This window comes from Erythrobacter sp., from assembly GCF_011765465.1.
GTDB lineage: Bacteria > Pseudomonadota > Alphaproteobacteria > Sphingomonadales > Sphingomonadaceae > Erythrobacter.
Genome location: NZ_CP050265.1, coordinates 2639354 through 2749946 on the forward strand (window position 1 = coordinate 2639354; position 110593 = coordinate 2749946).

A 110593-nucleotide genomic window follows, 5' to 3' on the forward strand; every position below is an offset into this window, starting at 1 on the left:
CCGTTCGTGCCCGAGTTCGACCGGGCGATAGACCGCGCGCGCCTTGCGATTGGCGAAATCGGCCAGCGCGAGCGCGAGGTCGCGGCGGACCGGGACCGCCATTTCCGCTGCCGCGGTCGGTGTCGGCGCGCGGCGGTCGGCGGCGAAATCGGCGAGCGTCGTGTCGGTTTCGTGGCCCACGGCGGAGATCGTCGGGATCGAGCAATCCGCGATCGCGCGCACGACGATCTCCTCGTTGAAGCTCCACAGGTCCTCGATCGACCCGCCGCCGCGCGCGACGATCACGACATCGGGCCGCGCCACCGGCCCGCCGGGCCCTAGCGCATCGAAGCCCCGGATCGCCGCCGCAACCTGCTCCGCCGCGCCCTGCCCCTGCACCAGCACCGGCCAGACCACGACATGGCTCGGGAAACGGTCGGCAAGCCGGTGAAGGATGTCGCGGATCACCGAGCCCGTGGGCGAAGTCACGACCCCGATCGTGCGCGGCAGGAACGGGAGCGCCTGCTTGCGCTCGGGCGCGAACAGCCCTTCGGCGGCCAGCCGCGCGCGGGTCTTTTCGAGCAGCGCCAGCAGCGCGCCTTCGCCCGCGAGTTCGAGGCTGTCGATCACGATCTGGTATTTCGAGCGCCCGGCATAGGTGGTGAGCTTGCCGGTCGCGATCACTTCCAGCCCGTCTTCCGGCACGAAAGGCAGGCGATTGGTGTTCCCGCGCCACATCACCCCATCGAGCACGGCCTTGTCGTCCTTGAGGCAGCAATAGAGATGCCCCGAGGCGGCGCGCTTCACCCCCGACAGCTCCCCGCGCAGGCGGACATGGCCGAAGCGGTCCTCGACCGTGCGCTTCAGGAGGCTCGAAATCTCGCTGATGGAAAGCGGCGCGGCGTTGTCGCCCTGCCTTGTGCGCGCTACGAGCCCGGCATTGTCACTGTCTGAAGGGGTGCGAGCCATGAATGTCCTGTTGCTGGGATCGGGCGGGCGCGAACATGCGCTAGCATGGAAGCTGGCGCAATCCCCGAGCCTTTCAAGGCTCTACGCAGCGCCCGGCAATCCGGGGATCTCGGAAGAGGCCGAATGCGTCACGCTCGATGTGAACGATCACACAAAGGTGGCCGCCTTCTGCCGGGACAAGGACATCGCCCTTGTCGTCGTCGGCCCCGAAGCCCCGCTGGTCGACGGACTCGCCGATAGCCTCCGCGCAGAGGGCATCGCGGTGTTCGGCCCGTCGAAGGCCGCCGCGCAGCTCGAAGGGTCCAAGGGCTTCACCAAGGACTTGTGCGCGCGCGCCGGCATTCCCACGGCGGGCTATGTCCGCACGACGTCGCTCGACGAAGCGCGCGCCGCGCTCGCCCGGTTCGAGCCGCCTTTCGTGCTCAAGGCCGACGGGCTCGCCGCGGGCAAGGGCGTGGTGATCGCCGACGACATCGAAGCCGCCGAAATCGCGCTCGCCGATATGTTCGGCGGCCAGTTCGGGAAAGCGGGCGCCGAAGTCGTGATCGAAGAGTTCATGCGCGGGGAGGAGGCGAGCTTTTTCGCGCTGACCGACGGGACGTTCATCCTCCCCTTCGGCAGCGCGCAGGACCACAAGCGCGTTGGCGAGGGCGATGTCGGGCCCAACACCGGCGGCATGGGCGCCTATTCGCCCGCGCCCGTGCTGACCGAAGAACTCGAGGCACGCGTGATCGACGAAATCATCCGCCCCACGGTAGAGACGATGGCGGCGGACGGGACGCCCTATTCGGGCGTGCTCTACGCCGGGCTCATGCTGACCGACGCAGGGCCGAAGCTGATCGAATACAATTGCCGCTTCGGCGATCCCGAATGCCAAGTGCTGATGATGCGCCTGAGAGGCGATCTCGCCGCGATCATGCTCGCCTGTGCGCGGGGCGAACTCGCCGGGGTCCGCCCCGATTTCGCGCCCGAAACCGCGCTCACCGTGGTCATGGCGGCCAAGGGTTATCCCGGAACGCCTGAAAAGGGCGGGGCGATTGATCTCGGCGAGGCCGAGGCGGGCGAGGCCAAGGTCTTTCACGCCGGCACGGCGGAAAAGGACGGCGCGCTGGTGGCAAGCGGGGGCCGCGTTCTCAACGTCACCGCCATGGGCGCGAACGTGACCGAAGCGCAGCGGATTGCCTATGAGGCGGTCGACACCGTCTCCTTCCCGAGCGGTTTCTGCCGCCGCGATATCGGCTGGCGGGAAATCGAGCGCGAGAGGCGGGCGGGCGAATGAGCCTAGGCGAAATCGCGCGCCGGGATTATCCTTAATCCATGAAACGCATCGCCCTTCTCGCCGCCGCCGCGCCGCTCGCGGCGTGCCAGACCCCGGACAAGACGACCGCCGAGCCTGCGGCGGGGGAGCCTGACCCGCCCGCTTTCGTCGAGGCCGCCTGCGGGGGGTGCCATGCGGTCGAGCCGCCCTTCCTCTCGCCCAATCCGCAATCGCCGACCTTCGAGGCGATCGCCAACCGCCAGGGGCTGTCCGAAGACACGCTCGGCGACTGGCTCGCCGACGCGCACAACTATCCCGAGATGATGGATTTCGACCTCACCCGCGCGCAGGTCGACCAGATCGCCGCCTACATGGTGACGCTGCGGCGCGAGGACTACGTCCCCGCCCCCTGACGCGTCAGAGCTTTTGCGCGATCAGCGCCTGCAAGTCCGCCTCGGGCCGAGGGCCGTAGTGCGAAATGACCTCGGCCGCCGCGATCGCGCCGCGGCGCAGGCACTTTTCCAGCGGCTCGTCCTTGGCGAAGCCCGACAGGAATCCCGCCGCGAACTGGTCGCCCGCGCCGGTCGTGTCGATGACCTTGGCCACCGGCTCGGCAGCGACGCTGGCCCGGACGCCGCCCGCATCGGCGACCGCGCCCTTGGCCGAGCGGGTCGCGACGAGGCACGGCACCTTGGGCGCGACCATATCGAAGCCCTTTTCGAAATCGGGCTCGCCGGTCAGCGTCGCGAGCTCGCTTTCGTTGACGAACAGGATGTCGATCATGCCGTTATCGATGAGATCGCGGAAATCGTCGCCGTGGCGCTCGATGACGAAGCTTTCGGACGCGGTGAAGGCGACCTTGCGTCCCGCGCTGCGGGCGACTTCGATGGCGCGGCGCATCGCCTTGCGCGGTTCCTCGGGATCCCACAGGTAGCCTTCGAGATAGAGGATCGCGCCGCTCGCGATCAGGCTTTCGTCGAGCGCGGTCGCGGGCAGGTACTGGCCCGCGCCGAGAAAGGTGTTCATCGTCCGCTCCCCATCGGGGGTGACGAAGATCAGGCAGCGCCCGGTCGGCGGGTCGCCTGCGCGCATCGGCGTGTCGAAATCGATCCCCGCCGCGCGGATGTCGTGGGCGAACACCTTGCCGAACTGGTCGTCGGCGACCTGCCCGATGAAGGCGCATTGCGTGCCGAGCTGCGACAGCCCCGCCAGCGTGTTCGCCGCCGAGCCGCCCGATTTCTCGGTCGCGGGGCCCATCGCTTCGTAAAGCCGGTCCGCGCCCGGCGCATCGACCAGCGTCATCCCGCCGCGATTCAGTTCGAGTTCCTCGATCGTTTCGTCGTCGCACGAAGCGATGATGTCGACGATGGCGTTGCCGATGGCGATCACGTCATAGCGCGGTTCGGTCACAGATGATGTCCCGTTGCTTGTCTTGGAAAAAGGTGTGCGACAGCGCCTAGCCCGGCGCGCGGCGCAATCCAAGGGGAAGCGTAGGGAGCGATTCGGCGCAGCGTTTCGACGCAGCGGTTTGACAGGGCCGGGCCGGGCACTATCGCTCGCAGCCGATGCAATCCGTGCTCACCTCCCTTGCCACGGCATTCGGGCAGCTCACCGATCCGGCGGTGATCCGGGTCGCGGCGAAGAGCGTGTTCGTCACCCTGCTGGTCTTCGCGGCGGGCGGGGTCGGGCTGTGGTGGGGGCTCGAAAGCGCCATCGGCGTCTTCTTCGCAAGCTTTCTGCCGGAACGCTTCAATAACGCTGCGGCGGCGGTCCTCGCGGTGTTCCTGTGGCTGGTCGGCTTCTGGCTGTTGTTCCGCATCGTTGCGCTCGCCGTGCTGCAATTCTTCGCCGACGAGATCATTGCCGCGGTCGAGGCGCGTCACTATCCGCAGGCGGCTGCGCGGGCGAAGCCGCTGCCTTTCGGGCGCGATCTCGCCAATTCGCTGCGCGGGGCGGGCCGCGCGCTGGCGCTGAACGCGCTGACCCTGCCTCTGATTGTCTTGCTGTGGATCACCGGGATCGGCCCGGCTCTCGTGGTGCTGCTCGTCAACGCTTTCCTGCTGGGGCGCGAGCTGACCGACATGGCGTGGCTGCGGCACGAGAGCGAGTGCCCGGCAAACCCGGTTCCGAAAGCGCAGCGCTTCGCGCTCGGTGCGGCGGTCGCGGGGCTGATGCTGGTGCCATTCGCCAATCTCCTCGCGCCCATTGTCGGCGCGGCCGCCGGAACCCATCTCGCCCAGCGCGCGCTCACGGGGCGCGCGGGAAGGGAGACTGCCGATGCCTGAAAGCCCGCGCCTTTTCGCCGCCTGCGCCACTCTGGCGCTGCTGTCGGCCTGCGCCGGAGGCACCGCGGTCCCGCTGCCCTCGCCCGGAGCGAGCCCCGCGCCCCGCCCCGCCGAGCCCTTCCGCGCGCCCCGCCCCCAGCCGGGCGGCGACCTCGCCGGGGTGATGGGCGCGGACACGCGAGCGCTCTACGCCCGTTTCGGCGAACCGCGCATCGACCTCGTCGAGGGCGACGCGCGCAAGCTGCAATTCTCGGGCGATGCCTGCGTTCTCGACATCTACCTCTACCCCCTTACCCAAGGCGGCGCGCCGGTCGCGACTCATGTCGAGGCGCGGCTGCGGCAAGGCGGCACGGAGACCTCGCGCGAAGCCTGCATCGCCGAGATCGAGCGCGCGCGCGACACGCGGTAACGCGGTCTTAAGCCTGTTCGTGCCATGCCCCCATGCAAAGCCACGCAGGGGACAGGCCCGAAAATGACGACGCATTTCACCGAACTCGCGCGCCGCGCGGCTGCCGATGGGCAGGTTTCCGCGCACGAGCTGCTCGCGCTGCGCCAGCAGGGCTGGGGCGACGGCATCATCACCCGCGAAGAGGCCGAGGCGCTGTTCGCGGTCAACAATGTCCTCACCGAACGGGACGAACCGTGGTGCGATTTCTTCGTCGAGGCGATCGGCGAATATGTCCTCAACGGCAACGAGCCGCGCCTGCAATGCTCCGAGGCCGAAGCGCAATGGCTGATTGACCAGGTCGACCACGACGGCGTCGTCGAGAGCCTCGTCGAACTCGAAACCATCGTGCGCATCGTCGAGCGCGCGCAGAACGTGCCGGTTCGCCTGAAGGATTACGTCCTCGTCCAGGTCGAACGCGAGGTGCTCACCGGTATCGGCCCGACCCGCTGCGGCGGGGCGCTTTCCGCGACCCACATCACCGCGGCCGAATGCCGCATCATCCGCCGGGTGATCTTCGCCAGCGGCGGGCACGGCCCGGCGGCAGTGAGCCGCTACGATGCCGAAATGCTGTTCCGCCTGAAGGACGAGACGCTGGCCGAGGAAAACGCGTCCGAATGGGACGACCTCTTCCTCGACGGCGTGTCGAACTACCTCAAGGGCTTCGCGCTCCAGAACGCCCAGCTCGACCATGATCGCGCTCGCGAACTGCGGGCCTTCATCGCCGACAGCAAGCCGAACGTGGCGCGTTTCATGGGGCGGATGGCGAAAGAAGTGCCGAACGTCGCCAACCATTTCGGCAAGGTCTTCGGCAAGAAGGACGCCGGGCCCGGGTTCGAGGAACAGGCCGCAGCCGGGGCCGAAGTGACCGATTACGAACGCGAATGGCTGGAAAAGATGATCGACGCCGACGGCGAGGTGGACGAACTCGAACGCCGCCTGCTCGCGCGGATCATCGAGGAAGGCTGAGGCGCTCCGGGCGCCTTACACCATGAAGCTTTCGCCGCAGCCGCACGCGCCCTTGGCGTTGGGGTTCTCGAACACGAAACCGGCAGTGAAATCATCCTCCTGCCAGTCCATCACCGAACCGACGAGGTAGAGCACGCTCGCCCCGTCGATGTAGAAGGTGCCGCCGGGCGTTTCGATCTTCTCGTCGAATTTCTGCTCTTCGGTGACGTAATCGACCGAATAGGCAAGACCCGAGCAGCCCCGGCGCGGAGTCGACAGCTTGACCCCGATCGCGTCGGCGGGCGCGTTCTCCATCAGGTGCGCGATCCGCGCTTCAGCGCCCTTGGTCAGGGTCACGGCGGCGGGCATCTGGCGAGTTTTCGTTTCGGTCGTCATCACAGCATTCCCAGTTCGAGGCGCGCTTCATCCGACATTTTCTCGGGGCTCCACGGCGGATCCCACACGAGCACGACTTCGGCGTCGCGGATGCCGGGGACGGAGCAGACGCGCATTTCGACCTCGCCCGGCATCGTCTCGGCGACGGGGCAGTGCGGCGTCGTCAGCGTCATGGTGACGGTCGCGTCGCATTCCTCGTCGACCTCGACACCATAGATAAGACCCAGATCGTAGATGTTAACCGGGATCTCCGGATCGTAGATCTCACGCAGCGCCTCGATCACCGCGCCCTGCAATTCGCCGCCCGCGCCGGTCGCGGGGGTTTCCGCCGGAGTCGCGGCGAGGAAGCCTTCGAGATAGTCGCGTTCGCGCTTTTCGCCCGGCTCATCGGGATCGACCGCGTCCTCGACCCGCGCGCGCGGGGGTTTCGGGGGCGCTTCGGTCGCTTCGATGACGTTTTCGTTCGGGGCGGGAGCTGCCACGTAGTCGCGGGTTTCGTTTTCGTTGTCGGTCATGAGCCTGATCCTTCAGGAACTGTGTCCAAAGATTTTCCGGGTGCGCTGGATTCCGCCGATCAGCGCATCGACATCGGCCTCACTCGAATAGAGGCCGAAACTGGCGCGGGCAGTCGCGGGGACGCCGAGATAGTCCATCAGCGGTTGCGCGCAATGATGCCCGGCGCGGATCGCGACATTCGCCTCGTCGAGGATCGTGCCGAGGTCGTGCGGGTGGATGTCGCCGATCGCGAAGCTGACGATGCCGGCGCTGTCCTCGGGCCCGAAGACGCGCACGTCGTTCATCGCGGTGAGTTCGCGGCGGAGCTTCGCCACCAGCTTCGCCTCGCGCTCGTGGATGGTGTCCATCCCGATTTCCGCGACGTAGTCGGCGGCCGCGGCGAACGCGATCGCTTCGGTGATCGCGGGCGTCCCGGCTTCGAACCGCTGCGGGGCGGGGGCGTAAGTCGTTTTCTCGAAAGTCACGCGGTCGATCATCGCCCCGCCGCCTTCCCACGGCGGCATGGCGGCGAGGATGTCGCCTTTCGCCCACAGCGCGCCGATCCCGGTCGGGCCATAGAGCTTGTGCGCGGAAAAGACGTAGAAATCGCAGCCGAGTTCGGTCACGTCGACCGCCATGTGCGGGGCCGACTGGCATCCGTCGAGCAGCAGCTTCGCGCCCACGCCGTGCGCCAGTTTCGCGGCGCGCGGGGCATCGAGCACGCTGCCGAGCACGTTCGAGACATGGCACAGCGCAACCAGCTTGTGCTTCGGCGTGAGCATCGCCTCGGCCGCATCGAGATCGATCCGGTGGTCCTCGGTCAGCGGACAGACATCGATTTCGGCGCCGGTCGCCGCGGCCACCATCTGCCACGGCACGATGTTCGAATGGTGTTCGAGCTGCGAGAGCAGGATGCGGTCGCCCTCTTTCAGGTTCGCCCGGCCCCAGGAATTGGCAACGAGGTTGATCGCCTCGGTCGCGCCGCGGGTGAAGACGATCTCGTCCTCCTTGCCGCCGAGGAAATCCGCGATCCGCCGCCGCGCGCTCTCATACCCGAGCGTCATCTGCGCCGAGCGCGAATAGACCCCGCGATGGACCGTGGCGTAATCCTCGCCCAGCGCGCGGGCCATGGCATCGATCACGGCGCGCGGCTTCTGCGCGGTCGCGGCGGTGTCGAGATAATGCCACGGCTCGCCCTCGGGCGTGAACATCCCTGGGAAATCGGCCTTCAGGTCGCGGTCTATCGTGGCGGGTGCATTCATCGCGGCGCGTTCTCCAGCACGGCGAGCGCGGCGTCGAGCAGGCGCTCATGCTCGGCCTCGTCCTCCAGCGCCACGAACGCGTCGGCGATGAAGGCTTGCACCAGCAGGCGCTGGGCGAGTTCGGGCGAAAGCCCGCGCGCGGCCATGTAGAAGCGCGCACTTTCATCGAGTTCGCCGACGGTCGCGCCGTGGGCGCATTTCACGTCGTCGGCGAAGATTTCGAGCTGCGGCACGGCGTTGGCGCTGGCGCCCGCTTCGAGCAGCAGCCCCTTGAAATCCTGCGCCGCGTCAGTCTTCTGCGCGTCTTTCACGACCTTGATTTCGCCGAGGAAATTGCCCGTCGCATCGCCCCAGTGAACGGCGCGGACGGTCTGGTTGCTGGTCGCCTCGCGCTCGGCGTGGATGGTGGTGGTGACGAATTCGCGCGTCACCTCGTCGCCGCCGATGGTCACGCCGCCGAATTCGAAGTGCGCACCCCTGGCCAGCGTCACCTCGACCTCGACGCGGGTGTAGTCGCGCCCGGCATTGGTGGCGAACAGCTCGAGCCGCGCCCCTTCGCCCAGCGTCACGCGGATGCGGTGCAGTTCGGGCGAGTCGCCGCCCACGACCATGCATTCGCGCCGCGTCTCGCCCGCATCGAGCGCGATTTCGCGCCACTGGTCGAGCGCGTCCGCGCCGATCCGGCCGAGCGCGTCGATATCGGCATAGCGCCACGCTTCCTCGCGGCGGGTGGGAAGGGTCGCTGCCTCAGGCATCAGCCATCACCGCGTCATAGCCTTCTTCCTCGAGCCGCAGCGCGAGTTCCGGTCCGCCGGTCTGGACGATCCGGCCGTCGGCCAGCACGCTCACGCGGTCGGGCTTCACCACGTCGAGCAGGCGCTGGTAGTGGGTGATGAGCAGAACACCCTTGTCGGGCGCGCGCATGATCGCATTGATCCCCTCGCCCACGACGCGCAGCGCGTCGATGTCGAGGCCGCTATCCGTCTCGTCGAGCACGGCGAAATCGGGGTCGAGAATGCCCATCTGGACCATTTCGGCGCGCTTCTTCTCGCCGCCGGAAAAGCCGACATTCACCTGCCGCTTGAGCATTTCCATGTCCATCTTGAGCAGGCCGGCCTTTTCCTTGGCGAGCTTGAGGAATTCGCCGCCGCTGACGGCTTCCTCGCCCCGGAACTTGCGCTGGGCGTTCAAGGCTTCGCGCAGGAACTGGACGTTGGACACGCCGGGAATTTCGACCGGGTACTGGAAGCCGAGGAACAGGCCGGAAGCGGCGCGTTCGTGGGGTTCGAGTTCGAACAGGTCCTGCCCCTTGAAGGTCACGCTGCCGCCGGTCACTTCGTAGCCCGGCTTGCCGCCGAGCACGTTGGCGAGCGTCGACTTGCCCGCGCCGTTGGGGCCCATGATCGCGTGGACTTCGCCCGCCGCGACTTCAAGGGTCAGGCCCTTGAGGATCTGCTTGGTGCCCTTGTCACCATCGGCAACTTCGGCGGTGAGATTTTCAATAGCCAGCATCGCCAGCCTCCTTGCTTGGTTTGTCGGTTTCGCCCGTGCCTTCGATTTCCATGCGGCTCTTGACCACGGAGGCGTCGCGCAATTCGATCACCAGCCCCTTGGGCCGGGTCGCCTCGTAGTTGTCGGTCCTCGCCTGGGCATTGGCGAGGTTCTGAGTGAACTGCTTGTCGAGATCGGCCCCGCGCGCGATGTGGATGAGGCCGATGTTTTCGAACAGGGTTTCGATCTCGCCGTCGCTCATCGGGGTTTTCGCGCCGCGCATCATGTCCTTCGAAGCGGCGACCGCCTCGGCGCGCTCTTCGGCGCAGCGCGGGATGTCGGCGCGGTGCTGCTGCTCGAAATCGGCGACGCCGGTGATGCGCCGGTTCGAGAGGTTGAGGCAGCTGCGATAGTCCTGCACGTAGGGCCGCAGGAGGCGCGGGTATTCCACCACCCAGGTTTCCGGGTCGTCGTTCTTGATCGCGACGGCGGCCTCGCCAACGCCCTGCAGGGCGAAAAGCGGCGCAGCGACGGTGAGGGCGAGCGAGATCATCGGCGGCCCCCTGCGTGTTGCGCGTTGTGGCGGTTGCGGGCTTCCTGCTTGTCGGCAATGCGCTGGCGCATCCCGGCGGTGATGCGGGCGAGCACGCCGTCCATGTTCTCGAGGATTTCCGACGCCTTGATGCGCATGACCTTGATCCCGACCGCCTCGAGGCTCCTGTCGCGGCGAGTGGCGAGCGCTTCGGTGTCGCCTTCCTCGAAGATGTCGACCGCCATGCCGAGCGTGTGGCAGTTGAAATCGACGATCGCCGAGCCGACCACCGCATGGCGGGTGAATGTGTGCCGGCCGAGGTCCGCCTTGGCGAACCGCGCCGCGAGCGCCTTGTGCGCCTCGGACGAATGCCGCCGCAGCTCGCGCGCCTGGGCGTGAAGCTGGTCGAGCCGCTTCTCCGAAATTTCCCACCCGCGCCCCTTTTTCTTGAGCGCGGGGGCGGTGGAGTCCTCGGAGGGCTCGCGGAGTTGGAGGGTCTTGCGGTCGGTCAACCCACGCTCCCCTCGAGCGAGATCGCCAGCAGCTTCTGCGCCTCGACCGCGAATTCCATCGGCAGTTCCTTCAGCACCTCGCGGGCGAAGCCGTTGACGATGAGCGCCACGGCCTCTTCCTCGTCGAGGCCGCGCTGCATCGCGTAGAACAGCTGCTCGTCCGAGATCTTCGACGTGGTCGCCTCGTGCTCGATCTGGGCGCCGGGATTCTTCACCTCGATATAGGGCACGGTGTGCGCGCCGCAGGTGTCGCCAAGCAGGAGCGAATCGCACTGGGTGAAATTGCGCACCCCGTCCGCCTTCGGACCCACACGCACGAGGCCGCGATAGGTGTTGGACGACTTGCCCGCCGAAATGCCCTTGGAGATGATCGTCGAACGGCTGTTCTTGCCGTTGTGGATCATCTTCGTGCCGGTGTCGGCCTGCTGGAAATTGTTGGTCACCGCGACCGAGTAGAACTCGCCCACGCTGTCCTCGCCGTTGAGCACGCAGGAGGGATATTTCCACGTCACCGCAGAGCCGGTTTCGACCTGCGTCCACGAAATCTTGGACCGGTCGCCCTGGCAAAGCCCGCGCTTGGTGACGAAATTGTAGATCCCGCCCTGCCCTTCGGCATTGCCGGGATACCAGTTCTGCACGGTCGAATACTTGATCTCGGCATCTTCCATCGCGACCAGTTCGACCACGGCGGCGTGGAGCTGGTTCTCGTCGCGCATCGGCGCGGTGCAGCCTTCGAGATAGGAGACGTAGGAGCCCTTTTCAGCGACGATCAGCGTGCGTTCGAACTGGCCCGTATTCTCGGCATTGATGCGGAAATAGGTCGACAGCTCCATCGGGCAGCGCACGCCTTCGGGGATGTAGACGAAGGTGCCGTCCGAAAAGACCGCGGAGTTGAGGCAGGCGAAGTAGTTGTCGTTCCGGGGCACGACCCGGCCGAGCCACTTCTTCACCAGCTCGGGATGCTCCTTGATCGCCTCGGAGATCGACAGGAAGATAACGCCCGCCTTCTGCAGTTCCTCGCGGAAAGTGGTGGCGACCGAGACGGAATCGAACACCGCATCGACCGCGACCTTGCGCGCGCCCTTCACCCCGGCGAGCACTTCCTGCTCCGCCACGGGAATGCCGAGCTTGTCGTAGACCGACTTGATCTCCGGATCGAGCTCGTCGAGCGATTCGAGTTCCGCCTTCTTCTTGGGCGCGGCGTAGTAGTAGGCGTCCTGGTAATCGATCGGCGGATAGCCGACCTTGGCCCAGTCGGGTTCGGGCATATCCTGCCACATCCGGAACGCCTTCAGCCGCCAGTCGAGCATCCATTCGGGCTCGCCCTTCTTGGCGCTGATGAAGCGAACCGTGTCCTCGTTCAGCCCCTTGGGCGCGAATTCGGTTTCGATCTCGGACGACCAGCCGTGCTCGTATTCCGCCGCGCGGGCGGCGGCGTCGCGCGCTTCGCGGTCGGTCAGCTCTTCGGTTTCGATACCGTCGGTTTCGGCGCCTTTGGTTTCGACGGGAAAATTGTCGCTCATGCGGCCCTCTCTTCAATCGTGGGTCGGGTTTTCGGCGGCGGTGGATCGCGCAGCTGGGCGAGCGTGATCTCGGCCAGTGCGCCGCGCAGCGCGTCGTTGATGATCGGCCAGTGCGGCTTCATCGAGCAGCCGGCCTCGAAATCGCAGTCGCCATGGTCGATGCAGGCGGTCAGCGCGATGGGGCCTTCGACCGCCTCGACGATGTCGGCAACGGTGATCGCCGCGGCAGGCCGGCCCAGTTGCAGCCCGCCGCCCGCGCCGCGGACCGAGCGCAGCAGGCCCGCCGCGGTCAGTTTCGACACGAGCCGTTGCACCGTCGGCACCGGAAGCCCGGTTTCGCTCGCCAGTTCCGCCGCGCTCACTCGCCCGTCGCCGCAATGGCGTGACGCCTGCGACATGGTGATGACGGCATAATCGGCGAGGTTGGAAAGGCGCATCGGCTCCTGCTTGCGAATGATTCTCAAATCGGACTATTTCGTTCCGATTAGGAAATACGAGCAAAATGCTCGGATTTCAATGCCCGATGGCCTGTTGCGAGTCGTTAGCGAAAGGGGCGCGCAACCTGTCGGCGCGCGCCCCTCGCTCGATCGAATCGATCGCGGCGGGAAACTGCGGCTCAGCCGCCGCGCTTTTCGCGTGCGACCCAGTCCTCGACCCGTTCCTCGAGGATCGACAGCGGCACCGGCCCGCTCAGCAGCACGGTGTCGTGGAAGCCGCGATAATCGAAATCCTCGCCCAACTCGCCTTGCGCCATGTCGCGCAGTTCCATGATCTTCAATTTGCCGATCATGTAGGCGGTCGCCTGGCCGGGATAGACGATGTAACGCTCGATCGCCTTGACGATGTCGCCTTCGGGATTGGGCGTGTTGTCCTTGAGATACTGGATCGCCTCCTCGCGGCTCCAGCGCTTGGAATGGATGCCGGTGTCGACCACCAGCCGGCACGCCCGCCACAGCTCCATGCCGAGCCGCCCGAAATCCGAATAAGGATCCTCGTAGAAGCCCATGTCCTTGCCGAGCTCCTCAGAATAGAGGCCCCAGCCCTCGGTATAGGCGGTCCACCCGCCGAAGCGGCGGAAGGGCGGCACGTCGCCGAGCTCGGTCTGGAGCGCGCGCTGGAGGTGATGGCCGGGCATCCCTTCGTGATAGGCGAGCGCTTCCAGCTCGTTCTTCGACATATCCCTGAGATTGTAGAGATTGACGTAATAGGTGCCCGGCCTCGACCCGTCGACCGCGGGGCTCTGGTAGAATGCCTTCCCGGCGCTCTTCTCGCGGAAAGCCTCGACCGGCTTGATGATCATGTCCGCTTTGGGCAGCCTTCCGAAATATTGCGGCAGCTTCGCCTCGAGCGCGTCGAGCTTGGCCTGCGCATCGGCAAGGTATTCCTCGCGCGTGTCGTAGAAGAAGCGGTCGTCGGTGCGAGTGTATTCGAAGAAGTCCTGCAGGTCGCCATCAAAGCCGACCCGCTCCATGATCTTGCGCATCTCGCCGTGGATACGCTCGACCTGCTGCAGGCCGATTTCGTGAATTTCCTCGGCATCGAGATCGGTCGTGGTGTAGTTCTTGAGCAGCGCGGCGTAATAGGCTTCTCCGTTCGGGAAGCGCCACACGCCGTCGTCGGTCGGGGCCATCGGCTGCTGCCGCTTCAGTTCGGCGAGCAGGCGCTTGTAGGCGGGCAGGGCTTCGGCGTTCCAGGCGGCGACGGCATCGGCCTTCATCGCTGCGGTCGTTTCGGCATCGAGGCCGAGCGCCTCGACCTTCTTGGCGAAGTCCCTGAGAACGGCGTTGTCGTCGCCCGCCGCGATCAGTCCTTCGACGTCGGAAATCATGTAGGGATAGGTCCAGTCGGGCGGCATCACGCCCGCCTCGGCCCGCTCGGCGGCTTCGGCGATATGAGCGTCGAGCTGCGCCCCGATCCCGGCAATGCGCGAGACATAGGCTTCGGCATCGGAAACACTGCCGACGCGGTGGATGTTGATGAGAAAGGCCGGGATGCCGGTGTGCGGGCCGGAGCGCTGGTCGAAGACATAGCCGAGCTCGCGATAGGGCCACAGCATCGCGCTGCGCTGCGCGGTGAGATCGAACAGGCGGTAGGACAGCGCGTCCTGTTCATCGAGCGTGGCGGGATCGTATTTCGCCCGCATCTGCGCGGCGGCATAGAGCAGCATAAGCGCTTCACGCCGCTCGGCCTCATCGGAAACCTCGCCCCAGCGCCCGTAATCCTCGTCGCGGATGCCGCGATAAGCCTTGGTCGCCGGGCTCATTTCGAGCTGCGCCGCGTCATAGGCTTCGAACAGGTCGCCGATCGTTTCGGCCTCGGCGATTGCGGTCCAGGCATCCTCGGCGGCGGTCGCGCTCACCGGGGGCGGCGCGTCCTGCGCCGTAACAGCGCCGGCAGTGGCGAGTGCGAGGAGCGAAGTGGCGAGGAAACTGGTGCGACGCATGGAAACCCTTTCGTGTCTCGGGAGCCGTCCGCGTGAACGCTCCCGCTTGTCGGCGCCGACATAGCGAAGGCGCGAACTATTGCAAAACGAACGAAAAAAGGGCGGCCCCCGAAAGGAGGCCGCCCATCTGAGTTGAGGAACTCTTCGCATTTCTGCTCCGAGCCCTTCGGGTCGCAAAAATGCTTATAGGGAGCCTTGCGGCGGGATAATTGTATGCAAGCGACAGGCGGACGGAAGATTGCGCCGCGATCCATTCACCTAGGTTGGAATCCTTGAGGACAGGCGCGCTGCGCACACGCCGATGACGACCGTCATCGGAGCCGAACCGGCTGCGACCGAAAGCGATTCGGCAGGGGCTGAGCGGCTCCCGGCTCTCGACACCCGCGCGGGGTGTGGCATAGGCATCGACCGGCCATGCTGTTCGACCTCCTGAAACCCGCGATCTTCGCGCTCGACCCGGAACGGGGGCATCGCCTCGCGATCGGCGCGCTCAAAGCGCTGCCCGCCCTGCCCCCGCCGCGGCCCGGGGCGCTGGCGATCGATGTCGCGGGGCTTTCCTTCCCCAACCCGGTCGGGGTCGCGGCGGGCTTCGACAAGGATGCCGAAGTGCCGGGCGCGCTGCTCGGCCTCGGCTTCGGCTTCACCGAGGTCGGCTCGATCACCCCGCTGCCGCAGGCGGGCAATCCGCGCCCGCGCCTGTTCCGGCTCGCCGAGGACGAAGCCGTGATCAACCGCATGGGATTCAACAATGCCGGGGCCGAAGCGGCGCTTGCCCGGCTGAAGGCGCGCGCGGGGCGGCCGGGCATCGTCGGGGTCAATATCGGCGCGAACAAGGACGCCGCCGACCGCATCGCCGACTACGCGACGATGGCGCGGCTGATGACGCCTTACGCCTCCTATCTCGCGGTCAATGTCTCCAGCCCCAACACGCCGGGCCTGCGCGCGCTGCAGGACGAAGGTGCGCTGACCGCGCTGCTCGACGCGGTGATCGCCGAGCGCGACGCGGCTTCGGGGGCGGTGACACCGCCCGTCTTCCTCAAGGTCGCGCCCGACCTTACCCCGGCGGATGTCGATGCCATCGCGCGGATCGCGCTGGACAAGGCGCTCGGCGCGCTGATCGTGTCCAACACCACCGTCTCGCGGCCCGACCTCGCTTCGCGGCACAGGGGCGAGACGGGCGGGCTGTCGGGCGCGCCGCTGCGCACGCTCGCATTGCGGCGGCTGCGCGAATTCCGGCAGGCGACGGGCGGGGCGATCCCGCTGGTCGGGGTCGGCGGCATCGCCAGCGCCGAGGACGCCTGGGAGCGCATCCGCGCGGGCGCGAGCCTCGTGCAGCTCTATTCGGCGATGGTGTTCGAAGGTCCGGGCCTCGGCGGGCGAATCGTCAAGCGGCTGGAGACGCTGATGCGCCGCGACGGCTTCGCAAGCATTGCAGAGGCGGTGGGAAGCGAATAGCGAACCGCGCCATGAACGACCTGCTCAAACGCCTCGCGCCGCTCGCGCTCGGTCTCGCCCTTGGCGGCTGCGCCACTCTCGAAGCCCCGGACGCCGCCCCGCCGCCAGCCGCAATCGAGGGCGCGGTCAGCGCCGCCGACCCGCGCGCCGAGGAAGCGGGCCGGGCAATCCTCGCGAAAGGCGGCTCTGCGACCGACGCGGCAATCGCGGTGATGCTGGCGCTGACCGTGGTCGAGCCGCAGAGCTCCGGCATCGGCGGGGGCGGCTTCATGGTCCGCGCCGGGGAACAGGGCGTGACCACTTTCGACGGGCGCGAAACCGCGCCCGCCAGCGCCACCGCGACCCGCTTTCTGGATGAGGACGGCAAGCCGCTCCCGCGCGACGAGCGCGTTACCTCGGGCCTCAGCGTCGGCGTTCCGGGCAATATCGCGCTCGCCGCCATGGCTCATGCCGAACACGGGAAACTGCCGTGGCGCGAATTGTTCCAGCCCGCCATCGCGCTCGCCCGCGACGGGTTCCTCGTCAATCGCCGGCTCAACGGATCGCTCGATGATGCCGAGGGCCGCGCCGACCGCGATGCCGCCGCGCGGGTGGTGTTCTTCGGCGCGGACGGCGAACCGCGGCCTGTGGGTGAGCGCGTGACGGTCCCCACGCTCGCCAATACGCTCGAGCAGATCGCCGAGGCCGGACCGCAAGCCTTCTATGAGGGCGGCGCGGCGGCGCTCGCGTCCTATGTCGCGCAGGAAACCCCGCAGGACGGGAAAATGACCGCCGAGGACATTCGCGCCTATAGGGCGAAGGAGCGCGAGGCGGTGTGCGCGCCCTACCGCGCCTACCGCGTGTGCGGCATGGGCCCACCGTCCTCGGGCGGGGTCGCGGTGGCGCAGATCCTCGCCCAGCTCGAACGCTTCGACCTTGCCGAACTCGGCCCTGAAAGCGTCGCCTTCTGGCACCTCTTTCTCGAATCCCAGCGGCTCGCCTATGCCGACCGCGAGCTCTATCTAGCTGACAGCGATTTCGTCGAAGTGCCCGTCGCGGGCTTGCTCGATCCCGCCTACCTCGCCCGGCGCTCGGCCCTGATCGACCCGGCCAAGGCGCTGGAAGCCGCCGAGCCCGGCACCCCGCCCGGCGCTCCGCAGGCGCGCGCCGACGGGGACGAGCCGGCGGAGAACGGCACCTCGCATTTCGCCGTGGTCGACGGCGCGGGCAATGCGGTCAGCTACACCTCCACCGTCGAGGGCGCGTTCGGATCGGGCCTGTTCTGGGGCGGCTTCTATCTCAACAACGAACTGACCGATTTCAGCCTCACGCCCGAAAAGGACGGCGTTCCCGTCGCCAACCGGGTCGAAGGGGGCAAGCGCCCGCGTTCCTCGATGGCGCCGACCATCGTGTTCGACGCCGATGGCGAGATCGTCCTCGTGATCGGCGCGGCGGGCGGGCCGACCATCCCGGTGCAGGTCGCGCGCTCGATCATCGGCGTGGTCGATTTCGGCATGAGCGCCGAAGAAGCGCTCGGCCTGCCGCTCATCATGGCGTTCGGCTCGACCGTCATCATCGAGGACGACAGCGTGCTCACCTTCATGACCGAGGCGCTGAAGGCGATGGGCCACGAGCAGGTCCGCAGCTTCTCGCCGTCGCTCAAGGCCAATGCGCTGCGCCGCACGCCGCAGGGCTGGGAAAGCGCGCGCGACCCTCGGATCGAACCGAAACTGGGCTATGAATGAAGCCGGCCCGTTGGCCGCGCAAGCTTGCCGCTACGGCAGACTGCCCCTAGTTCTGTAATGCATGAGGGCCCCGAAAAGGGCTGAGTGACACGGTCCCCCGTCAGGGGACGAGGAGTTGAGCCAAAGTGCACGCGACCCAACCGCCCGCTTCCGCGTCGAGAGTATCGGCAAGCGCTTTCGACGATCCGCTGCTGCGGGACATCGAGAATGCGAACAACCTCGTCGAGCTTTTCCTGAAACGCGCCGACGAGAAGAGCGATGCCCCCTTCCTCGGCGCGAAGATCGAGGGCGAATGGCGCACCCGGTCCTGGCGCGAAGTCGCGGACACGGTCTGCCTGCTCGCCGAAAGCCTGCGCGGGCTCGGCCTTTCGGACGGGGACAAGGTCGCGCTCGTCTCGGAAAACCGCCCGGAATGGTGCATCGCGGACCTCGCGATCATGGCGGCGGGCTGCATCACCGTGCCGACCTACACGACCAACACACGGCGCGACCACGCGCACATCCTCGACAATTCCTGCGCGCGCGCCGTGATCGTCTCGACCGAGAAACTGCTCGGCCCGCTGGTGGGCGCGATCGGCCAGACCGGCATGATCGAGCACGTCATCGGTATCGAGAACCTTCACCGCCAGCAGGCCGGCAGCTTCGACTACCACGACTGGGACAGCCTCACACAGGGCGATGCCGCCGCCGCGCGCATCGCGGTCGAGGAGCGGATCGGCAAGATCACGCGCGAGGACACGGCCTGCTTCATCTACACCAGCGGAACCGGCGGCGCGCCGCGCGGGGTGATGCAGCACCACGGGGCGATCCTGTGCAACGTCGCGGGCGCGGCCGAAGTGCTGATCGAGGATTTCGGCATCACCGACGAGCGCTTCCTCTCGTTCCTCCCGCTCTCCCACGCCTATGAGCACACCGGCGGACAATACCTGCCGATCGGGGTCGGCGCGGAAATCTTCTATTCCGAAGGGCTCGAAAAGCTCGCTTCCAACATCGAGGAAACGCGCCCGACCATCATGGTCGTCGTCCCGCGCCTGTTCGAAGTGCTGCGCAGCCGGATCATGAAGCAGGTCGAAAAGCAGGGCAAGGTCGCCAACTACATGATGGACGCGGCCCTGCGCATCGCCGACAAGTCGAAGGAAGGGAAAAAGCGCCTGCGCGACCGGCCGCTCGATTTCCTGGTCGAAAGAACGCTGCGGCCAAAGATCCGCGAGAAATTCGGCGGGCGGATCAAGGCGATGGTTTCGGGCGGCGCGCCGCTCAATCCCGAAGTCGGCAATTTCTTCGAGGCGATGGGCCTCACCATGCTGCAGGGCTACGGCCAGACCGAGGCCGGGCCGGTGATCGCCTGCAATAGGCCCAAGGTCGGGCTCAAGATGGACACGGTCGGCCCACCCCTGCGCGGCGTCGAGGTGAAAATCGCCGAGGACGGGGAAATCCTGTGCCGGGGCGAGCTCGTCATGCACGGCTATTGGCAGAACGCGGCGGAAACCGCGCGCACGATCAAGCCCGATCCGAACGATCCCGAAGGCGGCCCGTGGCTCCACACCGGCGACATCGGTGAGATCGACGCGAAGGGCCGGATCAAGATCACCGACCGCAAGAAGGATCTCATCGTCAACGACAAGGGCGACAATGTCGCCCCGCAGAAGATCGAGGGGATGCTCACGCTCCAGCCGGAAATCGCGCAGGCGATGGTGAGCGGGGACAAGCGCCCCTATGTCGTCGGCCTGATCGTGCCCGATGCAGAATGGGCGCTGGAATGGGCGCGCGCCAATGGCGAGAAGTTCGACATGACGGCGCTGCAGGACCTCCCCGCCTTCAGGAAGGCGGTGCGCGAGGCGGTCGACCGGACCAACGCCGACCTTTCGGTGATCGAGAAGGTGCGCAAGTTCGAATTCGCGGACGAAGCCTTCACCATCGAGAACGAGGAAATGACCCCCTCGATGAAAATCCGCCGCCACAAGATCCGCGAACGTTATGCCGAGCGGATCGACGGGATGTACAAGAGCTAGGCGCAGGGGCCTCGCATCGGACGACTTCGCGTCAGTCCCGCGCCCGCAGCACGGCGAGATAGGCGGAAAGGTTCTCGACGTCGCCCTCTTCGAAGACGAAGACCGGCATTTCGGACGTGTGGCCGAGCTTCACCCCGCGTTCGAGCGAGCCTTCGACGACCCATTCGGGCAGGCGCCTGGCGACGCGGCGCAGGCTCGGGGCGTCGGCATTGGGCGAGACGCCGTCATCCATCGCGTGACATCCGGCGCAATTCGCCTGCGCGAAGGCGCGGCCCTTGGCCGCGTCCTCGGGCAAGGTGACGGTATTGCGGTCCGTCGCGCAACCTGCCGCGAGCAACGCAGCGGAAAGAATGGAAATCTGCCTCAACACGAACGATCCTCGCGCCGCAGGCGATAGCGCAGGGCGGGGGGCGGGCACAAGCGCGTGCGTTCAGGCCGCTTCGGCTTCTCCGACGTGTTCGGGGAAAAAGCGCGGGTGCGCCTTCGACCAACCGGGCGCGGTCGCTGCGGCTTCGGAGAGCGATTGGAGCAGCACCTTGCGCCGCTCGGGCCGGATCTGCGGCAGCGCGGCGGCGGCGCAGAAGGCGGAGGGCAGGAAAGGCCGAATCTCCGGCCCGATCAGGCGTTCATAGAGGAAGCGGAAGGCGGAGAAGCTTGCGATCCGGTCCTGTTCGAGATCGAAGGCGGCGATCCGCACCAGCTTGCCGAGGAAGTGTTCGAGCTCCCCCGCGCTGTCCGCAGCCGGGACCATCGCGCGCAGGGCCTTGAGGTCCTGGTAGGCGACATATTGCCGCCGGATCGAAACCCGCGCGCGCTCGGTCGTGCCCCACAGGCGGAACGCGTCGCAGCGGGCGAGGCCGATGTCGAGGCTGCGTTTGATATAGGATTGTTCGCTTGGGCCGAACCCGGCGAATTCCCGCATCTCGCCGATGGCGAGCGGGCTGGTGCTGGCAAGTGTCACGGGCTGGTCCTCCCTTGTGATGGGAGGAATGTCGCCTGACATGGTTAATTATGCGTTAGCCGAGAGGGCACGCGACCACGCCGGGGCCGAAAAAGTCCGGCCGATGACGGCGCTTACGCCTCGGGGCGTGTCTCGCGTCGTGCGAATTCACGGTCTCAGGTTCGGAAAAGGCCGGTAGGCCGATACCAAGCACACCACTGCGCCCAAGAAAAAGAAAGAGAAAGCCAGCCAATTAGCGATGTCCTCCGGCAAACCGCTGTTGTGGAACAGGGAGCAAACCTTCGAGGCCGCGTGACCGACGAGCTGGCCGTGCAGGAGCGAGAAACTTAATTCGTATTTGCGCAGAATCACCACTGCCGCGATCATGACGAGCGCCGCGATGACGGGATTGCGATCCACGGAAACTCGGTCATTACGTATAACCCGACAGCGTACCCGAAGAGCGACCAACGGATCTTTGCGAGGATCCGAAATTCGTCCTCCATGTCAGATCAGCCCGGCCAGCGGGCTCGACGGATCGGCGTAGCGCCGCCGCCCCATGCGCCCGGCGAGATAAGCCTCGCGCCCGGCCTCGACCGCGAGCTTCATCGCGCGGGCCATGCGCACCGGGTCCTTCGCCTCGGCGATGGCGGTGTTCATCAGGATGCCGTCGCAGCCCAGTTCCATGCCGACCGCCGCATCCGACGCCGTGCCAACGCCCGCATCGACCAACACCGGCACGTTCGCGCCCTCGACGATCAGGCGGATCGTGACCTGGTTCTGGATCCCGAGCCCCGACCCGATCGGCGCGCCCAGCGGCATGATGGCGACCGCGCCCGCGTCCTCCAGCTGCTTCGCCGCGATCGGATCGTCGACGCAATAGACCATCGGCGCGAAGCCTTCCTTCGCCAGCACCTCGGTCGCGCGGAGTGTCTCGCGCATATCGGGATAGAGCGTCTTGGCCTCGCCCAGCACCTCGAGCTTGACGAGATCCCAGCCGCCCGCCTCGCGCGCTAGGCGCAGGGTGCGGATCGCGTCCTCGGCGGTGAAGCAGCCCGCCGTATTGGGCAGGTAGGTGATTTTCTTGGGGTCGATGAAGTCGGTCAGCATCGGCGCCTTGGGATCGGTGACGTTGACCCGGCGCACCGCGACCGTGACGATCTGAGCGCCCGAAGCCTCGACCGCAGCCGCGTTCTGCTCGAAATCCTTGTATTTCCCCGTTCCCACGATCAGGCGCGAGGTGAAGGTGCGGCCCGCCACCGTCCACGTGTCCGCCGCGCCCGCGCCGGGATCGTCGCCCCCGCCGACGAAGTGGACGATCTCCAGCACGTCGCCGTCGCCCAGCGCCGCCTCGCCCAGCGTCGAGCGCGGGACGATCTCGCCATTGCGCTCGACCGCGACCTTTTCGGGCGCAAGGTCCAGTTCGCGCACGAGGTCGGCGATGGTCGCGGCGGGAGTGCGGCGCGATTCGCCGTTGAGGGTGATTGTCTTGCTCAGGGTGGTCATGCCTGCCGACATAGGCGACAGGGACGCGGGCGCAACCGCACTTTTGCCGGGAAAACGGCTCAGTGCGCGGCGCGCAGGTTCATCAGGTGCCCGGCGGAAACCAGCACGACGCCGACCAGCGTCAGCACCATCTCGTCGAACCCGTGCGCCACGGCGAGCGCAACGCCCATGAAGACGAGGCCGATGGTCGCGGTCAGCAGCGGCGCGGCGTGGCGGTGGCGAATCGCGCCCCAGCCGATTGCGAGCGCGGCAAGCACCAGCGCGAAGGCGAGGCCGACGCGGTGAATGGCCGGTTCAAGCAGGAAATGCCCGCCCAGCCCCAATGCCGAGACGACCGCCAGCGTGGCGATGCAATGGACCATGCACAGCCCGGCGAGCCCGATCCCGAACTGGTCGAGCCGGCGGCGAAGCGATGGGCGACCGGAAAGCCAGGTCGCGGAAGGCGTGGTGCGTTGCATTGGTGCGGGCCACATATGTAACAGGGTAACATGATGCAAGCGCAAACAGCCGCTTTTGCGGCCCGCGCACGCCTTCTTGCGGCAAACGGTCTTGCACATTGTCCGCGCGCGGCACATTTGTGCGCGCAATCATGGCCAGCATCGCTTCCTCTCCCGCCGCGACGGGCCCCGTCCTGCAGGGCCGCGCCCGCCCGCTCGCGATCGCGCGCTGGCTTCGGGTGACCGCCTTCCTCGTCGTGTGCATCGTCGTCGTCGGCGGGATCACGCGTCTCACCGAAAGCGGGCTGTCGATCACCGAATGGAACGTCGCCTCGGGCGTGCTCCCGCCGCTGAGCGAGGCCGAATGGCAGGCCGAATTCGCCAAGTACCGCGCGACGCCCGAATACCGCTACGAGGCGAGCCTCGGCGGCATGACGCTGGCCGATTTCAAGTTCATCTTCTTCTGGGAATGGTTCCACCGCCTGCTCGCCCGCGCGGTCGGCGCGGTCTATGCGCTGGGTCTCGTCTGGTTCTGGGTGAAGGGCGCGATTCCGACAGGGTTCAAGCCGCGCCTCGTCGGCCTGCTCGCGCTGGGCGGCCTTCAGGGGCTGTTCGGCTGGCTGATGGTCCAGTCCGGCCTCACCGGGAACATGACCGACGTGAGCCATTTCCGCCTCTCGGTCCATCTGTTGACCGCCCTGGCGCTGCTTGCCGGGCTGGTCTGGACCGCGCTCGACATGAAGCGGCTCGCGCGCGATCCCGATGCCCGGCCCGCCCCGCTCACGCCGGGCTCGGCGCTGGTGGCGGCGGTGCTGTTCGTGCAATTGCTGCTCGGCGCGTGGGTCGCCGGGCTCAACGCGGGCCATGCCGCCTATGACTGGCCGCTGATGAACGGACGGCTGGTGCCCGAGATCGACTGGTCGGCGGGGGTGTTCTGGACGCTCACCAACGATCCCTACCTGCTGCAGTGGCTGCACCGCTGGTGGGCGTGGGTCGCCGTTGCCGCGCTGGTCTGGCTCGCCCGGCGGGTGCGCGCATCCGACCGGCCCGCCTCGATCGCGGTCCACACCGCCTTCGGGACTATGGTGCTGCTCGGAATCGCGACGGTGATGAGCGAGGTGTCGCTATGGGTCGCCTCGGCACACCAGCTGGTCGGTGCGCTGACCGTCGCGGCGACGGTCTGGGCGATGCATTCCGACGGGATCGCGCGCCGCCGGGCGAAGAACGCGCTCGCCCGATGAGCGGCGGTCAAACCGCTGGCGCGCTCGCCTACGCCCCCTTCCCCGACCGTGACAGCGCGCGCGAAATCGCGGGCACGCTGCTCGCCGAAAAGCTGATCGCCTGCGCCAATATCCTCGGCGCGGTCGAATCCGTCTTCGAATGGAACGGCGAGCGCGCGAGCGAAGAGGAAGTCGGCGTTTTGTTCAAGACCACCGCCGCCGCGCTCGAGCCGCTCATCGCGCGTTTGGGCGAACTCCATCCCTATGATACACCGGCCATTCTCGGGTGGCGGGCGGATGCCGGCCACCCGGCGACGCTGGACTGGCTGGCCGCGACCGTCGCGCCCGCCTGACGGCGGCGGGGGTTGCGAGGGGACCAGGACCGGGAAATGAAAGGGTGCAGTCGGCGCGATGTCCTGCGGGGCGGCAGTGCCCTGATGGGGTGGGCCGTATCGGGCGGGCTGGGAGCCTTTGCTCTCACCCTCCGTCCGGCCCTTGCGGCGCAGCCGGTCCCCATACCTCAAGGCCCGATGCGCCTGTCCCGCCGGATCGAGCGCTACCTTGCCGACGGGAGACGGCTGGCCGTCGCGCGCGAATGGGAAGTCACCTTCACCCGCGGGGGGCGCGGCATCGCGCTCGCCGGGCGGCAGCTTTCGGCGCGGGTGGATGCGCCGGGCGACCTCGCCCCGGTCGCGCAGGTCGAGGAGGGCCGCTCGACCGCGGGGATGTGGCCGATCCTGCTTGCACCGGAGGGGACGATCTTCGCTGCCGGGGACGGGCTCGAGGGCAATGACCCCGCCGCGCTTGCCCTGCGGCTCGAACGCGTCATCGCCGAACAGCGCCTTTCCCCCGCGCAGGCGGAGCGGCAGCGCGCCGTCTTCGCCGAATTGCGCGGGCTCGGCAGGACTTTGCTCGCGAACCTTCCCGAAGACCTGTTCTACCCGCGCGGGGAGCCGATCCGGCGAAGCGGCGACATGACCTTTCCCGGCGATCTTACGGGCAGCTTCGAACTGGTCTACCTCGCCCTGCCCGCTGCGGGCCGGCCGTGGCTCGGCGAGGCGATGCGCGAGATCGTGACCCGGGTCGGCGATGACGAGCGACGCGCGCGCGAAAGCTGGCGCATGGCGCCCGCCTGAACCGCGCCCGGTCGCCTGACGGTATCATTTTACCTCCTCGGAAAGGCCCGCTTTCGCTTGACTTGGACGGGTCGAGCGCACAAATGCGCGGCTGCTCGCCGCCCGGCAGGGACGCACTTGGATCGATTCGATCCGCCCCCCGCCGCTCGCGGCATCACACGCAAGACACCAAGGACGCATAGCCATGAAGGCGCTCAGCAAGCAGACCCGGTCGATCAAGCCGGCCGAGGTCGAAAAGAACTGGCACCTGATCGATGCCGAGGACCTCGTCGTGGGCCGCCTCGCCTCGATCATCGCCAACATCCTGCGCGGCAAGAACAAGCCGAGCTACACCCCGCACGTCGATTGCGGCGACCACGTGATCGTCATCAATGTCGACAAGGTGAAGTTCACCGGCAAGAAGACGCAGGACAAGCGGTATTACAAGCACACCGGCTATCCCGGCGGCATCAAGGAAACGAGCCCGGCCAAGGTGCTCGAAGGCCGTTTCCCCGAGCGCGTGCTCGAAAAGGCGGTCGAACGCATGATTCCGCGCGGCCCGCTCGGCCGCCAGCAGATGAAGGCGCTGCACCTCTATGCCGGGACCGAGCATCCCCATGCCGGGCAGAACCCGCAGGTGCTCGACGTCGCTTCCATGAACCGCAAGAACAAGGTTTCCGCCTGATGGCTGACGAAAAGAACACCGTGTCCGACCTTTCGGACATCAAGGACATCGCTGGCGACGCCCCCGAAGCCGATGCCGCCGAAATCGCCCAGAACCCCGCCGCCCCGCTGCGCGAGCAGGAGCTCGACGCGCAGGGCCGCGCCTATGCCACCGGCCGCCGCAAGGACGCCGTGGCGCGCGTCTGGGTCAAGCCGGGCACGGGCAAGGTGACCGTCAACGGCAAGGACCAGGAAGTCTACTTCGCGCGTCCGACCCTGCGGCTCATCATCAACCAGCCCTTCGCCATCACCGACCGCGACGGCCAGTACGATGTCGTCGCCACGGTGCGCGGCGGCGGCCTTTCGGGCCAGGCCGGCGCGGTCAAGCACGGCATCAGCCAGGCCCTGACCAAGTACGAGCCCGCGCTGCGCGGCATCGTCAAGTCGGCCGGCTTCCTCACCCGCGACAGCCGCGTGGTCGAGCGCAAAAAGTACGGCAAGGCCAAGGCCCGCCGGAGCTTCCAGTTCTCGAAGCGCTGATCGCTTCTCACACGCACACGCGAAAGGGCGGCTTCCCGGTGGGGGAGCCGCCCTTTTCTCTTGTCGAGCGGGCCGTGCTCAGCGCTGGAGCAGGATCAGCCCCCAGGCGATGCCGCTGCCCGAAAAGAACAGCGGCCACGACCAGAACAGGCGGACATCGCCCACTTGCACCGCTTCGATCGCGAGCCGTCCGCCGCTCGATCCCTGCGATCCGATGACGAGCGCGACGCAGCCCGTGACGATTGCGCCAAAGACCAGTGCCTTCAACATGACCATCGCCTCCCCCGCCCCTGCCGGCGGGAATGGGTTGCACATCGCGGCCCCGCGGCGCGGAGCACCCGCGGCACCGGGGACAAACATCATCAAGAATCCCTTAACGCGGGTCTGACGGGCAGGGTTAAGGCGTTTTCACCGGCCTCAGCCCGCCAGCCTGTGCTGCGCGGGCGCGGCGAGTCCGGCCTCGTCCACGACCCGCAGCTCGCTCTCGATCCGCCCGCCGCGCTCGCAGCGCAGCACCCGGTACGAAGGCGGCGCGCCATCGCGCAGGCGGGTCGAAAGCGTGCCCGCCCCGATCATCCGCATCGCCCGTCCGCCGCGCTCGCGGACCTCGTCGAAGGGCACGTGGACATGGCCCGACATCACCGCATGGGCGCCCGCGCGGGCGAGCGCGGCGAAGGCTTCGTCCCCGCCGATGGTCGGGTTGCGTCCCTCGTCACGCGGGCCCAGCAGCGGGTGATGCGCGGTGACGATGATAGAGCGTGGATCGCCCTCGAGCGCTTCGAGCGCCGCCAGCGTCTCGGCCAGCGCGCGGCGCGTCACCACGCCGTCCGACCACGGGAAACGCCTTTGCGCCCGCACCGTCGTGTTGAGCGGAACCAGCACCACGTCATCCGAGTCGAAGGGCCGTCCGAGCGCCGAGCGCAGCCGGCGATAGCGGCGCAAGGGATCGGTGAAGCGCTCCCACAGGTTGTAATAGGGCATATCGTGATTGCCCGGATCGATCAGCACCGGCACGTCGAGCGAGGCGAACCAGCGCCGCGCCGCTTCGTATTCGCGGTGCTTCGCGCGCTGGGTGAGATCACCGGTGCACACCAGTGCGTCCGGAGTCTCGCGCGCGATCGCGTCCTCGACCGCGGCGAGCGCGGCGCGGTTCTCGACCCCGAAATGGATATCGCTGACGTGGAACAGGGTCGTCGTCATACCCGCCCGCTCAGGATCAGCCAGCCGGCGAGCGCATTGAGGCCGCTATAGGCGGCATAGGCCCAGGCAAGGCCCGGCCAGCCGTTCGCGGCGAGCAGCATGGCCGTCAGCAGGACAATGAATTCCGCGATCAGCGTCAGCCGCCGACCGATCCAGCCGACCGAGCGCGGTATCTGCCCGATCAGCGGGTGGCCGCTTTCGAGCACCGCCCGGTGCAGCGCGAAATTGCCGATGCCGAGGCAGAAGATGACGATGACGCCCAGTCCCATGGGCGCGCCTTATGGCGCAGACGCCGGTCGGGTGGAAAGTGCCATTTGTCGGGGATCCGACCTCCTTGGTCGGGGGCGGATGCCTTCCATCGACGATTACGGGCGTTTTCGTCGAGACGCGATGGAGCGAGCAGCGCCGCTGCCTTACCACCCTAAGACAGCAGGACGCGGCACCCCCGATGGCTCCATCCCGCAAAGGAGCTCCCCCAACCCCGCCCGCGCCCTGCCGGAGGAGAAATGCCATGAAGACTTTCGCTATCGCAGCCGCCGCTTTCGGCCTTGCCGTCACCGCCACCCCGGCTTTCGCCGGCGGGATCGAGGAGCGCAACACGATGCAGGTCAGCCTCGCCGGGCTCGATCTCGACACGCCGGAAGGGCAGGAAATGCTCGACCAGCGGATCGAGCGCGCCGCCCGCGACGTGTGCCAGCTCGACCGGATGCGCACCGGCACGCGGCTCCAGTCGAACGCGGCGAAGGAATGCTACGCCAAGGCCAAGGCCAGCGCCAAGCAGCAGGTCGCGGCGATGCTCGAGAACCAGCGCCGCGGCGGTTGATCCGACTAGGCGCACCCACCTGCCCCGCACCCCGAACGCGCGGCAGACCTTACGGCCCGAACCCTTCCAGTCCCTGGGGTTCGGGCCGTTTTTCGTGTGTGACAGGCGGTCCGGACTGCGCCCCGGCGCGGTCCGAGAACCCTTAGCGGCCCGCCATCGCCTTGACCTTGGAAAGATAGGTCCGCCCGATCCTCAACGCCTCGCCGTTCTGGAGTTCGGCCGACCACACGCCGAGCCCGTCGTGGCGCAGCCCTCGGATATTGTCGCGCTTGAGGATGGTGGAGCGGTGGATGCGGATGAATTTCTCCGGGTCGAGCCGCGCCTCGAGCCCCGCGATCGTCTGCAGCAGGAGGTAGGATCGCCCGGCCTCGCCGTCCTCCGCCGGATCGCCGACGTGAAGGCGGACATAGTCGCGCTCGGCATCGATTCGGTGGACCTCGTCGACATCGATGCGCAGCAGTTCGGAGCGGTGCGGAACCCACAATTCCTCGAGCCACTGGCTCGATCCCTTGCGCTCCCCGCCGCCCTGTTCGCCGCGCCGCGCCACGGCGCGCTCGATCGCGCGTTCGAGCCGGTCGGCCGCGACGGGTTTCAACACATAGTCGATCGCCTCCAGATCGAACGCCTCGACCGCGAAATGATCGTGCGCGGTGACGAAGATGACGGCGGGCGGGTCGTCGCTTTCCGCGAACTTGCGCGCGACGCCCAGCCCGTCGAGCTCGGGCATGGTCATGTCGAGCAGGACGAGGTCGGGCGTCAGCTTTTCGGCAAGCCGCAGCGCGGCGGCCCCGTCGCTGGCCGTGCCGACCACGCGGATCGCGGGGATTTCCGCGCAGATCACCTGGATGCGCTCGACCGCGAGCGGTTCGTCGTCGACGATCAGGGTTCTCAGCGCGCTGTTTTCGGTATCGCTTTCGGACATTTCGTGCCTCCCGGGCCGCTTACCCCTTTCGGCGGGTCCGCGCGGAGGCGGGCCGCGAGAGCGGGATGCGGATCTCGGTGCGGTATCCACCCCGAACCGGTGCGGATGTAAAGCCGATATCCGGGCCGAAGCGCGCTTCCAGCCGGTCGCGGACATTGGCGAGCCCGATGCCGAAGCCGTGGGAGGTATCGTCCGGAACGCCCGGCCCGTCGTCGCTGACGGTGATCACCAGCCGGTCGAATTCCTCGCGCGCAGCGAGCGTTATCGTGACTTTGCGCGAGACGGCGGAGACGGCGTATTTCACGGAATTCTCGACCAGCGGCTGCAGGATCATGCCCGGCACGCGCGCCTGTTCGAGATCCTCGGGCAAGTCGAACTCGCACACCAGCCGGTCGGGAAAGCGCACCGCCTCGATGTCGAGATAGAGCTTCTGCAGATCGAATTCGTCGGCCAGCGGCACGTCGCTGGTCGGCTCGTCGGCGAGGGAGTGGCGATAGAAGCGACTGATGGTCTGGATCATCCGTTCGGCCCGGTCGCGCTTGCCGGTCATCACAAGAGCGGAGAGCGAATTCAAAGTGTTGAACAGGAAATGCGGGTTCACCTGGTAGCGCAGGGACCGCAATTCGGCGGCCTTGGCGGCGGAGCGGAACTGCTCCTCGCGCCGCTGCGCCGCGCGCGCCTGAACCCCTGCAAGCAGGGCGAAATAGGTCGAAGCCCAGGCGAGCAGCAGGAAATAGCGCCCGAGCGCGATGTCGAGCAGCTTGCGCCAGAAATCGGCCGTGGTCTCGGCCGGCGCGATGATGACGCTTTCGGACTGGACCACTTCGCGCCCCTCGCCGGGCCGTTCGGGATCGGCCGGGCTGATCCGCCGCACCGGCACGTCGACCAGCAGGTTACCCGCCTCGTCGCGCCTGAGGTTGAGGTTGTTCTTGCGCGCGTATTCGGCTTCCTGCCGCGCCTGGATGTCCTCGAACATCATCTGGTTCACCTGCCCGATCGCCATCGCGACCGGGAAGGCGAAGATGATCGCGGCGAAGATTTTCACCCACAGCGCGCGCTGGTCGAACAGGCGCAGGACGAACCACAGGACCACGGTGAAGCCGACGCCGAGCGCGGTGACGATCAGCCGCCGCCACGCCATTTCGAATTGCAGCCCGAAATCCATCACCAGGCTGCGCGCCGTGATGAGCACGAAATAGGTCGCCCACAGCACGATCATCGAGACGAGGACCGTGCGGAAGGGGACGCTCACCGGCTCCTTGCGGGCGGGCGTCTTGGGGGCGCTTTCGACGCCGACGGGGTTCAGGAACGAAGCCATGACAGACCTGCGACATAGCGACGCGCGGGTTTACGCGCCATTGCCGCGCGCCCCGATCGTCGGACAGGATCGCCCCTTGGTCGAAAGCCGTTCATGCAGGAGCAAGGAAAGCGGCGCCCCCGCCCTTTCCGCCGACAGCCCTCAATCGCGCGGCTTGATCATGTCGGCGGGCACGATCCATTCGGCGAACTGCTCCTCGGTGAGCAGGCCCAGCTCCAGCCCCGCTTCCTTGAGCGTCGTCCCGTCGGCATGGGCCTTCTTCGCGATCTTCGCGGCGTTGTCATAGCCGATATGCGGGTTGAGCGCCGTGACCAGCATCAGGCTCTCGTTCAGCAGCTTGGCGATGCGGTCCTCGTTCGCCTCGATCCCGACCACGCAATTGTCGGTGAAGGCGTGGGACGCATCCCCGATCAGCTTCATCGACTGGAGCACGTTGTAGATCATCACCGGCTTGAACACGTTCAATTCAAGATGCCCGTGCGACCCCGCCACGCTGACGGCGGTGTGATTGCCCATGACCTGCGCGCAGACCATCGTCATCGCCTCGCACTGGGTCGGGTTCACCTTGCCCGGCATGATCGAGGAGCCCGGCTCGTTGGCGGGAAGCGAAATCTCGCCGAAGCCGCAGCGCGGGCCGGAGCCCAGCAGGCGGATGTCGTTGGCGATCTTCATCAGGCTGACCGCGACCGTGTTGAGCGCGCCCGACATTTCCACCATCGCGTCATGCGCGGCCAGCGCCTCGAACTTGTTGGGCGCGGTGACGAAGGGATGGCCGGTTTCCGAAGCCACCTGCGCGGCGAATTCCTCGGCGAAGCCCGCCTTGGAATTGATGCCCGTGCCGACCGCCGTGCCGCCCTGCGCCAGTTCGAGCACGCGCGGCAGCGCGCCCTCGATCCGGGCGATGCCGTTCTCGACCTGCTTGGCATAGCCGGAAAATTCCTGGCCGAGCGTGAGCGGGGTCGCGTCCTGCAGGTGAGTGCGGCCGATCTTGACGATCGACGCGAACGCCTTCGCCTTGTCGTCCAGCGCGCCGTGGAGCTTCTTCAGCGCGGGAACGAGATGCTCGATCGCCTCGCTCGCGGCGGAAATGTGCATCGCGGTGGGAAAGGTGTCGTTCGACGACTGGCCCATGTTGCAATGATCGTTGGGGTGGACCGGGTCCTTGCCGCCCTTCTTGCCGGTGAGGATCTCATTCGCGCGGCTCGCGATCACCTCGTTGGCGTTCATGTTCGACTGCGTGCCGCTGCCGGTCTGCCACACCACCAGCGGGAACTGGCCCGAAAGCGTCCCGTCGATCACCTCGCGCGCGGCCTGGACGATCGCCTCGCCCAGTTTCGCATCGAGCACGCCCAGTTTCATGTTGGCCTTCGCCGCCGAAAGCTTCTGGATGCCGAGCGCGCGGACCAGCGCGGCGGGCATCTTCTCGCCGCCGATGGGGAAGTTGATGATGCTGCGCTGCGTCTGCGCGCCCCAGTGCGCCTCGGCCGGGACGTGCACCTCGCCCAGCGAATCGGTCTCGATCCGCGTTTCGCCGCTCGTCGTCATGTCACTCATCGAAACTATCCCTGTGTAAGTCGAAAACGATCCCTTTGCTTGCGAAACGCCCCTAAGCACCCGGCGACGGGCGCTGGCAAGAGCGCTGTTCGCCCCAACCGGCGAGCCGTCCCATCGCTTTCGCGGCCCAAGCCCCTTTAATCCGGGCGAGTCGGGGTCTAGGTAGGAGTTGACGCGCTGTATTGCGTTCCTAATACAGCTTTCGGAGTGGACATGAGCAATACGGAAACCCTCGATAGCAATGAGGCGGAGGCGAACGCGATGAAGCGGTCCGACACCGGCCCCGACACGCGCGAAGCCCGCCGCGCGATGATCAAGAGCCAGCTGCGCACAAGCGGGGTCAATGACGAGACCACGCTGGAGCGGATGCGCGATGTCCCGCGCGAGGAGTTCCTGCCGCCCGAAAAGGCGCCGCTCGCCTATATCGACCGCTCGATCGCCCTGCCCGGCGGAGGCGCGATGGCCGCGCCCCTGTTCTACGGCAAGCTGCTGGTCGAAGCCGCCGCGCGCAAGGACGACCGCGTGCTGGTGGTCGAAAACGGGACCGGATACCTCGCCGAGCTGCTGCGCCCGCTGGTCGGCTCGCTCGAAGTCACCGGGACCGACGAAGCCGCGAACGGCAATGTGCCGGGTGACGGCGACTTCACCCTCGTCGTGATCGACGGGGCGATCGAGCAGCTGCCCGAAAGCCTCGCCGCGCGCGTCGCAGAGGGCGGGCGCGTCGCCGGCGGGCTGGTCCTGCGCGGCGTCACGCGGCTTGCCTCGGGCAAGAAGATCGCGGGCCGGGTCGCCTTCATGCCTGTCGAGGATCTCGGCATCCCCGTCATCCCCGCCTTCGCCAAGCCGAAGGGCTGGTCCTTCCCGTGATCCCACGCCCGGCTTTCGCGCCGCGGCGTGCGCTGGTGCGCGCCGCCGGGCTTGCCGCGCTTGCGGCCTCGCTTGCCGCCGCCCCGGCGCAGGCGGACACGCTGCGCGAGGCGCTGGCGGCGGCCTACAACACCAACCCGACGCTCGCCGGGGCGCGGGCGAACCAGCGCGCGACCGACGAGGAAGTGCCGATCCAGCGCGGGCAGGGCCTGCCCAACCTCACCGTCACGGCGACCCATATCGAGTTCCTGCGCCAGTCGGCCAACGCCTTCACCGCGCCCGAACGCAACCTCGGCATCAACGCCCAGCTGCAGGTCCCGATCTACCAGGGCGGGCGGATCCGCAATTCGACCCGCGCGGCCGAGGAACGGGTCGAGGCGGGCCGGGCCGACCTGCGCGGCGCGGAAAGCGCGCTGTTCAGCCAGACCGTTGCCGCCTACATGGACGTGCTGCGGACCGAGGCGCTCGCCGGGCTCGCCCAGAACCAGGTCGAGGTGCTCGACGTGACCCTGCAGGCGACGCGCGACCGATTCGAGATCGGCGACACCACGCTGACCGACGTGGCGCAGGCCGAAAGCCGCCTTGCACTCGCCCAGGGCGACCTGCGCAATGCGCTCGCCAACCTCGTTTCCGCGCGCGAGACCTATATCGAACTCGTCGGCATGGCCCCCGACAACCTCGAGGCGCCGCCGCCGCTGCCCAACCTGCCCGACACGGTCGGCACGGCAGTCGTCACCGCGCTCGAGAACAATCCCGACCTCGTCGCCGCGCGCCAGCGGGCCGAGGCGGCGGGATTCGATACCGAAGTCGCAGGCTCCGGGCGGCTGCCGACCGTCGCCCTGTTCGCCAATGGCGACTATTCCGACTTCTACGGCACCTTGGGCGGCCCGATCGCGGCCAATTTCGTCCAGCGCGAGACGACCGCCAATGCCGGCGTGCGTGTCACCATCCCGATCTTCCAGGGCGGTGTCCCCGCCGCGCGCCAGCGCCAGGCCGGGGCGCGGGAAAGCGCCGCGCTCGAACAGGTCATCCAGACCGAGCGTTCCGTGATCCAGCAGACCCGCGCCGCCTATGCCAGCTGGCAGGCCGCGCTCGCCGTGATCGAAAGCTCCAAGGCCGCGGTCGAAGCCGCCGAACTCAGCCTCGAAGGCGTGCGCGCGGAGAATTCCATCGGCAACCGCACCATCCTCGACGTGCTCAACGCCGAACAGGAACTCGTCTCCGCCCGCGCCCAGCTCGTCACCGCGCGGCGCAATGCCTATGTCGCGGGCTTCACCCTGCTCGCCACCATGGGCAAGGCCGAGGCGCGCGACCTCAATCTCGACACCGGCGGGCCGCTTTACGATCCGACGGTCAATTACGAGCGGGTGCGGGGCAAAATCTGGGACTGGGACCGCGACCCGGAACCCGAAGCGGAATCGACCCGCACCGTTGACATTCCCGCGGCGCAGGCGACATTCGGCCCCGTGCTGGAGCCCGGCGAGCGTTGATTGTCCCGATTCGGGACCGGCGCACCGGGTTTGCATCAGGCTCTTGAGACGAGGCGGGAATGGCGAATTCGGGTGAAGCGTCGGTCGAGGAAATCCTCGAATCCATCAAGAAGGTGATCGCGCGCGACAACCGCGAGGACGCGCTTGCCGCGCGCCGCCGCCGGGAAGCCGAGGCCGAGCGGGCCGAGCAGGAAAGCCAGTCCGGCGTCGAACAGGACGAGGAGGTGCTCGACCTGTCGGCAATGGACTTCGCCGATGAAGCGGACCTGGAAGAGGCCGCCGTCGAAACCGAAGAGGACGACGATGCCCCGCTGATCGCCGAGAAGGTGCGCGGCGCGATGCAGGAAAACCTCGCCGCGCTCGCCATGCTCGCCGAACCGGGGGCGAAGCCGCAGATCGTGCGCTCGGGCGAAACCTCGCTCGAAGGGCTGGTGCGCGAAATGCTCCGCCCGATGCTGGCGGCGTGGCTCGACGAGAACCTGCCCGGCATGGTCGAGAAGATGGTCCAGGCCGAAATCGCCCGGATCGCGGGCAAGCGCCGCTGAGAGCGCGGCTTTCGCTGGAAAGCGCGCGGGCGAGGCGCTAACACGCCGGCCCATGAACGCCCTTCGCACGACCGGCGCGATTGCCGCCGCTTTCGCCCTTTCGCTCGCCGCGCCGCTGGCGGCGGATGACCACGCAGACACCGCGCGCAGCGTTCCGGGGCTAAAGGCCCCCGCGATGAGCGCGCGCGACCTCGTCACCATGCCGCGCCTCGGCGCACCGACCGTCGCGCGTGGGCGCTACGCGGTCTATTCGGTCACCGTCACGGATCCCGAAACGCTGGCGCGCAGCCGCCGCCACTACATCCTCGACCTCGCCGCCGAGGGGGGCGAGCCGGTCGAGTTCGACCTCGGCATCGAAGCACACAGCCTCGCTTTCGGGCCGGACGATTTCCTCTATTTCCTAAGCAGCGAGCACACCGACGAAACCCGCGAGACACGCACCCGCCTGTGGCGCGCCGCGCTCGAGGCGAGCGGGAACGTCACCGGCCCGATGATGGTCGCGGACATTCCCGGGACCGACATCGCGGGTTTCAAGCTGTCGCCAGCGGGCAATGCGGTCGCGCTGTGGAGCGAAATCGCTCGCGACTGCCCCGCCTTCGGCTGCGAGGAGGCGGAGAAGGGCGTCGGCTCGGGGCGGCTCTACGAAGGCGACGCGGGTTTCTACCGCCACTGGGACCGCTGGATCGAACCGGGCGTGTTCAACCGCGTCTTCGTCTTCGGGATGGAGAACGGCGAGGCCGTCGGCGATCCGCTCCCGCTCGATGGCGAGCCGGGAGAAGGCGTGACCGGCAACACCCCGACCATGCCTTTCGGCGGGGGCGAGGACATCGCCTGGGCGCCGGACGGGTCGGGCGTCTGGTTCGTCGTGCGCGAAGCGGGCGCGAACGAGCCGACATCGACCGATCTCGACATCTGGTGGAACGACCTTTCGGGTTCGGGCCCGACCAACCTCACCGCCGCCAACGAAGCGACCGACACCGCGCCCGCCCCGTCGCCCGACGGGCGCTATCTCGCCTACCTCGCGATGGCGCGGCCCGGTTACGAATCCGACCGGCTGGTGGTGCAGCTGCGCGACCTCGAAACCGGCGAGACGCGCGCGTTGACTGAGGACACCGACCTGTCCTTCGGCGGGCTGACATGGAGCGCGGACGGATCCTACCTCCTGGCGACCGCCGCCGACACGCTCGACGTGCCAGCCTACCGGATCGACCCCGCGAGCGGCGAAGTCACCGAACTCGACCTGATCGCGGGCAACGAGGCGCATATCGCCAACCTCACCCCGCTCGACGGAAACCGCCTGCTGTTCACGCGCGATTCGATCGGGGTGCCGGCGGAACTCTACCTCTCGAGCGACATGGGCAAGGCGCGCCCGCTGACCGACGTGGTGACGAGCCGGATGGGCGAACTCGCCTCGATCGAAACCACCCGTTTCCGCTTCGAAGGGGCACAAGGCGACACGGTGTGGGGCCAGATCACCCGGCTTGAGAATCAGGAAGGCCCGATCCCCGCGATCCTCTATGTCCACGGCGGACCGCAGGGCACGTTCAACGACGCGTGGTCATCGCGCTGGAACCCGCGCGTGCTGGCGAGCCAGGGCTATGCCGTAATCTCGGTCGATTTCCACGGCAGCGCCGGATACGGGCAGGACTTCATGGATGCGATCAACCGCGACTGGGGCGGAAAGCCGCTGGTGGACCTGCAGATGGGCCTCGCCGCCGCGCTGAAGCTCGATTCGCAGATCGACGGCAGCCGCGCCTGCGCCATGGGGGCGAGCTATGGCGGCTACATGATGAACTGGATCGCGGGCAACTGGCCCGACCGGTTCGACTGCCTCGTCCAGCACGACGGGCTGTTCGACATGAGGAGCTTCTACTATTCGACCGAGGAGCTGTGGTTCCCGCGCTGGGATTTCGGCGGCTCCTACGCCGAAGCGCGCGAGACCTACGAACGCTGGAACCCGGTCAACTATGTCGAGAACTGGAAAACCCCGATGCTGGTCGTGACCGGCGAAAAGGATTTCCGCGTCCCCTACACGCAGGGGCTGCAGAGCTTCACCGCCCTGCAGGAACGCGGCATCCCCTCGCAGCTCCTCGTCTTCCCGGACGAGAATCACTGGGTGCTGGGCGCGGCCAATTCGCTGCAGTGGCACGAAACGGTGTTCGCATGGCTCGATCGCTGGCTCGACAAGGACACCGGGGCTCAATGAGCGGCAACGAACTCCTCTCCGCCCGGTCCTCGCTCGCCCGGCATTACGAAAGCGATCCCGCCCGCGCCGACACCGCACCGGTCGAGCGGCACATTTTCCTGTGCGCGCTGTCGGACAAGGGCAAGTGCTGCTCGCGCGAGGAGGGGGAGGCCGCATGGACCTTCCTCAAGACGCATTTGAAGGAGCGCGGCCTCGTCGGGCCGAAGCGCACGTCCGACCATCCGAAAGGCGCGGGCGGAGGGGTGCAGCGGACCAAGGCCGACTGCCTCCAGATCTGCGGGAAGGGTCCGATCGCGGTCGTGTGGCCGGACGGCGTGTGGTATCATTCCTGCACGCCGGAAGCGCTCGAACGGATCGTCGAGGAGCACCTTGTCGGCGGCGTGCCCGTAGAGGACTACCGCCTCAGGCCCGAATAGGGGTCAATCGCGGTCCTTGCCGCCGAACAGCTCGTCCGCGCTCGGCAGGCGGTTGTCGACCGCGTCGTCGTGCCCGGTCCCGTTCGACAGGAAGGCAAGCCCCATCAGCCCGCCCGACAGCAGCATGGTGAAGGCGATGCCCAGCGCGACCGCGATGAAGTAATGCACCGAGACCATGCCATTGAAGGCATAGAGCAGGCCGAGCGCCACCGTCACGGTCGCGATCGTCACCGCCATCAGCAGCTTCATGATCTGGCGGTAGCGCGCCCAGGCATGGGCGGCGTTTTCGGGATTATCGAGCGGGGATTTGCGGGCCATCGCCCCTCAATGGGGTCTTTGGGCCGACAATGCAAACGCAGTGCGCGCAACTCCCGTCGGCACGGTCCGGATTCGCCTTTCGCTGCGAAGAGTGGCATTTTGCGGATCGGAGAGAGGAGTCGATCATGACCACCATTGCCAAGATCATAGCCGGGCGCCGGGCCGAGGACATCGTCACCTGCGATGTCTCGACCCCGGTGTCGGAAGCCGTGCGTATCCTTGCCGGCCAGCGGATCGGGGCGCTCCCCGTGATGCGGCAGGGGCGCGTGGCCGGGATCATCTCGGAACGCGACGTGATCTATTGCATGGCCGAAAAGGGACGCGATTGCATGGACTTGCCCGTGGGCGACATCATGACCTCGCCCGCCGTTACGGTCGAACCCTCGACCAGCGTGGACGAGGCGCTTTCGATGATGACCCGCCGCCGCTTCCGCCATTTCCCGGTGGTCGAGAACGGCAAGCTCATCGCCTTCATCTCGATCGGCGACCTCGTCAAATCGAAGATCGACGAGGTCGAGCACGAGGCCGAGGCGCTGCGCGCTTATATCCAGACCTGAGCCCAAGCATCTTGAGCCGGACGCAAGCGCGCCCTATCTTGCACGCGCCATGACGGAAACAATGACCCCCACGCTCACCCTCACCCCTGCCGCGGCCAAGCGAGTCGCGATGATCGCCGAGAAGCAGGCCAAGCCCGCGGTGCTCCGGCTGTCGGTCGAGGGCGGGGGCTGTTCGGGCTTCCAGTACAAGTTCGACCTCGCCGAAGGGCCGGAAGGCGACGACAGCGTGAGCGAGACCGACGGGGTCAAGCTGGTGGTCGATCCGGTCAGCCTCGACCTTGTCTCCGGCAGCGTCGTCGATTTCGTCGAATCACTGGGCGGGGCGGCCTTCCGGGTGGAAAATCCCAATGCGGCCGCCGGGTGCGGCTGCGGCTCCAGTTTCGGGATTTGAATTAGACCCCGGCGCCGGTTTGGGGCATCACGCGCCCCATGCGGATAGCGACTTTCAACATCAACGGCATCAAGGCGCGCCTGCCGCGCCTCATCGAATGGCTCGAGGAAACGCGGCCCGCGGTCGCCTGCCTGCAGGAGATCAAGAGCCAGGACGACACCTTCCCGCGCGAGGAGATCGAGGCGCTGGGCTACCACGTCCTCACCCACGGGCAGAAGGCGTTCAACGGGGTCGCGGTGCTGACCGACGGCAAGGCGGGGTATGAGCCACCGCGCGAGGTGCAGCGCGGGCTGGGCGTGGACGGGCCGAAAGACGGCGAGGGCGAACAGGCGCGCTATCTCGAAGTCGACGCGGTTGGGCCGCATGGGGCGGTGCGCGTCGCGTGCCTCTACCTTCCCAACGGCAATCCGCATCCGGGGCCGAAATTCGACTACAAGCTCGAGTGGATGGCGGCGCTGCGCGCGCGCATGGCGGCGATCTGGGCGGAGGAAGTCCCCGCCGTCGTGCTGGGCGATTTCAACGTCATTCCCGAGGACGACGACGTCTATTCCGTGAAGGCGATGGCGAAGGACGCGCTGATGCAGCCCGAATCGCGCGCAGCCTATGCCCGCCTGCTCGGCGACGGGTGGACCGACGCGGTGCGCACGCTCAATCCGCGCGGGGGCGTGTGGACCTATTGGGACTACCAGGGCGGCGCATGGCAGCGCGACCACGGCTTTCGCATCGACCACGTCCTGCTCTCGCCCGAAACCTCCGACCGCCTGCAGGCCGTCGGAGTCGACAAGGCGCACAGGGGCCGCGAAAAGGCGAGCGACCACGCGCCCGTCTGGGTGGAATTGAGTTAGCGCCAATGCAAAACGGGCTCCCCATCGGGGAGCCCGCAAGGCCAGGCGACAGCCCGCAGCGGAGTCGAAGACGGCCGAAGGCCATCCGACCGTCAGGTCGCGTGAGCGAGGATCACCTGTAAAAGATATGCGTGTCGATCTGGGCGAGCCGCTGCTTGCGGTAGCTCCATTTCGGGCGGACGTAATTCGCGTGGAAATAGACCGCGTCGCCCGCAGGGCTGTCCCACATTCCGTCATGCGCGATCCGCGCGATCGCCTTGGCGCGCTGCCACGCCGCGGTGTGGGTGCGAATCCTCGGCATCCGCCCGTTCTTCACGAAGGAGAACTGCGCGCGCTGGTAGACGACGCCGCAATAGCTCGCCGGGAAGCGGCTGTCCTCGGCGCGGTTGATGACGACCCGCGCCACAGCGAGCTGGCCGGCGAGCGGTTCGCCGCGCGATTCGAAATAGACCGCGCCGGCAAGGCAGGTCATTTCCTCGCTCATGCGATCCTCGGTCGGAATCAGCGAAACGAGCTCGGACAGCGAATTGGCGGCGAAGTCGGAAGCGGGGGCGTCAACCGTCTCACCTTCACCCGGGAGCGGCTGGACCACTTCCTCGGAAACGAAGACGGTTTCCTGCGGCACGATTTCCACGCTCTCATCGGCCTCCGGGGCCGTTTCGACGAGGGCCGCGTCCGCTGCGGCATTTGTTTCCTGGGGGGAATCCTGAGCGAAAGCCTCGGCGCCGTCGGCGCTCGAGAAACTTAAGGAAGCCGTCGCGGCGATCGCGAGGGCGCTGAAGGAATAAGTCTTGCGACCCATCAACTCTACTTACTGTGCGGTGAGCGCGCTCCGACGCAGGCTGGAACCTGTTGCGATATCTCGCGGGGGTAGGGGGGGGTTCGCTTTGCCTGCCGGCGGCTCCCCGTCTGCGTGCCGATCAGCGGACCGAATTGCCCGCGTCGCGGCCTGCGCACCGTGAAGCTCGCGGCCAAATAGTCTCAATTGAAACCAAGTCAACCTTATTGCGGCAGCAAGGTGGCGAATTTTTCCGGGTCGTCGACGTCGACCTCGACGATCCAGGTGTCCGGATCCTGCCGGGTGCGACGGTCAAGATATTCGGTAAACGCCTGTTTATCCTCCGGGTCCTCACTGCGCGTGAGGGTCCAGCGGCGCTCGAAATCGAGCCCCGGCATACGTTCATGAAGTGTGGCATTTTCGCCGCGCCGCATGAGGACGACGAGGATGGTCCCGGCGTCGCGCTCTCCCTTCGCCAGCACGGTTCCCATGCCGCCTTCGGATTCGGCAAGGCGCAGGATCGCGCCGACTTCGAGATGGGCGGGAAGGCGAGTGCTCAATCCGGCTCGCCCGAAACATAGCCCGGCAGGCTGGAGAGCGCGATGCGCGAGCGCATGAACGTGCCCGTCCCGCGCCCGATCTCGTCGCCCTCGGCATCGACCAGCCGCGATTCGGCGACGAAGACCCGCCGTCGCCCGCTCACCCAGCGGCCCTCGGCGACCACTTCGCCCGAGCGCACCGGCTTGGTGAAATGGAGGTTGAAGCTGGTGGTCAGAAGGAAGCGATCCGTCGCCAGCGTGTTCGCGGCATAGAAAGCCGCATCGTCGAGCATCTTGAAATAGATCGTCCCGTGCGCGGCGCCCGCGGCGTGATAGACGTCCTCGCCCACGGTGAAGACCAACCGCGAGCGGCCCTCGCCCAGGATCTCGAGCTTCGAGGCGAATTTCGCGTTGACCGGGGCCGAGGCGTAGAGCCGTTCGAGCGCGCGGTGATGCGCCTCGGCGCTGCTGCGGTCATGCGATCCCGCGTCGGTCATGCGCGCTTCACCCGCAATCCGGCATCCGCCGGTCAGGCGGCATCCCTGAGGAACTGGTTGGTCAAAACGGCATAGAGCGCCTCGGCATCGGGCGCATCGGCGAGCGCCTGCAGCTTCGCCTCGTCACGCATGAGCCGCGAAATCGCGGCGAGCGCGTGGAGATGGGTCGCCCCGGCGTTTTCGGGAGAGACGAGGCCGAAGACGAGGCTCACCGGCTGCGCATCGGCGGCGGCGAAATCGACCGGCTGGTCGAGCTTGAGCACGGCGAGCGTCGGCTTGCGCACGCCCGAATCGCGGCAATGGGGGATCGCCATGCCCCGCCCGAACCCCGTGCTGCCGAGCGCCTCGCGCGTTTCCAGCCCGTCGAGCACGTCGCCCGCGTCGAGCCCGTAGACTTCGCCGAGACAGTCCGCGAGCGCACCCAGCACCTGCGCTTTCGTCTCGGCCTTGGCGAGCCGGACCGCTTCGGGCACGATGACGATATTGATATCCATGGATCCTACGGTTTTCCGATCAAGAGAGCCCGAGGGGGCAGACTGTCCTGTCGCGCAAAGGAAGGCCCCATTGGGCGGGATCGGGGGCCAAGCACCTGAGCGAGCCGGACCTTTTCGCGCCCCCACCTTCCTAGCGCGCGGGGGTTCGCAAGGTCCTAACGCGGTTCGACCCAGCCGATCGATCCGTCGGAGCGGCGGTAAACCATATTATGCCTGCCCGTGCCAGCATTTTTGAAGAACAGCGCCGGCGTGTCGCGCAGATCGAGCATCATGACCGCATCGGCGACCGTTCCGGTGGGAATATCGACCCGCGTTTCGGCGATGACGGGCGGGGCATCCGCCTCGACCTCCTCCTCGGCTTCGTCAGCCGGGGCGAAGATCGTGTAGGCGGCTTCTTCCTCGGCGCGGACCTGGCTTGCGCGTTCGTGGCGGTCGACAAGGCGGCGCTTGTAGCGGCGCAACTGCTTTTCCATCCTGCCCGCCGCTTCGTCGAGCGCGACATGGGCATCGCCTGCGGAGCCCTGCGCCTTGAGGATGAGGCCCTGCGTCACGTGGGTGACGATGTCGCAGGTGAAGCTGCCAGCCGGCGCCTTGCCGAAAGTGACATGGCTCGACAGGGCGCGTTCGAAATACTTGTCGACGATCGCGCCCAATCGTTCGGTCGCGTGTTCCTGCAGGGCGGCGCCGGTGTCGACCTGGTGGCCGGAAATTCGGATGTCCATGGGCCCAATCCTTTCCTTCTGGAGGTCCTCCTTGCTCGGAAAACGAAACGGCGGCTTCAGCGCGCCCAGATGGCGTTCTCTATCCCTGCGATGAATTCGCGGTGGCGTTCGAGTTCGGCGGCGCTGGGCGCATGGGGGCGCGGTTCGCGGCGCGGGCGGTCGCTCGCACGCGGCACGGAAGCGCCGGGCGCAAGGCCGCGCGCGAGCGTCGTCGTCGAAACCTCGGCGGCGAGTTCGAGCCCGATCTGCCGCCCGCCGGTCAATTCGACATAGACCTGCGCGAGCAGTTCGGCGTCGAGCAGCGCGCCATGCTTCACCCGGTGACTGCGATCGATGCCATAGCGCGTGCACAGCGCGTCGAGCGAATTCTTCGCCCCCGGGTGCCGCTTGCGCGCGATGGCTACAGTATCGACCATCCGCTCCATGGCGATGGGTTCGCGCCCGATCAGCGCGAGTTCGGCATTGAGGAATCCGAAATCGAAGCCCGCGTTGTGCGCCACGAGCGGGCTGTCGCCCAGGAATTCGAGCAGTTCCTCGGCATGGTCGCGGAACAATTTCTTGGTCGAAAGGAAGGCGGTCGACAGGCCGTGGACCCGCTCGGCTTCGACCGGCATATCGCGTTCGGGATTGAAATAGGCGTGATAGGTCGCGCCGGTAGGCACGCGCCCGATCATTTCCACGCAGCCGATCTCGACCATGCGATCACCGGTCGTGGGGTCGAGCCCGGTCGTTTCGGTGTCGAAGACGATTTCGCGCAAGGGTTCGGATTGCATTTCCCGGTGTATCCACCCTAGCGCCGCGATGCGCAAGGGGCAGGCGGTTCGGGAACGGCGCTATCCCCGCGAAGCCTTCAGTTCGGCGATCAGCGCCTCGACCTGCGCGCGCGTTTCCGCAAGGGTGGTGCCGGTGTCGATAACGTGCGTCGCGCGGGCGCGTTTCTCGGCATCGGGAGTCTGCAGCTTCAGAATATCCTCGAACTTCTCCTCGGTCATGCCGGGCCGGGCAAGCACGCGTTCGCGCTGGACTTGCGGAGGAGCGGAGACGACGATCACCGCGTCGAAGGCGTTTTCCCCGCCGCGCTCGAACAGCAGGGGGATGTCGAACAGCACCATGTCTGCCTTGGCGTTGTCGGCGTGGAACTGCGCGCGCTTGTTGCCGACAGCGGGGTGGACGATGGCCTCGAGCTTTTTCAGCTTCTCGCGGTCGCCGAACACCTGCGCGCCCAGCGCTTCGCGGATCACGCCTTCGGGCCCGGTCGAGCCGGGGAAGGCTTCCTCGATCCGCGCCACCAGCTCGCCGCCCGGTCCCTGCATCGCGCGGACCTCGGCATCGGCGTCGAAGACGGGCACGCCCGCCTCCTCGAACATGGCGGCGACGGTCGACTTGCCCATGCCGATCGAGCCGGTGAGGCCGAGCATGAGCGGGGGGCGAGGAGGGGTGTCTGCAGTCATTGGCGAAGGGATTCCATCAGGTCGTTGTCGGTGTCGCGCGGCGGGGGCTGGCCGAAGAACCGCTCGAAGGCGGCGGCCGCCTGACCGACGAGCATCGAAAGGCCCGTGACGGTGGCGAATCCATGCTGGCGCGCGGCGGCGAGGAAGGGCGTCTCCACCGGGTCGGTGACGATGTCATAGGCGATCGAGCGCGGCGGGGCATGGCTCCAGTCGAAGGCGAGCGGCGGCTGGCCCCGCATTCCCAGCGGCGAAGCGTTGACGACGAGATCGAGGCAATGCTCGCGGTCGTCGAAGGCGAAATCGGTCGGTGTCGCGAAGTGGGCGAGGTCGATCGCGTGGTGTTCGCCGTCCGGCGCGAGTTCGTCCAGCAGCGCGCGCGCCTTGGCCGGGTCGCGTCCGGCGAGGACCAGCGTGAAGCCGTGCTCTGCCAGCGCCGCGACGATCGCCCGCGCCGCGCCGCCCGTGCCGAGAATGCGCGCCATGCGGAAGAGGTGCTGCGTGCCGAGCGCGGGAAGGAGCGGTTCGAGAAAGCCCGGCGCGTCGGTGTTCGCGCCGACCAGCGCATCGCCCTCGCGCGTGACCGTGTTGACCGCGCCGATGGTGCGGGCAAGCGGCTCTATCCGGTCGAGCAGCGGGAGGATGTCCTGCTTCAGCGGCATGGTGACATTGCACCCGCGCCAGTCGGGGTCCGCCCGGCGGCAGGCGAGGTAATCGGCCAGCGTGTCCCGCGTTACGCGGGTGGCGCGGTAATCGGCGTCGAGGCCGAGCCGCTCGATCCAGTGCCCGTGGATCGCGGGGCTTTTCGACTGGGCGATGGGATCGCCTATGACTTCTGCATAAGGGCGGCTCATGCCTCGATCACCCCGAATTCGCGCAGCGCGCCGAGCACCGGGAGCAGCGGCATCCCGAGAACGGTGAACTGGTCGCCCTCGATATGGTCGAACAGCTGGACCCCCATCGCCTCGATCCGGAAGGCGCCCGCGCAATAGCCGATTTCGGGCCATTCGGCGGCGAGGTAGGATTCGATGAAGCTGTCGGACAGGTCGCGCACGTGGAGTCGGGCGATGGCGGCATGGCTCCATTCGCATCCGCCCCCTCGCACGATCGCCGCGCCTGAATGAAGCTCCATCACCTTGCCCGAGAAGAAGCACAGGTGATCGGCAGCGGCTTCGCGGCTTTCCGGCTTGTCGAAGCGTCGGCCGTCCACGACTACCAGCGAATCGCTCCCCAGCACCAGCGCGTCCGGGTGCGCGGGAGCGAGGGCGGCGGCCTTGGCGACGGCGAGCGCCTCGGCGATTTCGCCCGGCGCGGCGCCTTCCAATGAGGCTTCGACCGCGCGCTCGTCCACATCGGCGGGGATCGCCTCATAAGTCACGCCGGCGGCATCGAGCATCGCCCGGCGCGAGGCGGACTTGGACGCGAGGATCAGGCGGGCCTTAGGGAATCGGGCGATCATATCGGCTTCGACACCCCGCCGATCTGCGGCGCGCGACGCGAGCGGTCCTGCACGAGCCGGATGATCGCCGCCGCGGTTTCCTCGATCGAGCGGCGAGTGACGTCGATCACCGGCCAGCCATTGTCCGCGAACATCCGCCGGGCGAATTGCAGCTCGTCCTTCACCCGGTCGTTGTCGACATAGCTCGTCTCGGTCGTCTCGTTCAGTGTCAGCAGGCGGTTGCGGCGGATCTGCACCAGCCGCTCGGGCGCGGTGGTCAGCCCGACGACGAGCGGGTGGCGCAGGCCGAACAGCGCTTTCGGCGGCGGACTCTCCACCACCAGCGGGATATTGGCGACCTTGTAGCCGCGATTGGCGAGATAGATGCTGGTCGGCGTTTTCGAGGTGCGCGACACGCCCGCGAGCACGATGTCGGCCTCCTCCCATTCCTCGTATCCCACCCCGTCATCGTGCGCGATGGTGTACTGGATCGCGTCGACCCGCTTGAAATAATGCTCGTCCATCGAGTGCTGGCGACCGGGGCGCCCGTGCGCCTCCTGCCCGAGCTGGCTTTCAAGCGCGGCGGTCACCTGGTCGAGAACGGCGACTGCGGGAAGCCCCAGGTGGCGGCAATGCTCCTCCAGCCGCTGGCGGCTCTCGGCATTGACGAGGGTGTAGAGCACCAGCCCCGGATTGGCGGCGAGTTCGGGCACGATCCGGTCGAGATGCTGGCGCGAGCGCACCATCGGCCAGAAATGCCGACTGACATGGGGATCGTCGAACTGGGCGAGCGCGGCCTTGGCGATCATCTCCAGCGTTTCGCCGGTCGAATCCGATACGAGGTGGAGGTTGAGTCGGTTCATCCCGTCCCTTGGCTTGGGGCCCTGTGGAAAGCAGGGGGCATAAACCACGGGAGCAATCGGCGGACAAGCGGGGCATGGATTTTCCTGCCCGCTGCGCGCGATTCCGCAATAGGGCTTGTCGACACGGGCGAAGCTTTTGCCACAGGCTGGGAAGAACGGGGATAAACTCGGCTTGACCGCGCGTGCGACGGGATTCGCGGCTCCACAAGCGGGCTGGCGTCGCTAAGGATAATCGGGCAAGGCCCGGTAATTCCCGCTTTCCACAGGGCCAACTCAAACCATCATTCCTTTTAAAATAGAATTGTCTTTGTTTAAGGGAGTCCCATGCCCGGTCCGTTGCTCGACACTCTCAAAGGTTCCCGCCAGCCCGTGCCGCCGGTCTGGCTCATGCGCCAGGCGGGGCGCTACCTGCCGGAATACCGCGAATTGCGCGCCGAAAAGGGCGGTTTCCTCGAACTCGTCTATGACAGCGAGGCCGCGGCCGAGGTCACGGTCCAGCCGATCCGGCGCTTCGGCTTCGACGGGGCGATCCTGTTCTCCGACATCCTGATCGTGCCGCACGCGATGGGGCAGGGGCTCGAATTCCTTGCCGGCGAAGGGCCGAAGCTGTCGCCGACCCTGCTCGAGGTGGAACTCGACAGCTTCACGGCCAATCACGAGCGGTTCGAGCCGGTTTACGAGACCGTGCGGCGGACGCGGGCGATGATCGATGAAAGCGTCACAATGCTCGGCTTTGCAGGCTCGCCCTGGACCGTCGCGACCTACATGATCGCGGGCGAGGGGTCGAAGGACCAGGGCCCGGCGCGCCTGCTTGCCTACAAGGATCCCGCGCGCCTGCAGGCGATCATCGATCGGATCGTCGCCACCAGCGTCGAATACCTGCGCGGCCAGATCGATGCAGGCGCGGAAGCGGTGCAATTGTTCGACAGCTGGGCGGGCAGCCTCGCCCCGGACGAATTCGAACGCTGGGTGATCGCGCCCAATGCGGCGATCACGGCGGAACTGAAGGCTTCGCATCCCGACACGCCGGTGATCGGCTTTCCCAAGGGCGCGGGCGCGAAACTGCCGGCCTATGCCCGCGAGACGGGGGTCGACGCGATCGGGATGGACGAAACGCTCGATCCCGCATGGGTCCACGCGAGCCTTCCCGCCGGGATGCCGGTGCAGGGCAATCTCGACCCGCTGCTGGTCGAGGCGGGCGGGCCGGCGCTGCCCAAGCGCGTGCGCGCCATCGTCGAGGCGTTCGGCGACCGCCCGCACGTCTTCAATCTCGGCCACGGGATCGGCCAGCACACGCCGATTCCCCATGTCGAGGAACTGCTGGCGGCGCTGAGGGGATAGGCGATGCGCGAGGCGATCCTGACGATCTACCCGTGGCTGGTTTCGGGCCACGTCATCTTCATGACCTTCTGGCTCGCCGGGCTGTTCATGCTGCCGCGCCAGTGCATCTATATGCTCGACGCCGCCCCCGGCTCGGCCGAGGAAGCGCAATGGGCGCGCCGGATGGGCCTGCTGCGGAAGATCATCCTCACTCCCAGCCTCATCATCGTCTGGGTGCTCGGCCTGACGCAAGCCTGGGCTATGGGCTATTTCAGCGAAGGCTGGCTCCACATCAAGATCACGCTGGTCGTGCTCCTGTCGGGCTATCACGGCTGGCTGGTGGCCAAGACGAAGGCGATGGCGCGGGGCGAACGGCCGCTTACCGAAAGCCGCCTGCGCATGATCGGTGAAATCCCCGGCGTGCTGCTCATCCTCATCGTGGTGACGGTCTACGTCGTGCGCAGCCTGCTCGTCTGAGCGGTTCGGCGCGGCGCGGGCAGGGCCGGGCGCATTTTCGCCCGTCTGCGTGAAAAGCCCGATTGATTTTGGCGAGCGGGCTACTTATTCCGCACATCACCAACCCGGTGGCCGGATTTCCCCGGCCCGAGTCTGCTTTCTCCAAGCCCAGCCCTGAGCCGAACGTCGCGTCGCCGGGGCGCCTCTCCTCGCAGAGGTACTGACCTGCCGGCCTACCCAATCGCTCTGCGTTGCAGGGCCCATCTTTCGGAAAATTTCCAATGCATCTCAAGGATTTGAAAAAGAAAGCGCCGGCCGAACTGGTCGCCATGGCCGAAGAGCTGGGGGTCGAGGGCGCCTCGACCATGCGGCGGCAGGACCTGCTGTTCTCGATCCTGCGCGAACTCGCCGAGGACGAGGAATACGACGAGAAGATCATGGGCATCGGCACGATCGAGGTGCTGCAGGACGGCTTCGGCTTCCTGCGCTCGCCCGAGGCCAACTATCTCGCCGGGCCCGACGACATCTATGTTTCGCCCAACCAGATCCGCAAATGGGGCCTGCGCACCGGCGACACGGTCGAAGGCGAAATCCGCGCGCCCAGGGACGGGGAACGCTATTTCGCGCTGACCCAGCTTTACAAGGTCAATTTCGACGATCCCGAAGCGGTGCGGCTGCGGACCAATTTCGACAACCTCACGCCGCTCTATCCGGACAAGAAGCTCAACCTCGACCAGGTCGACCCGACGGTGAAGGACAAGTCCGCGCGCGTGATCGACATCATCGCGCCGCAGGGCAAGGGCCAGCGCGCGCTGATCGTCGCCCCGCCGCGCACGGGTAAGACGGTGCTGCTGCAGAACATCGCCAAGGCGATCACCGACAACCACCCCGAGGTCTTCCTGCTCGTCCTGCTGGTCGACGAACGGCCCGAGGAAGTCACCGACATGCAGCGTAGCGTGAACGGCGAGGTGATCTCCTCGACCTTCGACGAGCCGGCCAATCGCCACGTGCAAGTCGCTGAAATGGTTATCGAAAAGGCAAAACGCCTGGTCGAGCACAAGCACGACGTGGTGATCCTGCTCGATTCGATCACGCGCCTCGGCCGCGCCTACAACACCGTGGTTCCATCCTCGGGCAAGGTGCTGACCGGCGGTGTCGACGCGAACGCGCTGCAGCGGCCCAAGCGGTTCTTCGGCGCGGCCCGCAACATCGAGGAAGGCGGCTCGCTCTCCATCATCGCCACCGCGCTGATCGACACCGGCAGCCGCATGGACGAGGTCATCTTCGAAGAGTTCAAGGGGACCGGCAACTCGGAAATCGTGCTCGACCGCAAGGTGTCGGACAAGCGCATCTTCCCCGCGCTCGACGTCGGCAAGTCGGGGACGCGCAAGGAAGAGCTGCTGGTCGAAAAGGACCGCCTGTCCAAGATGTGGGTGCTGCGGCGCATCCTGATGCAGATGGGGACCGTAGATGCCATGGAATTCCTTCTCGACAAGATGAAGGATTCCAAGACCAACGAGGATTTCTTCGACACGATGAACCAGTAAGGGTTCGCGTGTCTGGGGGCAGGGGCCGGACGGGACGATGCTCAGCCAGTATCTTTACATCAGCACCGCGCCCAACCTGTCGCGCGAAGAGGTCGATTCGATCCTCGAGGCGAGTGCGCGCAACAATCCCGAGCGCGGGATCACCGGCCTGCTGCTCTACAACGGGCGCAATTTCCTCCAGCTGCTCGAAGGCGAGGAATCGGCGCTGGTCGCGCTGATGGTGCGGATCGGCAACGACCCGCGCCACACCGGTGTTTCGACCCTCGACCGGCGCAAGATCGAACAGCGCGCCTGCCCCGGCTGGGCGATGAAGCGGGTGATCATCGCGGAAAAGGTCGCAATCCGGCGCGAACAGCTCGAACGCGACCTGCCCGAAGGTCTGAGCGAGGAAACGCGCCGCATCATCCTCAACTTCGCCACGCTGAACTAGGCTAGGGGATTTCCCTTAGTCCGGGTGAAGCGGTCGCTTCGCCTGTTTCTCGCATACACTTTTCGCCGTGAGGAGGCGGGTATGCGCGAGATCATCTACCAGAGCGTGGCGAGCGAGGCTCTCGGCCCCGACGACGTGTTCCGGATCGTCTATTGCGCGAAGAGGTCGAACGAGACGGTCGGGCTGTCGGGATTCCTGATCTATTCCTCGGGGTGCTTCCTGCAATTGCTCGAAGGCCCGCATCTGGAATTGCGCAGGACTTTCGGCGCGATCTGCAGGGACCGGCGGCATCGCGACGTTCGGGTGCTGAGCGACCGCCCGATTGTGACGCGGCTGTTTCCCGACTGGCATATGCGCCGCATCGAGCAATGGGACGAAACACGCGCGCGGCGCTTCCTCGCCGAAAAGCTGGGCGAGCGGATGCCGATCTCGATCGAGCGGGCGCTGCGTGAATTCTACGGTTCGCTCGACCGCAGCGTGAAGGAGCTGGCGGCGCTGGATGAAACCGCCGTGCGCAGCGGTTAGCCGCGCGCCTCCTCCAGCTGGCGTGCCATCATTTCCCAAACCTTGTTGATCGCTTTCAAGGGCCGCACCATGACCTTGAAATCAGTGATTCTCCCGTCCTCGCCGAAGCGGATGATATCGACCCCGTTGACCGTGATCCCGTCCATCTCGGCGACGAATTCGAGCATCATCTCGTTCCCGTCGACAAGCTCGCGGACATAGCGGAAGCTGCCGTTACCGAACACGTCCGCCGCGGCGGTCAGATAGGCCATGACGAGCGCCTTGCCCGCCTGCGGGGTGTGGACGACGGGCGAATGGAACACCGCGTCGTCCGCCAGCATCTCCGAGAGCACCGCCGGATCGCTGCCGCCTTCCATGTAGGCGTGCCAGCGGGCGAGGTTTTCCCGCCCCGCCGCGCTCACCCGAGATGCTCCGCGAAGAAGGCCGAGGTGCGCCCGTCGGCGATCCCCGCGGCTTCCTCGTCGCGGCGCTTGCCGATCTCGGTGGCGAAGCCGTGGTCGAGCCCCTCGTAATCGTGGAGCGTGACCTTGGGATGGTCGTCGAGCCCTTCGTGCATGGCCTTTTGCGTGGCCTTGTCGACGAAGCCGTCCTCGGTCGGGATGTGCAGCATCAGCGGATTCGCAATGGCGTGCTTTTCGCCCAGCAGGCCGTCGATCCCGACTCCGTAATAGCCGACGCTTGCATCGATATCGGTGCGCGCCGCGGTCATGTAGGCGAGCCGCCCGCCGAGGCAGTATCCGACGCAGCCGACCTTGGCGACGCCTTCCTTGTCGCGGACGAAGTGGATCGTCGCCTCGATGTCCTTGATTCCCTGATCCTGGTCGAACTTGCCCATGAGATCGAGCGCGCGGTTGAATTCCGCCTCGACATCGGGGTCGAGTTCGACGCCGGGCTCGATCCGCCAGAACAGGTCGGGCGCGATGGCGAGATAGCCCTCGGCAGCGAGCTTGTCGCATTTCTGCCGGATCCCGGTGTTCACCCCGAAGATTTCCTGGATGACGATGATCGCCGCGCGCGGCGCCTGGGTGGGGCGGGCGACATAGGCATTGAAGCTTGCATCGCCGTCGAGGGTGGGAATGCTCACGGTCTCGGTCATCGCTGGCTCTCTCCTTCGATTGGTCACGCCCCTTCAAACAGGGTGCGGCGCATCGGTTCCACGTGAAACGCGCCATATCCATTGCGCTTGGGCCTTGGCAAACCCAAATGGAATAAGCCCAAATAGAATAAGACCGGCCCGACGGGAGGAAGCCGCTATGAAGATCAATATCGAAATCGACTGCACGCCCGAGGAAGCGCGGACCTTCATGGGCCTGCCCGACGTCACCCCCGCGAATTCGATCTATGTCGAGAATCTCGCCAAGGCGATGAAGGGTGTGAGCAATCCCGACCAGCTGCAGGAATATGCCGAACGCCTCGCCCCGATGGGGCAGATGGGGCTGAAGCTGTTCCAGAGCTTCGTCGAAAGCGGGATGGGGCAGGCGGGCGGCGCGCGGCGCGGGCCGGGCTCCGAGAAAGACAAACCCACCGACTGACGCGCGGTTCGGGCGTCTCTTCATGACAGCGACGGACACGATCTTCGCCGTATCGAGCGGCGCGCCCCCGGCGGCGATCGGCGTCATCCGCGTGAGCGGGCCGGAGGCGGCGCGGGCGGTGGAGGCGCTTGCGGGTAGGCTCCCGCAGCCGCGCCGTGCGAGCCTTGCGCAGTTGCGCGATAGCGATGGAGCGCTGCTCGACGAGGCCCTGGTGCTGTGGTTCCCCGGTGAGCGGACCGCCACGGGCGAGGACCTTGCCGAATTCCACTGCCACGGCGGGCGCGCCGTGCTCGCTGCGGTGGAGAGGGCGCTCGCGGCCCTGCCGGGCCTGCGAGCGGCGCAGCCGGGTGAATTCACGCGGCGCGCTTTCGCCAATGGCCGGATCGACCTTGCCGAGGCCGAGGGACTTGCGGACCTTTTGTCTGCGGAAACCGAGTTGCAGCGCGCGGCGGCGATTTCGAATGCGAGCGGGGCGCTGTCGCGTGTCGTCGAGGGCTGGCGCGAGCGTCTGCTCGGCCTGTCGGCGCAGGTCGAGGCGGCGCTCGATTTCTCGGACGAGGAGGACGCGGCGGGCCTGCCGGAATGTTTCACGTGGAACATTGCCGCGCTTGCGGAGGAAATCGGCGAGTGGCTTGCTCGCCCGCGCTCCGAGCGATTGGGCGAGGGCTTCCGGGTCGTGCTGGCAGGCCCGCCCAATGCCGGAAAGTCCTCGCTTTTCAATGCTCTGGTGGAAAGCGAGGCTGCGATAACCTCGCCTGTGGCGGGCACGACGCGCGACGTGATCGAGCGGTCGGTGGCCATCGGGGGCGTGCCTTTCACCTTCGTCGACACGGCGGGCCTGCGCGAAATTGGCTCCGACGAGATCGAGGCCATCGGGATCGAACGTGCGCGCGGCGCGCTCGGGCGGGCGGATGTTGTGCTGTGGCTGGGCGAGGAAGGACTGGGGCCGGAAGGCGCGTGGGAAATCGCCGCGCGCGCCGATGCGCCGGACTTCGCGGGCAAGATGACGGCACGTCACACGGTGTCGGCGGAAACGGGGCAGGGGCTTGCGGGGCTGAAGGAGGATCTCGTCGGCCTCGCCCGCGAACGCCTGCCCAGGCCAGGTGAGGCGGCGCTCAACGCGCGCCAGCACGCGCGGCTGAGCGAAGCGGGTAGGGCGCTCGAGGCCGCGCAGGGGCTTTCGGACCTGCTGCTGGTAGGGGAGGAATTGCGCCGCGCGCGGGTCGCTTTCGACGCGCTGGTGGGCCGGGCGACGACCGAGGATATGCTCGACGCGCTGTTCGGGCGGTTCTGCATCGGCAAGTGATCGCGCCGAAAATGTTCCACGTGGAACATTCGCGGCGCTTCCCCCTTTGACGCTCGCTGGCGCAGGGACTATCTGGCGCGCCATGCATTCCTTCGACGTTCTCGTGATCGGCGGCGGCCATGCCGGGGTCGAGGCGGCCTGCGCGGCGGCCCGCATGGGTGCGCGCACGGGGCTCGTCAGTTTCGACCTCGAGGCGATCGGGGCAATGAGCTGCAACCCGGCGATCGGCGGCCTCGGCAAGGGGCACCTCGTGTGCGAGGTCGATGCGCTCGACGGCGTGCTGGGCCGGGCGGCGGACGCGGGAGCGATCCACTACCGGATGCTCAATCGCTCCAAGGGCAGCGCCGTGTGGGGCCCGCGCGTCCAGGCCGACCGCAAGCGGTTCAAGGCGGCGGTGCAGAAGATGGTGCGGGCGCAGGCGAACCTCACCTTGATCAAGGGTGAGGCGGCGGCGCTCGTGCTCGAAGGTGGGGTGGTGCGCGGGCTGGATCTGGCCGACGGCACCCGGCTCGAAGCGCCGCGCGTGATCCTGTGCACCGGGACCTTCCTCGGCGGCATTCTGTTCCGGGGCGAGGAGCGCTTCGAGGGCGGGCGCATCGGAGAAAACGCTGCGACCCGGCTCGCCGAGCAGCTGCGCGGGGCGGACCTGCCGATGGCGCGGCTCAAGACGGGGACCCCGCCGCGGCTCGACGGGCGGACAATCGATTGGGCCGCGCTGCCGGAACAGCGCTCCGACGACGAGCACTGGACCATGTCGCCGCTCACCGAGAGGCGCGCGAACCCGCAGGTGTTCTGCGCGATCACCCGCACCACACAGGAAGCGCACGACACGATCCGGGCGAACCTTCATCGCTCGCCGCTGTTCTCGGGTGCGATCGGGGCAGCGGGGCCGCGTTATTGTCCCTCGATCGAGGACAAGATCCACCGCTTCGGCGACCGCGACGGGCACCAGGTCTTTCTCGAACCCGAGGGGCTCGACAGCACCCTTGTCTATCCCAACGGCATCAGCACCTCGCTTCCCGTCGACGTGCAGGAGACGATGCTGCGCGCCATGCCGGGCCTGTTTCACGTGGAAATGGTCGTTCCGGGCTACGCCGTCGAATATGATCACATCGATCCGCGCGCGTTGACGCCGGATCTGCAGGTGCGCGCGATTCCGGGCCTTTATTGCGCGGGGCAGATCAACGGGACCACCGGATACGAGGAGGCCGCCGCGCAGGGCCTCGTCGCCGGGCTGGAAGCCGGCGCGGCGGCGGTCGGGCGCGCGGCACCGCGGCTCGACCGGGCGAATTCCTATATCGCGGTCATGATCGACGACCTCACCCTGCAGGGCGTCACCGAGCCGTACCGGATGCTCACCTCGCGCGCCGAATATCGCCTGCGCCTGCGCGCCAACAACGCCTCGACCCGACTGACGGGGCTGGGCATCGCGGCGGGGTGTATCGGTGAGGAGCGGCGCGAATGGTTCGAGCGGCGCGAAGAGGCGAGGGCGCGGATCGGGGAGGCGTTCGACGCGCCGCTCCATGCGCGCGAACTGGCCGATGCGGGGCTTCCGGTCCGGCGCGACGGCGGTGAGAAGGCGCTGTCGGAATGGCTTCGCCATGACGGGCTCGATCTCGATACGCTTGCGCCCTGGCTGGGCGAGGCGAGGGCGGTGGACCCGCTGCTCGCCGCCGAAATGGCCGAGGATGCCGCCTACGCCCCTTATCTCGCCCGGCAGGATGCGGAATTGCGCGACCTGCGGGCGAGCGAAGCCCTGCCGCTGTCCGCCGATTTTCCCTACGATGCGGTTCCCGGTCTCTCGAATGAGATGGTCGAGCGCCTGACCGCGGCGGCACCCTCGACCCTCGCGGCGGCGGGGCGGGTTCCGGGGATCACCCCGGCCGCCCTTTCTGCGCTGCTTGTCCACGCCCGCCGCCGCCAGGCCGAAGCGCAGCGCGCCGCGTGATCGAACGCGCTCCGATCGAAAGCGAACACGCCGCGCGCGCCTATGTCGCGGAGTGGGGCGATGCGGGCGCGATGGAGCGGCTGGAGCGGTTCGCCGCCCTGCTGCTCGACGAGAATCGGCGCCAGAACCTCATCAGCAAGCCCTCCGAGGCGCAGCTCTGGCAAAGGCATATCGCGGACAGCGCGCAACTGCTCGAATATGTTCCACGTGAAACATCGCCGCCCGGCCCGTGGCTCGATCTCGGCACGGGAGCGGGCTTTCCGGGCCTCGTCATCGCCGCGCTCAGGCCGGATTGGGAGGTCGTGCTGATCGAATCGCGCGCGCGGCGGATCGAATTTCTCGCGAATTGCGTTCGCGAACTCGGCGTTGCGCGCTGCCGCGTGATCGGGGAGCGGCTCGAGCGGGTCGAACCCTTCCCGGCATGGGTCATTTCGGCACGCGCCTTCGCCCCGCTGGAAAAGCTCCTGAGCTTATCCGCACCCTTCTCCACAAAGGCGACCCGCTACGTCTTGCCCAAGGGGCGCTCGGCGGCGCACGAATTGAAACAGGCGAAAAAGCCGATTCGAGAATTGTTCCACGTGGAACATTCGTTGACCGATCGCGACGCGGGCATCATTGTAAGTGCCTGAAGAGCCTTGCGCCGGCCCTCGGGCCCGGACGCCGACGAGGGACACGACCATGCTGACCATAGCAATAGCCAACCAGAAGGGCGGGGTGGGCAAGACCACCACCGCGATCAACATCGCCACCGCGATGGCGGCCACCGGCTGGCGCACGCTGCTGATCGACCTCGACCCGCAGGGCAATGCCTCGACCGGTCTAGGCGTAGGCGCGGGCGCGCGCGAGATTTCGAGCTATGACCTGCTGGTCGACGACTGCCCGCTTGCCGAAGCGGTCGTGCCGACCAGCATTCCCGGGCTCGACGTGGTCCCGGCGACGCAGGATCTTTCCGGGGCGGAGGTCGAGCTCGTCTCGGTCGAGGACCGCACCGCCAAGCTGCGCCAGGCGCTCGCCCGGCATTCGGGGCACGACATCTGCTTCATCGACTGCCCGCCCTCGCTCGGTCTGCTGACGCTGAACGCGCTGTGCGCCGCCGATACGCTGCTGGTGCCGCTGCAATGCGAATTCTTCGCACTCGAGGGGCTGAGCCAGCTGCTGCAGACGGTCGAGCGGGTGCAGCAGCGCTTCAATCCCGGGCTCGACATCATCGGCGTGGCGCTGACCATGTATGACCGCCGCAACCGTTTGACCGATCAGGTGTCGGACGACGTACGCGAATGTCTCGGCAAGCTGGTGTTCGAAACCGTGATTCCGCGCAACGTGCGGCTTTCCGAAGCGCCGAGCCATGGCCTGCCCGCGCTCGTCTACGATCATTCCTGCACCGGCAGTCGAGCCTATATCGCGCTCGCGCGCGAGCTGATCGGTCGCTTCCCGCCCGAAAGGAAGGCCGCGTGAGCGACAAGTCGAACGATCCGATCCGCTTCGCCGTGCCCGAACGTCCCGCCGCCGACCGCCGCAAGAAGCTCGGCAAGGGGCTGGGCGCGCTGATGGGCGAGATGAAGCGCGAGGAGCCGTTGGTGCAATCCGCCGGCGACACGCCTTCCCCCACCGGCGGGGCGGCGGGCGATTCGCCGCTCAGGATGGTGGCGACCGCCTCGATCACCCCGCTGCCGGGCAACCCGCGCAAGCATTTCGACGAAGCCGCGCTCGACGAACTCGCCGCCTCGATCGCGGCGCGCGGCGTGATCCAGCCCGTCATCGTGCGTCCACGTGGAACACAGGGCTACCAGCTCGTCGCCGGGGAGCGGCGCTGGCGCGCGGCGCAGAAGGCGCGGCTGCACGAGATCCCTGCGTTGGTGCGCGAGCTCGACGACCGCGAGGTCATGGCGCTTGCCCTGATCGAGAACCTCCAGCGCGAGGATCTCAATCCGGTCGAAGAAGCGCGCGCATATCAAAGACTTGCCGACGAAGAGGGCATGACCCAGGCGGAAATCGCGCGGATGGTCGAGAAATCGCGCAGCCATGTCGCGAATCTTCAGCGCCTGCTCGGCCTGCCCGAGAAAGTGCTCGATCTCGTCGAAAGCGGGCGGCTGTCCATGGGGCACGCTCGCGCGCTGATCGGGCAGGACGATGCGGCGCGCTTCGCCCGGCAGGCGGTCGAGGAAAACCTGTCGGTGCGCGAGATCGAAAAGCTGGTCAGGAACGCCGCGCGGGCCGCGACCGACGAGCGCGCCGAAAAGAGCCGCGCAGCCCCGCGCGAAGGCGAGGCCGACATCGAGGCGGTGCAGCGCCATCTCGAGGAATTCCTCGGCCTGCCGGTGCGAATCAAGGCCGATGCCGATCCGCGCAAGGGGGCGGTGACGATCCGCTATGCCTCGCTCGACCAGCTCGACCTCGTTTGCCAGAGGCTGACCGGCGGGGACTTTTAGCGGCGCGTTAGCCACCCTTTCCCTCTGAAAAATCGCCGGAAAGCTGCGCCTTCTGGGGCTGGGGCGTTAAGTCCTACCGCGCTGTTAACCATAACCGCGAACGAACCTTGAACTGGGTATCCCTACCTAGCGACAGCGAACGGGCCGCACTGTCCGTTCGGCAGACATTCGCCGGGGGTCCACAAGGGCGTCGGGCGGCTTCGCTGCAACGGGTAAGACCACGCTTGGAAGGACCAGACATGATCAAGACCATTCGTTTCGGCGCGGCGGGCATCGCTCTCTTCGCCGCCATGGGCATGAGCAACGCCGCTTTCGCCCAGGAGACCGCTAACGCGACCGCGACTGCGGAAGTGCTCGATTCGCTCACTCTCAACAATAGCGCCGGCCTCGATTTCGGGACGATGGTCGTCGACGGGGCGGGCACCGTCTCGCTCGCCGCTGACGGCACGCTCGATTGCTCGGCCGCCGACATCGTGTGCTCGGGCACCTCGTCCGTCGCCGCGTTCGACGTGACCGGCACCGCGAACAAGGCGGTGACGATCAACCTGCCGACCGGCGACATCGATCTCAACCACCCCGACCTTTCCGCCGCCAGCCTCCCTGGTCAGCACACCATCGTACTCAACGCCTTCGTTTCGAGCGAAGCGGGCAACGAGATCACCCTCGATGGTGCGGGCGACGGCAACTTCACTGTCGGCGGTACGATCACCTTCGACGGCAACGAAGCCGCGGGCATCTACACCGGCAGCTTCGACGTCTCGGTCGAATATTCGTAAGCCTACGGGCTGACAGGCTCCGCGAGGTGGGCACTCACCTCGCCAGGGTACTGCAAGAGGGCCGCGCATCCGCAGGGTGCGCGGCCTTTTTCATGGGTGGGGCGCGCAAATTTCATGGGTGAGGCGCGCAAAACAGCACCTTGGCATGGTTAGAAGGATGTTAACCACATTCGCTTACCAAACTCCGTGAAACCACGCAGGCTGGCCGGCGACGGGAGTTTCGACCGGGCGGCCCTGCCAGTTTACGGAGCTGTTTTCCCATGCCTTTCAATCCGATGCGTGCCCTTGCGCGCGGTGCTGCGGTTCTCGCCGCCGCTTCCTCCATCGCCATCGCGCCCCCGGTTTCGGCCCAGGGCGACCTGCTGGTCGCGCCGACCCGCGTGATCCTCGACGGGCGGCGCGGGACCGAGGTGATCCTGAGCAATATCGGCGACGAGGAAGCGACCTACCGCATCGGTCTGGAACTGCGGCGGATGCTGGAGAACGGGCGGCTCGTGCCCGTGGAAGAGACCGATGCGAACGACAAGGAGAAGGCCGCGCTCGGCATGATCCGCTATGCGCCCCGGCGCATAGTCCTGCCGCCGGGCCAGCCCCAGGCGGTGCGGCTTGCGGCGCGGCCCGGCGCGGACCTGCCGGACGGCGAGTATCGCGTGCATATGTCCTTTCGCGCGATTCCCAAGCCGCGCGCGCTGACCGCCGAGGAGCGCGCGAGCGACCAGGTCTCGATCCAGCTCATCCCGATCTACGGCGTGACCATTCCGATCATCGTGCGCCACGGCCGGGTCGAGGCGCAGGCCGCGATCGCACAGCCGCGCATCGTCGCGGGCGAGGACGGACCCGAACTCGCCGTCACCATCCAGCGCTCGGGCGATAGCTCGACCTATGGCGAACTGCGCGTGACCAAGGCCGGGGTCGAGGATCCGCTGGTCCTGCTGCGCGGGGTCGCGATCTATCCCGAGATCGGCAAGCGCGACATCCGCATCGCTCTCACCCCCGAACAGGCCGCGGCGATCAAGGGCGATGTGCGCGTCGAATACCGCGATATGCCCGAAGCGGGCGGCGGGCTCATCACCGCGCTCGACACGCGGATCGACTGAGCGGGCCGCAAGCAGCGGGCCTTAGCCACCTCACCCCAGAGCCATGGTTTCCCTTCGCCCCTCCTTTTCCGGCGCCGTCGCAGGTCTTGCGGCGGCGTTCGGCGTGTGGGCCAGCCCCGCGCCGGCGCTGGCGCAGGATGGCGACGGGCGGGATGTGACCTGGCAGGCGAACGAGGACGACTTCCTGTTCCTCCAGCCCGTGATCGGCAAATACAAGCTCACGCTCGACGTGCGCGGATACCGGACCGACCGCGGCGTGTGCCTGGACCTTGCCGACGTGATCCAGTCGCTCGACCTGCCCATCCGCATCGACAAGAAGTCGCGCCGCGCAACTGGCTGGCTGTTTGCGGAGGACCGGACCTTCACTCTCGACCGCGACACGAATACGGTACAAAACGTGAACGTGGGAGGGCGCGCGCCGATCTCGGGCGACATCTACGACACGCCTGAGGGCTGGTGCGTCGATACCAAGGCCCTGTCACGCTGGTTCGGGATCACCTTCACCCCGGATCTCTACAATTCCATCGTCCGGCTCGAAACCGACCGCGACTTGCCGTTCATGCAGGCGATCGAGCGGCGAAGTCGCGCAGCGCGACTTGAGCGCCGGTCGAAGCAGACCTTCGATTTGTCCAAGTTCCCGACCGCCGACATGGAATACAAGCCGTGGCGCACACCGTCGGTCGACATTGTCGCCCAGGGCGAGGTCACGAGCGGCGAGGCGGGGCGCGAGCCGACCGGGGGCCGGGTCGAACTCTACGCCGCGGGAGAGGCGCTGGGGGCGAGCTATTTCGCCCGCTTCGCGACCGACCAGCAGCTCAATCCGCAGACCGTGCGCCTGCGGGCCTATCGCAATGATCCCGAGGGCGGGTTGCTCGGCCCGCTGCAGGCGACGCAGGTCGCGGTGGGAGATGTCGAGACGATCGCGGGCCGCCTCACCGGGCAGACCCAGGTCGGGCGCGGGGCGTTCGTCTCGAACCGCCCGCTCGGCCAGACCAATCGCTTTTCCGCAACGACCCTGCGCGGGACGCTCCCCGCCGGGTGGGATGCGGAGCTTTATCGCAACGGCCAGCTGATCGCCTTCCAGGATGATCGCGGCGATGGGCGCTATGAATTCGTCGAAATCGAGCTGTTCTATGGCCGCAACGATCTCGAAGTGGTCCTCTACGGGCCGCAGGGACAGATCCGGCGCGAAAAGACCAGCGTGCCGGTCGGCTTCAACCAGATCGAGCCGGGGCAGACCTATTACTGGGCGGGCGTGTTGCAAACGCAGCGCGATCTCATCCAGCTCAACCGGCAGAATGTCTTCCTGCCGCAGAAATGGCGCTGGGGGGTCGGAGTCGAACGCGGACTCGACCAGAGGACGAGCGTGTCGCTCGGGATGCAAAGCCTGTTCTTCCAGGGCGCCCGCCGCACCTATGCTGAGGGCGCGCTGGTGCGCACGCTCGGTGCGATGCAGGTCGAACTGATCGGCGCGCATGAATTCGGCGCCGGCGCGGTTGCCGAGGCGAATGCGCTCGGCCGGGTGGGCGGCATCAATTTCGGGGTCAACGGGCTCGTGTCCTTCGGAAGCTTCACGAGCGAATTCGCCGCGAACGACCTCGACTGGCGCACCGGGTTCACTTTCGACACCTCGCTCGCCTTGGGCAAGGCATCGATCCCGATCCAGGGCGACTTGCAATATTCGCAACTAAGGGACGGCGCGCAGCTGACCGAGGCGATGTTGACCACCTCGGTCACGGCCGGGAGAGTCGCGCTCTCTGCGCAGCTCAGTCGGCAGGACCGAACCGCCGGCGTGCTCGCCCCCGCGCGGACCGACACGCGATTGCGCCTGCTCGCCAACACGCGGTTGGGCCGCTTCCGGTTGCGCGGCAACGCGATCTGGGCTTTCGAGGGGCCGCGCACCGGGCTCGAGCGGGCCAATGTGCGCGTCGATGCCAATATCGACGAGCGCTCGGATATGCAGGCGCAGGTGGAATATCTCGGCCAGTCGGACGAATTCCGCTTCACCGGAGCCTATACGCGCCGCTTCGACAAGCTGCTCCTGCGCGGCGATGCCTTCGTCACTTCGCGCGGAGGGGTGGGGGCCGGAGTGCAGGTCGCCTTCAGCCTCGGCCCGGACCCGGTCAAGGGCGGGGTCCGCGTCTCGCAGGCCAAGCTCGCCCGCAACGGCCAAGCCGATGTCACCGTCTTTCGCGACGACGACGGAAACGGTCGGCGCGATCCGGGCGAGCCGGTGCTCAAGGACGTGCTGGTCGAAGCCGGGTAGCGCAGCACCGATGCTTTCACCGGAGAAAACGGCCGCGCGATCGTCGACGAGTTGCGCCCCTTCCGCCCGGTGCTGGTCGGGGTGGATGAAAGCACGCTGGGCGATCCCTTCCTCGCGCCCGCGGTCAAGGGCATCGTCGTCACTCCGCGCCCCGGCGTGATGGCGAAGATCGACATCCCGATTTCCCCCAGCGGCGAGGTCGAGGGAACCCTGCTGAGCGTTTCGGGGACCGAGCAGCCGGGCGTAGCCCTCGAACTGGTCGACGAACGCGGGAACGTGGTCGCGGAGACGGTCAGCGAATTCGACGGCTTCTTCCTGTTCCAGCGCGTGCCCTATGGCCGCTACAGCCTGCGCGTCGCCGACGAGGCGGCGAGGAAGCTCGAGGTGGTCCAGGCGCTCCCAGGGCCGCGCGGCGCGGCGGGCTTCACGATCCGGCAGGGCGAGGACATCGTGCGGATCGGCCCGATCAAGCTGCGCAGCACCGACACACCGCCGCCTCCAAAAGCCGACCAGGTCGCGGCGCGCGGCCCGGCTTCCGTTTCGCCGGAATAGGCGTCAGTCGCCCTTGATCATTTTCGGCGAGGGCTGCGGCCGGGGAACCGGGCGCGGCGCGGGGGCCGGGGCAGGCGCGGGGATCGAGCGCGCCGCCGGGACCGTTTCCTCGCGCACCGTTTCGCGCACGATCACGCGCTGCGGCTGTTCGTAGCGGACCGGGACCATCACCATCTGCGGCGGCGGGGCATAGGAATAGCTCGGCGCGTAGCCATAGCCGTAGCCCGGATAGGCATAGCCATAGGCCGGAGCGGGGGCCGGGGCCTGCGCCGGGGAGGACGGGATGCTGCGCGAGGCGATCCGCGCCGGCTGGCCCGCGGGATAGCCGTATTGCGAGATGTAGCTGTCGAGCGCCGCCTCGCAATCATAGCGGTCGTTCTTCTTCCCCCCGCCGATCAGGTTGCCGAGCAGCAGGCCGGCCAGCCCGCCCGTACCGGCCCCGATCAGCGTGCCGGCGAGCCGTTCGCCGTCCGCGACGCGGTTGCCGATGATCCCCCCGGTGATCGCGCCGAGCAGCGCGCCGATGATGCCGCCCTTCTCGCGCTCGTCCCGGCCCGAGGTGCGGCGCTCGCATTCTTCGATCCAGCGCTCGCGCTCGAACACGACCGGGGCCGGGCCATAGGGCTGGTAGCCGGGTGAGGGCGGCGCGCCTGCCTGCCGGGCGTAGGCTTGTCCTGTATACCCCTCGTAGCCCTCGGGGTAGGCGGGTGCCTGGGCCTCGATCCGGCGGGTGCGGGTGATCACCTCGACCCCGTCCGGGCCTTCGGTCACGTCCTCGCTCACGATCGGGCCGGTGCGATATTCGGGCGGGAGCTGGCTAACCTCTTCGGCGCTCATCGGGGCGTCCTGCGCCGCGGCGGCGGTGCCGAGCGCGAGCAGCGGAAGCCCGGCGAGCGCAAGGGTGGAACGGACGAGACGGCGAGTGGCAGGCATGGCGAATTCCCCCGCAGGCTGCGCCGACCCGCGTGGCGCGCGACTCGCGCCCGGTCAGGTCGGCCGAATGGTTAGGAGAAAGTTACCACCGCCACGCTCCCACGCCCAAGCGCCCCGCGCCGCGCTGTCTCGTTTCGGGGCGTTCGCGCGGGGATGCGCTAATCGTCAGATCCGGTCGGCGAGCAGGTCCGCGAGTGCCTCGACCCCGCGCGCGTCGGCCTCGGCGAAGCGCGCAGGCGAGGGGCTGTCGAGGTCGATCACCGCGACGACTGTGCCATCGCGCTTCACCGGCACGACCAGTTCCGAACGGCTCGCCGCGTCGCAGGCGATATGGCCGGGGAAGGCGTGGACGTCCTCGACCCGCTGCGTTTCGCCCGAAGCCGCCGCCGCGCCGCACACGCCCTGGCCGAAGGGGATGCGGATGCAGGCCGGCCGCCCCACGAATGGGCCGAGCACCAGTTCCTCGCCGCCGGACTTGGCGGGCGCGACGCGGTAGAACCCAGCCCAGTTGAGATCGGGCAGGAATTCCCACAGGAGCGCCGCGACATTCGCCATGTTGGCGACACCGTCGGGCTCGCCCTCGGTCAGAGCGGCGGCGGCCTCGACAAGCTGGCGGTGGAGTTCTGCGGGCGCGAGGCTTTCATCGGGTCGGAAATCGAACATGGGAATGCTCCATAAGGCCAAGCGCCATTGCGGCAAGCCGCGCCGCGCACTAATCGCTGGCGACATGGCTATTCTTCGCAAGATCGCAATCGCGCTGCTGGTGATCGTCCTCGTCGTCGGCATCGCGCTCTGGTTCCTCACCCGCGGCGACACCGCCGACCTGCCGGTGGAGGAGGTCGCCGGGACCGACCCCGTATTGCAGGAGCCCGATGCCGAGGCTTTCCCGACGGTCCAGATCGCCGATCCGGTCGGCTGGGAAGAGGGCGAGAAGCCGACCACCGCCGAGGGGCTGGTGGTGGGCCGCTTCGCCGAGGGGCTCGACCATCCGCGCGTGCTCTATGCGCTGCCGAACGGCGACATTCTCGTCACGCTCACCCGCGCGCCGGCCAAGGAAGACGATGGCGAGGGCGGGATCATGGCGACGATCGAGGGATGGGTCGCCTCCTACCTTTTCTCCAAGGCCGGCTCCGCCGGGACTTCGCCCAACCAGATCGTGCTGCTGCGCGATGCCGACGGGGACGGGGTGGCCGAGATCCGCAAGGTGATCCGCGAGGCCGACCTCGATTCGCCCTCGGGCCTGAGCTGGAAGGACGGAACGCTCTACGTCGCCAATCACGACGCGGTGCTCGCCTTCGATTACGAGCTGGGCGCCGATGCGGTGACCGGGGAGCCGCGCAAGCTGATGGACCTGCCCGCGGGGGGCAACCACTGGATGCGGAACATGGAACTCTCCCCCGACGGAGAGGAGCTTTACGTCGCGGTCGGTTCGGCCAGCAATATCGGCGAGCGCGGGATGGAAGCCGAGGCCGGCCGGGCGATGATCTGGCGCTACGACCTGACCGAAAACCGCCAGGCGCAGTTCGCCGCCGGGCTGCGCAATGCCAACGGACTCGATTTCAGCCCGTGGACGGGCGAATTGTGGACCACGGTGAACGAGCGCGATATGCTCGGATCGGACCTCGTGCCCGACTACCTCACCAATGTCCCGATCGGCGCGCAGTACGGCTGGCCGTGGCTCTACTACAAGGACAATATCGACCGCCGGGTCGAAGCGCCGATGCCGCAATACCTGATGGAATACACCCGCAATCCCGAATACGCGCTGGGCCCGCACGTCGCCGCGCTCGGGCTGGTCTTCACCCGCGGCGGGCACCGCATGGGCGAAGCTTTCGCGCGCGGCGCCTTCATCGCGCGGCACGGGTCGTGGAACCGCAAGCCGCCCTCGGGCTATGACGTGGTCTTCGTGCCCTTCGACGATCGCGGCAACCCGGTGGGCAAGCCGAAGCCGGTGCTCGGCGGGTTCCTGCAGGGCGACGGGACGACCAATGGCCGCCCGACCTGGGTGGAGTGGGCCGAGGACGGTGCGCTGCTGGTGTCGGACGACACGGCGGGAATCATCTGGCGCACGGTCAACCCGGATACCGAGCCCGCCGCTCCGATCGAGGCGAACGAGAGCGAGCCATTGAAGCCCCGCGAGCAACTGCGCGACCCGCGCGCCGAGCGTGAGGCGCGCGCCCTGCGCGAACAGGCGGCGCAGCAGGACTAGAGCCGCTTGCCCGCGCGCCCGGCCAGTTCGGTGGCGAATTGCAGCGCGGTGCGGCCCGACCTGTTCCCGCGCGCGATGGCGAAGCCGAGCGCTTCCTCCTCGTCGAAGGCGAGTCCAGCAGGCTCGGTGTATCCGCGCAGGATCGCAAGATAGGTCTCCCGGTCCGCCGGATGGAAGGCGAGTGTCAGTCCGAACCGGTCGGCCAGCGCCAGCGCATCGTCGCGTTCGTCGCGTTCGTGGAGCGCGCCCGCCTCCGCCTCCTCGCGGCGCACAATCGCGCGGCGGTTCGAGGTCACGGCGATGCGGACATGAGGCGGGCGCGGAACCACGCCCCCGTCGAGCAGGCTGCGCAGCGCAAGCATATCCGCGCGGCCCTCTGGCCCGAAGCCGAGATCGTCGATGAACAGGAGGAAAGCGCGGTCCTCGCCGGCGAGCGCTTCGATCAGCGCGGGAAATCCCGAAAGCGAACCGGGTGCGAGCTGGACCAGCGCGATGCGGCCCGGCCTATCCTCTTCCAGCGCCGCAATTGAGGCGCGCACCAGCGCAGACTTACCCATGCCGCGCGCGCCCCACAGGAGCACGTCGTGCGCCGCCGCTCCCTGAGCCAGCCGGGTTAGGTTGTCCATCAGCGCGCGCTTCTGATCGTCCACCCCGCGCAAGCTATCGAGCGGCAGCGCGTCGATCCGAGCGACCGGATGTGCCGCGCTCCCGTCCCAGCGATAGGCCGGCGCGCTGCGCCAATCGGTGGGGCGCGGCGCGGGCGGGGCGATGCGCTCGAGCGCCGCGGCGATCCGTTCGAGCAGCGCGCGGCTCTCGTCCACCGGATCAGCCCGCGAGCTTTTCCGTGGGCAGCGCGTAGAGCAGGTCCGCCCCGCCGATCGCGCCCGCCTTCAGCCCGCTCGCTTCGCCCACGATCCGGTCGAGGAAGAAGCGCACGGTGACGGGCTTCGTTTCCGCCAGTGCCGGGGCGCTGCCTTCGGCGACCGCGGCGAGCTGCTTCGTCAGCTGCCACCCGGCGACCGCGACGGCGGCCATGGTGCAGAAGGGGACGCTTCCCGCGAGCCTGTCATCGAGGCTTGCCTCGTCCCGCATCCAGCGCGCGACGTTTGCGCAGTCGGTGGCGAGCGCGGCCAGCGCCGGTTCGTCCGCCGCATCGCGCGCGATTTCCTCGAACAGCGCGATCATCGGCTCGCCGCCTTCGAGGCCGAGCTTGCGGGTGACGAGGTCGGCCGCCTGGATGCCGTTCGTGCCTTCGTAGATCGGGGCGATCTTCGAATCGCGCCAGTGCTGCGCCGCGCCGGTTTCCTCGACGAAGCCCATGCCGCCGTGGACCTGGATGCCGATCCCGGCGACTTCGACCCCGACATCGGTCCCCCACGCCTTGACCATGGGCACGAGGATGTCGGCGCGCGCCTTGGCCGCCGCGTCTCCGAGATTGCCCCGGTCGACCTGCCCCGCGCAGTAATAGAGCAGGGCGCGCACGGCTTCGGTGAGCGATTTCATCCGCAGGATCATGCGGCGCACGTCGGGATGCTCGATGATCGCCACCGGCGTCTTGTCGGGCGAGCCCGCGCGCGCCGACTGAACGCGGTCCATCGCGTAATGGATCGCCTGCTGGGTCGCGCGCTCGGCGATCTGCGTGCCCTGGTTGCCGACATTGATCCGCGCGTTGTTCATCATCGTGAACATCGCGGCGAGACCGCGGTTCTCCTGCCCGACGAGTTCGCCGATGCATTCGCCGTTGTCGCCGTAGCTCATCACGCAGGTGGGCGAGGCGTTGATGCCGAGCTTGTGTTCGAGGCTGACGCAGCGCAGGTCGTTGCGCGGACCGAGCGAACCGTCATCGTTGACGTGATACTTCGGCACGAGGAACATCGACACCCCGCGCGAGCCTTCGGGCGCGCCGGGCAGGCGGGCGAGGACGAGGTGGATGATGTTCTCGGCGAGGTCATGCTCGCCCCAGGTGATGTAGATCTTCTGGCCGGTGATCTTGTACTTGCCCGCGTGGGGGCCGTCCGTAATCGGCTCGGCGGTGGAACGCAGCGCGCCCACGTCGGAGCCGGCGGCGGGCTCGGTCAGGTTCATCGTACCCGACCATTTCCCGCTGACGAGGTCGGGGAGGTATTTCGCTTGCTGGTCCTTCGACCCGTGGTGTTCGAGCGCGTCGATCGCGCCGACCGACAGCATCGGCAGGAGGTTGAACGCCATGTTGGCCGCGCCGAGATTCTCCAGCACGTTGCAGGCGAGCGTGAAGGGCAGGCCCTGGCCGCCGAACTCGGCGGGCGAGGCGATGGCGTTCCAGCCCTGCTCGACATAGGCGTCGTAGGCTTCCTTGAACCCGTCGGGCAGGCGGACCACGCCGTTCTCGAGCTTCGCCCCTTCGAGGTCGCCCACGCGGTTGAGCGGCGCGAATTCCCCCGCGGCGAACTGGCCGACGCCTTCGACGATGGCCTCGACGAGGTCGGGTTCGGCATGGGCGAAACGCTCGGTCCCTTGCAATTCCCCGATCCCGGCATTGACGCGAATGGCAAGCAGCTGGTCCTGGGTCGGCGGGGTAAAGGGTGTCACGGCGAAATGCGTCCTTGGCTTGGGGGAGAGGGAGGTGTCGGAAAAGCGCCCTTGGCAGGCGGTCGCAACGAATATAGCGCCCATGCGATGAGCGACAAGGACGCAAGCGCGGTGGTTCTCGCCGATGAGGAAGGCATCGCCCGCGCCGCGAAGGTGCTGGCGGCGGGCGGGCTTGTCGCGGTTCCGACCGAGACGGTCTACGGGCTCGCCGCGCGGGCGGACGACGATGCGGCGGTCGCGCGCATCTATGCCGCGAAAGGGCGTCCCGGCTTCAACCCTCTGATCGTCCATGTCCGCGATGCGGAGCAGGCGGCGCGCTATGGCGACTTTTCGGGCCCGGTGCTGCAGGACATCGCAGGGGCGCGCTGGCCCGGACCGCTGACGCTGGTGGTCGAGCGGCGCCAGGATGCAGGGCTGGCCGAGGCCGTGACGGCAGGGCTTCCCACCGTCGCCCTGCGCGCCCCGGCGCATCCGGTGATGCGGCGGCTGCTGGAGATGGTCGATTTCCCGCTCGCCGCGCCTTCGGCCAACCGTTCGGGCTTCATCAGCCCGACCAGCCCGGAACACGTCCTCGCTTCGCTCGACGGACGGGTCGACCTCGTGCTGGACGCGGGACCGACCGAGGCGGGTGTGGAATCGACCATCCTGCGGATCGGCCCCGGCGACGAATGGCACGAATTGCGTCCCGGCCCGGTCGATGTCGCGGCGCTTTATCGACATTACCATGATCGTGAGATGCCGGGCGCACCCGCAGCCGAGGGGATCACCGCCCCCGGCCAGCTTGCGAGCCACTACGCGCCGGGCAAGCCGGTGCGGCTGGAGGCCAGCGAAGTTGCGCCAGACGAATTCCTGATCGGCTTCGGCGCGGTTGCGGGCGACTGCACGCTGTCGGCGGCCGGTGACGTCAATGAAGCGGCGACGCGGCTCTATGCCTGCCTGCACGAAGCCGCGCGCTCGGACCGGCCCCGCATCGCGGTCGCCCCCGTCCCGGATGAGGGCGTGGGCCGGGCGATCAACGATCGCCTGCGCCGGGCCGCGACGCCTCCGGACTAATCCTCGGGCGGCGGGGCGGAGGGCAGGCGCGCGCGCAGCTTTTCCATCTCGGCCCAGGTGGCGCGCGCGTCGGCGCAGGCATCCTCGTCCTCGTCGCGGCAGTCGGCGATTTCCTTGCCATAGCGCCGCTCGAGCTTGCCGAGGCGTTCCTCGCGTTCGCGCAGTTCGCGGCCGCGTTTCTCGTCGCGTTCGGAATCGCTGGTCGTGGCGAGGTCGACCACCTCGCCCGCGGCGCGCACCGGCAGCGTCACGACATCGACCGCCGCGCGGGCGAGACAGCCGGACAGGAGGGGGAGGGCGGCCAGCACCGCCAATGCGAAAGGAGCGCGCATGGCCGCACCATGCGCGCTCCGATGATTCGTGCAAGCCTGCTGCGGCAGGCGGATCAGCCTTCCGGCGCTTCGATCACGGCGTCGGCGGGCTCGGTATCGGCAGCGGGCGCGCAGGTCAGCTTGCCCGAGCCGACCGCGTTGACCTCGCACTTGGCCCGGCCCGTCACCCGCACGTCGCCCGATCCGGCGATGTCCGCCTGGACCGTGCCGTCGGAGGCGAAGGCGACATCGCCCGCCCCGCCGATCGTGATTTCGGCTTCGTCCACCTTGAGCCCGGCAAGGTCGACATCGCCCGATCCGCCGATGCTCACCTCGAGCTTCGTCGCCGTGCCCGCGCCCTTGACCGAGCCGCTGCCGCCGATGGTTACTTCGAGACTGTCGGCGGCGATCCGCTCGATTTCGATGTCGCCCGATCCGCCGATGGTGATCTCGGCATCCTTCGCAAGCGTCGGCGCGAGGACCGTGCCGCTGCCCGCGATCACGATCTCGCCGGGCGGCGGCATGGTGACATTGACCGTGACTGCGCTGCCCGATCCCCAGCTCCCTTCCTCGCGGGTGATGCCGAGCGTTTCCTCGTCGAGGCTGAAGCGCAGCTTGTCGGTCTCCGCCGGATCGCCGTCTACCGTGATGGCGAGCGTGTCGCCTTCGGTCAGCACGACCCGGTCGCCGCTGGCCAGGACGAGTTCGGTCGGGGCCGGTCCGCTCATGTCCAGTTCGGCGAGCGGCACGCCGTCCATCCCGTTCACCTTGAAGTCCATGTTGCACCCGCCGAGCGCCGTGCCCAGCGCGAGCGCCGCGACGGGCGCCATGCGTTTGATGAACCGTTCGATCATTGCTTCCCTCCAGATGCCGTCTGTGTATTGGTGGTGTAATACACCAGAATGGCGCGCGCAAGTCCGATCGGCCGATCCGATTCAGGAAGGCGCAACGAAAAGGGCCGCCCCTTGCGGAGCGGCCCCTTCGTGCCTCGAGCGGTGGGAAATCAGCTTTCCTCGGTGCTCTCGTAATATTGCGGCGCGTGTTCGCGCAGCACGTTCAGGATCTTCTCGAGCGCGGTCGGCTCGTCGGTTTCCTCCATCGCGGCGAGTTCGCGCGCGAGGCGGCTCGACGCCGCTTCGAAGATCTGGCGTTCGGAATAGGACTGTTCCGGCTGGTCTTCCGGGCGGAACAGGTCGCGGGTCACTTCGGCGATCGACACGAGGTCGCCCGAATTGATCTTGGCCTCGTATTCCTGGGCGCGGCGCGACCACATGGTGCGCTTGACCTTGGGCTTGCCCTTGAGGGTTTCCATCGCCTCTTTCAGCGTCTTGTCCGAGGACAGCTTGCGCATCCCGATGGATTCGACCTTGTTCACGGGCACGCGCAGGGTCATGCGCTCCTTCTCGAAACGCAGCACGTAAAGCTCGAGCTGCATCCCGGCGATTTCCTCGCTCTGCAGTTCGATCACACGGCCGACACCGTGCTTGGGATAAACGACGTAATCTCCGACCGTGAAGGCAGGCGCATTGCTAGCCATGCGAGTTCCTTTCTTTCAGCCACCGGCAACCGGCGCGAAACGGGCGAATGATTCCTCTCGGTGCAATGCCTGGGGGAGGCTGGCACCGGGCCGCATTCAACCGAAGCTGTGTTGCTGGTAAGTGGCCTGTTCCTGTTTTTTGGCGCCGCCACCGGGACCGACCGGTGGGGTTGGACCATTCTATAACATATCCGCAACAAAATTGCGAGTCCCGATACCTTACGATTCCTATCGCGCGCGTCTGAGGCGTTTCAGGGTGTCTTGCGTGACCCGGGGCCGGAAGGCGCGCTCGCTTGCGCGACGAAGGCCCCGATGAGCAGCAGCAGCGCGCTGATGAAGAGCCAGGTCAGGAACACGACGACCGCGCCGAGCGAACCATAGGTCGCGTTGTAATTGCCGAAATTGGAAACGTAGAAGCCGAAGAGAGCGCTTGCGACCATCCACCCGAGTGCGAACAGCACCGCCCCGCGCAGGGCGGCGGCGTAGGGCACGCTTCTGCGGGTGTTGGGGACGATGCGGTAGGCGAGCACCGCCCCGCCGATCCCGACAAGCCCGACCAGCCCGAAGGTGGCGAAGCGTCCGGCGGAATCGGCCAGGAACACGGACACCACCGTGGTCGCCCCTGCGACCATGCCGAAAGCGACGATCGCGCCCAGCGTGATTGCCAGCGCGAGCAGGTTCGCCCGGATCAGCCCGCGCTTCTCCTTCGCCCGGAAAGCGACATCGAATGCTGTGATCACCGCTCCCGCCGCGAGCCGTGACCCGAACAGGGCCAGCCCCAGCGCAACGAGGAAGCCGAGGCCCGATGTCCCCCCGCGTCGTTCGGTGGCGCTTTCGAGCTGGTCGGTGACGAGGTCGGCGGAGGACGCGGGCAATTCCTCGGCCAGCGTGGCGGCGTGACCCGCGACCGTCTCGGGTTCGGCGATCAGGCCATAGGCGAGCACGATCGCGCCCAGCAGCGGGACGAAGGAGAGGAAGGCGTAATAGGCGATCCCCGCCGCGAGCAGCGGCGCGTTCTCCTCGTTGGAGCGGGCGTAGCCGGACTTGAGCGATGCGATGAAGGAGCCCATGCCCCTTTCAATCGCGACCTCGCCGGAGCGTTCCGGGCGGGTGCGACCGGCGAACCGGGCTCAGCCGTTCGGAATCAATCGCCCTCGCCGGGCTCCGCGCTGAAATATTTCTCGAACTTGCCCTCTTCGCCCTTGTGGTCGTCGGCATCCTCGGGCGGTTCCTTCTGGCTCGTGATGTTCGGCCATTCGGCGGAATATTTCGTGTTCAGCTCAAGCCACTTTTCCAGCCCGTCCTCGGTATCGGGCAGGATCGCCTCGGCCGGGCATTCCGGCTCGCACACGCCGCAGTCGATGCATTCGCTGGGATTGATCACCAGCATATTCTCGCCTTCGTAGAAGCAATCGACCGGGCAGACTTCGACGCAGTCGGTGTACTTGCACTTGATGCAATCTTCGGTGACGACGTAGGTCATTGAGGAGCTTTCATATCATTCGATGGCGTTTGGTCCGGAGCTATGGCGATTTCACCGTGAGGGTCAAGCTCACGATAATGACACTTGGCGAGCGCGGGCGAGGCGCGCCGGTCGGGCAGCGACAGCACTTCGACCACCCGCACCTCTCCCCCCACCGGGAGTGTCAGGACATCGCCGATAGCGACATTTTCCGACACGCGCCGCACACGATTCCTGTTGCGGCGTAAAGCGCGCGTTTCGATCAGCGCGCGGGCGGCGGAGCGGGTGCGGGCGAAGCGCAGGTAGACGAGCAGCCGATCGAGCCGCATCGTCGCATCCGCGTCCGCGTCCATGCGCGCGCCGCCTTATCCCTGCGCGCGGGTCACTTGCCCGCCTTGCCGGAAAGGAGGTCGGCGAGCCCGTCGAAAGCGCCGCCGGCGCGCGCGGGCCCGGTGTCTTGCCTCGCGGGGCGCGGCTTGCGGTCGCGCGGTGCCGGACCCTTGCGCGGCGGCCGCTTGCCCTCCTTGCGGGGCTCGTCGCGGCGCTCGGGCCGTCCGCCTTCGCGGCTCCGCTTCGCCTCTCCGGCGCGCCTCGGGCGCCATGTCCAGCTGTCGGGAGCGGGCGGGCCGAAGGCGCCTTCGGCAAGGTCGCGCGCGCGATGGTAGCGGAATCCTGCGCTGCCGAGCAGGCGGCGGGCGTTGTCCTCTTCCAGCCCGATCGAGACGGGCAGGGCGAGGTCGAGCCGGAAGCGAGCGCCTGTCCGGGCCTTTCGCGGTTCGGGCGCATCGCCTTTCGCCACCCGCTCGTTCGCCTTGCTGCGCGCATCGAAGGCGGCGCGCAGGATCTTCTCGGCGAGGTCAACGCGGATCACTTGGCTGCCCGCCGGGCGGTATCCGGCGGGCAGGCGCTTCGCCTCGCCGAGCACCGGGAGCATGGCGGGCTCGAGCGGCCTGCGGTCGAGCCCGAGCGCATGGAGCAATTGACGCGGCGCGGGCTTCAAAAGGTCGCGCGCGAAGATATCGAGCGCGCCGAAAGTCACGCCGAGCTTCCTCAGGAAGGGCCGCATCTCCTTGGGCAGGTGTTCGAGCCCGGCCTTTTCGCGGCTGACGACGCCGCCCGCCTCGATCAGCGTGATGAGCAGGGCGCGCGCCTCGGACCCGGCGGCGGGGTCGCGCGCGGCCTCGGCCAGCTTGCGCAGGGGCGCGAGCGGCTCGAGCCGCGCGGCCAGCCATGCCGAAAGGCCCGCTTCCAGCTTCGCGCGCGCCGCATCGGGCAGCATCGTCACCTCGCGCGCGAAATCGAGCCGCGCCTCGCCGAAATCGGCCGGCATGACGATGGTCGCAAGCGCGCGCCCGTGCCAGCGGATCGCACCTTTCGCGATCTCGAGCTCGTCCAGCTTTTCGCCGAGCAGGTTCTCCGCGCGCTGAGTCAGGATCGCCGGCAGCGCGCGTTCGCCCGCGGCGAGCAGCATCTTGCGGTCGGCCAGTGTCGCGTCGGGATCGACCGAAAAGCGGAATCCCTCGAGCCGCCCGATCGGCTCGCCCTCGACCGTCACGCGCCCGTCGGGCTCCAGCGTGACGGGCAGGGCGCTCGCATCCTGTCCCAGCGATTTCATCAAGATCGTCGTCCTCCGGTTGACGAAGCGTTCGGTCAGCCGCGCGTGGAGCGCGTCCGAAAGCTTCGCCTCGACGGCCCGCGCGCGGGCCGCCATCTCGTCGCGGGCGAGCACCCAGTCGGGCCGTTGGCAGATATAGGCCCAGGAGCGAATCGCCGCGATGCGTCCCTGCAGCGTGTCGATGTCGCCCTGCACACGGTCAAGTTCGGCAATGCGCGCAGCGACGAAATCCGCGCCGAGATAGCCTTCGCGCAAGTCGTCCCACAGCCGCGCGACGAAGCGGGCGTGGGTGTCGACCCCGACCGAGCGGAAATCGGGCAGCGAGCAGGCTTCCCAGAACCGCCGAACCGAGCCCGTCCCGCGGACGCTGTCGGCGATGGGTTCTTCGGCAAGGCGCTTGAGCACGGCGAGGTCGATCGCCTGCGGAGCGGGTTTCAGCGCTTCGTCCTGCGGCTTCGATTCGAGATCTGCGATGAGCGTTGCGAGGTTGTCGAAGCGCGGTTCTGCCTCGCGCCAGAAAAGGTGGGTGAGCGGAGCGAAGCGGTGCTCCTCGATCGCGTAGATCTCCTCCTCGGTGAATTCGAGCGGCGCGCCGGACCGGCTGCCGCCGCCGGTCAGCGTGCCGAAGCTGCCGTCGCGCTGGTGCCGCCCGGCGCGCCCGGCGATCTGGGCCATTTCGGCGGGCGTGAGCCGCCGCTTGCGCCGCCCGTCGAACTTGGTGAGTGCCGCGAAGGCGACGTGGTCGAGATCGAGATTGAGCCCCATTCCGATCGCGTCGGTCGCGACGATGTAATCGACCTCGCCGTTCTGGAAGAGCTCGACCTGGCGGTTGCGCGTTTCCGGGCTGAGCGCACCCATCACCACCGCTGCGCCGCCGCGAAAGCGCCTCAGCGCCTCGGCCATGGCGTAGACCTGCTCGACCGAGAAGGCGACCACGGCGGAGCGCGGCGGCAGGCGCGAAAGCTTGTCCGAGCCCGAATGCGTGAGGGTGGAAAAGCGCGGCCTTTCAATGAGTTCAGCGCGCGGTATGAGCTGGCGCACCAGCGGTTCGAGCGTGGCCGAGCCCAGGATCATCGTCTCGTCCCGCCCGCGCGCGTTCAGCAGTCGGTCGGTGAAGATGTGCCCGCGTTCGGGGTCCGCGCCCAATTGCGCCTCGTCCACCGCGACGAAGGAATGTCCCCCGCCGACGCGGTCCATCGCTTCGGCGGTGCACAGGAAATAGCGCGCGCCCGGCGGCTCGATCCGTTCCTCGCCGGTGATCAGCGCAACCGCGTCGTCGCCCTTGATCGCGCGGACCCGGTCGTAGACCTCGCGCGCGAGCAGGCGCAGCGGAAAGCCCATCATGCCCGAGGAATGGCCGCACATCCGCTCGATCGCCAGATGGGTCTTGCCGGTGTTGGTCGGGCCGAGCACGGCGCGCACCTGTCCGCCGCTTTCGCCCGCGCGGCTCCGGTCGGATGCGGTTGCGGGAAAGGTCACGCCGAGCCTTGTGTCAGGCTTGGCGCGGGCGGGCAAGTTCCCCCGGGACAGGTCCGCGCCCCGGTGAGCCTCAACTGGCCGCAGCCAAGACTCGCCCGGTCGCTGGTTAACGCACCATTTACTTTCATGGGGCAGGAAAGCCCGCCAATTGGGGAGAGTGCGGTAGGAGTGCCGCAGGGACCGCCTCCCGATTCGTAACCGGAGCGGATACTTGGATCACGCACTCGCCATAGTAAGAGAGGATCGGGACGCGCGCGACTGGCCAGGGGACAATGGTGCCGTGGAAGCGAGCACAGACCTACCCGATTCGCATAATGTCGCGGCTTACCTGCGAAAGGGCAAGGCGCTCGTCCCGCCGAGCTCGCAGCAGAAGGTGAAACGCCAGGTCGTCACCCGCGTGCGCGGCTTTTCCGATCGCTATGACGAATGGAAGCTGGCGGTCGGTCGGAGGTTCGAGCGGCTCGACCTCGCCCCGGACCTGGCCGAGAATATCGGCAGCCGCCGCTGGTTCCGCGGCCTCGGCACGATGATCGCGCTGGGCGCGGCGGCCTTTGCCTTCTGGCCCGATTTCACTCCGCTCGAAGCGCACCTGTCGATGCCCGACAGTCCGGAAATCCGCGACGAGATGCGGCGCGGGATCATCCTGCCGCTTGCCCTTGGGGCGGATAGCGGGCGACGCATGGCGCCGAGCGCGCGGGTCATTCCCCTCAAGGCCGCGCCCGAACGTCCGCAGGTCGAATTGCTCGCGACGCTCGCGCCCGGCGACAGTTTCGAGGGGATGCTGCGGCGCGCCGGCGTGGCGGGGGCGGATGTCGCGCGGGTCGCGGCGCTGGTCGAGGACGCCATGCCCTTGTCCGAATTGAAGCCGGGCACGCAGGTCGACATCGTGCTCGGCCGCCGACCCGGCCCCGGCGCGCCGCGCCCGCTCGATGCTCTCACCTTCCGCGCGCGGTTCGATCTCGAACTCGAAATCGCCCGCATGGGCGAGGACGGCGCGGGCCCGCTGGCGCTGCAGCGCAATTTCATCAGGGTCGACGACACCCCGCTGCGCGTGCGCGGGAAGGTGGGCCCGAGCCTCTACCGCTCGATGCGCGCGGCGGGCGTTCCGGCGAGCGCGGTGCAGGAATACCTGCGCGCGCTCGACAACCAGATCGACATGGACCGCGAGGTCGCCGCTTCGGATGAATTCGACATCATCCTCGCCTATCGCCGCGCCGCCACGGGCGAGCGGCAGGCGGGGCAATTGCTCTATGCCGGGATCGACCGCGGCGGGCAGCCGAAGACGCAGCTGATGCGCTGGGGCGAGGACGGGCAATTCTACGAAGCCTCGGGCGTGGGTGAGCAGCGGCGCGGGCTGGTGCAGCCCGTGCCGGGGCCGATCTCCTCGCGCTACGGCATGAGGCGTCATCCGATCCTCGGCTATCGGCGGATGCACGCGGGGCTCGATTTCCGCGCCCGCCACGGCACGCCGATCGTCGCCGTGACCGACGGGCGGGTAAGCTCGGCGGGCCGCGCGGGCGGCTGCGGCATCGCGGTGCGCATCGACCACGGCGACGGGCTTTCGACGCGCTATTGCCACATGAGCCGGATGGCGGTGAGCCGGGGCCAGCGGGTCGATCGCGGGCAGATCATCGGCTATGTCGGCTCCACCGGCCTGTCGACCGGCCCGCACCTCCATTACGAGATGTATCGCGGCGGGCGCTCGATCAATCCGGAAAGCGTTTCCTTCGTCACCCGCGCCCAGCTCACCGGCACGGAGCTGCTCGATTTCCGCCGCCGCCTGATCGAGCTGAAGGAGGTCGAGGTCGGCGCGGCGCTTGCCGATCTCGAGCCGCTGCCGGGCGAGATCGAAGAGCCCAAGCGCGAAATCGAGAAGATCGACCTCGCCCGCCGGATGAACTGACCTCCCATCCCCCGCCCCCATCCCCGGATTGCCTAGGCGCGATCTTTGCGGCAACAACGCGCGTCATGAGAGGACATTATCCCAACACCCGCCTGCGCCGCACACGGGCCACGGCGTGGAGCCGCGCGCTTCACCGCGAAACCCTCATCACCCCGGCGGACCTCATCTGGCCGCTCTTCGTCACCTCGGGCGAGGGCGTGGAGGAACCGGTCGCGAGCCTTCCCGGCGTGTCGCGCTGGTCGGTCGACCTCATCGCCAAGCGCGCGAAGGAGGCGGTGGAGCTCGGGATCCCGGTCATCGCGCTGTTTCCCAACACGCCGCCCGACCTGCGCAGCGAGCGGGGCGAGGAAGCGCACAACCCCGACAACCTGATGTGCCGCGCGATCCGCGCGATCAAGGACGCCTGCGGGGACGACATCGGCGTGCTCACCGATGTCGCGCTCGACCCCTATACCAGCCACGGGCAGGACGGCCTGCTCGACGAGGCGGGCTATGTCACCAATGACGAGACCGTCGCCATGCTGGTCGACCAGGCGATCAACCAGGCCGAGGCCGGGGCCGACATCATCGCGCCGTCGGACATGATGGACGGGCGCATCGGCGCGATCCGCCGTGCGCTCGAAATGGGCGGGCACGTCAACGTCCAGGTGATGAGCTACGCCGCCAAGTATGCGAGCGCCTTCTACGGCCCGTTCCGCGACGCGGTCGGCTCGGGCGGGCTGCTGAAAGGCGACAAGAAGACCTACCAGATGGACCCGGCCAACGGCGACGAGGCGCTGCGCGAGGTCGCGCTCGACCTTGCCGAGGGCGCGGACAGCGTGATGGTGAAGCCCGGCCTCGCCTATCTCGACATCATCTACCGCGTCCGGCAGGAATTCGGCGTGCCCGTCTTCGCCTACCAGGTGTCGGGCGAATACGCGATGATCGAGGCGGCCGAGGCGGCGGGCGCGGGCAATCGCGACGCGCTGTTGATGGAAAAGCTGGTCGCTTTCAAGCGCGCCGGATGCAGCGGGGTGCTGACCTATCACGCGCCCCACGCCGCGCGCCTTTTGAATGGGTGAGTTTCGCCGTGAGACGACCCGGCTGGTGCTGCGCGACTGGTGCGAGGCGGACTGGGACGAATTCTTCCGCCTGACCGACACGCCCGCCGTGATGCGCTGGCTCGGCGGCCCGCTCGGGGCCGAGGGGCGCAGGCTCCAGCGCGAGCGGGTGACGACCTGCCGCGCGCGCAACGGGTTCTGTTTCTGGGTGGTCGAACGGCTGGCGGACGGCGGGCATCTTGCAGGCGAAATGCTCGGCTTTTGCGGTTTGAAGCGCGCCGATGCGCCGGGCAGTTCGATCGCGGACGAATTCGAAGTCGGCTGGCGATTTCGGGAGGACAGCTGGGGCCGGGTCTATGCGAAGGAGGCGGCACTCGCCGCGCTCGACCTCGCTTTCGGGACATTCGAGGCGGACGAGGTCTTTGCGATCACCGTCCCCGACAACACGGCGAGCTGGGGCCTCATGATCCGGCTCGGCATGGAACGGCGGCCCGAGCTCGACTACGACGACACGCGCTTCACCGGCGCAATGCGGCGCCAGATCCTGTATTCGATCACCCGCGACCAATGGGAGAGCTCTGAATGAACACCACCAATCCGCACCCCGGCGCGAACATCATCCCGATCCACGGCAAGACGCCGAAGATCCACGAAACCGCCTTCATCGCGCCGGGCAGCACGATCATCGGCGACGTCGAGATCGGCGCGGGTTCGTCGATCTGGTACAATTGCGTGGTGCGGGCGGATGTCTTCACCATCCGCATCGGGGAACGCACGAATGTGCAGGACGGTAGCGTGCTCCACTGCGACCCGCCGCGCCCCGACGATCCCGAAGGCTCGCCGCTCGTCATCGGCGACGACGTGCTGATCGGGCACATGGCGATGGTCCACGGCTGCACCATCCATGACCGCGGCTTCGTCGGGCTGGGCGCGATCGCGATGAACAAGGCGGTGATCGGTTCCGACGCGATGCTGGCGGCGGGCGCGATGCTGACCGAGCGCAAGGTCATGGGCGAGCGGGAATTGTGGGCCGGCCGGCCCGCCAAGAAGCTGAAGGAGCTGTCCGATGCCGCCATCGCGGGGATGAAGGTCGGCGTCGCGCACTACGCCGAAAACGCGAAACACCACGCTGACGCAGTAAGGGCCGCGCTCGGCTGAGCGCGGCCCTCTCCGGCTTGTCATCGCCGCGGGTTTGTCCCGTTTATCCGATCAGTAGATCCAGACCCGATATTCGTAGGTCGTGGGCTGCGAGACCATCCAGTAGTCGCGGTTCTCGTCGAGGCTCACCATCGAGGCCGGGACGAGCCGGGTGTCCTCGTCGAACAGGCTGTCCTCGTCGAATTCAACCACGTAATTCGTGACCATCCCGGTTTCGGGATCGAACAGGATGTCCTCGATCTCGCGCATTTCGCCATCGGCGAACATCATGTCGCCGCCGACGATGTTGTCGACCAGCCGGTCTTCGGCTTCGGCTTTCGTCAGCGTCAGCTGTTCTTTGCGATAGGGCTCGGCATCGTCGTCGATCCTGAGGTCGAGCCCGTTGTAGGCCCCGCGTTCGATCGCGACATTGTCCCAGCGGACGAAACCGTCGTCCGACCCGTAGAACGAGGAGGGATAGGGCACGTCGTAGAGGATGTAGGCGATCCGCTCGCCGGTCTTGTCGAGCACGAGGTTACGCACGTCGCCCAACTGGCTGAAGCCGTCGGTGACATCGCCGCTCATCATGCGTTCGGCGCTAACCGTTTCGTTCATCGCGTCCTTGTAGCGGTCGTGCGCCTGCTCCATCGCGGACTGGGCCATGGCGGGCGCGGCGCCGAGCGCGGTGGTGGCGAGGCCGGCTGCGAGTATTGTCTTGAGTTTCATTGCTGGTCCTCCGTTTTTGCTTCTCGCCCAATCAATGGGAGGCCCCTTGCCGCCGTTCCGAACCCACGCCGCACCGTGCGCGAGCCGCGACGGGGCGGGAGGATAATCACAGTTTTTACAATGACTTGACCTAGGTTAGTCGCGGATCAGCGCGCGCAGGGCCTCGATCCGGTCGGCTTCGTGCACCGGCTTGTCCCAGCGGATCCGGTGGATGCGCGGGAAACGCATGGCGAGGCCCGACTTGTGCCGCTTCGAGGAATGGACGCTGTCGAACGCGACCTCGAAGACGAGGCTGCGATTGGTCTCGCGCACCGGGCCGAAGCGATTGACGGTGTTCTGCCGCACGTGGCGGTCGAGCTTTTTCAGCTCCGCATCGGTGAAGCCCGAATAGGCTTTGCCGACGGGCAGCAGGTCCGCGCCTTCGTCCGGGTCGCCGTCCCAGCAGCCGAAGGTGTAGTCCGAATAGAAGCTCGACCGCTTGCCGCTGCCCCGCTGGGCATACATCAGCACGCAGTCGATCAGCAGCGGGTCGCGCTTCCACTTGTACCACAGCCCGACCTTGCGCCCGGCGAGATAGGCGCTGTCGCGGCGTTTGAGCATGAGCCCCTCGATCGCCTCGTCGCGCGCGGTTTCGCGGATTTCTGCGAGATGTTCGAAGTCGCGCGCCTCGACCACCTGCGACAGGTCGAAGCGTTCGTCCGGCAGCCGCTCCATCAGCGCCTCGAGCCGCGTGCGCCGCTCGGTCCACGGAAGATCGCGCAGGTCGCGCCCTTCGAGCAGCAGCGCATCGTAAAGCCGCACGAAGGCGGGCGCTTCGGCGAGCAGCTTTTTCGAGACGGTCTTGCGCCCGAGCCTCTGCTGAAGCGCGTTGAAACTCGCAGCACCCCCTTCGGCCCCGCCCTGCGTCTCGCCCCGGACCAGCAATTCGCCGTCGAGCACCGCGTCCATCGGCAAGGCATCGAGCATTTCGGGGAAACTCGCGGAAATGTCGTCGCCGCTGCGCGAATAAAGGCGCGTGGCGGGCACGCCGTCCTTGGTCACCCGCACCAGCTGGACCCGGATGCCGTCCCATTTCCACTCGGCGGCGTAATCCGCGAGGTCGACGACCGTTTCCTCGAGCGGGTGGGCGAGCATGAAGGGGCGAAAGCGCGGCATATGCGCGACATCGGGCGGGTCGCCGCCTTCGGCCGCCCAGTGGAACAGCTCGGCATAGGGGGGGCTAAGCGCGTGCCAGTACTCCTCGACCTCCTCCACCGCGACGTCGAAGGCGCGCGCGAAGGCGGTCTTGGCGAGGCGCGCGGAAATGCCGATCCGCATCCCTCCGGTGGCGAGCTTGATGAGAGCGAAGCGGCCATTGACGTCGAGCCGGTCGAGCAGTCTCGGCAATTCGCGCGGGGCGCTGGCGCGGGTCAGGGAGGACAGCGTCTCGACCACGCGGCTGACGGTGAGCGTGTCGTCCGGCTCTGGCGTTGCGCCTTGCGCCTCGGGCCACATCAGGCTCGCCGTTTCCGCCGTGTCGCCGACGAAATCGCGGCTGAGCGTCCACAGCACGGGATCGACCCGCTCCTTCATCAGGTTCCGGATGGTCGAAGATTTGACCGCAGGAAAATCGAGCTCTCCCGTCAGCGCGGCGAGCGCCCAGCCGCGGTCGGGATCGGGCGTTTCGCGCAGGTAATCCGCGATAAGGTCGAGCTTGCGGTTGCGGCTGGTCGTGTAGACCAGCGTGTCGAGCAGGGTGGCGAAGGCCTTCACGCGCCCCCCTTTGCGCTTTCACACGGGCGCAATCTGTGCTGGATAGCGGGCCGGCGGCGGGCCCCTGCCGCCCCCCTCTTCACGAAGGACAATTCGCCATGAAGGTCATGCCTTTCGCCGCCCTGCTCGTCGCGCTCGCCGCGGCGCAGCCCGCTTTTGCCCAGGACTCTGCCGAAGCCACCGCGCCTGCACCCGCCGAGACCGCCGTTCACGAAGGCCATGAAGGCCATGAAGGCCACGAAGCCCACGAAATGCCCGCCGCGCTCACCGTGGATACCCCGATCGAAACGCTTATGGCGGACGAGGCCGCCGCCGCCGTGCTCGAAACGCATCTGCCCGGCGTCGGCCAGCATCCTGCCTACGACCAGTTCAAGGCGATGAGCCTTGTCCAGCTGATGCCGTGGTCGCAGGGCATGATTACCGAGGAAACCCTCGAGCAGATCACCGCCGACCTCGCCGCGCTCGAGGACACTCCGGCGGAGTGACCGGCCGCGGGCGGGGGTCCGGATGGCCTCCGCCTCAGTCATCTTCGTCCTCGCGCCCGACCAGCGCCAGCGCGCGGGCACGGCGCTGGCCGAGTTCGCACCAGCGCAGCAGCGCTTCCTCGCGCCCGTGGGTGATCCACGTTTCGGCCGGGTCGACCTCGTCGATGGTTGTGGTGAGCTCATTCCAGTCGGCATGGTCCGAAATCACCAGCGGCAGTTCGACATTGCGTTGCCGGGCGCGCTGGCGCACGCGCATCCACCCGCTCGCCATGGCGGTGATCGCTTCTGGCAAGCGGCGTGACCAGCGGTCGTTGAGGGCGGATGGCGGCGCGACGACGATGGAGCCGCGCATCTCGTCCTTCATGTGATCGCTCACAAGGCGTAGATCGCCGAGCGCCACGCCATGCTCCTCGTAGAGCCGGCACATCTTCTCCATTGCCCCGTGTAGGTAGATCGGATCTTGGTGGCCCGCCGCGCGCAACTCGGCGATCACCCGCTGCGCCTTGCCGAGCGCATAGGCGCCGACCAGCACGCAGCCGTCCGGATTACCGCGCAGCGCCGTGAGGAGCTTGCCCATCTCTTCCTCGATGGGAGGGTGGGTGAAGATGGGCAGGCCGAAAGTCGCCTCGGTGATGAAAATGTCGCAGGGGACGACTTCGAACGGGGCGCAGGTGGGGTCGGCGCGGCGCTTGTAGTCGCCCGTGATGACGACCCGCTCGCCCGCGTGTTCGAGCAGGATCTGGGCGCTGCCGAGGACATGGCCGGCGGGGACGAAGGTCGCATCGACGCCGCCGGGCAGGCGGATCGTCTCGCCATAGGCCACCGGAGTGGCTTTCGACGGCATCTCGCCCGAGCCGTCCTCTACCCCGGTGCGGTATCGCAGCGCCATGATCGCTAGGGTTTCGGGCGTGGCGATGGTCTCGTCGTGCCCGCCGCGCGCGTGGTCGGCATGGCCGTGGGTGACGAGCGCGCGGTCCACCGCGCGGCCCGGATCGACCCAGCAATCCGCGGGGACGACATGGACGCCCCACGGTTCGGGCCGGATCCAGGAGAAGGGCGCGCTCACGCCTGTGTCAAAGCGCGGGACGGGGGCCCGTTCCCTATTCCTCGCCCTTGGCGTCTTCCCGGTACTTGTCGAACCACGCGATCACGCTTGCCGTGCGCGCGGCCTGCTGGCTCGGCGTCTGCGAGAGGTTGTTATGGCTCGAATCCGGCGTGACGACGAGCGCGCTGTCGATCCCCTGCAGCTTGAGCGCGGCGTAATACTGCTCGGCCTCGCTGCGCGGCGTGCGGTAATCCTCCGCACCGACCAGCACCAGCGTCGGGGTCGTGACATTGCCGACAAGGCTGAGCGGCGAGCGCTTCCAGTAGTGCTCCGGATCCTCCCACGGCATCGCACCCAACCAGTAGCGCCCGAAATAGGGGACGGCATCGGCAGTCAGGGCGAAGCTCGTCCAGTTGATGACCGGCTTGTGCACGGCGGCGGCCTTGAAGCGATCGGTCTTGCCCACGACCCACGCGGTCAGCACCCCGCCGCCCGAACCGCCGGTGACGAAAAGCTGGTCGGGGTCGGCATAGCCCGCCGCGATGGCGGCATCGACCGCGGCCATCAGCTCGTCGAAATTGGAGATCGGGTAATTGTCCTCGATCCGGTCGGCGAAAGCCTCGCCATAGCCGGTCGAGCCGCCGGGATTGGTGAACAGCACGGCATAGTCCGCCGCGCCGTAAAGCTGGTAATCGGCAGAGAATTCAGGGCCATAGGCAGCGTAAGGCCCGCCGTGCATCTCGAGGATCATCGGAACGCGGTCGCCTTCCTCGTATCCGGGGGGCAGCATGATCCAGCTCTGGATCGGCGTGCCGTCCGGGGCGGTTACGGCGATCTCGCGGGTTTCGCCGAGCTGCTTGTCCGCCAGCTTTACCGCGTTGAGCGAGGTGAGGGTGCGCACGACCTTGCCGTTGGAGACGCCGATATCGGGCGGTGCGGTGGTGCTTGCCGTCGTGAAGGCGAGCGTGCCGCCCTCGCTCACCGACCATTCGCCACCGGTATAGGGCAGGGCGTAATAGGTGCTGCCAAGCTCGGCCGGGTAGACATCGAGCGCGTCGCCGCGCACGACCTTCGCCACGCGGTGCTTGCCCTCGTCCTCGTAGCTGACGAAGAGACCCGCATCGGTCCATTCGACGCCATCGATCCCCCGGTCGAGATCGCGCACGCGCTGGCGCTGGCCGCTGCCGTCGGTGCGCATGACGTAGAGATTGGTCTGGTCGAAGGCATTGCCCACGTCGTCGAAGCCGAGATAGGCGATGGACTTGCCGTCGGGCGAGACCTGCGGGGCGAAGTCCGGGCCGCTGCGGGTGGTGAGCTGCGTGATCGCGCCGCTGGCGAGATCGAGCGCATAGATGTCGGATTCGAGCGGCTGGAGCTCCCAGTCCTCGCGGCGGTTGGCGCTGTAATAGAGCTTCGATCCATCCGGCGCCCATTCGACCGTGCCGCCATTGTCGTATTCGCCGAAGGTCAGCTGGCGCGCATCGCCCCCGGTCGCGGCGACCAGGAAGAGCTGCATCGTGCCCGGCTTCACATAGCCCCCGCCGTCGCGGCGATAGGCCGCGCGGTCGATCACCTGCAGCGGCTTGCCCCATTCGGCGCCCTCGGGCTTGGCGGGCGGTGTGCCCAGCGTCAGGCCCTTCCCGGCGATCCGCGCAGTGAAGGCGATGCGCGTGCCGTCGGGGGACCACGCGATCGCCGCGGGCGCTTCGGGCAGGGCGGTGATGTTGGCGCTGTCGCCGCTTTCCATCCAGCGCACGTGAAGCTCCGGCCCGCCGCCGCTCATCGTCGACACATAGGCGAGGCGCGTCCCGTCGGGCGACCAGCGCGGGGAGACGTGCGATCCCGCCCCGGTGACGAGCGGGGTTTGAGCGCCTGTCGCCACGTCGATCAGCCAGATCGAGGACACCGCGCGGTCGGTCATGATGTCGTTGGTGCGCCGGACATAGGCGATTTTTCTGCCGTCCGGGCTGATCTGCGGGTCCGCCGCGACCGACAGGCCGAACAGGTCGGCGCCGGTGAATTTCGTCTCCGGCCCGGCAGGCGCGTCGTCTTTTGCGGTGTCCTGCGCGGCGAGCGGCGTGCCCGCTAGCGCGAGGCAGACGGCGGTCAGGAAAAAGCGTGTGATCATCGTCGGTCCCCGTATCTGGTGCCTTGCAGCTACGGGGACCGACCAATCACAATTCGGTCACGAATACCAGAGGCGAGCGCTCACTTCTCGGCGCCGCTGCCCGAGGCTTCGGGCTTGGGATCGGCGTCCTTCTTGGGTGGTGCCTTCTTCGCCGCGGGCTTCTTCTTGGCAGGAGCCTTGCGCTTCGTCTTGGGCGGGGCGGGGGTCAGCTCGAAGCTCGGCTTGCCGTCCTTGATGCTGACATGGACCTCGCCGCCATCGGCGAGCTTGCCGAACAGCAGTTCTTCGGCAAGCGGCTGCTTGATCCGCTCCTGGATGAGGCGGCCCATCGGGCGCGCGCCATAGAGCTTGTCATAGCCCTTGTCGGCGAGCCACGAGCGCGCGTCGCTGTCGAACTGGATGTGGACGTTCTGTTCGGCGAGCTGAAGTTCGAGCTCGAGGATGAACTTGTCCACGACCCGCGCGACGGTCGACTTGCCGAGATAGGCGAAGGGCACGATCGCATCGAGGCGGTTGCGGAATTCGGGGGTGAACATCTTCTTCACCGCCTCGTCGCCCGCGTCGGCCTTCGACACGTCGCCAAAGCCGATACCCTGCCGCGCCATGTCCGCCGCGCCCGCGTTCGTCGTCATGATGAGCACGACATTGCGGAAATCGACCGTCTTGCCGTGGTGATCGGTCAGGCGCCCGTTGTCCATCACCTGCAGCAGGATGTTGAACAGGTCAGGGTGCGCCTTTTCGATCTCGTCGAGCAGGAGGACGCAATGTGGGTTCTGGTCGACCGCGTCGGTCAGCAGGCCGCCCTGGTCGTAGCCGACATAGCCCGGAGGCGCGCCGATCAGGCGGCTGACCGAATGGCGCTCCATGTATTCGCTCATGTCGAAGCGCTTGAGTTCGATGCCCATGATCGAGGCGAGCTGGCGCGCCACCTCGGTCTTGCCGACGCCGGTGGGGCCGGAGAACAGGAAGGAGCCGATCGGCTTGTCCGGATCGCGCAGGCCGGCGCGGCTCAGCTTCATGGCCGTGGCGAGGCGCACGATCGCATCGTCCTGCCCGTAAACCACGTGCTTGAGGTCGCGTTCGAGGTTTTCGAGCGCCTTCTTGTCGTCCGCGCTGACCGATTTCGGCGGAATGCGAGCCATGGTCGCGATGACCGCCTCGATTTCCTTGCCGGTGATCTTCTTCTTGCGGCGGCTCGGCGGCACCAGCATCTGCATCGCGCCGACCTCGTCGATCACGTCGATCGCCTTGTCCGGCAGCTTGCGGTCGTTGATGTAGCGCGCCGACAGCTCGACCGCGGTCTTGAGCGCGTCGGGCGTGTACTTGACGTTGTGATGCTCCTCGAAGGCGCTGCGCAGGCCCTTGAGGATCTTGATCGTGTCCTCGATCGTCGGCTCGTTGACGTCGATCTTCTGGAACCGGCGCAGCAGGGCGCGGTCCTTTTCGAAGTGGTTGCGGAATTCCTTGTAGGTGGTCGATCCGATGCAGCGGATCGTCCCGCCCGACAGCGCGGGCTTCAAAAGGTTCGAGGCGTCCATCGCTCCGCCGCTGGTCGCGCCCGCTCCGATTACGGTGTGGATCTCGTCGATGAAGAGGATCGCGTGCGGCATCCCTTCGAGTTCGGAGACGACCTGCTTGAGCCGTTCCTCGAAATCGCCGCGATAGCGCGTGCCCGCGAGCAGCGCGCCCATGTCGAGCGAATAGATCACCGCTTCGGAGAGCACCTCGGGCACGTCACCTTCGACGATCTTGCGCGCGAGCCCTTCGGCGATGGCGGTCTTCCCGACACCGGGATCGCCGACATAAAGCGGGTTGTTCTTGGAACGGCGGCAGAGGATCTGGACCGTGCGGTCGACCTCGGGCCCGCGGCCGATCAGCGGGTCGACCTTGCCGGCTTCGGCCTTGGCGTTGAGATTGACCGTGAACTGGTCGAGCGCGGTTTCCTTCTTGTTGCCGCTTTCCTTCTGGGTTTCGGCCGCTGCCTCGCCCTCTTCGGAGCCCTGCGGCGATTTCGATTCGATCTGGCGACCGCCTTTGCCGATGCCGTGGCTGATATAGCTCACCGCATCCAGACGGCTCATGTCCTGCTGCTGGAGGAAATAGACCGCGTAGGAATCGCGCTCGGAGAACAGCGCGACCAGCACGTTGGCGCCCGTCACCGTGTCCTTGCCCGAGGACTGAACGTGCAGGATCGCGCGCTGGATCACCCGCTGGAATCCGGCGGTCGGCTGCGGGTCGCTGCCTTCGTCGGTCTTCAGGGACTGGTATTCCTGGTCGAGATACTGCTTCACCACATCGCCGAGTTCGGCAAGATCGACCCCGCAGGCGGCCATGACCTGCGCCGCGTCCTCGTCGTCGATCAGCGCGAGCAGCAGGTGTTCCAGCGTCGCGTATTCGTGACGCCGCTCTGACGCATTGCCGAGAGCGTTGTGCAGGGTTCTTTCGAGGTTCTGTGCGAAACTGGGCATGGCGGTCTCTTCTGGGGGGCGGGCGGAAACTCCGGGAGAGGGAGCGGTGGGACGGGCTCTAGCGGGCCTCTTTTCTGGTATATGGGACGGCTTTACGGTTTTGCGAATCCGGCTGCGCGATTGGCACGCAGGGGGAGGGATCGGACGCGATCATGAAGCGGGCTTGCTGAACAGGGCATTGGCGGCGGCCATGTGGTCGGCCGCCTTGTCCCGGTGCGCGCGAACGCGGGCGATCTCGGCTTCGAGCAGGGCGATGCGTTCGTCCAGTTCGGCCCGCGAATAGGGTGCGAGATCCTCAGCGCCGAGGCGACTCGCGGCGTCTCCCTTGGGCCGGGGGCGGTCTTCGTCATCCATTGGAGCGGAGCATCGCAAGCAAGACCGCTTGCTGTCAATGGACACGAAAGCTATTCGCGTTGCCGCTTACGCAACAGGGGCAGGCGCAATGGGCATGGGGCAAGGGGCAGGAATACCGGAGCGGATGAAGGCGATCGGGTTCGCCGAGCCTGGCGGGCCGGATGTGCTCGCGCCCGGCGAGACGGAAACGCCGCGCCCCGGACCCTGCGACGTGCTGATCCGGGTCGCCTATGCCGGGGTCAATCGCCCCGACTGCCTCCAGCGTGCGGGCGCCTATCCGCCGCCGCCGGGCGCTTCGCCGATCCTCGGGCTCGAGGTCGCGGGCGAGGTCGTCGCGGTCGGCGAGGAGGTTCCCGACACCATGCTCGGCCAGCCGGTCGCCGCGCTGACGCCGGGCGGTGGCTATGCCGAATATTGCACCGCGCCCTGGAACCACTGCCTGCCCGTCCCCGAAGGCATGGACTTGAGGATCGCCGCCGCCCTGCCCGAAACGCTCTTCACCGTGTGGCACAACCTGTTTGAGCGCGGCATGGCGAAGGACGGCGAGCGGGTGCTCGTCCACGGCGGTACGTCGGGCATCGGGACCATGGCGATCCTGCTCGGCAAGGCCTTCGGGATGGAGATGATCGTCACCTGCGGGGCCGAGGACAAGTGCGAGGCCGCCCGCCGGATCGGCGCGGATCTTGCGATCAATTACCGCGAGGAGGATTTCGTCGAAGCGGTGAAGGCCCATACCGGCGGCAAGGGCGTGAACGTGGTGCTCGACATGGTTTCGGGCGACTACGTGCCGCGCAACCTCAAATGCCTCGCCGAGGACGGGCGGCACGTCACCATCGCGGTGTTGGGCGGGGCGAAGGCCGAGCTGAACATGGCGGTCGTCATGATGCGGCGCTTCACCCTTACGGGATCGACCCTGCGCCCGCGCTCCGACGCGTTCAAGGCCGCGCTCGCCGATGAGATCGCCGCCAACGCCTGGCCGCTCTTCGCCAGCGGGGAGATCGCCCCGGTCATGGACAGAACCTTCCCGCTTGTCGAAGCAGCCGCCGCCCATGCGCGGATGGAAGCGGGCGAGCATATCGGCAAGATCGTGCTCGAGGTCGCGGGCGGCTAGTCCCGCCGCATTCGCCTTTCGGCGATCACAAACCTGTCACAAACAGTCTTCATTGCGCGTTTTGCGACTGAAACACAGTCGTCATGGACTTGTGGATTTACGCAAAACCGTAATCGAGCTGTGAATCGCACGTAACAAAGCACTGCCAAGGCAAGGGGGAGGAGACGAAAGCCGGGGAATACCAATGACCGACTTCATGCTGTCCGACCTGCCCGAAACCGTGTCCGATGCGATGGGCCCCTTCGCCAATGTCGCGAACCTGCCGCTGGCAGGGCCGAAGACCCCCGAGCCCGAGGGCCGCGAGCGGCGCAAATACCGCACGATCTGGATCAGCGACGTCCATCTCGGCACCAAGGGGTGCAATGCCGAAATGCTGATCGACTTCCTCGACAGCGTGGACAGCGACACCATGTATCTCGTCGGCGACATCATCGACGGCTGGCGCCTAAAGAAGAAGTTCTACTGGCCCGCTGCGCACAACGACATCGTCTGGCGTCTTCTGAAGCGCGCCAAGAGGGGCACGCGGATCGTCTACATTCCCGGCAACCACGACGAGATGTTCCGCCAGTTCACCGGATTGAATTTCGGCGGGATCGAGATCCGCCGTGCCGCCTTCCACGACACCGCCGACGGGCGGCGGCTGATGGTGCTGCACGGCGACGAATTCGACGCGGTGATGCTCTCGCACCGCTGGCTCGCCTTCGTCGGGGACTGGGCGTATACCACTGTCATGAAGCTCAATGTCGCGGTGAACGGCATTCGCAAGGCTCTCGGCAAGCCTTACTGGTCGCTGTCCAAGGCGGCGAAGCACAAGGTCAAGAACGCGGTCGAATTCATCGGCAAGTACGAAGAGGTCGTCGCGAAGGCCGCCGGCGAGCGCGGGGTCGACGGGGTCGTGTGCGGCCACATCCACACCGCCGAATTCCGCACCTTCCAGCACAATGGCCGCGACGTCGAATACTGGAACGACGGCGACTGGGTCGAAGGCTGCAACGCGCTGGTCGAGCACGAAGACGGACGCATGGAAATCCTCCACTGGCCCGAGGAGATCAGGCGGCGCGAAGCGAGCGAGGCTGCTGCGGTCGAGGGCGCACGGAACGTGCCCGATCCGGCGAAGGAAGCGGCGTGAACCAGCTTGCCCGCGTCGAGCCCGGCACCGGGGCGGATGTCGCGCGGGGGCGGGCCCGGTCGCCGCGCTCTGTCGCGCCCCGTTGCATCGCCATCGTCACCGATGCGTGGCATCCGCAAACCAATGGCGTGGTGCGCACGCTTTCGACCACCTGCGACCTGTTGCGCGCCTGGGGGCACGAGGTCACGGTGATCTCGCCCGAGCAATATCCCTCCTTCCCCGCGCCGACCTATCCCGAAATCCGGCTTGCGTTGACCGCGCCCGGCTCGGTCGGACGCCAGCTCGCGAAGATCGCGCCCGAGGCGGTCCATATCGCCACCGAAGGCCCGCTCGGCTTCGCCGCGCGGCGCTATTGCCTCAATCGGAAAGTGCCGTTCACGACCGCCTATCACACCCAGTTTCCCGACTATATCGCGCGCCGCACCGGCCTGCCGGCGAGCGCCTTCTGGCCCTATATCCGCTGGTTCCACCGCCCGGCGCAGCGGATCATGGTCGCAACCGAGACGATCCGCACGCAATTGCGTGAGCAAGGCCTCACCCACCTCACTCACTGGAGCCGGGGGGTCGATCTCGCCTGCTTCTCCCCCGATGCCCCGCCGCCGCCGGAATATGCCGGGCTCGAAGGACCGATCCTGCTCTATGTCGGGCGCGTCGCGGTCGAGAAGAACATCGAGGCCTTCCTCGCCTGCGACTATCCCGGGACCAAGGTGGTGGTCGGAGACGGCCCGGCGCGCGCCGCTCTGGAGGCGAAATTTCCCGAGGCGCGCTTCCTCGGCAAGCGCACCGGACGCGAGCTGGCGGGCTGCTATGCCGGGGCGGACGTGTTCGTATTTCCGAGCCGGACCGACACTTTCGGCCTGGTGATGATCGAGGCGCTCGCCTGCGGCACGCCGGTCGCGGCCTATCCCGTGCCCGGCCCGCTCGATATCCTCACAGACGCGGTCGGCGCGATGGGCGAAGACCTCGCCCGCGCGATCGACGCGGCGCGCTATTGCGACCGGGCCGAATGCGCCGCCCATGGCGCAAGCTTCAGCTGGGAAGCGGCGACGCGCCAGTTCCTGTCCGGGCTGGTCGCGCTCGAGGAAGAGGAATGCGTCTCGCTCACCTCTGCGCCCGTGCTCGAATTCTGAGCGGCGCCCCGCGCTAGCAGCCCATCTTGTTCCACTGGTTGCACGGCGTGTAGTTGGTGCGCCCGCCGTAATAGCGTTCGCGTTCCTGCTTGGCCCAGCCCGGCTCCTTACCGACGCCCGAGGACTTGGGCCGGTGGTCGTTCGCCGGGTTCTCGCCGCGCTTGACCCGCATCGCGTTGACCGCCCAGCCGCGCTTGTATTTCGGCCACCACACCTTCGACAGTGTGTCGAGCAAGGGCATGCTGAGATCGGACCCGCGCCCCGCCGAGACGGCCATTTCCGACAGTTCGAGGATCTCGTGCCAGTAGACCGTCGACTTGAGCGCGGGATCGGCGTGCATCTTCGCGGCGAAATTGGCCGCCTCGGGGAAACGCTTTTCCAGCACCAGCTTATCGAAGACCTTCCGCTTGGCGATGTCCTTAACATAGACCGGGTAATCGTCTCCCACTTCGGCCCGCTGGAGAAAATCGCGAGCGAATTCAGGGCCGGTCATCCTCACCCCTTGCGAAAAATTCCAGCTCGCCGGCTGGACGTAGCACTTGCCCATGTAGCGATAGAGCGCCTTTTCGTCATTGAGCGGGACGGTCCGCTCGATACGCTGGGCCGCCGCGATCATGTTCTGGACGAACACCTCCACGTCCCCGCCCGCCTTTTCGTAGAGCGTGTTGACGTAATGGGACATATGCCCCTCGGCGAAGACATGGCTGAGATCGCCGCTGATCGTGGGGAAGGTGTCTGGGGCTACGCGGGCCGTGATTGCCCAGACCTGCCAGGCGATCATGCAGTCGTACATCTCGTCGATGCCGTCGTCCTTGCTCCAGGTGAACTTGCCGTCCTCATAGGCTTTTCGCAGCGCCTTTTCGTGTTCGGTCGCCGGGCGCCAGCCGGTCTCGTTGTAGTCGGGCTGGGCGGCGGCTGGCATCGCGGAGCATAGGCCCAGCGCGGCGGCGAGAATGACAAGGCGGCGGATCATCAAGACGTCTCCCTTCGCCGCAAGGATGCCACGGAGGACGGCTGCGACCTTGGCAAAAAACGACAGCTGCCCGCCCGAACCCCGCCTTTTCCTTGCCGTTTCGCGCGGCATCGCCTATTTCGGCTCCCGCAACGGCCGCTCCGCGAGGGGCGGCCCTTCTATTTTGAACGGAGATTTCCCATGGCACTCAAGGATCAGCCCAAGCCGCTGATGCCGCACGCCACCGCCACCTGGCTGGTCGATCACACGGCCCTGTCCTTCGAACAGATCGCGGAATTCTGCGGGCTCCACATTCTCGAAGTGCAGGCAATGGCCGACGATCTCGCGGGGAGCAAGTACACCGGCCGCGACCCGGTCCACGCGGGCGAACTCACGCTCGAGGAGATCGAGAAGGGGCAGGCGGACTCGTCCTACTCGCTCAAGATGCACAAGGCGCCGGTCGAAGTGACCCGGACCAAGGGTCCGCGCTACACCCCGGTGTCGAAGCGGCAGGACAAGCCGGACGGCATCGCCTGGATCCTGCGCAACCATCCCGAAGTGTCGGACGCGCAGATTTCCAAGCTGATCGGGACCACCCGCAACACGATCGGCGCGATCCGCGACCGCTCGCACTGGAACATCCAGAACATCCAGCCCAAGGATCCCGTCACGCTCGGCCTGTGTTCGCAGCGTGAACTCGACGCGGTCGTCGCCAAGGCGGCGAAGCGCGCCGGGGTCGCCGAGGACGCGGAGGCCGAAGCGGTCGACGGGCGCAGCGACAAGGATCGCCTGATCGAGGAACTGCGCGCCGAACGCGAGGCCAATGCCAAGGCCGCCGCCGAAGCGGCGCAGGAAGCCGAAGCCGAAGCGTGGCTCGCCGCGCGCCGCGAGGCCGAAGAAGAAATGCTCGATCCTGAAAGCGGCTTTTCGACTCCCGCCCCGCGCGAGGACGAAGGGATCGCCGAACCGGACAATGCCCCGGAGAACGCCGAGGAGGATCACGGCGACAATTCCTGATTACCGGGCCTGTTTTCGGCCTGATCCGGTCGGCACATCAAGCATCGAAGACCGCCCGGCTGGCTCCGCGCCAGCCGGGCGGTCCTCGTTCGGGCCGGGCCGCCGCACGCATCGAGCGGAAAAACTTGCAAAAGCGACGCATTGTCGGCGATCTCCCGCTTGAACGCGGCAGAGGGATCGGCCATGGCTACTTACATGAATGTCAATAACGCCGCCTACCACCACCCGACGCCCTGGGACACGACCTTCGAGCCGATCAGCCTGCCCGACATGCTCGCGCGGGCGGCCGGGAAGAACCCGAACGCACCCTTCCTCCATTTCCTCGGACGCACCTATTCCTATGGCGAAATTCTCGCCGAAGCGCGCCGCTTCGCCGCCGGGCTTTCCGCCATGGGAATCGCCAAGGGCGACCGGGTCGGCCTGTTCCTGCCCAATGTCCCGATCTATGCGAGCGCCTATTACGGCGCGATGATGGCGGGCGCGGTCGTGGTCAATTTCTCGCCGCTCTACACGGTCGAGGAGCTTGCCTGGCAGGTCGGCGATTCGGGCACGCGCGTGCTGGTGACGCTTGACGTGCCCGAGCTTTACGCCACCGCGCGCGACGTGCTGGCGGCCTCGGACCTCGAAACGCTGGTCATCGGCTCGCTCGCCGACATGCTGCCGACGCTCAAGGGGCTGGCCTTTCGCCTGCTGAAACGCAGCCAGATCGCCTCGGTCGAATGGTCGAACAGCGTGCGCCGGTGGAAGGACTGCACACCCGGCGGCGCGTTCGAGCCCATCGCGCTCGACCCGCGCGAGGATCTGGCCCTGCTGCAATACACCGGCGGGACGACCGGGCGACCCAAGGGCGCCATGCTAGGCCACGACCAGCTTTCGGTGAACGCCCAGCAGGTCGCCGCGATCAACCCCTTCGGGAACGCATCGGGCGAGGTCTTCATGGGGGCGCTGCCGTTTTTCCATGTCTTCGCCAACACCGCGCTGCTGAACCACGCGGTCGTCACGGGCGCCTCGATCGCAATGGTCCCGCGGTTCGAGGCCGCGCAGGTGCTGGAGACGATGGACAAGTGCCGCACCACCGGCTTTCCCGGCGTGCCGACCATGTTCCAGGCGCTGCTCGACCATCCCGACCTTGCGAAAACCGACCTCTCCGCGCTCAAGGTCTGCATTTCGGGCGGCGCGCCGATGCCCGCCGCGGTCCACACGCGCTTCGAAGAGGTCACCGGCGTGCGGCTGGTCGAAGGCTATGGCCTGACCGAAAGCGCCGGGGTCGTCTCGGTCAACCCTTACGAGGGCTTTCGCAAGAAGGGCACGATCGGGCAGCTGGTGGCTGGGACCGAGATCCTGCTGCTCGACAAGGAGGACCCGACGAAGCTAGCGCCCGAAGGCGAGCCGGGCGAACTCGCGATCCACGGGCCGCAGGTCATGCGCGGCTACTGGAACCGGCCCGAGACCGAGGCCGAGACCTTCGTCACCCACGGAAACAAGCGCTACCTGAGAACCGGCGACGTCGCGGTGATGGACGAGGACGGGTTCCTGTCGATCGTCGACCGGATCAAGGACATGATCGCGGTCGGCGGGTTCAAGGTCTTCCCGAGCGTGGTCGAGGACGAGATCCTCAAGAATGAAGCGGTCAAGGAAGCGCTCGTGATCGGCGTGCCGGACGACTACCTCGGCGAGGTTCCGCGCGCCTATGTGACGTTGAAGGACGATGCCGGCGCAACCGCGGAGGAGCTGAAGGGCTGGCTCAACCGGCACGTCGGCAAGCACGAGCGGGTCGATGCGGTGGTGATCCGCGACGACCTGCCGCGCACCATCATAGGCAAGCTCGATCGCAAGGCGCTGCGCGCCGAGGTGCTTTGAAGACCGTCATGAAAAAGCGCCGCAGTCCCGGTTGGGGCGCGGCGCCTTTCCGGCCGGGTGCGGCCTCAATTGGTGAGTTGGAGCGCGGCCTCTTCCGCTTCGTCCGCAGCCGGGCCGGAGACGGCGTGAGCCGCCTGGCGCTGCGAATTGGGGGAGAATCGCCCGTCGACCGCCGCGCCCTGTTCGATCGTCAGCGCGTCGTAATGCACGTCGCCTTCGATCCGGGCGCTCTTGAGGATGACGAGTTCGCGCGCGGTGATCGACCCGACCACCCGCCCGGCAAGACGCGCGGTTTCCGCGATCACGGCGCCATGGACCTCGCTCGTTTCGCCCTGCACCAGCGAGGCGCACTTGATGTCGCCTTCGATCGTGCCGTCGACGTGAAGGTCGGCCGAGGCGGAGATGTCGCCCTTGATCGAGACGTCCGAGCCGATGACGGAAAAGGTCGAGCTGCCCGAAGCCATCGCCCTATTCCCCGCCTTCGGGGCTGCGGCGGGGCGCGCCTGTTCCGCGGGCTTCTTTGAGAACATCGGGAGCAGTCTCCAGAAAGGGGCGCGGATTGACCGCGCGATTGTTGAGGCGGACCTCGAAATGAAGGTGCGGCCCCGTAGAGCGGCCGCTGCTGCCGAGCCCGCCGAGCGTGGCGCCGGCTTCGACCCGCTGGCCGCGTTTCACGTCGATCCGCGAGAGGTGGGCGTAGCGGGTGACGAGCCCGGTCGCATGGGTAACCTCGACGCATTTGCCATAGCCCGAACGCCATCCCGCGAAGGACACGCGGCCCTTGGCGGCGGCGAAGATAGGCGAGCCGAAGGCGCCCTTGAAATCGATCCCGGCATGCATCGCGCCGCGCCCGTTGAAGGGGTCGCGGCGATAGCCGAAGCCGGAGGTGATCTTGTCAACGCTGGCCGGGACGACCTGCGGGATGCCGTCGAGCGCGCGCTCGAGCGTCGCCATGCGGGCAAGGCTCAGGCCGAGGCGTTCGAAACGCGGATCGAGGCTGCCGTCCGCCGAGGTCGCGAGCGCTTCGAACGGGCCACCCATGCCGCCCGCCGAGCGCTCGGCATTGCGGGCCATGGCGCGCGGGTCGAGCTTGAGCTTGCGCAGCGCCGCTTCGGCGCGGTCGGCGCGCCAGTCGGCGAAGCGGGTCAGTTTCTCGACGAAGGCAAGCTGGCGCGCCTCGATCTCGGCAAGGCCGCGGGCCTGCGGGAGGACGGCGCCGACGTGGTCGATCGTCTTGGCGGTCTCTTCCGAGGAATCGGTGACGGTCCCGCTCGCGTCCTTGATGTCCTCGGGCAGCATCCGCGCCATCGCGTCGAGGAATTCCTGGCGCTGGTTGAGTTCATCGACGACCCGTTCGAGATCGCCGCCATAGGCTTCGATCCGCTCCTGCGCGGTGGCGATGCGGGCCTTTTCAGACTGGAAGGAGGCGAGGTCGCTTTCGGCGCGATACTGATTCCACGCCATTACGCCCATCGATCCGGCCCAGCCGATGCCCAGAGCGAGCGCCGCGCCGGCGATGCCCATCTGCAGACGCGAAGAGATCCGGATGAAGCGGACGTGCCCTTGCGAGCGCATGAAGAATTCGCGCTCGGGGAACCACTGGCGCAGTCGTTCCCCCCACCCGTGTGCGGTCGAATTGTCTGACAAGAGCGGCCCCGAATCTTTGTATAAACCCGTCATTGGGCTAACAAGCAGATGTAAACGGGTCGAATCCCCGCTCCCCCGGAAGGGGCGAATCGAACCATAAGCGGGACGAAGCGTTCCTTCGCCTAGCAAAGTTTGTCGCATATCCTTCGGCTCGCTGCGTATGTGACGCTAACCGGCCGTGGATTGGCCCTGCGTGCAGCGCGATTTCCGGCGGGCCTGACACCGTGCCGCGCGCCTGCTAGGCAAATGGGGATGAAACAGCATTTCGGGCTGCCCGCGCCCCTAGTCTCCCCCCAATCATGATCCCACCAAGCCATCCTCCGGTGCCCTTCGCACGCACCTTGATGCGCCGACCTGTTGCCCGAGAGCGACGGGGGGTGCGCACGGGCCTTTTAGGGGGCAGCTTCAACCCGGCGCATGGCGGCCACCGGCGCATCACCCGCTTTACCATCGACGCGCTCGGACTCGATGCGGCGTGGTGGCTGGTGTCGCCCGGCAATCCGCTCAAGGCGCGCGAGGGCATGGCCCCGCTGACGGCGCGCATGCGCTCTGCCGCAGCGCAGGCCCGCCGCGCGAGGATCGTGCCGACCGCGATCGAGCGCGAACTCGGCACGCGCTACACGCTTGACACGCTGCGCCGCCTTGAGAGGCGCTATCCCCGCCGCGACTTCGTGTGGCTGATGGGGTCGGACAACCTCGCCCAGTTCCACCTGTGGAAGGGCTGGCGCGAAATCGCCCGGACAATGCCGATTGCGGTGATTGCAAGGCCGGGTTATAACGCACGGGCCATGACGAGCCCCGCCATGGCCTGGCTTCGGCGCTATCGTGTGCCGGTCGCCAGTTTTCGGAAACGGGGGCATTGGAGCGCACCGGCACTGGTGTTTCTGCAGTTCGATCCCGACCCACGCTCGGCCACGGCGATCCGCCGCGGACGGGAGGATTGGGCGTCCGGGCTTGGCGACACCCCGCTGCGCGACCGGCTGACATTCCGCCGGATCGACCCCACGGAGGACGCATGAGACGCGGCGCGTCCGTTCATGCTCTCATGTCTTTTTGCCCCACCATCTGGAGACAATCGTTCGCCTATGACACAGGCACACACCGTGCCGGCCTCGGCCGGCGCATCCCCGGCTGCCGCGCTGGTGGCCGCTGACATGAATGACGCCGATCTCCACGATCTCGTCCTTGCCCAGCTCGACGACGACCAGGCGCAGGATGTCGTATCGATCCCGCTCGAAGGCAAAAGCTCGATCGCCGATCACATGGTGATCGCAAGCGGGCGCTCGACCCGCCAAGTCGCCTCGATGGCGCAAAAGCTCGCCGAAAAGGTCAAGGAAAAGGGCTTCGGCCCGGTCCGCGTCGAGGGCCTGCCCGCCGCCGACTGGGTGCTGATCGACGCGGGCGACGTGATCGTTCACCTGTTCCGTCCCGAAGTTCGCAGCTTCTACAACCTCGAGCGGATGTGGTCGTTCGAGACCGGCGAAGCCGCGGGCGGCCGGGCGTAGTTTTCTTTTCGCAGCCCCATCCGGGGCTGCGTCCTCGCTTGGCGTGCTCCGCTTCGCTACGCACCCGCTGCGGGCGGCCGGTCGGCCTTGCGGCCCCGTCGGGTCCGTGTGGGCGCGCCGCCATGAAAGAGGGTCCGGTCGCGCAGCGACCGCAAGGGCGACCGCCCGCCCGCAGGTGCCCCGGAGCGAAGCGGAGGGAACAGCACCGAGGAGTTCGCCCGGATGGGCGAACACACATAGGACACGAGCCATGCTCCTTCACGTCATCGCTCGCGGAAAGATCGCCCGGTCGCCCGAGGCCGAGCTGGTCGCGCGCTATGACAAGCGCCTGACCTGGCCGACGAAGCTCACCGAGCTGCCCGAGACCGGCGGTCGCATTCCCGATCCGCTCACCCCGCACCGCACCGTGCTGCTCGACGAACGCGGCAAGGCGCTGTCGTCGGAAGCTTTTGCCGAATTGCTAGGCAAATGGCGCGACGAGGGTATCCGCGAGGCCCGTTTCGTGCTCGGCGCCGCCGACGGTCATTCGGACGAGGAGCGCGCGGCAGCCGACCTTCTCTACGCCTTCGGCCCGGCGACGTGGCCGCACCTGCTGGCCCGCGCCATGCTGATGGAACAGCTCTACCGGGCGACCAGCATCCTTGCCGGGCATCCCTATCATCGGGCAGGATGACGCCATGACACACGGGGCGAAATGGCTGGCGGGGGGCGGCGCGCTGGCGCTGCTCGGCATCGCCTTTGCCCTGCCCGGCGCGCAGGCGCAGCGCGACCTGTTCGACATGGAGCCCGCCGAAGTGCAGGCCGAACTCGACCGCGCGACCCGCGAGAGCCGCCTTGCCGAACAGCGCGCCGCACGCTTTGCCGAAGCCGCCGCGAGCGCCGCCGAGGCCGCCGACCGCACCGCGCAGGAAGCCGCCGCGCTCGCCGCGCGCATCCAGCAGGCCGAAGCCGACATCGCCGCCGCCCGCGCTCGCTATGCGCTGGCGCAATCGGCGCGCGAGGCGCTCGCCGCGCGGCTGGCCCAGCGGCGCGAGCCGCTGGTTCGGCTGACGGGCGCGCTGCAGACCAGCGCGCGCCGCCCGCTCGCCCTGTCCGCGCTCCAGCCCGGATCGTTGGAGGATCTCGTCCATGTCCGCGCCGTGCTGGAGACCGCCGTGCCCGAGATCCGCCGCCGCACCGCGACTCTGCGGGCCGAAATCGCGCGCGGGGAAGCGCTCGAGCGCCGCGCCGCGCGGGCGCTCGCCGCGCTCGAACGGTCGGAACGCGATCTCGACACGCGCCGCACCGAGCTCGCCGCGCTGGAACAGCGCCAGCGCCTTGCCTCGCGAGAGGCCCGCCGCAATGCCGTGCGAGAAGAGGAGCGCGCACTTGCGCTGGCCGAAGAAGCGCGCGATCTCGACGGGCTGATCGAGCGGCTCGACGAGGCCGCCGCGCTGCGCCGCGAACTCGCCGCGCTGCCCGGCCCGGTCCTGCGCCCCGAGGATTTCTCCGACACCGCCACGGCCGAACCGGTCGAAACCATCGCCTCGCCGATCCCTGAAGCGACCGCCCCGCCGCGCGATTTCCGCCTGCCGGTTCAGGGCCGCACGCTTGTGGGGTTCGGGGAAAGGCGCGACAGCGGGCTCGCCAGCACGGGCATCACGCTCGTCCCGGCACCCGGCGCGCAGGTCGTAGCGCCCGCCACCGGACGGATCGCCTTTGCAGGACCCTATCGCGGCTTCGCGCGAATCGTCATCATCGAGCACGACGGCGGCTGGACCAGCCTCGTCACGGGCCTTGCGCGGAGCGATGTTTCGGTCGGCGCGCGGGTGATCGGGGGCAGCCCTATCGGCATCGCGCGGGGCGACGATCCGGCGATTACGATCGAGCTTCGGCGCGAGGGGCAACCGGTCAACCCGCTCGAACACCTTGGTTAATTGCGCGCGCACCCTATCTGGAGGCAAGGAGCGGCGCGTTCGCAAGACGCGCCGCGAGTGACCCGCAGCGGGACCACGGGAAGGCCCGCGAAGGTTCTCATCTGGCGTTAAGCCGCGCCTGCGTATACAAAAGCGTTCGAAAGGAGCTTCCCGTCCTCATGAAAATTGCCGGACTGCTGCGCAGCGCAGCGCTCGTCACCGCCGTCGCCCTAGTGCCCGCCACCACCGCGAGCATGGCCCAGATCGACGGTCGCGCGGGCCCCGAATTCGCCAAGCTGTTCACCGTGATGCAGCGGGTACAGGCGAATTATGTCGAGGACGTGCCGCAGGAAAAACTCGTGCGCGGCGCGATCGACGGGATGCTCGCCGCGCTCGACCCGCATTCGGCCTATCTCGACGGAAGCGATCTCGAGCGGCTCAACACGCTGATCGACGGGAATTATTCCGGCCTTGGCCTGTCGGTCGTGATGGAGGACGGTGCGGTCAAGGTGGTCTCCCCGTTCAAGGGCAGCCCGGCCGACAAGGCGGGAATCAAGGCGGGCGATTTCATCACCCACCTCGACGGCAAGCTGATCTATGGCGGCGATCTCGACGAGGCGGTCGCGCAGATGCGCGGGCCGTCGGGCACGACGATCCAGCTGACCATCTTCCGCTCGGGTCGCGAGGAACCCTTCGAGGTCGCCGTGACCCGCGGCGTGATCGAGCTGGAGCCGGTCACCTACGAACTGGCCTCGGGCAATATCGGGGTGATCACTGTCAACGAATTCTCCGCCGATGTCGGCGCCGACGTGTTCCGCGCCTGGACCAAGATCCGCGAGGAAGCGACGGGCCGCGTCTCGGGCCTCGTGCTCGACCTGCGCGCCAATCCGGGCGGGAGCCTCGATGAAGCCGTCGCCCTGTCCGACCTGTTCCTCGATTCGGGGCGCATCGTCTCGCAGCGTGGCCGCGCGCGGGGCGAGACACTGCTCTACGATGCCGAAACCGTGTTCCGCGGCGACATGGCCGAAGGCGTGCCGCTGATCGTGCTGATCGACGCGGGCTCGGCCTCGGCGTCGGAAATCGTCGCCGGCGCGCTGCAGGACCATCGCCGCGCGCTCGTCATGGGCGAACGCAGCTTCGGCAAGGGGTCGGTCCAGTCGCTCCTGCCGCTCGGCCCCAACGCCGCGCTCAAGCTGACGACGGCGCGCTATTACACGCCCAAGGGCAATTCGGTGCAGGAAGGCGGGATCAAGCCCGACATCGCCGTGCCCCAGCTGTCCGATCCCGACCTTGCGCTGCGCCAGAAATACCTCACGCGCGAAAGCGACCTGCGCGGACACCTGATCAACGAGATCGGCATCGAGGACGAGGAGCTGGAAAACGACACGGTCAAGGACCCGCGTTTCCAGCTCACCGCCGAGGAGCTGGAAGAGCAGGGGATCGAGGATTTCCAGCTGCACTACGCGCTCGAAACCCTGCGCCGCACGACCAAGAGCTCGATGGCGCTGCGCGACTGAGAGCGCTAGGGCCGGTTTCATGGCTGGATTGAAAGAGGCGCGGCTGCTCGCCGTCACGATCCCCGCCGCGCTGCTCGGCGGGGCCTATGTCTCGGAATACGGCTTCGGCCTCTATCCGTGCGAGATGTGCTGGTGGCAGCGCTACCCGCATTTCGCGGCGCTGGCGCTCGGCCTCGTCGCCTTCGTCGCGGTCCCGCCGCGCGTCTGGACTGCGCTCGCGGGCCTCGCGATCCTCACCTCCGGCCTGATCGGCGGCTTCCACGCGGGGGTCGAATACGGTTGGTGGGAAGGCATCACCAGCTGCGCGCGGACGACCGGCGGGCTCGACGTGCTGAACCCCGGCGCCGCCCCCGTGGTGCGCTGCGACGAAGTGGCGTGGAGCCTTTTCGGCATATCGCTCGCGGGCTGGAATTTCCTCTTTTCATGCGCCGGGGGCATCGCCATCTTGGCCCTGTCAGCGAGGAAGGACGAGGCATGAACCGCGATGAACTCCACCGCATGATCCGGGTCGACCAGGCCGGGGAATTCGGCGCGACCCGCATCTATGCGGGCCAGATCGCCGTGATGGGCGATCGCGGGCCGCATTCGGCGGAGATCCGCCACATGGCCGACCAAGAGGAAGGCCACCGCGCGCGCTTCGATGAAATGCTGGTGAAACGCGGCGTGCGCCCGACCGCGCTGCACCCGTTCTGGTCGGCGGCGGGCTATGCGCTCGGTGCGGGCACGGCGCTGCTCGGCCCCGAAGCGGCGATGGCCTGCACCGCGGCGGTCGAGGAAGAGATCGACCGGCATTATTCCGAGCAGCTCGACCGATTGACCGAAACCGGGGCCGATCCCGAACTCGCCGACATGATCGAGGAATTCCGCGAGGACGAACGCCAGCACCGCGACGCCGCGCTTGCCAACGGGGCGGAGCAGGCGCCGGCCTATCCGCTGCTGTCGGGCGCGATCCGGCTCGGCTGCCGCATCGCGATCAAGGTGTCGGAGCGGATCTGACGGGCCACCTCGCGTGTTCCTTCACAGACGGTTCACGCAGCATTGCCTAGGGCGCGGGGCGTGATAAGGCCCATCGCCAGGGGTCTTGTGGCCCCCGCGAGGACGAGAGGACAGACCATGAGCACATTTTCCCGGATCGCCCGGCTGGCGGGAATCGCCGGCTTCGCCGCGCTCCTCCCGGCCGCGCCCGCCGCCGCTGCACAGAGCGCGGGCGGCGAGAAGGTCAACATGGTCATCGCCTACAGCGAGGACGAATGTCCCGAGGCGACCGACGACAACGAGATCGTGATCTGCGAAATCCTCGTCGAGGCGGAACGCTATCGCATCCCGAAGAACCTGCGCCAGAGCGATTCGCCCGAGAACGTTTCGCGCGTGCGCGAGGTCGAGAAGCTCAAGTATGTCGGCGCTTTCGGCGCCATGTCCTGCGACCCGGCGGGCGCGGGCGGCTTCACCGGTTGCAACCAGCGTTTCATCGAGGCCGCCTACAAGGACCGCTCCGAGGCCGAGACCGTGCGTTTCAGCCAGCTGATCGAGGAAGCGCGGCAGGAACGCTTGTCCACCATCGACGCCGAAGCCGCCGCCGAGCAGGAGCGGGTCGAGATGATCGAACGCGAATACATGGAGCGGCTCGAACGCGAACGCGACGGCGCGCTGCCGGGCGAGCGTGATCCTTCGCTGACCCCGCCGCCGGTCGACACGGCCGAGCGCCAGCCCCCGATAGAACCGTCCAAACCGGGGCCCTTCGATGACGGTGACGAGGAACAGGTGCCGCTCGACGCGATCCAGCCGGGCGAATTGCCGAAAGACGACTGAGCCGGACTCACACCCCGTAATAATCGCGATACCACGCGACGAAGGCCTTCACGCCTTCGCGGATTCCGGTCTGCGGGGCGTAGCCCGTCAGTTGCTTCAGCAGCGTCGCATCGGCCCAGGTCGCGGGCACGTCGCCCTTCTGCATCGGCATGAAGTTCTTCACCGCCTCTCGTCCGCATTCCGCCTCGATCGCCTCGACGAAATCCATCAGCCGGACCTTTTCCGAATTGCCGATATTGACCACCCGCCACGGCGCGGCGGGTGAAAGGCTGTCGTGCGGCGCGATGTCCTCGGGGCTCGCCGGTCGCTCCGGTGCGCGATCGATCAGCAGGCGGATGCCCCGCACGAGGTCCGCGACATAGGTGAAGTCGCGGTACATCTCGCCTTCATTGTATATGTCGATCGGCTCGCCGTTCAGGATGCCGCGGGTGAACTTGAACAGGGCCATGTCCGGACGCCCCCACGGCCCGTAGACGGTGAAGAAGCGGAACATCGTCGTCGGCAGGTTCCACAAGTGCGCATAGGAATGCGCCATCGCCTCGTTCGCCTTCTTGGTCGCCGCGTAGAGCGTGAGCGGCGTGTCCGCCTGTTGGCGCTCATGGAAGGGCATTTCGGTGTTCGCGCCATAGACCGAGCTGGTCGAGGCCATGAGGAGGTGGGAAACGCCGAGCTCGCGCGCGCATTCCATGACGTTGAAGGCGCCGACGAGGTTCGCATCGACATAGGCGCGCGGGTTCTCGAGGCTGTAGCGCACTCCGGCTTGCGCTGCGAGGTGGACGATGACCTCGGGCTTCTCCTCCATGGCGAGAGCATGGAGTCGCTCCATGTCCTCGAGCATGCCGACTTCGGCACGGAACTGCTGGTTTTGAAGTAGCATCTGGTGGCGCCGGTCTTTGAGGCGCACATCATAATAATCGGTCAGCCCGTCGTAACCGACGACGCGGAATCCTTCGTCGAGCAGTAGTTTTGCAAGGTGATAGCCGATGAAGCCGGCGGAACCCGTGATCAGGACCGTGCGCAAAGCAATCCCCCTTCCAATACCCTTTTGTCGTTCGATCCAGAGGGGCACAAGCTGGCGCTTTACCTTCCGCCTCCAGCGATGCCTTGGATTCTCTCGTCTTGCAATCGTTTGAGGCCGCGCATTGGTTCTCGCCTATTGCCTAGGCAAACGGGGAGGGCAGCATTTGTGGGTTGCGCTTCGCAGCCGCGCATAAATGGTGGGTGCCCAAAGCTAGTCCTGACGAAGACTGCCTCGAGACCGAACGATGGCAGCTACCAGCAGGCCAATCGACGCTCCCAAGAGGTCGGCAAGCCAATCGACAATATCGGGTGTGCGGCCAATCTGGGGGCTGGCTTGCACCCCTTCGATCAGTCCCCCGAACACGGCCAGTCCGAGAAGGAGCAGGATGAGGCGCACGCCGGGATATGCAAGCGCCGCCAAGGCACCTAGGATCAGGAAAGCGAGTAGATGCTGAAGCTTGTCGTCCACCGCGGCAAGAACTCCGGGCGGTTCGGGCATTATGGCAAGGGCAAAGGCCGAGCACAGCGCGCCCCAGAAGGCGGCCTGGAAGAGCTTGTGTGGGTTCTGGATCACCTGTTCTTCCGCTCGATAGCTTCGGATGAGTGTGCGATGTATTGCCTAGGGGTATCGCCCCCAATGATTATCCGGCGGTTCCTGGTGGCCGAATATATAAGCATGGGACAGAAGCGCGGGTCATTCTGCCTACGAGATCGATAGCACCTAGCCACCCGCAAACCCCTCGCATGGAGACGCTGATTGGGATTCAGCGGGTCGCGAAAGGAGATTGGTGATGCACTACGCAGCCTGTTTTCGCTTGCGGAGCACCTGTGGCGGCTGAGCAAGGACGGCGATTCGCTCGAGGTTTTGGCGGGCATGGTTCAATTTGAGCGATTCCGGCCTCTCCTGGTCAAGGGCCTTGGTTATGGCGGCGGCGCCAAGGGTAGCCGACCTCCCTTTGACCCGGTGGCGATGTTCAAGGTGCTGGTGTTCATCCGCAAGCCAACGGTGGCATCGGCCGCCGATAGCGATGGACGCCAGTTGCGGACCACTTCAGTGCGCCGAACAGGCTACAGACCCAGTGTTCAGTCCATTCGGAACGAGGCAATCTTCCGTGGAATGATGCATCTGAACCAATCAGCCACCAATGCAATGTGAGCTCGGGACAGCGCTTGCACTGCGTCCCGGCGACGGCGTCGTCATGGACAACCTCTCGAGCCATAAGCGCGCAGCCGTCAAGGAGAGGATCGAGGCGGCCGGAGCCCCCTTGCGCTTCCTTCCGTTTCAACTCGATCGAGAAGGCGGTCTCACGCCCCAAGGCCATGCCACGCAAGGCTGGCGAGCGCACCGTCCGCGGCCCGTGGCCCCTGATCGGCAGGCTCGTCGACATCTTCCCGGCCCAACTAATGCGACAAGTACTTCAGATTATGCGGCTATGAACCGGAATGAAAACGATCTAGCGCAACAACGGCCTCCACCAGTGCTTGTTGTCGAGATACCAGCGCAATGTCTGGCGCAGGCCTTCGTCAAAATTGCGGGTCGGGGCATAGCCGAGTTTGGAGCGCGCCTTGGTCTCGTCGATCGCGTAGCGCCGGTCGTGCCCGGCACGGTCGGTCACGAAGGTCTTGAGGCTCTCGCTTTTGCCGCCCTTCGCCGCCGGCGCCTGCGGATAGCGGTCCGTAAGACCGTCGATCTCCGCAAAGGCCCGGTCGGCTTGACGGCAGATGGCTTCGATCACGGCGAGGTTGGGCAATTCCGCCCCGCCGCCGATATTGTAGGTCTCGCCCGGCTTTCCCCGTTCGAGGCATGCCTCGATCCCGCGGCAGTGGTCCTCCACGTGGAGCCAGTCGCGCACGTTCATGCCGTCGCCATAGATCGGCAGCGGCTTGCCCGACAGCGCCTTGAGCAAGAACAGCGGGATCAGCTTTTCAGGGTACTGGTGAGGCCCATAGTTATTCGAGCAATTACTCGTCGTCACCTCAAGTCCGAAAGTGTGGTGATAGGCGCGCACCAGATGGTCCGAGGATGCCTTCGACGCGGCATAGGGCGAATTGGGCGCATAGGGCGTGGTCTCGCTGAAGGCTGGGTCGTCCTCTTCGAGCGAGCCAAACACTTCGTCGGTCGAGATATGGTGGAAACGGTGCTCGCGCCCGTCGCCAGCGAGCCACACCGCGCGCGCGGCCTTGAGCAGGCTGTTCGTGCCGAGGATGTTCGTCTCGATGAAGGCGTCCGGCCCGGTGATCGATCGGTCGACATGGCTTTCGGCGGCGAAGTGGACGATGGTCGTGATGTTTCGCTCGCGCAGGAGCCGCTCGACGAGCTCGGTGTCGCGGATGTCGCCCACCACTAGGTCGGCCCGGGTGGCCCCCGCCAGCGTCGAGCGATTGCCGGCATAGGTCAGCGCATCGAGAACGGTGATCTCGTCACCGGGATGGTGCGCGCTCCAGTAATGGACGAAATTGCCCCCGATGAAGCCGGCACCTCCGGTCACAAGAAGGTTAGCCAAGGGCCTTTTCCCTTTCGAGCATGAGCCGCAGATTGGCGCGCCAGTCGACCGGCTCCGTGCCGAGCAGTTCGCGTGTCGCGCTGCAATCGAGCAGCGAATAGGCAGGGCGCCGGGCTGGGGTGGGGTAGTCCGCGGTCGCGACCGGTTCGATTTTCGGAATGGTGCCGATAAGGCCGAGCGCGTGAGCTTCCTCGGCGATGGCGACCGCGAAGTCGTACCAGCTGGTCTCGCCGTCGTCGCTGTGATGGAAGGTGCCGGACGCCCCCTTCTCGACGAGCGCCCAGATCGTCTGCGCGAGACCCGTCGCCCAGGTGGGCGAGCCGACCTGGTCGGACACCACGCGCAACTCGTCGCGCTCGTTCATCAGGCGGATCATCGTGCGCACGAAATTGGCGCCACCCGCCTCGTATACCCAAGCGGTCCGCACGAGCAGGTCGGATGGACGCAGGTGATCTTCACCTTCGGCCTTGGTCCGACCATAGGCCGAAACGGGGCCACGCGGGTCGTTAGGCCGGTAGGGCTGCGAAGCGGTGCCGTCGAAGACGAAATCGGTCGAGATATGGACCAGCCTGCCGCCGCTGTCTTCCATCGCCTCGGCCATGATCCTCACTGCATCGGCGTTGATTTCGCGCGCGATCTCTTCCTCGCTCTCGGCCTTGTCGACCGCGGTGTAGGCGGCAGCGTTGATGAGGATGTCGGGCGCCTCGACCACCAGCCTGGCCCGGAGCATGCCCTCGTCGCTGAGATCGACATCCTCGACATCGACCGCGTTGATCTCATAGCCCTTTGGAGCGGTGCGCTGCAGCGCCCCACCGAGCTGGCCGTTGGCTCCGGTGATGAGGATGTTCATGCGATGTCAGCTCCCTTCGAAGGCCGGCACGTCGGCGAGCCTATGGCCTTTGCGGTCCCTGTCCGAAGCAAGCGGCTCAATCCCGCCTAGCGGCCAATCAATCCCCACCGCCAGGTCGTCCCAAGCCAACGTGTGTTCGTGTTCGGGAGCGTAGGGCGCTGTGCACTCGTAGGGAGAGTCGGTGTCGCCGGCCAGGGTGAGAAAGCCGTACGCAAAGCGTTCGGGTATCCAGAACATTCGCTTGTTCTCCGCCGTGAGTTCAACCCCTACCCAGCGCCCGAAATGCTCAGACGAACGCCTGAGGTCAACTGCGACATCGAACATCGCCCCGCGCGCGATGCGCACCAGCTTGCCCTGCGCGCCGGGCTTCTGGAAATGGAGCCCGCGCAGCACGCCTTTCTGCGAGTGGCTGTGATTGTCCTGAACGAAGGCGAGGTCGAGCCCGGCCTCGCGGAAGACGCCTTCGTTCCATGTCTCCATGCAAAACCCGCGCGCATCGCCGAACACGCGCGGCTCGATGATGAGCGGGCCGGGAATGGCGGTTTCGAAGATGTTCATGCGAGGCGCGGTTCCCGCAGCAATTGCATCAGGTACTCGCCATAGCCAGACTTGCGCAGCGACTGTGCGATCTGTTCGAGCCGGGCGTCGTCGATGAAGCCTTGGCGCCAGGCGCTTTCCTCGGGGCATGCGATCTTGAAGCCCTGGCGCTCCTCGGTGACGTGGACATAGGTCGCCGCATCAAGCAGTGAGGCGTGCGTTCCCGTATCTAGCCAGGCGAAACCGCGCCCCTTCAGCTCAGCAGAAATCGATTCCTCGTCGAGGTAAAGCCGGTTGAGTTCGGTGATCTCGAGCTCGCCCCGCGCCAATGGCGCCAGGTCGCTAGCCCTGTCCACCACCGTTTCATCGTAGAAATAGAGACCGGTTACGGCGTAGTTCGACTTGGGCTCCGGTGGCTTCTCCTCGATCGAAATCGCCTTGCCACGCGCATCGAATTCGACCACGCCGAAAGCCTGGGGACTGGCCACGCGACAGGCGAAGATGGTAGCCCCTTCGCTGCGGGCATTGGCGCGGGAGAGCAATTCGGGAAGGCCGTGGCCGTAGGAGATGTTGTCGCCGAGGATCAGCGCACTCAGTACCCCAGCGATGAAATCGGCCCCGATGTGGAACGCTTGCGCCAGCCCTTCGGGTGCTGGCTAGACGGAATAGCTCAGGGACACGCCGAAATCGAACCCGTCGCCTAGAACGCGTCGGAATTGTTCGGCATCTTCGGGCGTGGTGATGACGAGGATGTCGCGGATCCCAGCTAGCATCAGCGTGCTGAGCGGGTAGTAGACCATCGGCTCGTCGAATACAGGCACGAGCTGTTTCGATACGCCGCGGCTCAGCGGGTAAAGCCGTGCGCCCGAACCGCCCGCAAGGATGATGCCGCGTCTATCATTGCCATTCATCGGCGACCGCCTTCCTGCAGAAGCGCCGTGTAAGCCTGACCCAAATCTGCCCGACGCCAGTATAGCGGAAGCCCGCGGCACGCATCCATCGTTCCCGATGGCGCCGCGCAAACGACGCGCCAACCCCTGGTTCGCCAACTGTGCTTATTGCGCAAGGGGTGGGGGTTAGAAATGCTTGAGCGCCGGGCTAGCGCGCAGGCCCGTCACCTGCCGTGCGCCAATCTGGCTTTGTTTCGGGAAATCGACATCTTCAGGCGACCGCAGCAGAGGGATGGCCAACTTCGAGCCATGCGGCAAACGCCTTGCGGCGCTGCGAGCGGGCCTCGGCCAGATAGCGCTTAAGCAGCCGGTGCCGCTCGCGCCTCTCCTCGGCCAGGGTGCTCAACTGTATGGCGTAGCCGGACCTGTAAACCGCCTCGACGTTCTTGT

At 67.1% G+C, this 110593-nt stretch carries 120 protein-coding genes and 2 pseudogenes (2 of these 122 cut by a window edge); 59 read left to right on the plus strand and 63 right to left on the minus strand.

The features are described from left to right. A protein-coding gene (gene xseA, locus G9473_RS12655) for an exodeoxyribonuclease VII large subunit (RefSeq protein WP_291133691.1) crosses the window boundary here: on the minus strand, positions 1–948 show its 5' portion. 528 nt of this gene lie to the left of the window's left edge; only the first 948 of its 1476 coding nucleotides appear in the window; the start codon lies at positions 946–948; its stop codon lies beyond the left edge, outside the window. On the opposite strand from xseA, the gene purD reads away from it, so the two are divergent. Both purD and G9473_RS12665 read left to right on the plus strand, forming a co-directional pair. After that, entirely contained in the window at positions 947–2227 is a 1281-nt protein-coding gene (purD, locus tag G9473_RS12660; RefSeq protein ID WP_291133692.1) for a phosphoribosylamine--glycine ligase, read from the plus strand. The genes xseA and purD overlap by 2 nt on opposite strands. 38 nt (positions 2228–2265) lie before the next feature. Beyond that, positions 2266–2619 (plus strand): c-type cytochrome, encoded by a 354-nt coding sequence (locus tag G9473_RS12665; protein ID WP_291133693.1) that lies wholly within the window; start codon positions 2266–2268, stop codon positions 2617–2619. Between the two features lie 4 nt (positions 2620–2623). Here G9473_RS12665 and G9473_RS12670 read toward each other — a convergent pair whose 3' ends face one another. Further along, positions 2624–3616 carry an adenosine kinase gene (locus tag G9473_RS12670; protein ID WP_291133694.1) on the minus strand — a complete coding sequence of 331 codons (993 nt, stop codon included), beginning with the start codon at positions 3614–3616 and terminating at the stop codon, positions 2624–2626. Positions 3617–3771: 155 nt separating this feature from the next. Between G9473_RS12670 and G9473_RS12675 the strand changes: the two genes are divergently transcribed. From G9473_RS12675 to G9473_RS12685, 3 genes are all read left to right on the plus strand, one after another. Further along, positions 3772–4491, plus strand: a complete 720-nt coding sequence (locus tag G9473_RS12675) for an EI24 domain-containing protein (RefSeq protein WP_291133695.1) — start codon at positions 3772–3774, stop codon at positions 4489–4491. Next, on the plus strand, positions 4484–4900 hold the full coding sequence (locus tag G9473_RS12680) for a hypothetical protein (RefSeq protein ID WP_291133696.1): 417 nt from the start codon (positions 4484–4486) through the stop codon (positions 4898–4900). Before G9473_RS12675 ends, G9473_RS12680 begins: the two co-directional genes overlap by 8 nt. A 63-nt stretch (positions 4901–4963) precedes the next feature. Further along, on the plus strand, positions 4964–5905 hold the full coding sequence (locus G9473_RS12685) for a hypothetical protein (protein WP_291133697.1): 942 nt from the start codon (positions 4964–4966) through the stop codon (positions 5903–5905). A 15-nt stretch (positions 5906–5920) separates the two neighbouring features. Here G9473_RS12685 and G9473_RS12690 read toward each other — a convergent pair whose 3' ends face one another. The 10 genes from G9473_RS12690 to G9473_RS12735 all read right to left on the minus strand — a co-directional run bounded on the left by G9473_RS12690 (position 5921) and on the right by G9473_RS12735 (position 14538). Continuing rightward, positions 5921–6280 carry an iron-sulfur cluster assembly accessory protein gene (locus G9473_RS12690; protein ID WP_291133698.1) on the minus strand — a complete coding sequence of 120 codons (360 nt, stop codon included), beginning with the start codon at positions 6278–6280 and terminating at the stop codon, positions 5921–5923. Continuing rightward, complete coding sequence (locus tag G9473_RS12695; protein WP_291133699.1) at positions 6280–6795, minus strand: SUF system Fe-S cluster assembly protein; 516 nt, start codon at positions 6793–6795, stop codon at positions 6280–6282. The genes G9473_RS12690 and G9473_RS12695 overlap by 1 nt, the downstream gene beginning before the upstream one ends. Positions 6796–6807: 12 nt before the next feature. After that, positions 6808–8037, minus strand: coding sequence for an aminotransferase class V-fold PLP-dependent enzyme (locus tag G9473_RS12700; protein ID WP_291133700.1), 1230 nt, complete (start codon positions 8035–8037; stop codon positions 6808–6810). After that, complete coding sequence (locus G9473_RS12705; protein WP_291133701.1) at positions 8034–8792, minus strand: SufD family Fe-S cluster assembly protein; 759 nt, start codon at positions 8790–8792, stop codon at positions 8034–8036. Before G9473_RS12705 ends, G9473_RS12700 begins: the two co-directional genes overlap by 4 nt. Next, a complete protein-coding gene (sufC, locus tag G9473_RS12710; RefSeq protein WP_291133702.1) occupies positions 8785–9549 on the minus strand; it encodes a Fe-S cluster assembly ATPase SufC in 765 nt (254 codons plus the stop codon). The genes G9473_RS12705 and sufC overlap by 8 nt, the downstream gene beginning before the upstream one ends. Then, positions 9536–10081 (minus strand): hypothetical protein, encoded by a 546-nt coding sequence (locus tag G9473_RS12715; RefSeq protein WP_291133703.1) that lies wholly within the window; start codon positions 10079–10081, stop codon positions 9536–9538. The genes sufC and G9473_RS12715 overlap by 14 nt, the downstream gene beginning before the upstream one ends. Beyond that, positions 10078–10572: an endonuclease domain-containing protein gene (locus G9473_RS12720; RefSeq protein WP_291133704.1), complete on the minus strand. Its 495-nt coding sequence runs from the start codon at positions 10570–10572 to the stop codon at positions 10078–10080. The genes G9473_RS12715 and G9473_RS12720 overlap by 4 nt, the downstream gene beginning before the upstream one ends. Further along, positions 10569–12095, minus strand: coding sequence for a Fe-S cluster assembly protein SufB (sufB, locus tag G9473_RS12725; RefSeq protein ID WP_291133705.1), 1527 nt, complete (start codon positions 12093–12095; stop codon positions 10569–10571). Before sufB ends, G9473_RS12720 begins: the two co-directional genes overlap by 4 nt. Beyond that, complete coding sequence (locus G9473_RS12730; protein ID WP_291133706.1) at positions 12092–12532, minus strand: SUF system Fe-S cluster assembly regulator; 441 nt, start codon at positions 12530–12532, stop codon at positions 12092–12094. Before G9473_RS12730 ends, sufB begins: the two co-directional genes overlap by 4 nt. A 179-nt stretch (positions 12533–12711) precedes the next feature. Further along, positions 12712–14538 (minus strand): DUF885 family protein, encoded by a 1827-nt coding sequence (locus tag G9473_RS12735; protein ID WP_291133707.1) that lies wholly within the window; start codon positions 14536–14538, stop codon positions 12712–12714. A gap of 414 nt (positions 14539–14952) precedes the next feature. On the opposite strand from G9473_RS12735, the gene G9473_RS12740 reads away from it, so the two are divergent. The 3 genes from G9473_RS12740 (at position 14953) to G9473_RS12750 (ending at position 19729) form a co-directional block, all read left to right on the plus strand. Beyond that, the gene (locus G9473_RS12740; protein ID WP_291133708.1) at positions 14953–15993 is read left to right on the plus strand and encodes a quinone-dependent dihydroorotate dehydrogenase; all 1041 of its coding nucleotides are present in this window, start codon (positions 14953–14955) and stop codon (positions 15991–15993) included. A gap of 11 nt (positions 15994–16004) precedes the next feature. Continuing rightward, positions 16005–17717: a gamma-glutamyltransferase gene (gene ggt / locus G9473_RS12745; protein WP_291133709.1), complete on the plus strand. Its 1713-nt coding sequence runs from the start codon at positions 16005–16007 to the stop codon at positions 17715–17717. Positions 17718–17905: 188 nt separating this feature from the next. Then, positions 17906–19729: a long-chain fatty acid--CoA ligase gene (locus tag G9473_RS12750; protein WP_291138443.1), complete on the plus strand. Its 1824-nt coding sequence runs from the start codon at positions 17906–17908 to the stop codon at positions 19727–19729. Between the two features lie 31 nt (positions 19730–19760). Here the strand turns inward: G9473_RS12750 and G9473_RS12755 are convergent, their stop codons facing one another. From G9473_RS12755 to G9473_RS12775, 5 genes are all read right to left on the minus strand, one after another. Then, positions 19761–20096, minus strand: coding sequence for a cytochrome c (locus tag G9473_RS12755; RefSeq protein WP_291133710.1), 336 nt, complete (start codon positions 20094–20096; stop codon positions 19761–19763). Positions 20097–20159: 63 nt separating this feature from the next. Then, positions 20160–20690 carry a hypothetical protein gene (locus G9473_RS12760; RefSeq protein WP_291133711.1) on the minus strand — a complete coding sequence of 177 codons (531 nt, stop codon included), beginning with the start codon at positions 20688–20690 and terminating at the stop codon, positions 20160–20162. A 147-nt stretch (positions 20691–20837) separates the two neighbouring features. After that, entirely contained in the window at positions 20838–21089 is a 252-nt protein-coding gene (locus G9473_RS12765; RefSeq protein ID WP_291133712.1) for a hypothetical protein, read from the minus strand. Between the two features lie 87 nt (positions 21090–21176). Beyond that, positions 21177–22175, minus strand: coding sequence for a sulfur carrier protein ThiS (gene thiS, locus G9473_RS12770; RefSeq protein ID WP_291133713.1), 999 nt, complete (start codon positions 22173–22175; stop codon positions 21177–21179). Between the two features lie 59 nt (positions 22176–22234). After that, entirely contained in the window at positions 22235–22633 is a 399-nt protein-coding gene (locus G9473_RS12775) for a MerC domain-containing protein (RefSeq protein WP_291133714.1), read from the minus strand. A gap of 131 nt (positions 22634–22764) precedes the next feature. Between G9473_RS12775 and G9473_RS12780 the strand changes: the two genes are divergently transcribed. The 5 genes from G9473_RS12780 to rpsI all read left to right on the plus strand — a co-directional run bounded on the left by G9473_RS12780 (position 22765) and on the right by rpsI (position 26150). Next, positions 22765–23853, plus strand: a complete 1089-nt coding sequence (locus G9473_RS12780; RefSeq protein WP_291133715.1) for a COX15/CtaA family protein — start codon at positions 22765–22767, stop codon at positions 23851–23853. Beyond that, positions 23850–24185: a divalent-cation tolerance protein CutA gene (gene cutA, locus G9473_RS12785; RefSeq protein WP_291133716.1), complete on the plus strand. Its 336-nt coding sequence runs from the start codon at positions 23850–23852 to the stop codon at positions 24183–24185. The genes G9473_RS12780 and cutA overlap by 4 nt, the downstream gene beginning before the upstream one ends. A 177-nt stretch (positions 24186–24362) precedes the next feature. Then, on the plus strand, positions 24363–24968 hold the full coding sequence (locus G9473_RS12790) for a hypothetical protein (protein WP_291133717.1): 606 nt from the start codon (positions 24363–24365) through the stop codon (positions 24966–24968). A gap of 184 nt (positions 24969–25152) precedes the next feature. Continuing rightward, positions 25153–25632, plus strand: a complete 480-nt coding sequence (rplM, locus tag G9473_RS12795) for a 50S ribosomal protein L13 (protein WP_291133718.1) — start codon at positions 25153–25155, stop codon at positions 25630–25632. After that, a complete protein-coding gene (rpsI, locus tag G9473_RS12800; RefSeq protein WP_291133719.1) occupies positions 25632–26150 on the plus strand; it encodes a 30S ribosomal protein S9 in 519 nt (172 codons plus the stop codon). Before rplM ends, rpsI begins: the two co-directional genes overlap by 1 nt. A 78-nt stretch (positions 26151–26228) precedes the next feature. Here the strand turns inward: rpsI and G9473_RS12805 are convergent, their stop codons facing one another. The 3 genes from G9473_RS12805 to G9473_RS12815 all read right to left on the minus strand — a co-directional run bounded on the left by G9473_RS12805 (position 26229) and on the right by G9473_RS12815 (position 27619). Beyond that, complete coding sequence (locus tag G9473_RS12805) at positions 26229–26420, minus strand: hypothetical protein (RefSeq protein WP_291133720.1); 192 nt, start codon at positions 26418–26420, stop codon at positions 26229–26231. Between the two features lie 147 nt (positions 26421–26567). Beyond that, a complete protein-coding gene (locus G9473_RS12810) occupies positions 26568–27350 on the minus strand; it encodes a metallophosphoesterase (RefSeq protein WP_291133721.1) in 783 nt (260 codons plus the stop codon). Further along, positions 27347–27619 carry a hypothetical protein gene (locus tag G9473_RS12815; RefSeq protein ID WP_291133722.1) on the minus strand — a complete coding sequence of 91 codons (273 nt, stop codon included), beginning with the start codon at positions 27617–27619 and terminating at the stop codon, positions 27347–27349. Before G9473_RS12815 ends, G9473_RS12810 begins: the two co-directional genes overlap by 4 nt. 242 nt (positions 27620–27861) lie before the next feature. Between G9473_RS12815 and G9473_RS12820 the strand changes: the two genes are divergently transcribed. Then, entirely contained in the window at positions 27862–28173 is a 312-nt protein-coding gene (locus tag G9473_RS12820) for a UrcA family protein (RefSeq protein ID WP_291133723.1), read from the plus strand. Positions 28174–28315: 142 nt separating this feature from the next. Here the strand turns inward: G9473_RS12820 and G9473_RS12825 are convergent, their stop codons facing one another. From G9473_RS12825 to fumC, 3 genes are all read right to left on the minus strand, one after another. After that, the gene (locus G9473_RS12825; protein ID WP_291133724.1) at positions 28316–29095 is read right to left on the minus strand and encodes a LytTR family DNA-binding domain-containing protein; all 780 of its coding nucleotides are present in this window, start codon (positions 29093–29095) and stop codon (positions 28316–28318) included. Between the two features lie 19 nt (positions 29096–29114). Next, positions 29115–30413, minus strand: coding sequence for a sensor histidine kinase (locus G9473_RS12830; RefSeq protein ID WP_291133725.1), 1299 nt, complete (start codon positions 30411–30413; stop codon positions 29115–29117). Positions 30414–30554: 141 nt separating this feature from the next. Then, positions 30555–31958, minus strand: a complete 1404-nt coding sequence (fumC, locus tag G9473_RS12835; RefSeq protein WP_291138446.1) for a class II fumarate hydratase — start codon at positions 31956–31958, stop codon at positions 30555–30557. A 222-nt stretch (positions 31959–32180) separates the two neighbouring features. On the opposite strand from fumC, the gene G9473_RS12840 reads away from it, so the two are divergent. From G9473_RS12840 to G9473_RS12860, 5 genes are read left to right on the plus strand one after another with little or no spacing between them, the layout of a single operon-like run. After that, a complete protein-coding gene (locus G9473_RS12840; RefSeq protein WP_291133726.1) occupies positions 32181–32834 on the plus strand; it encodes a protein-L-isoaspartate O-methyltransferase in 654 nt (217 codons plus the stop codon). Between the two features lie 32 nt (positions 32835–32866). Then, entirely contained in the window at positions 32867–34324 is a 1458-nt protein-coding gene (locus G9473_RS12845) for a TolC family outer membrane protein (protein ID WP_291138449.1), read from the plus strand. A 59-nt stretch (positions 34325–34383) separates the two neighbouring features. Beyond that, positions 34384–34869 (plus strand): DUF2497 domain-containing protein, encoded by a 486-nt coding sequence (locus G9473_RS12850; protein ID WP_291133727.1) that lies wholly within the window; start codon positions 34384–34386, stop codon positions 34867–34869. Positions 34870–34921: 52 nt separating this feature from the next. Further along, positions 34922–37075 (plus strand): S9 family peptidase, encoded by a 2154-nt coding sequence (locus G9473_RS12855; RefSeq protein WP_291133728.1) that lies wholly within the window; start codon positions 34922–34924, stop codon positions 37073–37075. Next, a complete protein-coding gene (locus G9473_RS12860; protein ID WP_291133729.1) occupies positions 37072–37491 on the plus strand; it encodes a (2Fe-2S) ferredoxin domain-containing protein in 420 nt (139 codons plus the stop codon). Before G9473_RS12855 ends, G9473_RS12860 begins: the two co-directional genes overlap by 4 nt. 3 nt (positions 37492–37494) lie before the next feature. Here the strand turns inward: G9473_RS12860 and G9473_RS12865 are convergent, their stop codons facing one another. Beyond that, on the minus strand, positions 37495–37809 hold the full coding sequence (locus tag G9473_RS12865) for a hypothetical protein (RefSeq protein WP_291133730.1): 315 nt from the start codon (positions 37807–37809) through the stop codon (positions 37495–37497). Between the two features lie 125 nt (positions 37810–37934). Between G9473_RS12865 and G9473_RS12870 the strand changes: the two genes are divergently transcribed. From G9473_RS12870 to xth, 3 genes are all read left to right on the plus strand, one after another. Continuing rightward, positions 37935–38366, plus strand: coding sequence for a CBS domain-containing protein (locus tag G9473_RS12870; RefSeq protein WP_291133731.1), 432 nt, complete (start codon positions 37935–37937; stop codon positions 38364–38366). Positions 38367–38427: 61 nt separating this feature from the next. Then, complete coding sequence (erpA, locus tag G9473_RS12875) at positions 38428–38757, plus strand: iron-sulfur cluster insertion protein ErpA (RefSeq protein ID WP_291138452.1); 330 nt, start codon at positions 38428–38430, stop codon at positions 38755–38757. 38 nt (positions 38758–38795) lie between these two features. Further along, positions 38796–39602 carry an exodeoxyribonuclease III gene (gene xth, locus G9473_RS12880; protein WP_291133732.1) on the plus strand — a complete coding sequence of 269 codons (807 nt, stop codon included), beginning with the start codon at positions 38796–38798 and terminating at the stop codon, positions 39600–39602. 112 nt (positions 39603–39714) lie between these two features. Here xth and G9473_RS12885 read toward each other — a convergent pair whose 3' ends face one another. The 10 genes from G9473_RS12885 to G9473_RS12930 form a co-directional block, all read right to left on the minus strand. Then, the gene (locus tag G9473_RS12885; RefSeq protein ID WP_291133733.1) at positions 39715–40404 is read right to left on the minus strand and encodes a cell wall hydrolase; all 690 of its coding nucleotides are present in this window, start codon (positions 40402–40404) and stop codon (positions 39715–39717) included. A 200-nt stretch (positions 40405–40604) separates the two neighbouring features. Then, the gene (locus tag G9473_RS12890; protein WP_291133734.1) at positions 40605–40940 is read right to left on the minus strand and encodes a DUF1491 family protein; all 336 of its coding nucleotides are present in this window, start codon (positions 40938–40940) and stop codon (positions 40605–40607) included. Then, on the minus strand, positions 40937–41416 hold the full coding sequence (locus tag G9473_RS12895; RefSeq protein ID WP_291133735.1) for a PaaI family thioesterase: 480 nt from the start codon (positions 41414–41416) through the stop codon (positions 40937–40939). Before G9473_RS12895 ends, G9473_RS12890 begins: the two co-directional genes overlap by 4 nt. 32 nt (positions 41417–41448) lie before the next feature. Further along, positions 41449–41910, minus strand: a complete 462-nt coding sequence (locus G9473_RS12900) for a PTS sugar transporter subunit IIA (protein ID WP_291133736.1) — start codon at positions 41908–41910, stop codon at positions 41449–41451. 155 nt (positions 41911–42065) lie between these two features. Continuing rightward, on the minus strand, positions 42066–42632 hold the full coding sequence (gene raiA / locus G9473_RS12905) for a ribosome-associated translation inhibitor RaiA (RefSeq protein ID WP_291133737.1): 567 nt from the start codon (positions 42630–42632) through the stop codon (positions 42066–42068). A 56-nt stretch (positions 42633–42688) separates the two neighbouring features. Continuing rightward, positions 42689–43390 (minus strand): DNA polymerase III subunit epsilon, encoded by a 702-nt coding sequence (gene dnaQ / locus G9473_RS12910; protein ID WP_291138455.1) that lies wholly within the window; start codon positions 43388–43390, stop codon positions 42689–42691. 75 nt (positions 43391–43465) lie between these two features. Further along, positions 43466–44083 carry a dephospho-CoA kinase gene (coaE, locus tag G9473_RS12915; RefSeq protein WP_291133738.1) on the minus strand — a complete coding sequence of 206 codons (618 nt, stop codon included), beginning with the start codon at positions 44081–44083 and terminating at the stop codon, positions 43466–43468. Next, positions 44080–44934: a shikimate dehydrogenase gene (locus tag G9473_RS12920; RefSeq protein WP_291133739.1), complete on the minus strand. Its 855-nt coding sequence runs from the start codon at positions 44932–44934 to the stop codon at positions 44080–44082. The genes coaE and G9473_RS12920 overlap by 4 nt, the downstream gene beginning before the upstream one ends. Beyond that, on the minus strand, positions 44931–45539 hold the full coding sequence (locus G9473_RS12925) for a Maf family nucleotide pyrophosphatase (protein WP_291133740.1): 609 nt from the start codon (positions 45537–45539) through the stop codon (positions 44931–44933). Before G9473_RS12925 ends, G9473_RS12920 begins: the two co-directional genes overlap by 4 nt. Beyond that, a complete protein-coding gene (locus G9473_RS12930) occupies positions 45536–46381 on the minus strand; it encodes a pyruvate, water dikinase regulatory protein (protein ID WP_291133741.1) in 846 nt (281 codons plus the stop codon). Before G9473_RS12930 ends, G9473_RS12925 begins: the two co-directional genes overlap by 4 nt. Before the next feature lie 324 nt (positions 46382–46705). Here G9473_RS12930 and hemE point away from each other — a divergent pair, with 324 nt between their 5' ends. From hemE to G9473_RS12955, 5 genes are all read left to right on the plus strand, one after another. After that, positions 46706–47722, plus strand: coding sequence for a uroporphyrinogen decarboxylase (hemE, locus tag G9473_RS12935; RefSeq protein ID WP_291133742.1), 1017 nt, complete (start codon positions 46706–46708; stop codon positions 47720–47722). 3 nt (positions 47723–47725) lie between these two features. Beyond that, positions 47726–48178, plus strand: coding sequence for a CopD family protein (locus G9473_RS12940; RefSeq protein WP_291133743.1), 453 nt, complete (start codon positions 47726–47728; stop codon positions 48176–48178). Positions 48179–48438: 260 nt separating this feature from the next. Next, positions 48439–49704 (plus strand): transcription termination factor Rho, encoded by a 1266-nt coding sequence (rho, locus tag G9473_RS12945; protein WP_291133744.1) that lies wholly within the window; start codon positions 48439–48441, stop codon positions 49702–49704. Between the two features lie 37 nt (positions 49705–49741). Continuing rightward, on the plus strand, positions 49742–50134 hold the full coding sequence (locus G9473_RS12950; protein WP_291133745.1) for a BLUF domain-containing protein: 393 nt from the start codon (positions 49742–49744) through the stop codon (positions 50132–50134). Between the two features lie 81 nt (positions 50135–50215). Then, positions 50216–50659 (plus strand): BLUF domain-containing protein, encoded by a 444-nt coding sequence (locus G9473_RS12955; RefSeq protein ID WP_291133746.1) that lies wholly within the window; start codon positions 50216–50218, stop codon positions 50657–50659. Here the strand turns inward: G9473_RS12955 and G9473_RS12960 are convergent. Beyond that, positions 50656–51015 carry a nuclear transport factor 2 family protein gene (locus G9473_RS12960; RefSeq protein WP_291138458.1) on the minus strand — a complete coding sequence of 120 codons (360 nt, stop codon included), beginning with the start codon at positions 51013–51015 and terminating at the stop codon, positions 50656–50658. The two genes, G9473_RS12955 and G9473_RS12960, sit on opposite strands and share 4 nt — an antisense overlap. Before the next feature lie 41 nt (positions 51016–51056). Beyond that, a complete protein-coding gene (locus G9473_RS12965; protein ID WP_291133747.1) occupies positions 51057–51755 on the minus strand; it encodes a dienelactone hydrolase family protein in 699 nt (232 codons plus the stop codon). A gap of 157 nt (positions 51756–51912) precedes the next feature. Between G9473_RS12965 and G9473_RS12970 the strand changes: the two genes are divergently transcribed. From G9473_RS12970 to G9473_RS13015, 10 genes are all read left to right on the plus strand, one after another. Beyond that, positions 51913–52191 (plus strand): DUF6489 family protein, encoded by a 279-nt coding sequence (locus G9473_RS12970; RefSeq protein ID WP_291133748.1) that lies wholly within the window; start codon positions 51913–51915, stop codon positions 52189–52191. A 22-nt stretch (positions 52192–52213) separates the two neighbouring features. Beyond that, a complete protein-coding gene (gene mnmE, locus G9473_RS12975; protein ID WP_291133749.1) occupies positions 52214–53497 on the plus strand; it encodes a tRNA uridine-5-carboxymethylaminomethyl(34) synthesis GTPase MnmE in 1284 nt (427 codons plus the stop codon). A gap of 82 nt (positions 53498–53579) precedes the next feature. Then, entirely contained in the window at positions 53580–55445 is a 1866-nt protein-coding gene (gene mnmG / locus G9473_RS12980; protein WP_291133750.1) for a tRNA uridine-5-carboxymethylaminomethyl(34) synthesis enzyme MnmG, read from the plus strand. Between the two features lie 71 nt (positions 55446–55516). Then, complete coding sequence (gene rsmG, locus G9473_RS12985) at positions 55517–56074, plus strand: 16S rRNA (guanine(527)-N(7))-methyltransferase RsmG (RefSeq protein WP_291138461.1); 558 nt, start codon at positions 55517–55519, stop codon at positions 56072–56074. A gap of 49 nt (positions 56075–56123) precedes the next feature. Continuing rightward, the gene (locus tag G9473_RS12990) at positions 56124–56900 is read left to right on the plus strand and encodes a ParA family protein (RefSeq protein WP_291133751.1); all 777 of its coding nucleotides are present in this window, start codon (positions 56124–56126) and stop codon (positions 56898–56900) included. 92 nt (positions 56901–56992) lie between these two features. Next, on the plus strand, positions 56993–57874 hold the full coding sequence (locus G9473_RS12995; RefSeq protein ID WP_291138464.1) for a ParB/RepB/Spo0J family partition protein: 882 nt from the start codon (positions 56993–56995) through the stop codon (positions 57872–57874). A gap of 239 nt (positions 57875–58113) precedes the next feature. Next, the gene (locus tag G9473_RS13000; RefSeq protein WP_291133752.1) at positions 58114–58650 is read left to right on the plus strand and encodes a DUF4402 domain-containing protein; all 537 of its coding nucleotides are present in this window, start codon (positions 58114–58116) and stop codon (positions 58648–58650) included. Between the two features lie 260 nt (positions 58651–58910). Further along, positions 58911–59747 (plus strand): molecular chaperone, encoded by an 837-nt coding sequence (locus G9473_RS13005; protein ID WP_291133753.1) that lies wholly within the window; start codon positions 58911–58913, stop codon positions 59745–59747. A 103-nt stretch (positions 59748–59850) separates the two neighbouring features. Then, positions 59851–62013, plus strand: a complete 2163-nt coding sequence (locus G9473_RS13010; RefSeq protein WP_291133754.1) for a carboxypeptidase regulatory-like domain-containing protein — start codon at positions 59851–59853, stop codon at positions 62011–62013. A 51-nt stretch (positions 62014–62064) separates the two neighbouring features. Next, positions 62065–62565 carry a carboxypeptidase-like regulatory domain-containing protein gene (locus tag G9473_RS13015; protein ID WP_291133755.1) on the plus strand — a complete coding sequence of 167 codons (501 nt, stop codon included), beginning with the start codon at positions 62065–62067 and terminating at the stop codon, positions 62563–62565. Between the two features lie 3 nt (positions 62566–62568). Here G9473_RS13015 and G9473_RS13020 read toward each other — a convergent pair whose 3' ends face one another. Together G9473_RS13020 and G9473_RS13025 are read right to left on the minus strand one after the other, a co-directional pair. Beyond that, positions 62569–63498 carry a glycine zipper 2TM domain-containing protein gene (locus G9473_RS13020; protein ID WP_291133756.1) on the minus strand — a complete coding sequence of 310 codons (930 nt, stop codon included), beginning with the start codon at positions 63496–63498 and terminating at the stop codon, positions 62569–62571. A 165-nt stretch (positions 63499–63663) separates the two neighbouring features. Beyond that, on the minus strand, positions 63664–64161 hold the full coding sequence (locus tag G9473_RS13025; protein WP_291133757.1) for a GAF domain-containing protein: 498 nt from the start codon (positions 64159–64161) through the stop codon (positions 63664–63666). A gap of 64 nt (positions 64162–64225) precedes the next feature. On the opposite strand from G9473_RS13025, the gene G9473_RS13030 reads away from it, so the two are divergent. Beyond that, positions 64226–65707 (plus strand): PQQ-dependent sugar dehydrogenase, encoded by a 1482-nt coding sequence (locus G9473_RS13030; RefSeq protein ID WP_291133758.1) that lies wholly within the window; start codon positions 64226–64228, stop codon positions 65705–65707. Here the strand turns inward: G9473_RS13030 and G9473_RS13035 are convergent. Next, the gene (locus tag G9473_RS13035) at positions 65704–66528 is read right to left on the minus strand and encodes a DUF815 domain-containing protein (RefSeq protein ID WP_291133759.1); all 825 of its coding nucleotides are present in this window, start codon (positions 66526–66528) and stop codon (positions 65704–65706) included. The genes G9473_RS13030 and G9473_RS13035 overlap by 4 nt on opposite strands. Before the next feature lie 4 nt (positions 66529–66532). Beyond that, on the minus strand, positions 66533–68275 hold the full coding sequence (locus G9473_RS13040) for an acyl-CoA dehydrogenase (protein WP_291133760.1): 1743 nt from the start codon (positions 68273–68275) through the stop codon (positions 66533–66535). Between the two features lie 87 nt (positions 68276–68362). On the opposite strand from G9473_RS13040, the gene G9473_RS13045 reads away from it, so the two are divergent. Further along, positions 68363–69328 (plus strand): L-threonylcarbamoyladenylate synthase, encoded by a 966-nt coding sequence (locus tag G9473_RS13045; protein WP_291133761.1) that lies wholly within the window; start codon positions 68363–68365, stop codon positions 69326–69328. Here G9473_RS13045 and G9473_RS13050 read toward each other — a convergent pair. The 7 genes from G9473_RS13050 to G9473_RS13080 all read right to left on the minus strand — a co-directional run bounded on the left by G9473_RS13050 (position 69325) and on the right by G9473_RS13080 (position 75618). Then, positions 69325–69660: a hypothetical protein gene (locus G9473_RS13050; RefSeq protein ID WP_291133762.1), complete on the minus strand. Its 336-nt coding sequence runs from the start codon at positions 69658–69660 to the stop codon at positions 69325–69327. The two genes, G9473_RS13045 and G9473_RS13050, sit on opposite strands and share 4 nt — an antisense overlap. A gap of 53 nt (positions 69661–69713) precedes the next feature. Further along, complete coding sequence (locus G9473_RS13055; RefSeq protein WP_291133763.1) at positions 69714–70493, minus strand: head GIN domain-containing protein; 780 nt, start codon at positions 70491–70493, stop codon at positions 69714–69716. A gap of 149 nt (positions 70494–70642) precedes the next feature. Beyond that, positions 70643–71176 carry a CarD family transcriptional regulator gene (locus G9473_RS13060; protein ID WP_291133765.1) on the minus strand — a complete coding sequence of 178 codons (534 nt, stop codon included), beginning with the start codon at positions 71174–71176 and terminating at the stop codon, positions 70643–70645. A 251-nt stretch (positions 71177–71427) separates the two neighbouring features. Further along, entirely contained in the window at positions 71428–72246 is an 819-nt protein-coding gene (locus G9473_RS13065) for a YihY/virulence factor BrkB family protein (protein WP_291133767.1), read from the minus strand. 74 nt (positions 72247–72320) lie between these two features. Beyond that, positions 72321–72659 carry a ferredoxin FdxA gene (gene fdxA, locus G9473_RS13070; RefSeq protein WP_291133769.1) on the minus strand — a complete coding sequence of 113 codons (339 nt, stop codon included), beginning with the start codon at positions 72657–72659 and terminating at the stop codon, positions 72321–72323. Further along, positions 72656–72991: a S4 domain-containing protein gene (locus tag G9473_RS13075; protein ID WP_291133770.1), complete on the minus strand. Its 336-nt coding sequence runs from the start codon at positions 72989–72991 to the stop codon at positions 72656–72658. Before G9473_RS13075 ends, fdxA begins: the two co-directional genes overlap by 4 nt. 29 nt (positions 72992–73020) lie before the next feature. Beyond that, entirely contained in the window at positions 73021–75618 is a 2598-nt protein-coding gene (locus G9473_RS13080) for a helicase-related protein (RefSeq protein ID WP_291138466.1), read from the minus strand. Positions 75619–76012: 394 nt separating this feature from the next. On the opposite strand from G9473_RS13080, the gene G9473_RS13085 reads away from it, so the two are divergent. From G9473_RS13085 to G9473_RS13100, 4 genes are all read left to right on the plus strand, one after another. Continuing rightward, positions 76013–77635 (plus strand): M23 family metallopeptidase, encoded by a 1623-nt coding sequence (locus G9473_RS13085; RefSeq protein WP_291133772.1) that lies wholly within the window; start codon positions 76013–76015, stop codon positions 77633–77635. A 65-nt stretch (positions 77636–77700) separates the two neighbouring features. Further along, complete coding sequence (gene hemB, locus G9473_RS13090) at positions 77701–78696, plus strand: porphobilinogen synthase (protein WP_291133774.1); 996 nt, start codon at positions 77701–77703, stop codon at positions 78694–78696. Further along, the gene (locus tag G9473_RS13095; RefSeq protein ID WP_291133775.1) at positions 78689–79261 is read left to right on the plus strand and encodes a GNAT family N-acetyltransferase; all 573 of its coding nucleotides are present in this window, start codon (positions 78689–78691) and stop codon (positions 79259–79261) included. The genes hemB and G9473_RS13095 overlap by 8 nt, the downstream gene beginning before the upstream one ends. Next, positions 79258–79833, plus strand: coding sequence for a gamma carbonic anhydrase family protein (locus G9473_RS13100; RefSeq protein WP_291133777.1), 576 nt, complete (start codon positions 79258–79260; stop codon positions 79831–79833). Before G9473_RS13095 ends, G9473_RS13100 begins: the two co-directional genes overlap by 4 nt. 51 nt (positions 79834–79884) lie before the next feature. On the opposite strand, the gene G9473_RS13105 is transcribed toward G9473_RS13100, so the two are convergent. Then, positions 79885–80538 carry a hypothetical protein gene (locus G9473_RS13105; RefSeq protein WP_291133779.1) on the minus strand — a complete coding sequence of 218 codons (654 nt, stop codon included), beginning with the start codon at positions 80536–80538 and terminating at the stop codon, positions 79885–79887. Between the two features lie 135 nt (positions 80539–80673). Further along, positions 80674–82290: a cisplatin damage response ATP-dependent DNA ligase gene (locus G9473_RS13110; protein ID WP_291133780.1), complete on the minus strand. Its 1617-nt coding sequence runs from the start codon at positions 82288–82290 to the stop codon at positions 80674–80676. A gap of 98 nt (positions 82291–82388) precedes the next feature. On the opposite strand from G9473_RS13110, the gene G9473_RS13115 reads away from it, so the two are divergent. Beyond that, positions 82389–82775, plus strand: a complete 387-nt coding sequence (locus tag G9473_RS13115; RefSeq protein ID WP_291133781.1) for a hypothetical protein — start codon at positions 82389–82391, stop codon at positions 82773–82775. A gap of 34 nt (positions 82776–82809) precedes the next feature. Here G9473_RS13115 and G9473_RS13120 read toward each other — a convergent pair whose 3' ends face one another. The 4 genes from G9473_RS13120 to G9473_RS13135 form a co-directional block, all read right to left on the minus strand. After that, the gene (locus G9473_RS13120) at positions 82810–83841 is read right to left on the minus strand and encodes a ligase-associated DNA damage response exonuclease (RefSeq protein ID WP_291133783.1); all 1032 of its coding nucleotides are present in this window, start codon (positions 83839–83841) and stop codon (positions 82810–82812) included. Positions 83842–83875: 34 nt separating this feature from the next. Next, positions 83876–85948: a S9 family peptidase gene (locus G9473_RS13125; protein WP_291133784.1), complete on the minus strand. Its 2073-nt coding sequence runs from the start codon at positions 85946–85948 to the stop codon at positions 83876–83878. Between the two features lie 80 nt (positions 85949–86028). Continuing rightward, positions 86029–88416 (minus strand): ATP-dependent Clp protease ATP-binding subunit ClpA, encoded by a 2388-nt coding sequence (gene clpA / locus G9473_RS13130; protein WP_291133786.1) that lies wholly within the window; start codon positions 88414–88416, stop codon positions 86029–86031. A gap of 150 nt (positions 88417–88566) precedes the next feature. After that, a complete protein-coding gene (locus G9473_RS13135; protein WP_291133788.1) occupies positions 88567–88770 on the minus strand; it encodes a DUF1192 domain-containing protein in 204 nt (67 codons plus the stop codon). Between the two features lie 124 nt (positions 88771–88894). On the opposite strand from G9473_RS13135, the gene G9473_RS13140 reads away from it, so the two are divergent. From G9473_RS13140 to G9473_RS13150, 3 genes are all read left to right on the plus strand, one after another. After that, positions 88895–89881 (plus strand): NAD(P)H-quinone oxidoreductase, encoded by a 987-nt coding sequence (locus G9473_RS13140; protein WP_291133790.1) that lies wholly within the window; start codon positions 88895–88897, stop codon positions 89879–89881. Positions 89882–90113: 232 nt separating this feature from the next. Then, entirely contained in the window at positions 90114–91010 is an 897-nt protein-coding gene (locus G9473_RS13145) for a UDP-2,3-diacylglucosamine diphosphatase (RefSeq protein ID WP_291138469.1), read from the plus strand. 86 nt (positions 91011–91096) lie between these two features. Next, entirely contained in the window at positions 91097–92140 is a 1044-nt protein-coding gene (locus tag G9473_RS13150) for a glycosyltransferase family 1 protein (RefSeq protein ID WP_291138472.1), read from the plus strand. A 13-nt stretch (positions 92141–92153) separates the two neighbouring features. On the opposite strand, the gene G9473_RS13155 is transcribed toward G9473_RS13150, so the two are convergent. Continuing rightward, positions 92154–93113, minus strand: a complete 960-nt coding sequence (locus G9473_RS13155; RefSeq protein ID WP_291133791.1) for a hypothetical protein — start codon at positions 93111–93113, stop codon at positions 92154–92156. A gap of 180 nt (positions 93114–93293) precedes the next feature. Between G9473_RS13155 and G9473_RS13160 the strand changes: the two genes are divergently transcribed. Together G9473_RS13160 and G9473_RS13165 are read left to right on the plus strand one after the other, a co-directional pair. Then, positions 93294–94109, plus strand: coding sequence for a DUF1013 domain-containing protein (locus G9473_RS13160; RefSeq protein WP_291133793.1), 816 nt, complete (start codon positions 93294–93296; stop codon positions 94107–94109). A 195-nt stretch (positions 94110–94304) separates the two neighbouring features. Continuing rightward, positions 94305–95969 (plus strand): long-chain fatty acid--CoA ligase, encoded by a 1665-nt coding sequence (locus tag G9473_RS13165; protein ID WP_291133795.1) that lies wholly within the window; start codon positions 94305–94307, stop codon positions 95967–95969. A gap of 65 nt (positions 95970–96034) precedes the next feature. On the opposite strand, the gene G9473_RS13170 is transcribed toward G9473_RS13165, so the two are convergent. Together G9473_RS13170 and G9473_RS13175 are read right to left on the minus strand one after the other, a co-directional pair. Next, positions 96035–96433 carry a polymer-forming cytoskeletal protein gene (locus G9473_RS13170; protein ID WP_291133796.1) on the minus strand — a complete coding sequence of 133 codons (399 nt, stop codon included), beginning with the start codon at positions 96431–96433 and terminating at the stop codon, positions 96035–96037. Between the two features lie 4 nt (positions 96434–96437). After that, a complete protein-coding gene (locus tag G9473_RS13175) occupies positions 96438–97616 on the minus strand; it encodes a peptidoglycan DD-metalloendopeptidase family protein (RefSeq protein WP_367159102.1) in 1179 nt (392 codons plus the stop codon). 344 nt (positions 97617–97960) lie between these two features. Between G9473_RS13175 and G9473_RS13180 the strand changes: the two genes are divergently transcribed. The 8 genes from G9473_RS13180 (at position 97961) to G9473_RS13215 (ending at position 104342) form a co-directional block, all read left to right on the plus strand. Beyond that, positions 97961–98635 carry a nicotinate-nucleotide adenylyltransferase gene (locus tag G9473_RS13180; RefSeq protein WP_291133798.1) on the plus strand — a complete coding sequence of 225 codons (675 nt, stop codon included), beginning with the start codon at positions 97961–97963 and terminating at the stop codon, positions 98633–98635. 66 nt (positions 98636–98701) lie between these two features. Further along, positions 98702–99121 carry a ribosome silencing factor gene (rsfS, locus tag G9473_RS13185; RefSeq protein WP_291133800.1) on the plus strand — a complete coding sequence of 140 codons (420 nt, stop codon included), beginning with the start codon at positions 98702–98704 and terminating at the stop codon, positions 99119–99121. Positions 99122–99371: 250 nt separating this feature from the next. Next, positions 99372–99794, plus strand: coding sequence for a 23S rRNA (pseudouridine(1915)-N(3))-methyltransferase RlmH (locus G9473_RS13190; protein WP_291133802.1), 423 nt, complete (start codon positions 99372–99374; stop codon positions 99792–99794). Between the two features lie 4 nt (positions 99795–99798). Then, positions 99799–101037, plus strand: coding sequence for a peptidoglycan DD-metalloendopeptidase family protein (locus tag G9473_RS13195; RefSeq protein ID WP_291133804.1), 1239 nt, complete (start codon positions 99799–99801; stop codon positions 101035–101037). Between the two features lie 158 nt (positions 101038–101195). After that, on the plus strand, positions 101196–102533 hold the full coding sequence (locus G9473_RS13200) for a S41 family peptidase (RefSeq protein ID WP_291133806.1): 1338 nt from the start codon (positions 101196–101198) through the stop codon (positions 102531–102533). A gap of 19 nt (positions 102534–102552) precedes the next feature. After that, entirely contained in the window at positions 102553–103011 is a 459-nt protein-coding gene (locus G9473_RS13205; protein ID WP_291133807.1) for a disulfide bond formation protein B, read from the plus strand. Then, a complete protein-coding gene (locus G9473_RS13210; RefSeq protein ID WP_291133809.1) occupies positions 103008–103529 on the plus strand; it encodes a demethoxyubiquinone hydroxylase family protein in 522 nt (173 codons plus the stop codon). Before G9473_RS13205 ends, G9473_RS13210 begins: the two co-directional genes overlap by 4 nt. A 117-nt stretch (positions 103530–103646) precedes the next feature. Further along, the gene (locus G9473_RS13215) at positions 103647–104342 is read left to right on the plus strand and encodes a hypothetical protein (protein WP_291133811.1); all 696 of its coding nucleotides are present in this window, start codon (positions 103647–103649) and stop codon (positions 104340–104342) included. Positions 104343–104349: 7 nt separating this feature from the next. Here G9473_RS13215 and G9473_RS13220 read toward each other — a convergent pair whose 3' ends face one another. Together G9473_RS13220 and G9473_RS13225 are read right to left on the minus strand one after the other, a co-directional pair. Next, a complete protein-coding gene (locus G9473_RS13220; protein WP_291133813.1) occupies positions 104350–105363 on the minus strand; it encodes an NAD-dependent epimerase/dehydratase family protein in 1014 nt (337 codons plus the stop codon). A gap of 210 nt (positions 105364–105573) precedes the next feature. Next, positions 105574–105936, minus strand: coding sequence for a VanZ family protein (locus tag G9473_RS13225; protein ID WP_291133814.1), 363 nt, complete (start codon positions 105934–105936; stop codon positions 105574–105576). A 183-nt stretch (positions 105937–106119) separates the two neighbouring features. On the opposite strand from G9473_RS13225, the gene G9473_RS13230 reads away from it, so the two are divergent. Both G9473_RS13230 and G9473_RS13235 read left to right on the plus strand, forming a co-directional pair. Next, the gene (locus tag G9473_RS13230; RefSeq protein ID WP_291133816.1) at positions 106120–106518 is read left to right on the plus strand and encodes a hypothetical protein; all 399 of its coding nucleotides are present in this window, start codon (positions 106120–106122) and stop codon (positions 106516–106518) included. Positions 106519–106537: 19 nt separating this feature from the next. Beyond that, a pseudogene (locus tag G9473_RS13235) lies at positions 106538–106767 on the plus strand (IS630 family transposase); the annotation flags it as partial. A 49-nt stretch (positions 106768–106816) separates the two neighbouring features. On the opposite strand, the gene rfbB reads toward G9473_RS13235, so the two are convergent. The 5 genes and pseudogenes from rfbB to G9473_RS13260 form a co-directional block, all read right to left on the minus strand. Continuing rightward, complete coding sequence (gene rfbB, locus G9473_RS13240; RefSeq protein ID WP_291133817.1) at positions 106817–107866, minus strand: dTDP-glucose 4,6-dehydratase; 1050 nt, start codon at positions 107864–107866, stop codon at positions 106817–106819. Further along, the gene (rfbD, locus tag G9473_RS13245) at positions 107859–108716 is read right to left on the minus strand and encodes a dTDP-4-dehydrorhamnose reductase (RefSeq protein WP_291133819.1); all 858 of its coding nucleotides are present in this window, start codon (positions 108714–108716) and stop codon (positions 107859–107861) included. The genes rfbB and rfbD overlap by 8 nt, the downstream gene beginning before the upstream one ends. A 6-nt stretch (positions 108717–108722) precedes the next feature. Next, positions 108723–109274 carry a dTDP-4-dehydrorhamnose 3,5-epimerase gene (gene rfbC, locus G9473_RS13250; protein WP_291133821.1) on the minus strand — a complete coding sequence of 184 codons (552 nt, stop codon included), beginning with the start codon at positions 109272–109274 and terminating at the stop codon, positions 108723–108725. Beyond that, a pseudogene (gene rfbA, locus G9473_RS13255) lies at positions 109271–110164 on the minus strand (glucose-1-phosphate thymidylyltransferase RfbA). Before rfbA ends, rfbC begins: the two are co-directional and overlap by 4 nt. Positions 110165–110502: 338 nt before the next feature. Next, positions 110503–110593: the end of a hypothetical protein gene (locus tag G9473_RS13260; RefSeq protein WP_291133823.1), read on the minus strand. Its footprint extends 383 nt past the window's final position; the window shows 91 of its 474 coding nt (coding positions 384–474); the start codon falls outside the window, past its right edge — the gene reads right to left on this strand; the stop codon is at positions 110503–110505.

Coding starts and splice junctions, on each gene's coding strand:
- purD (WP_291133692.1), top strand. CDS start 947: ATGAATGTCCTGTTGCTGGGATCGGGCGGGCGCGAACATGCGCTAGCA.
- G9473_RS12665 (WP_291133693.1), top strand. CDS start 2,266: ATGAAACGCATCGCCCTTCTCGCCGCCGCCGCGCCGCTCGCGGCGTGC.
- G9473_RS12675 (WP_291133695.1), top strand. CDS start 3,772: ATGCAATCCGTGCTCACCTCCCTTGCCACGGCATTCGGGCAGCTCACC.
- G9473_RS12680 (WP_291133696.1), top strand. CDS start 4,484: ATGCCTGAAAGCCCGCGCCTTTTCGCCGCCTGCGCCACTCTGGCGCTG.
- G9473_RS12685 (WP_291133697.1), top strand. CDS start 4,964: ATGACGACGCATTTCACCGAACTCGCGCGCCGCGCGGCTGCCGATGGG.
- G9473_RS12690 (WP_291133698.1), bottom strand. CDS start 6,280: ATGACGACCGAAACGAAAACTCGCCAGATGCCCGCCGCCGTGACCCTG.
- G9473_RS12695 (WP_291133699.1), bottom strand. CDS start 6,795: ATGACCGACAACGAAAACGAAACCCGCGACTACGTGGCAGCTCCCGCC.
- G9473_RS12700 (WP_291133700.1), bottom strand. CDS start 8,037: ATGAATGCACCCGCCACGATAGACCGCGACCTGAAGGCCGATTTCCCA.
- G9473_RS12705 (WP_291133701.1), bottom strand. CDS start 8,792: ATGCCTGAGGCAGCGACCCTTCCCACCCGCCGCGAGGAAGCGTGGCGC.
- sufC (WP_291133702.1), bottom strand. CDS start 9,549: ATGCTGGCTATTGAAAATCTCACCGCCGAAGTTGCCGATGGTGACAAG.
- G9473_RS12715 (WP_291133703.1), bottom strand. CDS start 10,081: ATGATCTCGCTCGCCCTCACCGTCGCTGCGCCGCTTTTCGCCCTGCAG.
- sufB (WP_291133705.1), bottom strand. CDS start 12,095: ATGAGCGACAATTTTCCCGTCGAAACCAAAGGCGCCGAAACCGACGGT.
- G9473_RS12730 (WP_291133706.1), bottom strand. CDS start 12,532: ATGCGCCTTTCCAACCTCGCCGATTATGCCGTCATCACCATGTCGCAG.
- G9473_RS12735 (WP_291133707.1), bottom strand. CDS start 14,538: ATGCGTCGCACCAGTTTCCTCGCCACTTCGCTCCTCGCACTCGCCACT.
- G9473_RS12740 (WP_291133708.1), top strand. CDS start 14,953: ATGCTGTTCGACCTCCTGAAACCCGCGATCTTCGCGCTCGACCCGGAA.
- ggt (WP_291133709.1), top strand. CDS start 16,005: ATGAACGACCTGCTCAAACGCCTCGCGCCGCTCGCGCTCGGTCTCGCC.
- thiS (WP_291133713.1), bottom strand. CDS start 22,175: ATGACCACCCTGAGCAAGACAATCACCCTCAACGGCGAATCGCGCCGC.
- G9473_RS12775 (WP_291133714.1), bottom strand. CDS start 22,633: ATGCAACGCACCACGCCTTCCGCGACCTGGCTTTCCGGTCGCCCATCG.
- G9473_RS12780 (WP_291133715.1), top strand. CDS start 22,765: ATGGCCAGCATCGCTTCCTCTCCCGCCGCGACGGGCCCCGTCCTGCAG.
- cutA (WP_291133716.1), top strand. CDS start 23,850: ATGAGCGGCGGTCAAACCGCTGGCGCGCTCGCCTACGCCCCCTTCCCC.
- G9473_RS12790 (WP_291133717.1), top strand. CDS start 24,363: ATGCGCCTGTCCCGCCGGATCGAGCGCTACCTTGCCGACGGGAGACGG.
- rplM (WP_291133718.1), top strand. CDS start 25,153: ATGAAGGCGCTCAGCAAGCAGACCCGGTCGATCAAGCCGGCCGAGGTC.
- rpsI (WP_291133719.1), top strand. CDS start 25,632: ATGGCTGACGAAAAGAACACCGTGTCCGACCTTTCGGACATCAAGGAC.
- G9473_RS12805 (WP_291133720.1), bottom strand. CDS start 26,420: ATGTTGAAGGCACTGGTCTTTGGCGCAATCGTCACGGGCTGCGTCGCG.
- G9473_RS12810 (WP_291133721.1), bottom strand. CDS start 27,350: ATGACGACGACCCTGTTCCACGTCAGCGATATCCATTTCGGGGTCGAG.
- G9473_RS12815 (WP_291133722.1), bottom strand. CDS start 27,619: ATGGGACTGGGCGTCATCGTCATCTTCTGCCTCGGCATCGGCAATTTC.
- G9473_RS12820 (WP_291133723.1), top strand. CDS start 27,862: ATGAAGACTTTCGCTATCGCAGCCGCCGCTTTCGGCCTTGCCGTCACC.
- G9473_RS12825 (WP_291133724.1), bottom strand. CDS start 29,095: ATGTCCGAAAGCGATACCGAAAACAGCGCGCTGAGAACCCTGATCGTC.
- G9473_RS12830 (WP_291133725.1), bottom strand. CDS start 30,413: ATGGCTTCGTTCCTGAACCCCGTCGGCGTCGAAAGCGCCCCCAAGACG.
- fumC (WP_291138446.1), bottom strand. CDS start 31,958: ATGACGACGAGCGGCGAAACGCGGATCGAGACCGATTCGCTGGGCGAG.
- G9473_RS12840 (WP_291133726.1), top strand. CDS start 32,181: ATGAGCAATACGGAAACCCTCGATAGCAATGAGGCGGAGGCGAACGCG.
- G9473_RS12850 (WP_291133727.1), top strand. CDS start 34,384: ATGGCGAATTCGGGTGAAGCGTCGGTCGAGGAAATCCTCGAATCCATC.
- G9473_RS12855 (WP_291133728.1), top strand. CDS start 34,922: ATGAACGCCCTTCGCACGACCGGCGCGATTGCCGCCGCTTTCGCCCTT.
- G9473_RS12860 (WP_291133729.1), top strand. CDS start 37,072: ATGAGCGGCAACGAACTCCTCTCCGCCCGGTCCTCGCTCGCCCGGCAT.
- G9473_RS12865 (WP_291133730.1), bottom strand. CDS start 37,809: ATGGCCCGCAAATCCCCGCTCGATAATCCCGAAAACGCCGCCCATGCC.
- G9473_RS12870 (WP_291133731.1), top strand. CDS start 37,935: ATGACCACCATTGCCAAGATCATAGCCGGGCGCCGGGCCGAGGACATC.
- erpA (WP_291138452.1), top strand. CDS start 38,428: ATGACCCCCACGCTCACCCTCACCCCTGCCGCGGCCAAGCGAGTCGCG.
- xth (WP_291133732.1), top strand. CDS start 38,796: ATGCGGATAGCGACTTTCAACATCAACGGCATCAAGGCGCGCCTGCCG.
- G9473_RS12885 (WP_291133733.1), bottom strand. CDS start 40,404: ATGGGTCGCAAGACTTATTCCTTCAGCGCCCTCGCGATCGCCGCGACG.
- G9473_RS12895 (WP_291133735.1), bottom strand. CDS start 41,416: ATGACCGACGCGGGATCGCATGACCGCAGCAGCGCCGAGGCGCATCAC.
- G9473_RS12900 (WP_291133736.1), bottom strand. CDS start 41,910: ATGGATATCAATATCGTCATCGTGCCCGAAGCGGTCCGGCTCGCCAAG.
- raiA (WP_291133737.1), bottom strand. CDS start 42,632: ATGGACATCCGAATTTCCGGCCACCAGGTCGACACCGGCGCCGCCCTG.
- coaE (WP_291133738.1), bottom strand. CDS start 44,083: ATGACTGCAGACACCCCTCCTCGCCCCCCGCTCATGCTCGGCCTCACC.
- G9473_RS12920 (WP_291133739.1), bottom strand. CDS start 44,934: ATGAGCCGCCCTTATGCAGAAGTCATAGGCGATCCCATCGCCCAGTCG.
- G9473_RS12925 (WP_291133740.1), bottom strand. CDS start 45,539: ATGATCGCCCGATTCCCTAAGGCCCGCCTGATCCTCGCGTCCAAGTCC.
- G9473_RS12930 (WP_291133741.1), bottom strand. CDS start 46,381: ATGAACCGACTCAACCTCCACCTCGTATCGGATTCGACCGGCGAAACG.
- hemE (WP_291133742.1), top strand. CDS start 46,706: ATGCCCGGTCCGTTGCTCGACACTCTCAAAGGTTCCCGCCAGCCCGTG.
- G9473_RS12940 (WP_291133743.1), top strand. CDS start 47,726: ATGCGCGAGGCGATCCTGACGATCTACCCGTGGCTGGTTTCGGGCCAC.
- rho (WP_291133744.1), top strand. CDS start 48,439: ATGCATCTCAAGGATTTGAAAAAGAAAGCGCCGGCCGAACTGGTCGCC.
- G9473_RS12950 (WP_291133745.1), top strand. CDS start 49,742: ATGCTCAGCCAGTATCTTTACATCAGCACCGCGCCCAACCTGTCGCGC.
- G9473_RS12955 (WP_291133746.1), top strand. CDS start 50,216: ATGCGCGAGATCATCTACCAGAGCGTGGCGAGCGAGGCTCTCGGCCCC.
- G9473_RS12960 (WP_291138458.1), bottom strand. CDS start 51,015: ATGGAAGGCGGCAGCGATCCGGCGGTGCTCTCGGAGATGCTGGCGGAC.
- G9473_RS12965 (WP_291133747.1), bottom strand. CDS start 51,755: ATGACCGAGACCGTGAGCATTCCCACCCTCGACGGCGATGCAAGCTTC.
- G9473_RS12970 (WP_291133748.1), top strand. CDS start 51,913: ATGAAGATCAATATCGAAATCGACTGCACGCCCGAGGAAGCGCGGACC.
- mnmE (WP_291133749.1), top strand. CDS start 52,214: ATGACAGCGACGGACACGATCTTCGCCGTATCGAGCGGCGCGCCCCCG.
- mnmG (WP_291133750.1), top strand. CDS start 53,580: ATGCATTCCTTCGACGTTCTCGTGATCGGCGGCGGCCATGCCGGGGTC.
- rsmG (WP_291138461.1), top strand. CDS start 55,517: ATGGAGCGGCTGGAGCGGTTCGCCGCCCTGCTGCTCGACGAGAATCGG.
- G9473_RS12990 (WP_291133751.1), top strand. CDS start 56,124: ATGCTGACCATAGCAATAGCCAACCAGAAGGGCGGGGTGGGCAAGACC.
- G9473_RS12995 (WP_291138464.1), top strand. CDS start 56,993: ATGGGCGAGATGAAGCGCGAGGAGCCGTTGGTGCAATCCGCCGGCGAC.
- G9473_RS13000 (WP_291133752.1), top strand. CDS start 58,114: ATGATCAAGACCATTCGTTTCGGCGCGGCGGGCATCGCTCTCTTCGCC.
- G9473_RS13005 (WP_291133753.1), top strand. CDS start 58,911: ATGCCTTTCAATCCGATGCGTGCCCTTGCGCGCGGTGCTGCGGTTCTC.
- G9473_RS13020 (WP_291133756.1), bottom strand. CDS start 63,498: ATGCCTGCCACTCGCCGTCTCGTCCGTTCCACCCTTGCGCTCGCCGGG.
- G9473_RS13025 (WP_291133757.1), bottom strand. CDS start 64,161: ATGTTCGATTTCCGACCCGATGAAAGCCTCGCGCCCGCAGAACTCCAC.
- G9473_RS13030 (WP_291133758.1), top strand. CDS start 64,226: ATGGCTATTCTTCGCAAGATCGCAATCGCGCTGCTGGTGATCGTCCTC.
- G9473_RS13045 (WP_291133761.1), top strand. CDS start 68,363: ATGAGCGACAAGGACGCAAGCGCGGTGGTTCTCGCCGATGAGGAAGGC.
- G9473_RS13050 (WP_291133762.1), bottom strand. CDS start 69,660: ATGCGCGCTCCTTTCGCATTGGCGGTGCTGGCCGCCCTCCCCCTCCTG.
- G9473_RS13055 (WP_291133763.1), bottom strand. CDS start 70,493: ATGATCGAACGGTTCATCAAACGCATGGCGCCCGTCGCGGCGCTCGCG.
- G9473_RS13060 (WP_291133765.1), bottom strand. CDS start 71,176: ATGGCTAGCAATGCGCCTGCCTTCACGGTCGGAGATTACGTCGTTTAT.
- G9473_RS13065 (WP_291133767.1), bottom strand. CDS start 72,246: ATGGGCTCCTTCATCGCATCGCTCAAGTCCGGCTACGCCCGCTCCAAC.
- fdxA (WP_291133769.1), bottom strand. CDS start 72,659: ATGACCTACGTCGTCACCGAAGATTGCATCAAGTGCAAGTACACCGAC.
- G9473_RS13075 (WP_291133770.1), bottom strand. CDS start 72,991: ATGGACGCGGACGCGGATGCGACGATGCGGCTCGATCGGCTGCTCGTC.
- G9473_RS13080 (WP_291138466.1), bottom strand. CDS start 75,618: ATGTGCGGCCATTCCTCGGGCATGATGGGCTTTCCGCTGCGCCTGCTC.
- hemB (WP_291133774.1), top strand. CDS start 77,701: ATGAGAGGACATTATCCCAACACCCGCCTGCGCCGCACACGGGCCACG.
- G9473_RS13095 (WP_291133775.1), top strand. CDS start 78,689: ATGGGTGAGTTTCGCCGTGAGACGACCCGGCTGGTGCTGCGCGACTGG.
- G9473_RS13100 (WP_291133777.1), top strand. CDS start 79,258: ATGAACACCACCAATCCGCACCCCGGCGCGAACATCATCCCGATCCAC.
- G9473_RS13105 (WP_291133779.1), bottom strand. CDS start 80,538: ATGAAACTCAAGACAATACTCGCAGCCGGCCTCGCCACCACCGCGCTC.
- G9473_RS13115 (WP_291133781.1), top strand. CDS start 82,389: ATGAAGGTCATGCCTTTCGCCGCCCTGCTCGTCGCGCTCGCCGCGGCG.
- G9473_RS13125 (WP_291133784.1), bottom strand. CDS start 85,948: ATGATCACACGCTTTTTCCTGACCGCCGTCTGCCTCGCGCTAGCGGGC.
- clpA (WP_291133786.1), bottom strand. CDS start 88,416: ATGCCCAGTTTCGCACAGAACCTCGAAAGAACCCTGCACAACGCTCTC.
- G9473_RS13135 (WP_291133788.1), bottom strand. CDS start 88,770: ATGGATGACGAAGACCGCCCCCGGCCCAAGGGAGACGCCGCGAGTCGC.
- G9473_RS13140 (WP_291133790.1), top strand. CDS start 88,895: ATGAAGGCGATCGGGTTCGCCGAGCCTGGCGGGCCGGATGTGCTCGCG.
- G9473_RS13145 (WP_291138469.1), top strand. CDS start 90,114: ATGGGCCCCTTCGCCAATGTCGCGAACCTGCCGCTGGCAGGGCCGAAG.
- G9473_RS13155 (WP_291133791.1), bottom strand. CDS start 93,113: ATGATCCGCCGCCTTGTCATTCTCGCCGCCGCGCTGGGCCTATGCTCC.
- G9473_RS13160 (WP_291133793.1), top strand. CDS start 93,294: ATGGCACTCAAGGATCAGCCCAAGCCGCTGATGCCGCACGCCACCGCC.
- G9473_RS13165 (WP_291133795.1), top strand. CDS start 94,305: ATGAATGTCAATAACGCCGCCTACCACCACCCGACGCCCTGGGACACG.
- G9473_RS13170 (WP_291133796.1), bottom strand. CDS start 96,433: ATGGCTTCGGGCAGCTCGACCTTTTCCGTCATCGGCTCGGACGTCTCG.
- G9473_RS13180 (WP_291133798.1), top strand. CDS start 97,961: ATGCGCCGACCTGTTGCCCGAGAGCGACGGGGGGTGCGCACGGGCCTT.
- rsfS (WP_291133800.1), top strand. CDS start 98,702: ATGACACAGGCACACACCGTGCCGGCCTCGGCCGGCGCATCCCCGGCT.
- G9473_RS13190 (WP_291133802.1), top strand. CDS start 99,372: ATGCTCCTTCACGTCATCGCTCGCGGAAAGATCGCCCGGTCGCCCGAG.
- G9473_RS13195 (WP_291133804.1), top strand. CDS start 99,799: ATGACACACGGGGCGAAATGGCTGGCGGGGGGCGGCGCGCTGGCGCTG.
- G9473_RS13200 (WP_291133806.1), top strand. CDS start 101,196: ATGAAAATTGCCGGACTGCTGCGCAGCGCAGCGCTCGTCACCGCCGTC.
- G9473_RS13205 (WP_291133807.1), top strand. CDS start 102,553: ATGGCTGGATTGAAAGAGGCGCGGCTGCTCGCCGTCACGATCCCCGCC.
- G9473_RS13210 (WP_291133809.1), top strand. CDS start 103,008: ATGAACCGCGATGAACTCCACCGCATGATCCGGGTCGACCAGGCCGGG.
- G9473_RS13215 (WP_291133811.1), top strand. CDS start 103,647: ATGAGCACATTTTCCCGGATCGCCCGGCTGGCGGGAATCGCCGGCTTC.
- rfbD (WP_291133819.1), bottom strand. CDS start 108,716: ATGAACATCCTCATCACCGGAGCCAACGGCCAGCTCGGTGGGGCGCTG.
- rfbC (WP_291133821.1), bottom strand. CDS start 109,274: ATGAACATCTTCGAAACCGCCATTCCCGGCCCGCTCATCATCGAGCCG.